This is a genomic window from Spirochaeta dissipatitropha (assembly GCF_054657935.1).
This window is the reverse complement of sequence record NZ_BAAHXT010000005.1, coordinates 115,343-230,685: the sequence shown is the minus strand read 5'-3', so window position 1 is coordinate 230,685 and position 115,343 is coordinate 115,343. Positions and strand designations below refer to the sequence as shown.

Here is a 115,343-nt window from a genome sequence, read left to right as displayed (position 1 = left end):
ATCCTGGTGACAGCTGCCGCCGGCTTCCTCTATACCGGCGGCTGTGTATATTTCCTGTACCGGAAGGCTCTGCGCCAGTAGCTCAGACGTTGAAATACAGCTCGTATTCTTCGGGCGTCGGTGCGTGGTACACATGATTTGCTTCACTGAGTTTCATGGTGCTCCATAAATCAATCAGTTCTTGTGGAAAACAGGGAGCGAGATATTCGTTATCCCTTCGCAAGCCCTCCATAACAGAGTGAAGATCCAGTGGAAAGCGACGTTCATCTGCCAGTGAGGCATCGGCATAGCCGGCAGCCACAGGGTCGAGTTTTCTCTGGACTCCATCGAGGCCGGCCAACAGCATAGCTGCCAGCATGTAATGTGTATTGGCAGTGGCATCCCCGGTTCGGTATTCAATGCGTTCCTCACCTTTTTTCAGATATCCGGGAATCCGCACGGCTGCTTCACGGCTTGCTTTGGCAAAGGTGGCGCAAACCGGGGCTTCGTAGCCAGGAACCAGGCGCTTGAAGGAGTTGGTGCTTGGGTTGGTAAATCCAAGCAGCGAACCGCTGAGGCTGTGTTCCAGCAGTCCTGCTGTATAGGCCAGAGCAACTTCGGACAGGCCAAACATGCCGTCACCGGAGAAGATTGCTTTGCCATTTCTGCTCAGGTACTGGTGAACATGCAGGCCATTGCCGGGAGTCTTGTTGATCGGTTTTGGCATAAAGGTAACAAACACCTCGTTTTCACTGGCGATATTCCGGATAATCCATTTAGCTATAGCAACCTTGTCTGCGGCCTCGGATATAGAAAGGAAATCAAATTCTATTTCGAGCTGGGCAGCCCCGACTTCATGGTGATGATATTTTACCGGAATCCCGACGGAGCCGAGAGCGTTTACCATCTGGTTTCGCAAATCGAAATAGCGATCGTCCGGATAATGCCGGTGGTACCCTCGATGAATGTTGAATCTCGGAAGATCGTAAAAATCCGGGCCGATGCCTTCAGCACTTTGCAGGCGGAAGTAGGAGTGGGCAAAGTCGGTAGCATAGGCCACGTCCTCGAGGACGTGAAATTCCAGTTCCATCAGTACTTGCGCATCATCGGCAATACCAGTGGCTTGTAGATGTTTCATTGCATTGCGTATTACATTGCGTGGATAGAAGTCGAATATTTCTCCATCCATCGTTCGCACATCGCATAGGGTGTGCAGAATCAATCCATCCGGTCTCTGTTCGGTAAAGGCTGTGCTGAGATCTGGTATGGCTACCATATCTGATCTGGATACATCTGCAAATCCGTAATTTGAAGCATCGAATCCGATGCCCTCCTCCAGTACCGTGCTGCTGATGTGCTGTTTCGGCACCGTAACGCTGCGTATGCTGCCGTAAATATCCAGCATCATTAGATCAAGGTAGTCTATACCCTCCAGATCTCCATTGTAGCTTCCTAACTTCATGAATTCTCCTCGTTTCTTTTTTGAAAATGGTAGCTTCCCCGACTGCCGCTGTCAATGAATTATTGAGGTGTAACGTTGCAATTGACTTCGATGGGCGGGCTGAATATACTTGTTTCGAGGTGATCCATGGCCGCAACAATTAAACAGATAGCTGAACTTGCCGGCGTTGCGCCGACAACCGTTTCACTCGTACTGAACGGCAGTCCGAAAATCGGAGATAAAACCAGGGCTCATGTGCTTAAAATAGCAGATGAACTTGATTACTATCCCAACCAGTCAGGGCGTTTACTGAAACAGGGTAAAACCAATGCTATTGCCGTTTTGTCTACATTTTTTCAGAATATATTCAAGATGGAGTTCGTGAATGGTGTGGAGCGGGCAGTTTTCGAGGGCCAGTATGAATTGCGTCAGTACCTGACTGCGAAAGGCAATGAGGAGCAGAAGACCAAAGAGATTCTATTCGGAAAAATGGCGGATGCAGTTATTCTGCTGAGTACATTACCGGAACGCTCGTTCATGGAAAAGATGCGTAAGGCAAGGAAACCAGTCATACTAGTGGAAGATGTAATTGAAGGCTTTGCCGGGGTATCATTTGACAACACTCTTGGTGCGTATCAGGCTGTGGAGCATCTCGCTTCAACAGGAAGGCGTAAGATTGCAATTTCAATCGGTCTTCGTGCCTACATGGGCCACAAATTTGTTGATGATCGCTTCAAGGGGTATATGACCGCCCTGCGTGATCTGGATATTGAATACTCGAATATTATAGATCTCCCTGAATACTCTCTCGAGAGCGGCCGCTCGATTTTTCACAAGCTTCAGGATGGCGGGAGTATGCCGGATGCCTTGTTCTGTGCCTCTGGTGACCTGACCGCGGCCGGATTTCTGCAGGAAGCACTTGCTCATGGCTTGAAGGTGCCGGATGATATAGCGGTTGTCGGTTTCGATGACTCTATTATTGCCAGATCTACCACCCTCGGGCTCACGACGATCAGACAGCCGGTTCGCGAGATGGGGCTGGCTGCATATGAGCTGGCCCTGTCGATGATAGATAATCCGGATGCAGATGCCAGCAATCGTGTTCTGGATATCAAACCTGTACTGGTTGTGAGGCAGACTGCATAATAAATTCGATATAGGTTTAACGTTACACTTGACAGTCAGGAATTGTGGGCTTACTATTGGTCTGAATGACAGGTGTAACGATACACCAGATATATGTGTCATACCATACTACTAACCGACTGGAGAAGTTCATGAAATTTACAGATGGTTTCTGGCGGAGCCGGGAAGGCTTCCAGGTTAACAATGCTTTCAAGGTCCATGACTATGAAACAGGTGCAAGCGATATTACTGCATACGCTCCGGTGTTTGATGTGCAGAATAGGGGGCAGACTCTACAGGGGCCACTTCTGGGAATTCGATTGAGTTCTCCCATGCCCGATATTATTCGGGTACAGGTCAGTCACTATATCGGCAGGGGCGAACAACTACCGCGTTTCATTGATCATGAGGATCATAAAGACGTAAAGATTGTAGAGTCTCCTGAGCACCTGCAGCTTGTGTCCGGTGGTCTGACTGCCCGGTTGTCTCTGGATGGCAAGTGGGCTCTGGATTTTCTGCGTGGTGATACCTGTATTGTAAACAGCCGTGAGAAGAATCTGGGTTATGTTATCGCTCCTGATGGAAGAGCGTATATGAAGGAACAGCTCTCCCTTGGCTTTGATGAGCTGGTATATGGACTGGGTGAGCGTTTTACACCTCTGGTAAAGAACGGACAGGTGGTTGAATCCTGGAACGGAGACGGAGGTACGAGCAGTGATCAGGCCTACAAGGCAGTGCCGTTTTATCTGACAAGCGGTGGCTATGGGGTTTTGGTAAACGACCCCGGAGAGGTCTCCTTCGAGGTTGCCTCGGAGAAGGTCAGCCGTGTGCAGTTCAGTGTTCCGGGTGAATATCTGGATTATTATATAATCAACGGTCCTGATCCAAAGGCTGTTCTCGACCGTTATACAGCACTGACCGGCAGGCCGGCTCTGCCGCCGGCTTGGTCTTTCGGACTCTGGCTCACTACATCTTTCGTTACTGAATATGATGAGAAGACTGTTTCCAGTTTTGTCGACGGCATGGCCGAGCGGGATATTCCACTGCATGTTTTTCATTTTGACTGCTTCTGGATGCGTGAGTATCACTGGATGGATTTTGAGTGGGATGAGCGCTGGTTTCCCGATATCCGGGGATTTATTCAGCGGCTGAAGGACAGGGGCTTGAAGATATGCGTATGGATCAATCCCTATATCGGGCAGCGGTCCCGTATCTTCAAGGAAGGAATGGATAAGGGCTATCTGCTGAAACGGGCAGATGGATCGGTATATCAGGTTGACACCTGGCAGCCTGGAATGGCCTTCGTTGATTTTACCAATCCTGCTGCCTGCCGTTGGTATGAATCGTACCTGGAATCCCTGCTTGAAATCGGTGTTGACTGTTTCAAGACCGATTTTGGTGAGTTGATTCCTGTTGACGATGTCGCATGGCATGACGGCTCTGACGCCCTGAAAATGCATAACTATTATTCGTACATATATAACAAAACCGTCTTTGATCTTCTGGAGAAGAAGCGCGGTCGTGGAGATGCGGTACTGTTTGCCCGTAGTGCAACCGCCGGAGGACAGCAGTTCCCGGTTCACTGGGGAGGTGATTGCACAGCAAGCTTTGAGTCCATGGCTGAAAGCCTCAGGGGCGGCTTGAGTCTCGGTATGTGTGGATTCGGATTCTGGAGTCATGATATCTCTGGTTTCGAAATGACAGCCAGCCCTGCTTTGTACAAGCGCTGGGCAGCCTTTGGTCTGCTTTCAAGTCATAGCCGCCTGCATGGCAATGCATCCTATCGTGTTCCCTGGCTGTTTGATGAAGAGTCAGTAGATGTGGTACGTCATTTTACCCGACTGAAAGCACGCCTCATGCCATATCTGTATGCAGCCTCTCTGGAGGATGCTGTCAGAGGAATTCCATTGATGCGTTCAATGTTCCTGGAATTTCCTGATGATCCAGCCTGCCGCTATCTTGATCGCCAGTATATGCTTGGTGATTCTCTGCTGGTCGCGCCGGTATTCAGTGATCAGACAGAATGCAGTTTTTATCTGCCTGATGGCCAGTGGCGACATCTGCTGAGTGGTAAACAGCTGTCCGGCGGGAAATGGGTAAGCGAACAGCATGATTTCATGAGTCTTCCTCTCTATGTACGGGAAAAGAGCATGATTGCGTTCGGTTCTGAAGATAATCATGTTGATTATGATTATGCAGAAAATGTGGAGATTCAGCTGTATCATCTGCCGGATGGGTCGTCTGCAGAATGCAGAGTCTATAGTCCCCAGGGTGAATGTGAGCTTGAGCTTTCTGCTGATCGGCAGGGCGGCGAAATTCGTATCGAGGTGAAGCAGGCAAGGAAACCCTGGAAGCTGAGATACATGAGTACCGGTACTGTTCATGATGGAAGCAGCAGGAACTTCTCTATTGAAGCTGTTGATGCAGAAGGGAGTTCAGGTGGCAATCAAGTCTGAGTTAAAATCTGAAGTTGAATCCGGGCAGCAGGCATTCAGAAGAATGGACCTGGCTCTTGAAGAGCGGGTGCAGGCTTTGCTGGATGCGCTGTCTGTTGAAGAAAAAATCTCGATGATGGCATCCAGGCAGCCGGCAATCAAGCGTCTGGATATTCCGGAGTTTCATATCGGAGGTGAAGCAGCTCATGGATTGATGTCCGCAGATGGACACACCACTGTTTTTCCGCAGACCTTCGGGCTTGCCTGTACCTGGGACACCGATCTCATGCAACGCATCGGTACCGCAGTTTCCGACGAAGCCCGAGCATACTATCATATGCGCCGGGAGCTGGGAGGGCTCTGTCTCTGGGCCCCTACAATAGATATGGAACGTGATCCGCGATGGGGCCGTACCGAAGAGGGCTATGGTGAGGATCCCCTGTTGGCCGGAAGAATGGCTGGTGCGTATATCAAGGGGATGCAGGGTGATCATCCATACTACTTGAAAACGGTTCCGACTCCCAAGCATTTTTACGCAAACAACAATGAGGAAAACCGGGGCAGCTGCAGTGCAAGTCTCGATGTTCGAAATCGAAGGGAATATTATCTACGTCCCTTCGAAATTGCTGTGGTTGAATACGGTGTGCAATCTATAATGGCTGCATACAATGCCATAAACGGGGTTCCGGCTATGGCTCACAATGATCTGAATGCAATTGTCAAGGATGAGTGGGGCATGAAAGGCTTTGTGGTCTGCGATGGCGGAGGTCTGACGCAGCTGAAGGATCTTCATGGTTTTGTTGATTCACATGCTGAGGCGGCAGCTGTCAGCCTGAAGGCAGGTACGGACAGCTTCTCGGACGATGCCCTGAAAATCTGCCCGATCATTCAGGAAGCCTGGGATCAAGGCTTGATAAGCGAGGTTGACCTGGATAGGGCTCTGGCAAATGTATTTCATGTTCGTTTCAGGCTGGCCCATTTTGATCCTCCGGGTTCGGATCCTTATGCCGATATCTCGTCCTCGGTCATAGCCTGTCCTGAGCACAGGCGTCTGTCGGCAGAAGCTGCCCGGAAATCTATTGTTCTGCTGAAAAATGATGCAGCCGAGGGTGATGACAAGCCTCTGCTGCCGCTTGATCAGACAAAGGTTCACCGGATTGCACTGGTGGGGCCGCTGGCAGATATCGTATACCGCGACTGGTACACTGGTTCATCGCGATATGCCACAACTATTCTTCAGGCTCTGGTTGAGCGGGTAGGTCCGGAATCGGTTCTGTACAGCCGTGCTTCCGACATAATCAGTTTTTCTGAGCCTGATGGGGCTTATTTCGGGTCTGTTGGCTGGTATGACGGGCGTCTGTCGGTTAATCGTCCTGACTGGCAACAGGGTGAACAGTTCGAGCGGACAGACTTCGGCTGGGGCAACCAGACCCTGCGCTCCCTGTCCAGCGGAATGTACGTAAGTGTACAGGATTCTGCTGTTCTCTCGGCTACCGAGAAAGAGGTTTATGCCTGGGAAGTCCGCAGTAGGTTTGATCTTCGTGCAGTCAGTGAAAACAGGTTTGAAATTTATGATTACCGCGGCCGACCGGTTCTGCTGGATGACGACGGGGTGCTGGCTGCCTCGGACGATCCAGACCGAAAAGCGATGCAGCTCGAAGTGCATCTACACAGTGAAGGAATCAAGCAGGCAGCGGCTCTGGCAGAGCAGGCGGATGTGGTGATTGCCTGCGTAGGAAATAATCCCGTCCTGGTTGCCAAGGAAGAATTTGACAGGCCGGATATCTGCCTGCCGCCGGATCAGCAGAAACTGCTGGAACGAATGCTGCAGGTGAATCCGAGGACAGCTGCCTTGATTGTTTCGAGCTATCCCTATGCTCTGCACGGGCTTGAAGCGGAATTGCCGGCAATTCTCTATATGTCTCATTCCGGTCCCGAACTGGGTCCGGCAGTGGTAGAGACATTGTTCGGGGACAACAGTCCTGCTGGCCGTTTGCCGATGACCTGGTATGAATCTCTGGATCAGCTTCCACCCAAGATGGACTATGATATCATCCGTTCTCCCAGGACATATCAATACATTAATCACAATCCATCGTATCCCTTTGGACACGGATTGAGTTACAGCAGTTTTTGCTATGATTCCATGGAAATCGATAGTGAAGAACTGAGAGACAATTCCTGTCTCAATATGAGGGTTCGGGTCAGAAATGCCGGAAATCGTACTGCCGAAGAGGTTGTGCAGGTATACGGTAGCAGTCAGGGCTCGGCCCTGAAACGGCCGCAAAAGCAGCTTCTTGGTTTCGCCCGCATACATCTGGCTGCAGGTGAGGTGCATGAGCAGGAGTTTACCGTATCCGCACGGCAGTTCATGCTCAGAGATCCACTGCGTGATTCATGGTTTCTCGAGAACGGATCCTGGATCATCAGTGCAGGGGGCAGCAGCCTTGATCTCCCGCTGCAACAGGAAATAAGGGTCCTGGGTGAGGATTTTCAGCGTCCCGGACCGGGTGAGGAATTCTCTGCCGCAGGTTTTGTTGACTGTGCGAGTATAGAAATACGCACTGACAGTGAGGGGCAGCTGTATATCCAGCCTGGATTGTATCCTGCAGAAGAGCAGGGGGAATCCTGGATTGCTTTTCCGCTGCCTGATATGCACAGTGAAAAAATCATTCTGAGGCTGCAGATTATGGAAGAATCGGCTGGCCAGCTCCTGCTCTCCGTTGATGACTCCAAAGAGACTGTGGGTGGGATTACGATTGCCCGGCCGCTCTCCGCGGCTTCCCCCTTTACTATTGAAATTGATCCTGCTGTGGTAGGAGATAATGGGTTATTGAAGATCCGTTTGTCCGGAAGCATCCGGATTTCAACCTGCAGCTTTCGTGCACCATGAACAGAGAGTTGCAGGATGGCAGGAGAACTGGAGGACGGCAGGATATGAGGAGCAGCCGCTATTGTTCCCGGTATTTCAGGCCAGCTGCTGACTGGAATGAAGCCCTGCCTCTTGGCAATGGACGCCTGGGGGCAATGCTGTATGGTGGTCTCAATGAAGAGTGTATCAGTCTGAATGAGGATACCCTGTGGACAGGACGCTATAATCCTGAAGTCCGTCCCGAGGTTCGGAGCCACCTGCCTGAAGTTCGGAATATGCTTCAGCTGGGTAAATATGCATTGGCCGGTGATTTTATTCAGGAGAACATGGAAGGAAGTCCGGCCGAGTTATACCAACCGCTTGGTCAACTGAGGATTACCCGAAGCAGTGAGCGGATTCAGGTTAAGGATCACTCTGAACTGAATTATGAGCGCCAGCTTGATTTAGGCCCTGCTGCGGTCGAGGTCAATTACCGGAGTGATAACTGCGGCGGAAACTGTGGCGAAAGCCGCAGCTGCTTTGTTTCTGCCGTCGATCAGGTGCTTGTATATCGCTGGGAGAAGATTACTGACAATGAAGGCTCTCCTGCAATGGGTGATTTCAGGATTTCTCTTGTTGGACAATCAGCCTTTGGTGAAAGACCAGCTTCGGACGAAAGGCTGTGGACTAAATCCGGGAGTGAAGATCACTGTCTGCTGGCAATGTACCAGCATATGCCTGGTTCTGTGCGTCAGGATCTGGATGCACGAACAGGAGTCGGTGTTGCTGCCTTTATCGGGGTTTCCGTTGATAATGGAATTATCCGCAGTAATGATGAGTTTCTGGAGCTGGAACAGGTCAGTGGATTCACGGTATACCTGGCCGCGGAAAGCGGTTTGCTGCAGTACAATCAAGCAATTCTCGATGATGAAGACCTGCTGTGCTCTCAGGCACGGCAGAGAATTGATTGGGCAGTATCTACAGGATACAGTGAGCTCAGGCGAAGACATGTACAGGATCATGCTGAATTGTTTTCTGGCATGGATCTCGAGCTATGTCCTGAGGTGACTGCTTCGGGATATGCTGTGTCTGCTGATACTTCCATACGCCTGGAAAGCTACAGGCAGGGAGCACCTGATACCGGTCTTGAAATGCTGTATTTCCAGTTCGGCCGCTATCTCATGATTGCAGGATCCCGTGCGGGCACACAGCCGCTTAATCTGCAGGGGATATGGAACGAACATTTGTTTCCTCCCTGGGGCGGCGGCTACACCCTGAATATAAATGCCCAGATGAATTACTGGCCGGCAGAAAGCTGTGGGCTTTCGGGCTGTCATCTTCCGCTGCTTGATTTTCTTGAGGGACTTGCGCAGGAAGGTCGTGAAACAGCTTGGCAGCATTATGCCTGCCGGGGCTGGTGTGCCCATCATAACAGTGACATCTGGCGTAAATCCGGTCCTGTTGACGGGAGCCCGTCCTGGGCCTTCTGGCCGTTTTCCGGGGCATGGCTGGTTCGTCATGCCTGGGAGCACTTCCGTTATAATCCCGATGAGGAATTGCTGGTAAACCGTGTATGGCCCCTGGTTCGGGGAGCTGCCGAATTCCTTCTGGACTGGATGATTCCAGGGCCGGACGGGCTTTTGGTTTCATCACCCTCCAGCAGTCCAGAAAATCTTTTCTCACTGGATGGTCGCGAGGATTGTTCTGTTGCCGAGAGTTCGGCTGTTGATCTCAGCATCGCCCGGGATATCTGGCAGATAAGTCAACGGATCATCGAGCTGCTTCCGGATCCTGCGGCAGATCAGGGCATAGCAGAAGAAATCAGCCAAGCGCTTGGGATTCTTCCCTGGCCATCAAGCAGCGAACAAGCCGGTATCCTTGAATGGAAAACGGATTTTACGCTTCCCGAGCCTGGCCATCGGCATTTTTCTCCTTTGTTTGGATTGTATCCGGGAGAGAGTATGTATGAGCGGCCGGATCTGCTTGAAGCATGCAGGAAAAATCTTGATCAGCGTCTGGAAGCCGGAGGTGGCCATACTGGATGGAGCGCAGCCTGGGCAGCCGTGCTGTACGCCAGATTAGGCGAAGGGGATCTTGCCTACCGACAGTTCCGGGCATTGCTTGGGAACTGCACGCTGCCGAATCTTTTTGATAATCATCCTCCTTTTCAGATAGATGGGAACTTCGGGGGGACTGCTGCTGTGGCGGAGATGCTTCTACAGAATCGGGGGCAGGCAATCCATCTGCTTCCTGCTCTCCCTTCGATGTGGCCTGATGGTCTGGTGCGGGGAATAAGGGCACAGGGCGGCTATATTCTTGATATTGCATGGAAAGTCGGGAGGCTGCAGTGGGTATATATCCGGACAGCAGGAGCTGTATGTGCGCCATGGAAAATTACCCTGGTGTACCGAAATTACAGTATCGAGCTGGGGCAGGCGGAATCAGCAGGCTGTATTCTGGGTGCTGATCTGCTCCAGGTCAGTACAGGACAGAAAAATCAGGAGGTGTGTCAATGACAATCAGCGAAAAAATCGGAATGGGAAAGATTGCGTATGGTGGTGACTGGAATCCCGAACAATGGGATGAACAGACCATGCTGGAAGATGTGCGTTTGTTCAGAAAGGCAGGTATCGACCTGCTGAGTATTAATATTTTCGCCTGGACTCTCATGCAGAGTGATGAAGAAACCTATAGTTTTGATCACATTGACCGATCCATTGCCTTGCTGAAAGAGAATGGTATGAAGGTCTGCCTTGCAACCGCTACTGCTGCGCATCCTGCCTGGATGGCGCATAAATATCCTGATGTGCTCAGAACAGATTTTCAGGGACGAAAGCGCAAATTCGGCGACCGTCATAATTCCTGTCCGAACAGTCCCAGCTACAGAAAATATGCTGCTCTGGCAGCCGGTAAACTGGCGGAGCGATATGCCGGTGAAGAAACTGTTCTGCTCTGGCATGTTTCCAATGAGTTCATGGGAACCTGCTACTGTGAGAACTGTGCTACTGCGTTCCGCGATTGGCTGAAGAACAAATACGCTAGCCTGAAAGCCCTGAATGAAGCCTGGAATGCCTTGTTCTGGAATCAGACCATTACAGACTGGGAGCAGATCCAGCTTCCAAATGCCCTTACGGTGCAGTGGACGGATACCGACACAGCTATGCAGGGAATCAGTCTGGATTACAATCGATTCAATTCTGATTCGATTCTGGAATGCTACTGTATAGAACACGAGGCGATCAAACGACATATTCCCGATGCAGTTATTACAACCAATTTTATGGGACCCTATCGGCAGCTTGATTACCGGCGTTGGGCTCCTCATCTGGACATTATCAGCTGGGACAGCTATCCAGCACCGCATCATCTTCCATCCGAGACAGCCTTTTATCATAGCCTCATGCGGGGCTTGAAGTCAGGTCCGGAGGGGGCAGAGCCCTTTCTGCTAATGGAGCAGACGCCGAGTCAGACCAACTGGCAGGATTACTGTTCATTGAAGCGGCCTGGAGTTATGCGGATGCAGAGTATGCAGGCCGTGGCGCAGGGTTCCGATTCAGTGCTTTTTTTCCAGATGAGGCGATCGCGAGGCGGCTGTGAAAAATTCCACGGTGCAGTAATCGAACATTCCGGGCGTGAAGACACCCGGGTGTTTTCTGAAGTGTCTGAACTGGGTGCAGAACTGCAGAAACTCGGCACTGAGATTATCGGGGCGCGGATTCATTCGGAGGCAGCAATCTGGTTCGACTGGGATTGCTGGTGGGGCCTGGAGAATTCCATGGGACCGGTAAGGGATCTTCATTATCTGGATGAATTGCGCCGCTGGTATCAGGTATTTCATGCTGCTGGTATTCAGGCTGATGTAATCGGTCCCGGTTGTGATCCAGGCGCGTATAAGATTCTGTGCGCTCCCTTTCTTTATATGCTGGATGAAAGTGACTGTGAAGCCCTTGAGATATTCGTGAACGGAGGCGGGAGGCTGCTGAGCGGGGTTCTTTCGGCTGTTGCGGACAGGAGTGATCTTGTGTTCCGCGGTGGGGCTCCCGGCCCGCTGAAGAATGTGTTTGGTCTGTGGGTAGAAGAGACTGATGCTCTGCCGCCGGAGGCCACGAACAGTCTTGAAATGTCGGCGGTTCTTGAAGGCAGTTATAGCTGCAGCAAGGTCTTCGATATTATCCGGACAGAAACCGCTGAGATTCTCGGTCGCTATGGAAGTGATTTCTATGCCGGTCGGCCGGCCGTATGCCGGAACAGCTACGGGCAGGGGTCTGCCTGGTATATAGGAAGTATAGCGGAGGACAGGTTTCTGCAGGACTTGTGCAGGTATATAGCTGAAGATTCCGGTGTGAAACCCCTGGTGCCAGCACTCCCGGATGGGGTAGAGGTAAGCCAGCGAAGATCGGATGATGGCTCAGCATATCTGTTTCTGCTGAATCATAATGATCATGAAGTGACGGTTCACAAGCCGGGTCTGGACTCGGTTGATCTTCTGAGTGGAGATCAGCTTGGTGAGCGGGTCAGTATTGATCCTCGCTCGTTGGTAATCGCAAAAATATAGTGTAGACAGGCATGATGCCTCAGTGTATGGGGCTTTATGCTGTGTTGTGTAACGTTAAACTTGACAGATATTCTGTTAGGGATTTACAATTGATTCTGTCAAGGTGTAACGATACACTATGGTGAAGTGGTTAAAAGGAGAGGTGACATGAAACGAGGAATGGCAGGTGTGCTGGCCGCAGTATTTCTGATTACGGGATTGGTAATGCTGACTGGCTGTCAGGGTGAGAAAGGTGTTCCGGAGAAACGGCAAAGGCTTTCAGCAAACGGAATCGAGACCTATGATCACGGGTACATGCGGAAGGATCTGACTGCGCTGGAGCTGGTGCATCTAATGGGCAATGGTATCAATCTCGGAAATACCATGGAAGCATGGGGGAGGCCGGCACTGGGATTAACCGCGGATGTTTCTGCTTATGAAACCTTCTGGGGACAGCCTGTTACAACTCAGGAAATGATCAGTGCAATGAAAGAAGCTGGGTTTGATTCACTGAGAATTCCGGTGGCCTGGACCAATACAATGGACTATGAAAATGGTGATTATACAATAAGGGAAGATTACCTTGATCGTGTTGAAGAGATTATAAACTACGCCTTGAACGAAGATATGTATGTAATGGTCAACGCGCATTGGGATGGAGGTTGGTGGGGCATGTTCGGCTCCGCTAATCCTGAAACCAGGAAGGCAGGGATGGATCTGTATATTTCAATGTGGACACAGATTGCAGAGCGCTACAAGGAATATTCGGATTATCTCATGTTTGTATCTGCGAATGAAGAGCTCGGAGACAGGCTGAATGAAATCCATGTAGTTCCGGATTCGAATACTCTCTCCAGGGATGAATGTTATGAGATTACAAACCTTATCAATCAAACTTTCGTCGATACAGTTCGTGGCACTGGCGGCAATAATGAAGAGAGATTCCTGATAATTGCAGGCTATAATACCGACATTGAGCATACCATAGACGATAGATTTGTAATGCCCAATGATTCAGCAGTCAGCAAGTTGCTTCTTGCAGTGCATTATTATAATCCATGGGGGTATACCGGAGGTCCAAGTATTTCGCGCTGGGGAACCCGGGATGAGTTTGAAGAACAGAATTATCTGCTGGAAAAAATGACGAAATTCACCGAGCAGGGATATGGTGTCGTATTCGGAGAATATATGGTTCATCTGGCCGCCGATGGAACTATCAAAGAGAATGCCACTGATTTTATCAATAATTTTCTGGATAACATGGATCTCTACGGTTATGTACCAATGCTTTGGGATCATGACACCTCGTTTGTGAAATCAGGTGAACCAGGATTCTTCGATGTAGATCTTGCAGCTCTTTTTGCCGGAAGAAGCCGTGATGCACGAGCTGACTGGACCAGAGAAGAAATCGAGGCTGCCGCAAGACGATCCATGGCGAGTGCATTGAGACGTGCTGAAGAGCGTGACAGGACTGCGATAGCAGCCGGTGAGCTGGCAAAAATAGATGCGGATACTGCAATTGCCTGGATAATGTTCAACAGTAATGACTGGGCGATCACCTACAGTGTCGGAGATGTATATCAGTCGAACTCCAAAACAGATGGACTTGAGGCTTTGGATGCTTTTATTACAGAGTCCGGAACCTATACGGTTTCCCTTGACTTTACAGGTACAGGAGCCGGTTATGCAGTGAGTACTGCGTTTTCTGCACTGGGTATCTACAACGGAGAGCTGCTGTTTCCTGATTACATAGTAAGCATCAGGGATGTTCTGGTGAACGGGGAATCCTATGAACTCAATGGTGAGCCGTTCACAACCAGTGATGACAGCATTACAACCAGGGTTAATCTGTACAATGGCTGGGTGAGTCAAATTCCGCCTGAAGCCCGCACAATGGATGACAGTAGAGAGAATCTATCTGCAACTATTCTGGATAACCAGGATCCGGAACTGCAGCGGATTGAGACCCTGGAAGTAACCTTTGATTACGGTCCGCGGATGTAGCTTGAGGCAATGTGACGAGGCGAAATAGATCTATCGGGAGCGCTGCACATCGCTTTCCCGGTGGTTTTATGCTGAAGATAGTGTAACGTTACAACCAAGAATTTATGTCTAAATTGTCTAATAATGGTCGGTTTTGACCCTCGAATATAAATATTCAGATTAGGTGTAACGTTTCACTTGACAATTCAAAAAATGGGGACTTATACTGCGAATTGAGAGTACAGAGATTATCAACGGGTGCTTGTTTCTGGATTTATTGGAATATCGAATTATAGGGATATTCCCGGTTACAGCCCTTCTGTGCAGTGTTCAATTCCGTGTGTACTGATGACCCTGCAGGGCATGTATGTGCGCTGCAGCCGTAGAAAAATAGGGAATTACTTGGTGAAAGCCAAGATCAAGGAGGGCTGAAAATGAGAAGGAAGTTATTATCTGCACTGGTAATCCTGGTGTTACTGATCAGTGTTGCACCGAGTGTGTTTGCTGACAGCCAGGACACTGCATATTTGATGTATGCAGATGCAGGCTGGACCTATCAGTATTGGGGTGAAGACGCTGAAGGCGGTATTCAGGTATCAAATGCAACAGTTACCGGTGCTGGGGACTACAGCGTCGGAATTGACTTCAGCGGTACCGAGACAGGGCAGGCCGAAGGTCTGGCATTTGCTGCGGTAGGCATTATGACAGGTGAAGAAACCTTTCCGGGCTACTTCATAGAGATTACATCAATCAAGGTGAACGGTACTGAAGTCGATTTTTCCAGGGGTTATACCAGTACCGATGACGGCATTACTACCCGCATGAATATCTATAATGAATGGGTAGGTGAGATTCCGGATGAGGCCAGAAGCTTTGACGGAGATCTGTCAGATGTTTCTCCGATAATCATTGATAAAGCTGATTTTTCTGCGGTTCGTTCAGTCGAGGTTGCTTTTACACTGCACGAAGGAAGCGCAGATACTGCATTCCTCATGTATGCTGATGGAAGCTGGACCTATCAGTACTGGGGTGATGAAGCGGAGAATGGAATTTCCGTTACAAATGCAGTCGTTACCGGCGCCGGCGTTTATACCGTGGGCATAGATTTCACCGGTACAGAAGACGGGCAGGCAAGTGGGTTAGCGTTTTCTGCAGTAGGAATTGCCGCTGGTGAGGAAACCTTCCCCGGTTACTTCATAGAGATTACATCAATCAAGGTAAACGGCTCGGATATTAATTTTGCCAAAGGGTTTACCAGTACTGATGATGGTATTACCACCCGCATGAATATTTTTAATGAGTGGGTAGGTGAAATCCCGGACGAAGCCAGGAGCTTCGATGGTGATCTCTCCGATGTATCACCAATCATTATTGATAAATCAGATTTTGATGCAGTTCAGAAGATTGAGGTTACCTTTACCCTGCATGTCGGTTCAGCCGACACCGCATTCCTCATGTATGCAGACGGCGACTGGACCTACCAGTACTGGGGTGGAGAAACTGAAGATGGCATAATTGCAAATAATGCTACCGTCAGTGGTGATGGCTCCTACACTGTAGGGCTTGATTTTACCGCAACAGCGGCTGGAAGTGCCAGCGGAATTGCCTTTACTGCTCTCGGAATCGAAACCGGAGAGAAAACGTTCCCGGGTTCATTCATCGAGATTACAGCAATTCGGATCAATGGCAGCGAAATCAATGTTGACAGGGGCTATACCAGTTCAGATGACGGGGTAGTAACCCGAATGAATATCTTTAATGAGTGGGTCGGTACGCTCCCTGAAGAAGCCAGAACACAGGACGGCAATCTGGAGGATGTAAGCTGGATAATCGTTGACAAGGCTGATTTCGAGAATGTCAGGACAGTTGAGGTTGATTTTGATTTCATTGTTGGTGACGGCCCTGCAACTGCAGAAGAGATTGATGTCGAAGCGGCACTGGCTGCTGATTACAATGCCTACTTCGGTGTTCAGACCGTATCCTACACTTTCCGCAATGCCTGGAACGATTCATACGGCATTGATACTCCGAACTGGGATCGTTTGACCGGCTGGGATGAAGGAAACGTTGAAGTAAACTACGGAGGCAGTCTGACAGATGCTGTGATCACCGGCAACGGTACATATACAGTTTCTCTGGAATTAGGCGAGATGGGTTTCGGCAGTGATCAGGAATTTAATATGCTGTTCGTATCTACCGATATTCCTTCAGCGCTCTTTATACAGGAGCATCTGGAAGTCAGTAATGTTCTTACCTCCATGGATGGCGGAACACAGCGGGAGTTCACCTTTGTAGATACCGAAGAGCGCTATGCCCGTATTACTGTCATGAATACCTATAACAACGAGGTAGGTACAGAAACCATACCGTATTCCATGCCAAAAGAGCGCATAGACATAACTTTCACCATCAGCGGTTTCGACCGGGATGCTGCTCCAGCACCAGCTGCTGCTGAAGGACTCTCTGCAGCTGCTATAATCGGGATTATTGCTGGTTTGATTATTGTACTTCTGGCTGTCGTAGTTCTACTTCGAACAAAAATGAAGAAGAAAACCTGATATTCTGAGTTAAGCGGCCTGCATCAGCAGGCCGCCTTTGGCTCTGGCATGACTGACTGAATGCCCGCTGCTGTACAGGTGAGTTCAGTCAAATATTCGGATAATAAAGGCAATGATTATGAATACTATTGAAAGGCAGACAGGAAAAGCTTTTACCCCGGTACCGATTCTCTACATGCTGAGTCGAGGGCTGATTCTGTTTTCCTGTTTGGCTATGTTTTTTCCTGCATTCAACCCGGCTCGAATCTCTGATCGCATCGGGCGCGGGGTTTCACTGTTTACGACCGGTGTCTCGTATGCCGGACTCACATCCCGGTTTGAACGGGCCTTTATTCAGGGGTGGGTTGATCGTTCAGTCTTTGTACTTTTAATGATTGCAGCCGTAATCATTATAATCGGAGTAATTCTCTGTGCGATTGGTGCATGTATGTCCCTGGGTAACAATCGTATGCGCTTGAGTGGTCACAAGTATCCACTTATCGGTTCTCTGGTAATGATGGCAGGCTTGACAGGGGTGTATTTTGCATACCTGCAGCTGGTTACCGCCGGTGAGGCTCTCCGGCTTGAACCATCATTCCCTTCATATTTCTCAACGTATCTGACAATTTCGGTCATACTCCTTCTGGTATCTATTACAATTACAATGTTCGAAAGATATTCCGGTGAAGAACTGGAAAAAGAAAGTGCAATGCCGGAGAAATATTCCCTCTTTCTTATGCTGCTTCCCATCATTGTTCTGGTCTTTCTGTTCAGTTATCTGCCCTTATGGGGCTGGCGATATGCCTTCTATGACTACACAGCCGGTGGTGTACTTTCCAGAGAGAATTTTGTTGGCTTCAAGTGGTTTACATTTCTATTCCAGAACAGGGCAACTCTCAATGATCTGCTGAGAGTAATGCGTAATACCCTGGTCATGAGCGGTCTCGGTATAGTCACCAGCTGGCTGCCGGTAGCCTTTGCCATTTGTCTGCATGAACTGCGCAGCAGCAAGCTGCGGCGGGTTGTTCAGACCTTCACTACAATTCCGAATTTTATAAGCTGGGTACTGGTGTATGCTATAGCCCTGGCGATTTTTTCTACTGATGGCTTTCTGAACAGTATGCTGGACATGCTGGCCGGCTCAGGAAACCGGACGAACTGGCTCATGACAGGTGACAATACCTGGATCAAGATGCTTCTCTGGGGAACCTGGAAATCTGTCGGCTGGAGTGCGATCGTCTACATTGCTGCTATCGCCGGGATCGATCCTCAGCTCTATGAGGCCGCCACCATCGATGGCGCTGGACGATATCAGAAGATCATTCATATCGTGATTCCGGGAATACTGCCGACATATCTGGTTCTGCTTCTGCTGCAGATTGCCGGGGTATTGTCTAATGGACTCGAACAGTATCTGGTTTTTCTCAATCCGCTGAATAAGGATACGATTGAAGTGCTCGATCTGTATGTCTACAACATAGGAATCAATGACGGCCGGATTCCTCTTTCTACCGTTGTCAGTATGGCCAAGTCGGTAATCAGTGTTGCGCTTCTTTTCATTGCAAACCGTGCATCGAAAATTATCCGCGGTCATAGCATTATTTAAGGAGAACTACTATGGATGACATAAAAAAACTGGTAGCGAGCGAGGCAGAAAATACAGATATGCAGAACAAGAAGAAATTCCTGGAGGGCGGGCTTCTGGCCTATTTCAGGAAAAAGAAGAACGCCATACTCTACAAAAGAGGTGTCGATGAAATAATTTTCGACACATTTAATGTGACTCTTTTTGTTGTGTTTACCTTACTGTGTATATTTCCGTTTTATTACATCTTTATAAATACAGTTTCGGACAACAATCTGGTAGCCAGGGGAATGGTCAACTTCTATCCAATCGGGTTTAATCTGTCCAATTATTTTGCCTTGCGGGATATTGCCGATCTCGGCACTGCCTTTATTGTAACGATTGGACGGACTGTGATCGGTACGGCATTGATGGTTGTGGTCAGCGCTCTTGCGGGCTACCTGGTTACCAAGCCAAAGATGTGGCTTCGAAGTTTCTGGTACCGCTTTCTCGTGGTTACCATGTACTTTAATGCCGGACTGATCCCCTGGTACCTGAATATGATGATGCTGGGACTCACCAATAACTTCCTGGCATATCTTCTGCCTATGATGGTTGCTCCGTTCAATGTGATTCTGGTCAAGACCTATATTGAATCGATTCCTATAGAGATGGAGGAGAGCGCATTCATGGATGGTGCCGGAAGATTTACGATTTTCCGAAAAATCATATGGCCTCTCGCAACGCCGATTCTGGCAACCATAGCAGTATTCGGTGCCGTAGGACACTGGAACTCATTCCAGGATTCTCTGATTCTTATGCAGAGTGCACCGAATCTCTATACCCTTCAGCATCGCTTGTTTATCTACCTGCAGCAGGCTTCCAATCTGGATGCGATCATGCAGGGAGGCGGAGGCTCATCGCGTGCATTGAGTAATGTGCTGAATACCAAGGTGGTGCGTTATACTGTGTCAATGGCCACCGTTATTCCAATTCTACTGGTGTATCCGATCATGCAGAAGTTCTTTGTGAAGGGAATAATGCTTGGAGCAGTCAAGGGCTGATTATTTCAATAAAGAGGAGAGAAATATGAATAAAGGTACAAAGCATTTGTTTCTGCTTCTTAGAGCAGGTCTTCTAACAGTTTTTATGCTGATTGCAATCGGCTGCCAGAGATCGGGTGATTCGGATCTTATAACCCTGAACGTGTATTCACAGCTGGCAAATTACAGCGGGATACAGACGGGATGGTATGCCGCTCTGCTTGAGGACAAATTCGGGGTGCGTTTGAACATAATTCCTGATACGGCTGGAACCTATCAGACACGGGTGGAATCCGGTAACCTCGGAGACATAGTTGTCTGGGGCAATAACGGCGCAGATTATCAGAATGCGGTACGGCTTGGTCTGCTTTTTGATTGGGAAGAAGATGATATTGCCAAAACCTATGCTCCGAATATCTGGAACAATGCCCAGACCGCCCTGGAAGCAAACAGGGAAATTTCCGGAACCGGTAAGATTTACGGTCTTGGACACAGACTGGCCCGCAGCATGCAGAATCATGAGAGCTTCTTCTACACATGGGATATACGCTGGGATCTCTACGATCAGCTTGGACGCCCTGAGGTCACAGATCTTGACAGTTATGTTGAACTCATGAAGAAAATGAAGGAAATCAATCCCGTTGATTTCCGGGGTAATCCGACTTATGCCGTTTCACTGTGGCCGGATTGGGATGGTACCATGGTTATGTATCCTAAATCACTGGCAACCGCTTATTACGGTTATGATGAAATGGCTATCGGACTATATGATCCTGAAGATGGTACGCTCTATGATGCCCTGGATATAGATGGCCCGTATATAGAGGCCCTGAGGTTTTTCAACAAGCTTTTTCAGAATGACCTGCTTGATCCTGACTCTGCCTCACAGACCTTCCAGCAGATGTCAGAAAAATTACGAAACGGCGGAACCTTCTTTTCAATCTTTGATTTCAGCGGTTCACTTGGTTTCAATACCCAGGATAATATGAACAACGGCATGATGATGCTTTCTCTGGTTCCATCCGAGGCAAGCCCGGCAGTGTATGGAATGAGTACTCTGGGAGGCAACCGGGTCTGGTCTATAGGCGCTGAAAGCCGCTACCCTGAATTGAGCATGGAGATACTGAACTGGCTGTACTCGCCAGACGGAGCAATGAGTATCTGGTACGGTCTGCGTGATCTGCACTGGTACTATGATGAGGATGGTTATACCCACCTGACTGAACTCGGTCAGACCGTACGGGATAACCCGAATCATGATCAGGCTGGAGTGGAGTGGACCAGCCCCTATAGTGGTGAAACCTACATGCTTGGCGCTTCGTTTAATGATGGTATGCTGCAGGTTAACAACACCACATGGGTACTGGACAGTGTTAATCCGGATTCAAACGGAGAAACATTTAATGTAGAAAGCTGGAAGAGCCAGCAGAACCCGCCAAGGAACGATATGGAAGCCAGTTGGCGGGAGTTTACCGGGGCGAATAATACCCAGGAATACATGTCCAGCGGAAATTATACCGTAATTCCAGCAACAAACTATGCCGAAAGCGTTCGTTCAGATGAGCTTGAGGTTACCTGGAATCAGGTGACAACAACTATAAATAACTTTTCATGGCGGGCTATGTTTGCCAGAAGCGATGCGGAGTTTGACCGGATAATCCAGACAATGATCAGGCAGTGCAATGCTTATGGCTATGACAAGGTTCTGGAGTGGAGCCTGAATGAGGCAGCGATACGATTCCAGCTGCAGCAGGATTTAAAGGCACTTGAAGCCGGGAACTGATTTGGCTTGCAACAGCAGCTGCAGATTTTACTATGCAATTCTGCAGCTGTTGCTGATTTTATTATTTTACAGTATGAAATCGTACTGTAGCAGTACTTCGCCTGACTTCCGGAGCTCAAGCCTGTATTCACTGGATGGAAGTTCCGGTAGCAGTATGCTTTGAGGGCTGTCAGGCTGGGAAACATGCTGTTCACTCATCAGGGTTTCACCATCCTTCAGGACATGGATTGAGTAGTTCTCTTGCGGTCGAGACAGAAAAGTATAGATCTTCAGATCTGTATTTTCCGTTTCCTCGTTCTGTACAAGCAGAACAGCAGCATTCTCGTTCGCGTAACTGATATCAGCCAGTCCGACCGTGGGATAGTAGTACTCGGTCCAGCTCATGGTCTCATGTGCATCCAGTCGGGCGCTTTCAAAGAATTTTCGCGAGACACCTGACCACAGCTCAATATACGGACGCGCAGCGGAAAAAGAACTTGCGAAGGGATTTATACTGCTCCCTTGATTATGCCCCCATGTCCAGAACTTGAGACCTGGAGTTGCAGTGTTGTCCCCAATACGGATGATCGCCTGGTTATTGTCCCGGTTCAGAACTGCATACCAGTTTTCCTGCATATAGGGATAGGCATATAGAATACCCATATCACGCCAGTCAGTCATCTCGGAGAAATTCTCGAATGGCTGAATGCGTTCAGTCCCCATCCAGCGTCGCGGTGCATAATCAATCTCCACAAGCTCAAGCGGCATTATCATTTTTGCGGCCTCGGTGGTTCTGGTGTTCTGGGGCTCGGATCCCGGAGCCAGGGTTAGACAGGTCCAGTATTCATACTCAATGGAAACATCCCGATTATTGATCAACTCAACCTCCATCTCGGCAACAGCAGATCCCTGTCGCAAGCGATAGGTCACCACTACCGTCATTCCGGTGGTGCCGTAGGTGAAGCTTGCAGGTGTCCGCGGTGGATTCGGAGCGTCATCGGTGAACCACATTCGCACCGCTGCATCTTCCGTCCCATCCTGCAGAATCTCATACTCCCAGGGCTCAATCCAGGATTTTCCGTGTTCTGCTTCAGGAAAGGTTGGGAATACACCGCCGTATACCTTGAGCCAGTCGTAAAAGAATGTACCATCACCAAATGCGAAGGGTGTTCCGACCGGATTCTGGTACAGTTGTTCAGTCCCGGTAGGTTTATAGTAGTAGGACAGCATGCGGCCACCATATTCCGGCAGCAGGGTAATTGCAGTATAGGAATTTTCCAGTACGATCACATCGAATTCTGCATCGACGATGTTAGGTCCACCCCTCATGGCAGTGTTATCGGGCTGTACATCTACATCCCAGTGACGCCACAATATCTGCTCCCTGAGAACTCGTACACCCTCAAATTCCCCGGTAGAAAGATAGCTGTAGAAATCGTTGTAGGGGTCTATATCCGGACTGTCCGCTGTAAAAGACAGGTGATAGCAGGAGCTTGCCAGCATCATCATCAGGACGCTTGCCCCTGTGCGAATAAATGTAAACTTGTGCATACCGTACTGTACAGTGAAAATATCGAACCTGCAATCTTTAGCAGCATGCAACGTCTGTTGAGAAGTCTTCCGGGAGATGTTTTTACTTCCCGGCATTGGCATCAGACTGGAACTGGTATCGGTTTGTGGTTTCTGCTATATTCCATTCATGGAAATACCGTTTTCTGACCGCATGGCCGATGTGCCGAAATCCTTTATCCGCGAAATACTCAAGACCACTGTTCGGCCGGAGGTTATCTCGTTTGCCGGAGGGCTTCCAAACAGAACCCTCTTTCCGGTTGAAGAAGTCAAGAACGCAGCTTCTGCTGTGCTGGATGAATATGGTGCTGAGGCCTTGCAGTATGCAACATCAGAAGGACTGGCCGGGCTGCGCAGCTGGATAAGCCGCCGCTATCGTGAACGGCAGGGTCTGGCTGTTCCCGAAGAGAACATAATTATTACTACCGGCAGTCAGCAGGGACTGGATCTGATTGCTAAAATTCTGGTGAATGACGGTGACTGTCTTGGCATTGAAGAACCCGGGTATCTCGGGGCAATTCAGGCCTTTTCGCTGTACCGTCCTCGTTTCTGTCCGGTTCAGCTCAACTGGGATGGTCTTGATCACAGTGCTCTGCAGAATACTCTGGCTCTTCACAGACCAAAACTATTCTATGCCGTACCGAATTTCCAGAATCCCTCAGGAATCTCGCACTCAAATGAAAGCAGGGACCGCTCTGCCGAGCTATTCCGTGAATACGGGACTCTTCTCGTTGAGGATAATCCCTATGGTGAGATCCAGTTCTCTGGATCTGTTTTGCGCTCCTACGCAGCTCGAATTCCGGAGCAGACCATACTACTTGGTTCCTTCTCCAAGATTTTTGTTCCCGGCTTCCGCCTGGGCTGGATAGCCGCCCCGGATTATCTCATTGAAAAGCTGATTGTCGCCAAGCAGGCCGCAGACCTGCATACCAACTATTTCAGCCAGCGAATTCTGCTGCATTATCTTGAGAACAATTCGATCGATGACCACATCGAGCGAATATGCGCAGTGTATGCCAGGCAGAAAGATGCCATGATGCAGGCAATCCAGAATTATTTTCCGAATTCCGTGCAGTGTTCCCGGCCGGATGGCGGTATGTTCCTTTGGGCGGAACTGCCGCCGGGCATGAATGCCAGAGCCCTGTTCGATAAAGCAATAGAACAGAACGTAGCATTCGTACCCGGGGATCCTTTTTACACCGATGGACGTTCGGCAAGCAGCATGCGTCTCAATTTCTCTTGTGTGAATGAAAAGCAGATCGAAACGGGAATCGAACAGCTGGGGAAACTGATTTATGCTGAGTTGAGCTAAGCTGCCTTCAACGGTATTCCTCAGTGGAGATACTGCTCAAGGGAATCAGCCCGGCCTCAATCTGTTCTCGCTGCTGTTCATACCAGGGTGGTAGAATCAGTTTTTCGCCTAATGCAGCAGGATTTTCGTCTACGGCGAAACCAGGACCTTCTGTAGCAAATTCACAGAGTGCACCGCCGGGTTCGCGGACATATACAGAGGTGAACCAGAAGCGGTCAATGTGTTCAGTCGGATTCCCATGCGCCGAGATAACCTGCTGCCGGATCAGTTCCAGCTCTTCGGTATCTGACCCACGCCATGCAACATGATGTACCGAACCCACACCCCACTGACCTCGGGCTGCCTGAGGGTCGTGCTGTATATCAATTCTCTGTCCTGATTTTCCAGCGCCTACAGTCCATCGCTGCCAGCCATGTTCTTCCTGCTTCTGCCGGAAACCCATGGAAAGGGAAAGAAACATGCTGCTGTTTTCAGCATTTCTGGCCGTCATTCTGATTCCCGCCAGGCCGTTGATCTGATGCTCCTGCGGAACAGGGCTGTTCTTCCAGGAAGAGTAGAGCGCTGTTTCGGGGAGCTCTGCCTCGACAAGAGCCAGCTGCATGCCATGGGGATCGCGGAAGGGCAGTACTTTTTCCGAAAAACGGGTTTCTGCCTCGTCGTGATCGACGGAGAAGCGCTCAAAACGTTCTTTCCAGTATGCGAGGCTTCCTGGCGGAACGCTTAGACTGACTTCCCCCCAATTACCGGCACCGTGCTTCCCCCTGTCCATCTGCGGCCAGGGAAAAAAGGTGAGATCGGTTCCGGGGTTTCCGTCTGCATCTGCAAAAAAGAGATGATAGGTATCCGGTGCATCCTGATTTATGGACTTCTTGACGAGCCTCATGCCAAGTACACCCTGATAGAACGCAAGATTCTCCTGCGGATTACCGGCGATCGCGGTTATATGATGAATGCCTTTTGTGGTTATCATTATGTAGCCTCCAGCAGTAAAGTTCCGTAAACAATCGGCTGTAGTCAAGTAAATATGTCATATATTGAGAGCCGTATATACAGGAAGATCTGCCGGCATGTAAAAATGCCGGCAGATCATGGTGTATGAAATAAGGTGTGTGCAGATTGAGCTGATTTATCTGCGGGATCTCATGCGACCAGCTGCTGCCGGGGCAGGCTGTTGGGCGCTGCGTCGCTCGATCTGGCGTTCCGCTTGAGGGGCCATCGGGCGTCGCATTGCCTGAGTCTGCGTGTTGGTTTGTGTCTGCATCGGCCCTCTGCCGCGCTGAAACTCATCTGAATCCGACTGTACAGCGTTTTTCCGCTGTCCGGCGCCTGCCCACAGTGGCATGCGGTTTTCGCCCCAGAACTCCATTGTTTCACCACCGCTTTGAATACTGATCGGGGCGATGGTATTGCGGTGAACAAATCCATCGACTACTGCCTGGGCTCCGTCGGTCAGAGCCAGATCTTTCTCATGTCGATATCGGCCCATAAGCAGCTGATACAGCTCGCTTCCACTTTCCAGAAACCATTCAGCATCCTGGTAGCTCAGGCTGCCTTCGAGGCTTTGCCGCGCGCCATCTGCTGCAGTTTCCCTTCCAACCGGACGAGCTTCAGCTGCTGTCAGCTGCATAGCAGCCATACCAATCAACAGAGCCGAAAAAATCAATTTTTTTGAGTTCATATTGAACCTCCTTCTAAAATCTGATGCAAGGATACGCAGTGGATGTGAATGCTATATGGCACTATCGTGAAGACTCTGTGAAGAACCGAGTATCTGTATGCAGAAGCTTGTAGCTTCATTATTGCTCTCCACCCTGATTGCTCCCCCGTGCAAGGCACAGATTCGTTTTGCGATGGTAAGTCCCAGGCCTGATCCAGGACTGTTTCTCGCATATTCGCCTCGATACAAGCGCTCGAAGAGCCGTGGGATATCTTCCTGAGGGATCTCCTGGCCGTTGTTGCTGTTCTGAATGCAGATTTCTGTCATGACTGGATCTGTTTCCGCGGATTGCATACGTATATGGATTGTACCGCCATTCTGGCAATGCCTGACCGCATTAGCCAGAATGTTGGATACTGCCCGGTACAGCAGCGGCTCATTGCCGTAGAGCATCGTGCACGAAACATCCTCGGTCCATTGCAGCTTCTTTTTCTGCATTTCGATTTCGAAACGCTGCTGCAGTGCCTGTGCAAAGTCCCGGGCAGGGAACTCTTCGGCTACCAGCTCTTTCCTTGGCTCTTCAAGCTGCATGAGTTCATCAAGATCGTTGATAAGGCGTTCCATGCGCTCCAGTTCTTTCAGTGTGCCGGAAATCCGTGCAGGATCAGCGGTATAGACACCATCGACAATAGCTTCAAGCTGTGACCGGATGGAGGCGACGGGGGTTCGGAGATCATGGGTTACATCCTGCGCCCATTGGCTTCTCAGGCGTTCCTCGTCTGCCAGGCGCTGCATAAGCATGTTCGCAGACCTTGCTATGAGAACAATCTCTTCGGTTCCGGTTTCCGGGATCTGTTTGTCCCTCTGCCCATGTGCAATTGAATCAAGACCTTGCGCAATCCTGGCGGCTGGACTGGTCAGGCTGCGGGTAAAGATCCAGGCTGCGCCTGCTGCGGCTATGAGAGCCGCAATGCTTCCGATAATGGCAGTCATGAACATGGAGTCGGCCAGTGCCTGATTAGCGGCATCATTTCTGAACACCGGATTGCCTGCACTGTAGTAACCGACAATGCCCTCGTTCTGTCTCAGCGGCGTCGGCGGGCCCATCGGGGCCTCCCGCCGGCGGCCTTCTCCACGGTTGCTGGCGATTACATTTCCCTCGCTGTCATAGACGGTAAAGGGAATATCTATAGGCAGTTCCGTACCGCCCTGTCGGGTCTGTAGGATCTGGCGCGCATTCTGCTCTATCATGCCGCTGCGGCGCTCGCTCCATACACTGGTTGCCTGCCGGTATCCAATGGTTAATGCTGCTGCCAGAATGCAGATCATTACCAGGAAGCTGGCCAGGAATGCGAGAAAGGTTCTTCTGAAAAGGCTGCCGGGCTGCTGCATATTACTGCTTCTCTTGACCGTTAAAGCGATAACCGAAACCGCGGACTGTTTGTATCCAGGGGATTCTGTCGAGCTTACTGCGGATATTCTTGATATGGGTATCTATGGTTCTCTCGGAACCCTCCGCCAGATAATCCAGGCATACCCCGAGCAGGCGGTCGCGTGAAATAACGACGTGTCCGTTTTCTGCAAGATAGCTGAGGATTTTCCACTCAGCAGCAGTGAGCTGTATCTGCCGGGAATCGTGCAGACATAGGTGCCCGGCCGGTTCCAGTTCAAGAATATGCTCGGTTTCGTTTTCAGATTCCCTGAGGGTCCAGTTTTTAACGGATTCTCCAGATGTACGTGCCGCTGAGCTTCTGCGGAGAATCGCCTGTACCCGGAGCATTAATTCCTTGTTTGAGAAAGGCTTGATCAGATAATCATCTGCACCGACTTCAAAACCGGTGATTCGGTCGGACTCCGAGGTTCTGGCCGTCAGGAAAATAATCGGAACCGAAGAAAAGCTTCTGATTCTCCTGGCAGACAGAAAGCCGTCTCCATCCGGAAGCATGACATCCAGTATAAGCAGGTCTGGCTGTTGCATGCGGACCGCATCCTCAAGCCCTCTGAGCCTTGGGAATGCGCTTACGCTGTGATTATCCAGTTCCAGATAAGAGCAGATAGTATCCCGCAAGCCGTCGTTGTCTTCAATTACAAATATTCGTGCCATATATATACTATAAGCCTCATGCTCAGGTCTGCCCACATTATGTGAAGTATATGAGGTTCAACTTCATACAATCTTCATATTCTCTTCGTACAGGCTTCGTTTTAGCGGTGTATCCATACTTCATGAGTAATAAAGGAATACAGGGATTCTCCCTGATGGTGCCGTTACTGGTGCTGGCGCTTCTGGGTTCCGCATCGTTGAGTGCTGCAGAATTGCCGCACATTACAGAAATTCTGGATGTTCTTGATCAGAGCTCCCAGGTTGCGTCTGCCCGGAATTCGTATGATCGGGCGGCTCGAAATCTTCGCGACATGGGCTATGCAGGGGATGTGAAGGTATCAATTGATCCTGGCTGGCAGCTAAGCCGGGACCTGGCAACTCCGGATTATGTGCAGACGATCTCCGGAAACCTCGCACTCGAAATTCCTCTTGGTATTTCAGTCAGCAGTAGAGACGGAATACTTGCTGCGCAGCAGGAGCTGGAACTGCAGGCGATTCTGCTTGAGCATGCCTATGAGCGTGCCTTCCAGCAACTGATTTCGCTATACGCTGATTTTTACAGTCGAATAAAGGAATTACCGGTTTTGATGCTGGAGCAGGAAGCAGCCACCATGGAGCTTGCTGCTGTGGAAGCGCTGTACATGAGTGGTGAGAAATCCTTCTCCGAGTTTCTGCAGGCACGAAATGGTTTGTCCAGAGCTGAACAGAACCTCTATTCAGGCAGGGCCAGTGCATCGCAAACCTTACAGGAGCTTCAGCTGCGATTTCCGCATCCTGCCCTGATTGCAATCGATAATCTTGAGGCTATTCAGGCCTTATCCGACCCGTTTTCGGAAATGGACCTGCCTCATCCTGCAGCACCTTCAGAGCTTGGCGCAGATTCCCTGGTGTTGAGTATGCACCCGGCTATTGTAGAACACAGCTTTGCTCTGGCACGTGCGCAGAATTCAAGCCCGGGCTCCTCAATCGCAGAAATAGCACTGAGCATGATTCGACTCTCATTTACGGGAGAAGGGCATTCAGCAGCCGCTCAGTACAGTCCTCAGCGCTCAAGTATTACCATGTCCTATTCGCCGCCTGACTGGATTATCGGTGACAGCAACAGCAACAGCGGCAGCGGATCATCATCTGCTCAGTCCAGCCGCATCAACCTCAGCGCAGGAGCCAGCCTGTCTTATTCATTTGGAAGCGCCAGACAGTTCCAGCAGGAGGCAGATGCTGCTCTCATCAGGAATCTGGAACAGCGACTGGGGGATGCGGTGCTGAACCTGAGGCTGAGTCTTGAAAACACGTTCCGAAGGTACCTATCTGCTGAACTCGAGGCCGAGGCTGCAGTAGAAAATCTGAACAGGGCTACAGATGTGTATGAAATCGAGCTGCTCAGGCAGGAACTTGGAACCAGCACGAAAGCCGATGCAGCCGCAGCAAGGGCCTCACTGCTGCGGGCTGAATATCAGGTTGCGCGAACAGAAATTGCAGCCAGGCAGGCTTTGATTGGGTATTTGATAGAAGGAAATATGTTCAAGGGAGTAGTTTTACCATGAAAAAAAAGACAAACGGAGCATTGCGGCTGGTGGCCGCAGTGCTGATTCTGAGCGGCGGAACAGCCGGTGCTATGTGGTGGTTTGAGTGGGGTTTGTTTGCAGCTGCTTCACATGCTGGCAATACTGCAGAGCAGGCACCTGAACGGGTGGCAGCAGCAGAGGGAACGGTCACCGTCAGCATAGAGCGGCCATCGCTGGTTGAACCCTATCTCGTCAGAACCCTTCGTGCTCCCAGTGGCGGGGAGATTGTGTATATAGCCGAAAGCGGTAGATACGCTGAAGCTGGTGATGTACTGGTGCGCTTTAACAGCACCCAGGCAGAACGGCAGGTCCGTACGGCAGAATTGCAGCGTAATGACTCGCGACTGCAGTTCGAGCAGTCTGAAGCAGCTGTTCACCAGGCGGAACAGCTACTCGCGGAGCGCGAACGTTTGTTTGAACGTGAGGCTATCAGCAGGGATCAGTTGCAGGCAGCCAGGGATCAGTTGAGTACCGCAGTATTCCGAATGGAGTCAGCACGAATTTCACTGGAGCGTGCTGAGTTGAATCTGGAATCTGTACGCGATGATCTCGCTGCACTTAGCCTGCGAGCCCCCTTTGATGGTACCGTGCTCTCCACAGCACTGCAGGTCGGGGATTGGGCCGGGCAGAATACCACCTTGCTCAGTTTCGGTGATGTGCAGCGACTTCGCTTTATTGCGGAAATTGACGAGTACGATATAGGTAGGGTGGAAATCGGACTGCCGGTGCAGATTCGCAGCGACTCTCTTGATGGGCTTGTGCTGCGGGCCCAGCTGGAGAGTATCAGCCCCGAGGCTAAAATTGTCAATAATATATCTATTTTTACAGTATCAGCTGTGGCAGAGAATAATGACAGCAGACTGCGGCCCGGTATGACTGCTGATCTTGTAGTCGTAATCGCCAGAGACAGTGGCATCGTCGTGCCTGGCAGGGCAGTGAGTACGGTCAGAACACGTCATTATGTGGATGTTGTCCAGGAAGACGGTGAGATCGAGACGCGCAGGGTCGAACTCGGGGCTTCAGACGGCATGAATACCGTAGTACTCGAAGGACTGGAAGCAGGAGAAATTCTGCAGCTGCCGGAAAGTATAGGAGTCCTGCCGCCAACAGTGGCTGCAGAGCCGCTGCCGACTCAAACAAACTCAACCATAATCCCCTTGCCGGGAAGCAGCCGGACTGATGGAGCTGCCCCTGCACCAGCTGGCGGCGGTGGCGGCGGCGGAGGCAGGCAATGATACAGATACGTGAGCTGCACAAGCATTATCAGATGGGCCCGTCTACTGTGAAAGCCCTGGATGGCGTCAGCCTTGAAGTGAATCAGGGAGAATTTGTAGCAATTATTGGTCCGAGCGGGTCAGGAAAATCAACCCTCATGAATATTATTGGCTGCCTGGATACTCCAGACAGCGGGTCCTATCTGCTGGCTGGTGAAGAAGCCGGTAATCTTGACCGAAACTCCCTGGCAGAAATTCGGAACAGGCATATAGGCTTTGTGTTTCAGACCTTTAACCTTCTGCCAAGGGCGAGTGCACTGGAGAATGTCGAGCTGCCCCTGGTCTACAGAGGCTTGCGCGGCAGGGAGCGGAAAAAGGCGGCAATTGAAATGCTTGAGCTTGTCGGGCTTGGAGACCGCATGGATCATCTGCCGAATGAGCTTTCGGGTGGACAGAGACAGCGGGTAGCAATAGCTCGAGCCCTGGTAGGAAATCCCGGAGTAATACTTGCAGATGAACCGACTGGTGCGTTGGACTCGGTAACCGGGGAGGAGATTATGGCTTTGTTCAATGAGCTGCATGCCAGCGGGAGCACGCTTGTTCTGGTCACACATGATCAGAAGCTGGCAGAGCGCGCACCAAGAATCATATCGCTTCTGGACGGCCGGATTCAGGAGGATGCATCATGATGTATGAAAACGCGGCAATGTCATTCAGGAGCATCAGATCAAATAAGGTGAGAAGCTTTCTGACTGCACTGGGGGTAATGATCGGTGTGGCATCTGTAATTGCCCTGACGGCCCTGGGTGAAGGCGCACGGGTTTCTGTAGAAAAGAATATTGGCGACCTTGGTGCGAATCTTTTGATTATTTATTCCGGCGAACCGCGGGGATCGTCGTTAATACGAACGCGGACCACCAATATAGCGCCCCGGCTCACCCCTGATGATCTTGCGTTTATCGATAGCCTCGGCGAAGAATATGTCTCCCGGACAGCCCCGGAGTCTACGGTAAATGTCCAGCTGAAATTCGAGAACCTCAATACCTCGGCAACCCTTGTGGGGACTGATCCTGATTATCCCGCTGTGCGGAATTTCTTTCCGGTGTATGGTGCTTTTTTCAGTGAGCTGGATATGGTAAATCGCAGTAACAATGCGGTTATAGGAGTCCAGATTTACCGGGATCTTTTTCCGGATGGCCGAGATCCGCTTGGGCAGACAATTCGTGTGAACGGGCTTCCCTACCGGGTAATCGGGATTATGGAGGAGAAGGGGTCTCTCGCACAGGATTCATCCCTGTTTATTCCGTTTTCTGCGTTTCAGCGCAGCCATTCAGGGGCAGATAATTTTGCAGTGATCAACGTACAGGCTGCATCCACTGCAGTTATGTACGAGCTGCAGGAGATGATCGAGCATGAGATGCTGCGAGACCGAAACATATTTTCCATGGAAGATGCTGATTTCTATATCTCGAATCAGCTGGATGTAATCGGGGCAATGACTGCAGTCACCGGTACCTTTACCCTGCTGCTGAGTGGAATTGCTGCCATAAGCCTTCTGGTTGGAGGCATAGGGATAATGAATATTATGCTGGTCTCGGTAACCGAGCGGACCCGTGAGATCGGGGTCCGGATGGCGTTAGGAGCCAAGTCAAGGCATATACTCACGCAATTCCTTACCGAAGCTGTTCTACTGTCTGCCGGTGGCGGATTAATCGGTGTGGGCCTTGGGTACATAATTTCACATGGGGCTCAACGCTTTGCAGGGCTTGCTTCCTATGTGTCACTTGATTCAGTTGCATTGGCTTTGTCCTTTGCAGTCGCCATCGGCTTGTTTTTCGGCGGCTACCCGGCGTACCGGGCAGCTCAGCTCGATCCAATAGAGGCATTACGTTATGAATAGACAATCAGTATTTTTAATAATTACCATGATAGTAAGCGGACTGGCGCTCCTGCCGACAGCAGAAATCTCGGCCCAGCAAAAGCATGGTGGGGGCCAGCCCGGGGTTGAGGCAGGGACGGGAATGGGACAGGCAGACAGTGCACAACAGCGTGCGGACCAGGAAGCAATTACTGATCTTGGCCGTCTGTTCGGATTTCTGCTCCGCATGGATCAGGAAGAACCCCATCTTGCCCTGAATTCCAGCCAGATCAGTGCTGTTCTGGGAGTCATGAATACCGTCAGGAACAGTTCAGTAATCTCAGGGGACATGGCCCGTGACATTACCATAGAAATTGAGGATGATATTCTGCTGCCGGCCCAGCTCATGTACACCGATCGACTGTTCCTCCAGCGAGATCAGGGCAGATCCGGAGATTCCGTGGCAGACTCCGGAGCAAGCTCGGCCAGTCAGCGGCAATCGAATCGCGGCGCTTCGGTCAGCGCACCGCTCAGCAGTTCAAATCCCTTCCTTGATCGTGATCGAGCTATGGGAGCTGATTTCCTGGATCTGTATGATTATCTGAAGAGTAAATTGTGAGCGCATTCTGCCTGTTGTGTACTGTGATTCAAATAAGCTGAGAGATTATGGAGCCCGAGGGGCTCCTGATCTTGTGGTAGAGGTGCTGTCTCCCTACACCAGTAAAAAGGATCTGAATGACAAGTTCAGGCTTTATGAGTATCATCGAGTTGCCGAGTACTGGGTGGTTGATCCCTCCGGCAGCATAGACAAATCCCCTGTGGGCCCGTATGCTTGCCTATGCGCACTATTGCTTTGCTCTATTATTATCGTGTACTGCATGTGTTGAAGCAGGATAATCCCCTGTCGCTGCTGTCCATGGCTCTTTTATTCGGGGCATTCTGCTGGGGAATAATCTGGTATGCTGCTTCTGGTCTTTCAGTAGAGGTATTGTATCTACTCATGGTCTGTATTCCACTGCCTTTTCTGTATAGCGCCAGTAGCGTTGTTGCGCTCAACACCCGGGAACAGCTTTTTGTGCATTCCTCTACCATGCGAATGTTATGGGCGGGGAGGCTTCTGAAATTGCGCCTGATTGCCCTGGGTTTCACCGGTGCCGGGGCATTGTTCTTTTTCTACTCTGCTGTCGCAGTTTCCTTCTGGCAGATTATTCAGCAGCTTATACTGTATGAATTGACGCTCCTTGTCTGGGCATTTCTTCCATCTATCAGCCGGGACACAGGCACGAACATCAAATCAAACACACGCCCCCCGGGCAAAAGCAGGATACAAGGTCCTGCCGTTATCTTTCTGTATCTCCTGCTAAGTGCTCTGTTTTATCTTGCAAAGAATACTGTTCCGATGATTCTATTGCTCGGTGCTGCCGCAGTTTCCGCTATTCTCCTGCTCGTGCTGTTCCTGCGAATGCCGACTGCAGTGATTCGCCTGTATGAGCAGAGCCGACAGGCAGAGATAGCAGCGCAATCGAAGGGAAGCAGAAGAATTTTCGGCAGACATGTTTCGATGAAGCATCTGAATATAGCTGGTATCAATCTGGCTGGAGCAGCAGCTGGAGTTGCTGCAGTACTCCTGATCTACCGCTATTCCCGCGAGGTGGAACTGCTGCCCTTTGTTGCCCTCATTCTGCTCAATGCCGTCTGGGCGCTGGTAGTCATTTCTGCTGCCGAGAATGAGAACTATGCCATGCCCGTTCTGGCGGGGGTCCGGCTCGGTCATTTTCTTGTACTCCGAGTGCAGGATTATCTGCCGGCAATCGGTTTACTGGCTGTTTCCTCTGCCATAGCGGGTTTTGTATGGGCTGGCTGGACAGGAATTACGGCTGCTGTCATGCCGGTGTTTATGACTGTGCTATCTATCTGTCTGTATATACGCTATGGATCACTGAGTCTCCCACGGCTTGTGCTGTGTGCAATAGCGTATGCAGGACTTGCTGCAATTATGTATTATTCCCTGCTCGCAGGGATTACTGTTCTGATATGTGCTGCTTTCCTTTCGAGAGGACAGTCAGTTCACTACTATAAAGAGAGGGCATTCGACAATGCTGAGTATTGAGAATCTAAGTTACCTGTATTCCAGCGGAGACGGCATCAACGGCATCGCGTTTTCCGCCAGCGGGGTTATTGGGGTTGTCGGTGAAAACGGTGCCGGAAAAACCACCTTGTTCAACTGTATTGCCGGGCTTTTAAGCGGTGCTGGCATTGTACGTCTCCATGACGAGGTATTTGATCCTGAAACGAGTCCGGTCTCCTACATGCCTGCCTTTGACTATTATTATTCCGATTTGAGCGGACGGCAGAACTGGGAAATTCTCGGGCGCATGTGCGGTCTGGAAAAGAAACACTACACACAGCATGAAGAACTGATTCATGACTTTGGACTTGATCCACACCTCGACAAACCTTTTTCAGCCTGCTCGACCGGGATCAGAAAAAAACTGCAGTTTGTCGGTAGTCTCTTCAGTCCTGCCAGACTCTGCATCTATGATGAACCGCATAACGGGGTTGATCTTGTTTCAAACCTGAAACTCAACCGTGAACTCAGGAAGCTTGCTGACAACGGTAAAATCGTGCTGTTCTCCAGTCATATAATGGAGAATGTCCAGACCGTGTCGGACAGCGTAATCTGGATACAGCAGGGCAGAGTACAGGAGCATTGCCACCCACCGTATACAGATCTCAGCCGGAGATTGATCGACCAAGGCTGATTATGAAATTCTCCTTCGTCAGTTACGCTTTTATTAAAAGGTAAAAATAAATCACCTGCGGATGGAAATAATCTGTTATAGTATATGAATGCGTCTGAAGAAAACTGTTTCAGCTGCTGCCGTCCTGCTTTGTTATACATCCTCAGCCACCGGTCTTTTGTTTGCCGCGGCGGATTCCCCGGCGGGACTCTATTATATTGAGACCATCAGTGTGTATCTGCTTGGACTTGTTCTCATGAGCGGCATACTATTGATCCTGAGAAGCAGATCCTCAATTCGAGGCTTGATACTGGTGAAAGTGATTCTGACGGCATTGCTGCTGTACACTGCTCCGGACAGGCTTCTGCTGATTCTCCCTGTGCTCGCGGCAGTATGTATTGAGCAAGCATTCTATCTCGGTCGAACCCTTGAGAGGATAGGCTTCCAGATTTTTACGGCGGTGATCCTTCTCTGGACCGGCAGTGGTGAAGCCCTGCTGGGAGTAAACACCTTTCTGCTTCATGCTGACGAAGTTTCTCCGCTGCTCAATGCAGCGGCCATGCTGAGTACCGCTTTGCTTGTTTCCTTTTTTTCACTCCTTCTGTCCGCCGCCCTGGACTCCTGTACTGTGTACCGGGAGCTGGCTGAGCGACAGGAACTCAGTCTGCAGAATCTGTCAGAGTTCAACCAGAAGTTGCAACGCTGGGCCCAGGAGGCTGATCAGCAGTCGGCTGAACGGGAACGCAATCGCATCAGCAGGGAACTGCATGACATCGCCGGGTATATGTTCACCAATCTGATAGCCCTTATGGATGCCGCAATGAGTACCGGGAAAAGCAATCCTTCACAGCTGGCTGATCTTCTTACCAGTGCCAGAAGGCAGGCTCAGGAGGGCCTCCAGGAAACCCGGGTTGCGCTTCGCAGGCAGCGGGCAGTGCAGCCGGAAAGCAGAAACAGTTCCCGGACCATTGCCAAAATCACCAGTATTTTTCAGGAAGTTACCGGTACCAGGGTCGAATTGCAGCTGGGTAATCTACCCCAACAACTTGATGCTGACCTCAGCAGAACCTTGTATCGTATAGTTCAGGAAAGCCTTACCAATGCTATCCGTCACGGCAAAGCGAGTCTGGTTCAGCTTCATTTCTGGATTCACAAGGACAATCTGATAATCAATATTCATGACAACGGAATCGGCAGTACCGAGATCACCAAGGGCATCGGTCTGGCCGGCATGGAAGAACGGGTATCCCGCCTGCAGGGTTCAATAGAGGCAGGAAATGCCGAGGAAGGTGGATTCCGACTACACATCCGCATTCCCTATGGCACGCAGATCGAATCAGAGCAAACGGGAAGTACAGGAGAATTATAAATGAACGCCAGAATTCTGATAGCTGACGACCAGCAGCTGTTTGCAGAAAGTCTCAGGACATTCATTACCAACTATGCCGATGACCTGGAGGTTGTGGGTCTGGCTATGGACGGGGCAGAGGCTGTAAAGCGTGCCTCCGAACTGCAGCCGGATATCATATTAATGGATGTTCATATGCCCGGCACCAATGGAGTGGAAGCAACCAGGCAGCTCAGAACGCTGCATCCTGAAATAAAGGTGATTATGCTTTCCACCTTCGATGAGGATGAGTACGTACGCCAGGCTTTGAGCTATGGTGCCTCGGGCTACCTGCTGAAGGATATTTCTCCAACCGAGCTTATCGCAAGCATTCGGGCCCTGCAGTCCGGTGTCCTGCAGATCAGCCCCCAGGTGGCTGCAAAACTGATTCAGGGTCTGCATGATGATTCCCGCTCCACCATGAAGAAAGTAGCCGAGGAATTCGAATGGTTCGAGAGCCTGACCAGGCGCGAGCGTGAGATCTTCACCCTTATAGCTACCGGCTATGACAATCTGCAGATTGCCGAGAAACTCTGTCTGGCTGAACAGACCGTCAGGAATCACGTCAGCATGATCTATTCCAAACTGGATGTCCATGATCGCTTCCAGATTATTCAGCTTGCCAACAAGATTCGCTACCATGAGTCCGATGGTTGAATACCGGTACATTTGTACCGGAAAAATCAATGAAAATCGGGATTTTTGTTTCTATCGGGCTGAAAGATACGGGGTTACCCTGATTGAAGAGTAAAACCCAAACAGGAGGAAGTTTTATGAGGAAGCTTACGATTCTGGTTCTTCTGCTGGCACTGCCGGCATTCGTTTTCGCTGGTGGACAGAGGGAGGCTGAAAACCGTCTGGTTATCAATTCCTACATGTCAGATGAAGCCCCGCAGCAGGCTTTTGCCAATCTGGTAGCCGATTTCGAGGCTAAAAATCCAGATATTACAGTAGAGGTCAACACCACTGCCCACGAGCAGTTCAAGACCGTTCTGCCGAACTGGCTGACCAGCCGGAATGCCCCGGATGTGGTTACCTGGTTTGCCGGCTATCGTATGCAGGCTTTTGCAGAACGCGGTTTGCTGGAACCCCTTGACGATGCATTCAGCGGCAATGAATTCAACGAGGCTTTTCCTGAGGCCTTCGTCAGAGCATCAAGCTATAATGACAGCATATACTTTCTGCCCCAGAGCTGGTATTGGTGGGCAGTTTACTACAACACCAAGGTTTTCGATGAGCTTGGCTTGAGCGTTCCTGAAACCTGGGATGAGTTTCTTGAGGTTTCCGAGGCTCTGAAGCAGGCAGGTATACAGCCGATTGCTATTGGTGCCCGTGACACATGGACCGCCGGTGGATGGTTCGGTGCCCTGAACTCTGCAATCAATGGTATGGACTATCATGAAGCCCTGACCACTGGCCGGGTACCTTATACTGATGCTGGAGTCCAGAAGGTATTCGAAACCTTTGCTGAGCTCAACACCAAGGGCTACATAATGGAAAATGCCACCAGCTACAGCTGGCAGGAAGCTGCAACACTGCTGTTCAATGAAGAAGCAGGCATGTACCTCATGGGGCAGTTTATTTACGACGTAGCTCCAGAAAATGTGCAGCAGAATCTCGATTTTTTCCGATTTCCGACAGTCGGTGATCATGGCTATGCAGTTGATACTCCTACTGACGGCTACATGATTCCAGCAAATGCCCGGAACAAGGAAGCTGCCAAACGCTTTATTGCATACCTTGCAACCGAAGAATCCCAGGCAATGTTTGCAACCGAGCTCGGCCGTCTGGCTGCCAATCAGAATGTTGCACCGCCGGATGCAAATGCTGCCCGCGGGCTGGAAATGGTTCAGGGTGCAGTTGGTGCGATGCAGTTCTACGATCGTGATGCACCGGAAGAAATGGCACAGCGCGGTATGAACGCAATTATCGAGGCCATGGAAAACCCGGACAGAATTCCACAGATTTTGCAGGCTCTGGATGCCGATCGGGAACGAATCCACGCAATGGATCCCTGATCCGCTTCATAGCTATTCATCGATGTCCCGGCTGTTGCCGGGACATCTGTAATCATCCAGGAGAAATACTATGATCAAACGGAGACTGCAGCTTTCACCGCTTACTCCACTCAAGTTTCTTGCGCTGCCGCTTGCAATGTATACGGTGTGGGTGCTCGCACCGATTGTACAGAGCATGGTCTTCAGCCTGACACACCGCAGTAGCATTTTGATAGAAAGCCGGTATGTCGGTCTTGCCAATTTTTTCCGATTGTTTCAGGACAGCATTTTCCATCTTGCATTGTGGAACAACCTGCAGTGGATGCTTGCTTTTATTCTGCTTCCGATTCCGATTGGTCTGGCTATAGCTATGTTTTTCAATCAGAATTACCCGGGAACGAAAGTCTTCAAGACCTTATTTTTTATTCCTATGACCCTGTCCTACGCGGTAATAGGTACGATCTGGGTCTGGATATATCATCCGAATGTCGGAGCTCTCAATACGGTTCTGAACTCGCTGGGACTCTCTCATTTAACCCGGCAGTGGCTCGGTGATCCGGCCTATATGACTCGGGCATTGATCGCGGTCGGTGTGTGGCGGCAGGTTCCCTATGTCATGATTCTCTATATTGCCGGACTCAAGAATGTGCCGGTCGAACTCATCGAGGCATCAATGATAGACGGGGCGAACTGGCTACAGCGTTTCCGGAACATCGTCATTCCAATGCTGAAGCCGGCTACTGTTGTGGCAATTACGATCTCGATTATTGACAGCTTACGCGCCTTCGACATTGTCTATGTCATGACCAACGCGCAGCCCAGGGCGGCCCAGGTTCTGGCCAGCTATATGTATACATCGAGTTTTCAGTACCAGGATTACGGCTATGGAAGTGCGATAGCGGTTATTCAGTTCCTGATTACCCTGGCCTTCATCCTGTTCTACGTGAACATAACCCTGAAAAATGAAGACCCATTATAGGAGGACTACCGTATGAGAACCGCTGATGATATTAAAAAAAAGCGGCAGCGTGATCTGCGAAAGCGGATGCTGGCAGCTGCCTTCTATATAGGTGCAACTATTCTGGTGCTTGTCTGGCTCATACCCGTTATTATTGCCGTGTTTACTGCTGGCAAGACCATGGATGAGCTCATGTCGACCCCGTATATGTGGGCCAGGCCGAAGACATGGACCTGGCAGAATTTTGTGCAGGCCTGGACGCGTGCGGGAATGTCGCGCTACATATTCAACAGTTTCATGATTACCATTCCCTCGGTCGCGGGGACGCTCATGATTTCAAGCCTCGGTGCATTTGCCCTGGCTTTCTACCGATTCAAACTGAATAAAAGCATACTGATTGTGTTCGTAGCTGGTATGCTGATTCCATTCCAGATGCTCATGATTCCCGTATTCAGGATGAGTGATCATCTTGATCTGATCAATACATACCGCGGCGTCAGTCTGTTTCATATTTCATTTCAACTCGGTTTCTGCGTGTATTTTCTCAGAAATTTTTTCAGGACACTTCCATACAGTCTGATTGAGGCTACCAGAATGGACGGTGCCCGGGATCTGACAATCTTCGTCAGAATCATTCTGCCTCTTGCGCTTCCCAGTCTGGCGGCGCTTTCTGTCCTGCAGTTTACCTGGATCTGGAACGATCTGCTCTGGTCACTGGTATTACTGAATCAGAACCGCGTTATGACGGTAACCCAGGGTCTTGCCAACATGCAGGGACAGTTTATAACCAACTATAATATTATTGCAGCCGGGTCGATTATTGCCGCAATTCCCCCGTTGATAGTATTTCTTTTATTCCAGAGATTCTTTATTTCCGGCTTGACAGTCGGGGCAGAAAAGGGTTAATTAAAAGTATTAATTAATTAAAGGCTGAACGAAGGGAGAGATTGTTAATGCAGAAAGTAAACGGACGATATAGCGTCTATGGCAATGAATTAAGCCGTAGTGAGTCTAAAAAATGTGATGCCTGGCAGAACATGTTCATTAAGAAATACAATTATGATCCAAATGAGACGTATAAGCTTTCGGTCACCGAAAATCAGTATCTGGGTAATGAGCTCGGATTGAAGAATATCGTCCGTGACGGAGACGGTACCGAAATTACTGCTGAAAATGCAGTAATCTGCAGCACGATCCGCATGGGATTCGGACATTACCGCATAGCCATGGCAGGAGCCAGCTGTGCTCAGGCCATGGGATATACACCGCTCTGGATGGATCTGCTGGGTATACCCGGGATCTCGTCGGACGTAATCAACTACTGTAACACCTGGTACAGCCGATTCTCCCGGAAATCACAGCGTAGCGAGTGGTTCAATACCCATGTCTGGGAGCCGGTGACAACAGGTGACCGATCAAATTTTCCCGGTATGAATGCCTTTCTGAACAAGTGGATTGTCGGTTGGCCATGGCGTTTTCTCAAGACCAACGTCAAGGATTACAAAATGAGCGAACTGTTCAGGGAACTATTTGGCGCGCTTCCCCAGGACATGCCGATTCTCACTGCTCATATGTGGAACTGTATGGGTGCGGTTGCCGGAGGTATGACGAACGTCGTTGACATGATGTTCGATAACTGGCCAATGGCATTTCAGCTCACCGAAGGAGCCAAGCACGCCGTACAGACCCCTTCGGGCTATTATGGATTCCGGGCAATGCGCGGGTTCGATCCGAAAAATAAAATCCTGAAGCCGGTTCCGCAGGACTCGCTATATTACGTGGGGCATCATGTGGATCATGAGCTCGTACATAATATTGAAGCCGATTGTGCTGCCCGTCTTGAGCGCATGAAAAACGGCGAACCACGTCGCTTCATGGTAACCATGGGTGGGGCAGGTGCCCAGCGTGAACTCTTCCTGGCAATCGTGAAGCACTGCATGCCGCTCATCGAGCAGAAGAAAATAACACTCTTTATCAACCTTGGTGATCATGCAGGAAACTGGGATTGGCTGAAAGCAGAGCTTGGTGATGATGTAGGCAAGGTTACGACCCACTTCGACTGGGAAGATACCAGAGCCTATGCAGATTCAATCCGTGACAAGCAGGCAGAAGGGCTGCATGTGTTCCTGCATGATAATATCTATCATGGCGTATATGCCACCAATTACCTGATGCGTGTCTGTGATGTTATGATTACCAAGCCAAGTGAGCTGGCATTCTATCCGATTCCCAAGATTTTCAATGCCCGTGTCGGTGGCCACGAAATGTGGGGAGCCGTACGTGGAGCAGAAATAGGTGACAGTACCTGTGAAACCAGAACCGTTGGTGAAACCCTGCAGGCGATTGACCTGCTGACCCACGAGGACGATTTGCTGCAGATGTACTGCGACAGCATCGTGCAGAACAAGGGAATCGGTATCTATGACGGTGCATACAAGGCCGTAGCACTGGCAACCGGAACCACTTTTGACCGTAGCAAGCTGAAATAGTACACGAGCTGAAATAGTTAAATAGAACTGCCGGAATATTCCGGCAGTTCTTTCTCAAAATGCCACAATTTGTGCAAGAAACTGTTTGACATTGCACAGGAGCGTACAATTAGTTATGCTTTTCCCATGAATATCGATTGCTCAGCAGTACCGCTGGTATGTCATTACCAGCCCATCGTTCATCTCGCTGATCAGAGCATATTCGGAGTCGAGGCATTGATCAGAGGTGTCTCTGCCAAAGATCCCGGGCACACCGCCAACAGCAGCATTATTCCGCCTCTGAAACTTTTTGGATCTGCGCGCAGTCCCGAAGAACGCCTTGAACTAGACCGTCGCTGTCGAGATACCATCTTCTCCAGTTCCTCCTCATTTATATGGGATGGGCATATTCCACTGCTGTTTGTAAATATTGATCTTGGCAATGTTCGCGAGGTGCCGGGGGCCTTCCGCTTTCTGCAGCAGCAGGTAGCCAATGCTGGTCTTTCTCCTGAGCAGATTGCGATCGAGATTGTAGAGTCGCGGGTCAGCAATGCAGATATTCTCACTGATTTTGTCAGTACCTACCGTGATGCCGGCTTTTTGATCGTGCTGGATGATTTCGGAGCAGACCACAGTAATCTGGATCGCATTCTCCTGGTCCGTCCCGACATAGTCAAAATCGACCGCAACCTTATTTCCGGTTTGGATACCGATCATTACCGGCAAGCCGTTTTTCAGGCAATAGTATCCCTGGCTCATAGAATCGGGTCTCTGGTTCTCGCCGAAGGAGTAGAGACCGAGGCAGAAAGCCGGATGTGTAGCCTGCTCGGAGCTGAACTGCAGCAGGGTTATAGTTTTGCCCGGCCGGGTTCCGACCCGAAGAAAATAAGTGTCGAGCTTCAAGGCCTGCTCGAAGATAGAAGCCGTGAACTCTGTAGTTGCCAACGGGAACTCCAGAATCAGCAGCAGCTTGCCAGTGAGGAATACCGGGAGACCGGTCTGGGAGTTATCAATCAGCTCAGGAAATACAGTATTGAGGACATTGATCTTGTGGCGGAGGAAGTCGTCGGTGCATATCCGCGGCTGGAATGTCTGTATTGCCTGAATCCCGAGGGGAAGCAGATAAGCAGCACGCTACATGGAAGTTCAGCTCTGGCACGGCATCCGGCGTTTCATCCTGCTGTCAAGGGAACCGATCACAGCCTGAAACCATATTTTCTGCAATTGAGATATGCCGATTTTACGGTAACTGAGCCATACATCTCTTTTGCCAGCGGGAAGAACTGCCGTACTGTTTCCATGCGCTGGTCTGACTGTAATCAAAATGAAGTAATTCTGTGCCTTGACTTTTCCCAATGAGTAATTCTCCGATTCTGGTACTTTTTTCTGATACCTGGCTACCAAGCCGAAATGGAGTCGTCACCTCTTTGTGTGAGCTGATCACGGGACTTGCGGATTCAGGTGTGCAGGTAATACTCGTCGCACCTGGTGATCCACGTCCAGGCAGTTACAACCCGCAGCCGGGGGTAACAATGTGCCCTGTGGCCTCGATTCCGCTGTCCAGAGATGGTGAATGGAGGTTTGCTGTTGTCAGTCGCAATAAGCGGAAGCAAATCCGGCAAATGCTGTCGGAGCTCAGTCTGAATCATCGGGTAATAATTCACAGTCACACGGAATTCAGTCTTGGGTGGACCGCCCGGGGTCTGGCTGCAGAGCTGAAACTGCCCTGGGTTCACAGCAGTCACACATACTGGCCTGCCTACCGGCATTACCTGCTGCCTGGGCTACGGCGTCTTCCGCTTGAGCACGCTATGCAGCGCTTTCTCCGGACCTGCGGCGTCTGTGTGACGCCTTCCCTCCGGGGAAAGAACTGGCTGACCGGGCTGATTCCTGAGACCTGCCGTCTGCAGATTGTGCCGAATGGCATAAAAACCGGGGCTCGCCCATCTGCTGATCAGACCGAAGCAGTCAGGAACAGCTGGAATATTCCTGCTCATGCACAACTGATATTGTATGCAGGGCGACTTGCTCCGGAAAAAAGAGTGATAGAACTTTGTCGGGCTCTGGCCGCTACCCTGGAGGCGCGGAATCTGCAATATCTGGAAGGAAAAGGGCAGGCCCTGTATCTGGCAATTGTCGGAGGAGGACCAACCAGTGCAGCCCTGAACCGCAGCATCCGGGAGCTTGGAGTTGACGAATGGGTCGTTGCCACTGGTTGGCTTGCTCGAGAGGAACTGCTCCCCTGGTACAATGCTGCAGATGTATTCTGCAGTATGTCACGCAGTGAAGTTCATCCGATTACCCAAATCGAAGCCGCAGCAGCAGGATTGCCGGCGGTTGTGCTGAATGATCCTGCTATGCGCAGCATAGTAATTCACAATCAGACCGGCATACTTGTTCAAGAGGATTCCAGATATGCCGAAGCTGTTTCCACACTTCTTGATGACCACGTTAGTCGCCGGAAAATGAAGCTTGCTGCTGAAATCCACTCGCGAAACTTCAGCCGGGAATCTCATGTTGAGGCACTGTGTGCAGTTTATTCCAGTCTTCCCTCGTAGCCCTTACCTGAATCATGCTATTTACATTGACGCCAGTACTTTCATATCCTACAATTCCAGTGCTACCAAGGGCTCAGCATACTAGCATACTAACTGGAGGCCATGTGAAGCAGAAATCTTGTTGTCGAAACATTGGACTGGTCTTGTTTTTAGTATTTCATACAGCCTACCTCTTTTCGCATACCCCTGTGCGAACGAACAAGCCGGAAGAACTCCGCGAATCGGTTATTGATTCTACATTTTCGTATCTTGGCACTCCTTATATTTTTGGTGGAACTCACTCATATGGTCTTGATTGCTCCGGACTGGTAAGTATTGTGTATTATGAAGCTTTGGGGCGTCGGATCCCCAGAACGGTGGCTCAATTACGGGAGTATGCAGTCGAGATTGAGCCTGAAGAGTTACTTCCCGGGGATCTTGTTTTCTATGACACTGCCGGGCTTTTGAGTCATGTTGGAATATATGCAGGAGATGGAAGGCTTATTCATGCCGCCAGTGATTACAATAGAACCGGTGTTGTTGTATCCCGTCTTGATAGAGAATATTACCAGCAGCGTTTTCACAGTGCGGGTAGGTTTCAGGGCGGCCTTGACAGAGAAGGCATGGAGTCAGTTGTTGATACTGCCTTTGGATTTGTAGGCACCCCATATGTACTTGGCGGTGCAAGTACATCCGGGGTTGATTGCTCGGGCCTGGTATATGCTGTATTCAGAGAAGCATCAGGAAAAACCCCTCCAAGAACCGTCAGAGATATAGCTGCCTCTGTCGACCAGGTGTCTATAGACGAGCTCCGCCCGGGTGATCTTCTTTTTTTTAGCACAGATGGTCCGCTCAGCCATGTCGGTATCTATATCGGGAAGAATCAGTTTATACATGCAGCCAGTGAAGCAATTAGAAATGGGGTTATCTATTCAGATATGAACGCACCTTACTACCGTGAGCGCTATCACTCGAGTGGTAGAATTCTTCCGGTTCAGGCAATTCCATGGATTATTATTCGTTTTATATTTGGTCTGGAGGCTGGTTTCAGGGATACTGAGATCCAACCCGGGCTTAGCAGTGGTGTGTCATTGTACTTCAACAATCTGGGACCTGTGGATCCTGGATTAGAGCTGCGGAGCATACAATCCTTTACCGGAGACAACCTATCCATTCCCTTATCGCTGAATCTTCTGTTGAATAACACTGGCTGGTTACGGTTTGGGTATGAGCTGCATCCTGACTACAGGAAAAACTATTTACTTGCGCAGGAGTATCCCGTAGTCCCGCAGTTCTACAGCACCGGTTTTCAGTTTTCAGTCGCATCTTTTCAGGGCAGATCAGTCGCCCTTGCTCTCGAAGGCAGTTATCATGCTCTTGATGTGGGACCTGATGCAGATGTTCTTGACTATCTCAGCCTTTTCAGGACCGGACTGTTTATTACCATGGAAGGGAAATTTTAATGAGAAAGTTACCAGGCGAGATGCTGAGAATAATAATTTCTCGATTTTTCGCAGCCTCGTGGATTATTATCGTTTTGTCTGTGATCGGGCTGTTTCTGTTCCCGACCATGACGGTTATTGCAGAGAGTAATGGAGATCAGGATGCGGCACAAAAATTCACGATAACTGTACATGCACATCCGGCAGGCGCCAGATTATTTGTGAATGATCAGGATTACGGGATTGTCCCTCAAACTCTGATGCTTGCTGGTGGTGAATATACGTTCCGGCTTGAGGCCCGTCGTCTTGTCCCCTTCCGCCAGAATGTACTCATCGCCCACCATGAAACCCTCAATTTCGAGTTGAGCCGTAAGGTCGGAACTGTTTTTTTTGATTCTGATCCCCCTGGTGCCCAGATAATAATCGATGGAATTGATTTTGGTTTTACACCACGGAGTGTGCGCTTGTATTACGGGCCACATGATATCCAGTACAAACATGAACAGTATGAGTGGCATACGCTTCAATTTGAAGTCTGGGATGATTTCACCATGAATCTTCCGTTCACCAATTTCCTGGAGCCTGCTTTCCTGACAATACCTGAAGATCCTGTATTTCCTGCAGGGGAAGATGTTATGCTGAATGGCGAAGTTATTGGAAAGACACCTATTGCACATTATCCAGTATACGGGAGTCCGTTACAGATATCGGTTAGCGGAATCAGTAAGGAGCTGGAATTTGAATCCGGTCAATCATACACGCTTGTACCGCGGACACCGATTCCTCCTGTTGCACCTGCAGGAAGTATTTCTCTGCCCGGCTATATTCATATTGACAAGCAACCTGAGGTTCTTCCGGAGGAACGAATCTCGGACAGGGAGGAGACCATACGATCCCTCAACAGGGAAGTGCTCGTGTTCGGCACCAGCGCTGCAATCCTGTCTGGTCTTGGCATCTTCGCAGTATCTCGCACTAGGAGCGAAAATATTCAGCTGTCGGCCGGGATTGGAGCAGGTGTCGGACTCTTTACCCAGTTGGTCGTTCTTGTTTCTTCCCGCCAGAAGGAAATCATTCCGGCCTTCACTCCGATTCCTCTGAAATCCAACGTCAGAAAAAATGAGCGAGCACTCCGCACATGGGAACGTCAGTCAGCTGCGGCCATACAGGCAAACAGCCAGTTGATAGAAGAAATGAACCAGGCCAGAGGAGAGTGGGATATCAATGTCGAGCCGGCCAGTTTTGATTGACATTTCAGAAGATTTTATCAAAAAATCTCTAATCGACTTGGAAGCGTCTACACCAACATGGCAGATCTGCCATGTTGGTGTAGTTACTCTCACGAGACATAGAGATTTTTGATTTTTTGAAACACAACTTTTTATGTACATGCGCACATCTTGAATTGCTGCTATACAACGCTTTTTTTGGCCAATTGAGGCACGGACAGACGATTTCAAATAAAGCGGGCAGGAGAAACCTGAAAGATTTCAGCCAGTTTATGTGCAGTCCGCTTGCTGATACCGCGCCTTCCCTTTTCCATTGCACTTATATTCTGCTTAACCATCTCTAGTTTTTCAGCAAGCTCTCTCTGACTCATTTCTGCCCGCCTGCGGTAACGCTTCAGGGTTGAGCCGGGTGAGCTGTTCTCTTTCATCTCCTGATACCATTCCGTGTCTGTGATATCCAGAGCTTGCTCATCATCAGCAATAATTTCGATATCCTGATAGTGCGACTTCAGAAAATGAATCAATTCTTCCGGAATGGAATCTCCGGAAATTTCAATATGGGGCTTTTTCACGACTGCCAGCATAATACACCTCCAGTACAAGCGTTTCGTCATCTAAAACCTTCCAGCAAGCTACCCAGCGATAACTGAGATGACAATGAAAGGTCTGCTTTTTTGAATCAAGCGGGCTGAAATTGGACCACCCTTTCTGGATCGGTCCGCCTTCTCTTAAATCTTCCACCAGATCAAAAAAATCGTTTTGCCGAGCTTTCGGCATCTTTTGTACATTTTTCAGAATCTTACTTTTGATTTTGACGGTGTACATAGTCTGATAGTAACCTGTTTATGGTTACTTGTCAACAAAGCAGGTCAATTTCCTGCAATTCAAGATGTGCGCCAAAATATTGCATCACACGAAGTGCTTACATGTCAAAAATCTCTAATCGACTTGGAAGCGTTTACACCAACATGGCAGATCTGCCATGTTGGTGTAGTTACTCTCACGAGACATAGAGATTTTTGATTTTTTGAAACACAACTTTTTATGTACATGCGCACATCTTGAATTGCTGGTCAATTTCAGCGAGTGCTCTTGCAAAATGTTATTTTGCATAAAACTCTAAAGATAATGTAAATATTAATAGATGCTTTTTCATTGTTGAATGGTGGATACTGCTCACTAATCTTACAATGACAATGTATAGCTCAGTGCTGCCCGCCAGAATGCCCAGCGAACTGGATCAGATGGGTTGAGACTACGGTCAAAAAGGCCTCGCTCGCGGTCAGCATCAGACCAGTTGGCACTGCGCTCCCACTGGACCAGGACAGCAAGGCTGTGACCCTGAGCGGGAGTAAAAGCTGCAAGTCCACCGAGTTCTACATTCCAGATATCGGATCCCCATCCTCCACTGGCTGCTGTCGAGCTGTCCCGATCGGTAATTGCGGTTCTCTGACTTAAAAGCACACCTACAATCTGTAATATAGGTACTGCATGCAGCTGATACCCAATAAAATGATCTGCATGGTACCTAAGTCCGTTCAGCTGATTCTTGCTGGCCATGTACTCCCAGGGGAGGTTCGAGGCTTTGCTGTACTGCTGATAGTGTGCACCATGGTAGCTTCGGAGCAGAATACTGCTCCAGTCTCCAGGTATGACTGCGCCGGTGTCAAACTGGAAGGCGGCGCCGCCATGAGTCTTGAGCACATAACCGTCAAAAGCACCAGTGCTGTAGCTGTTGTTTGCCGGATCCTGCAGTACTCCCAGTCCGTTTACATCCAGCGGAGCAAGATACCAGCCGCTACCGATGCTGGCCGAAGTTTCCAGTTCAAGAATTGCAAGCGGTGTAATGATTACCCGGGCACCGCCACTGACACTGACTGGATTAAGGACTGTATTCAGTCGCATATCGATATTGTTCCCGCTGGTGAGCAGTCCTGTTCCACCTAGGGGAAGCCTCCAGGCTGCCATATAGCTCAGTTGTGCCTCAAGTGTTGTTGCAGCATCGAAGGTAATACTCTGCCTGAACTGCAGACCTGCTTCGTCAGCTGTGGCAGGAGCCGCAGCGGCTATTATGAGTCCCAGAATAAACAGAAAGCCCGAGGCAGGTAATCTTGTGCTCTTCATTACTTAAACTCCTTCTGTGCTGATATCTTCTTTCAATGCAAGTGTCTGTAATATCTTCTTTTCATCATAACGAAGAAAGAGCAGGAATCCCAGAAAAAGCGCAATAAAAGCAATAATTGCTGTCAGACGTACTCCAGGGACTGTTGCTCCCACCACCAGCTCCTGGGCGAGTGCCTCTGCTTCACTGAGTCTGCTGACACTGCCGATTGCCAGGGTTGATACAATCGGAAAGATGAAAAGCGTCAGGGACTGACCAAGCTTGCTCATGAGAGTGCGGGCACCGAAGAAGATCGCAGCCTTGAAATTTCCATTCTCTATTCCATCCGCTTCAGCTATATCTGCGATGATTGCATTTGGCAGTATGCCGAAAACCGCTATCGGAAAAGCAGCAAATACGAGCAGCCCTATGCCCTGTATCATTGGTGGAATCGGACCAAGGCCCCAGAGTGACATCAGCAGAGAGGAAACCATGAAGAGGATAAAGGCGAGACTCAGCAGGCGTTTTTTACCTATCTTCTGAGCGATAATTCCTATGGGTACATAAAAGACAAAACTTGTAAGAAACATGATGGTCATAAGCAGGAAGGCGACCTCTTTGTCCAGATTCAGGAGCATGATTACGTAAAAGCTGATGCCGGTCTGAACGAATGTCATTGCCAGCCAGTAGCTTAGGTCAGAGAGTGCAAACAAGCGGAAGTTCCGGTTTTTCAGTGCCTGAATCAGGGCTTCAAATGCTCCTTCCTCCGAGACATGCCGTTCACAATAGCGGTTTTCATCGATAAACAGCACTGGCAGCATCATACAAACCAGAGCAACGAGGGCGAATATCCCAAGACTGATCTGCAAGGCCTGAGCGGATATGGCAGGTGTCAGAACAGCTCCACCCGAGAGTACTCCCTCAAATATTCCCTGTAGGGCATACGCGCTGTTACCGACCAGAAATCCCAGGGCCCAGGTAACAGAAATCATTGTACTTAACTGAAGCCGTTCATCAGGATTGTGTCCAAGCTCACTCAGCAGAGCAAAAAATGGCGTTACATACATTGTCATGAAAAAATAGAACAGGATTATCGAGATAAACAGCCAGATCGTATTGAGACTGTAGCTTTCGACTGATGGCGGCATGAATACAAGCACAGAAAGCAGCGCGAATGGGACTGCCCCGATAGCCATGTATTTCCTTCTGCGTCCCATTTTGGCACGTGAGCGGTCTGACCATCCGGCAATTAAAGGATCTGTTATACCATCGAAAATCCGGCTTATACCACCAATTATCCCGATTATTGCTGCTGCAGCAATGAAGACCGGAAACATAGGAGCAGTCTGTTCTGCACCAACCGGGGGACTGTAAAAGTAGACCAGCAGATTGGCTACGCCGAAGGATGCAAGCGACCAACCGAACTGGCCTATTGCATAGATCAATTTCTTACCGAAGGGCAATGAGGGGGCAACTGCAGTGTTCATTCCGTGTTTCTCCTTATTCCTCATAGTGTACCACAGATTCCTGAAATGAATAGAAAAACCTTTTAATTAATTAATTTTGGGTCTATACTTGCGAAATGAAAAAAGTTATTTCCCTTGGTGTAACGGGCTTGGTTCTGCTGATATTCCTGGTGTCCTGCACATTGGATGAAGCGGATATACTGCGGCTGAATCAGGACTGGAAGTATGCTTCAACTGATGCTGAAAGTACTGCGGCCGAAGCTGAAAATCTGCATTTTACTCCGCTTGAGGACAATGACCTTCAAAGTCTGGAGAGATTGATACCTGAAGGTGAGGGATTCCTGTGGCTCAAAACCAGTTTTCCGTCCCCATTTGATACCATTTCCGTACAGAATGAGTTGCTGTCAATATATCTGGGACGGATCACAATGGCAGATAAAAGTTACGTGAATACTGTCTCGATTGGCAGTACCGGCAGCTTTCCTCCCGATCTTTTTTCTGCATGGAATATGCACCGGGCTTACCATATTCCTGAACAGCTCCTCCAGGCTGATAACAGCCTCCTGATCAAGGTATATGTTGGAAATGAGGGATCGATAATAGATACTCCCTTTATCGGGACTAAGGCTGTTGTCGAACGGCACTGGAGAATGATGAGCTTTATATCGGGCTACCTGAATATGGGAATTTCAATGGTCATGCTGGTAATCAGCCTGTATCATATCTGGTTATTCGTGAAACGGACTCAGGAGCGCGAGAATCTGTATTTTGCACTTTTGAACATGTCGGGAGCAGTATATCTTCTGAATTTTTTTGTGATGTATCTCCCGGCCTATGAAAGCTGGACAATCAGTTTTCTGTTGTTCCAGAGAATAGTTGCTAATGGAATGCTGTATGTGCTGGCATACTTTACTATGGCTTTTGTGCGGGCATTTCTCAAGCGGAAAGATCATCATTTCCTGGAATGGTCGGCGGCTTTGCTGCTGGCAATTCCAATGTTTATGTCATTTCTGTTGCCGGACTATGCTGCCTTGCGTGAGTACCGGGCTGTGATGCTTTCTTTCTTACTACCGGTCCTGATTTATGTACTATACATGGCAGCTGATTCAGCCTGGAAAAAGAATCATGATGCAGTAATTCTTCTTATCGGGATTTCTCCACTGTTTCTGACAGCATTGGCTGATATTTTTCTGCAGAACTTTCTCAATCTGTATCATCTTCCCTATATCGGGGGCTTTGGATTTCCCCTGATGATTTTCTCTCTCCTTTTTATTCTGGCGGGCAGGTTCGCTGAAGCCCGAACCGAGGCCGAGGATCTGAACATCAATCTCGAGAAGAAGGTAGGGCAGCGCACAGAAGAGCTTCAGACTGCGAATACAACACTAGAGCAGACATTGTCGCAATTGCAGGCTGCCCAGGAAATTGCGGCAAAGGATATGGAAATGGCAGTGAGGGTTCAGCAGAGCTTTTACCCAAAAACTGCACCATCCATCGACAAGTGGTCCAGTGGATTGATTTTCCAGCCAGCCAGCGGTGTTGCCGGCGACTTATATGATTTTTTTCATACAGGTGAATCGTTGGAAGGGGCTGTTCTTTTTGATGTCTCAGGACATGGAATTTCCAGCGGCCTGGTTGCGATGCTTGCCAAAACTATTATCGCCCGCGGCTTTCTTGACGGAAGCCGGAAGAAGCTGAGCGAGATTATGCAGCAGATAAATGACAGTCTGATCGAGGAAAAAGGCGGCATAGAGAACTATATGACAGGACTGATGATCAGGATCGATGGTGATGTGGTGGAGCTGGTAAGTGCCGGGCATCCTGAGCTGATTCTATTCGATCCTGGGAGCGGGAGGAGTAAATTCATAGGTACGAGTGAAAGCCAGGGTTCAATAGTCGGAGTGCCAGGACTGCCCGTCGAGTTTCCGGTAATGAGGTTTCGTATGAAACAAGATACAATGCTTCTTGCATATTCTGATGCATTGAATGAAAGTTGTAATGAGGATGGTGTAGAGTTTGGTCAGGAAGGTATCACCAAGGCCCTGATGCTGTCTCCCCGCGGTATGAGCAGTCAGGAAACTGTTGAATATCTTTCCAACGAGCTGCAGGAGTTTATGGGTCCAGGAGCTGAACTGAAGGATGATTTGACCATTCTTGCATTACACTATGTAGTAACAGCACGTACAGAAGAACAAAGAATCAAACAGGAGGAGAGTGTATGAAGAAGATGTTATTAATGAGCCTTGTACTATGTACAGCCTTGCTCAGTGCAGTGGCCAATACAGGGCCGGTACTGGATCAGGCAGATGATTATCATGAAATGAAACAGCACAATGAAGTAATCGCACTGCTGGAATCGAATCTCGGTGGAGCTGCCGGCAGGACTGAACAGGCCGAAATTCTGTGGCGACTGTCAAGAGCTTATCTCGGTCTTGCTGATGAAAAGGATGATGCCGGTGCTGCAGATTCGGAAATTCTCTCTCTTTACGAGAAAGGTGAGGACTATGGAAAACGGGCCATGCAGGCAGATCCAGATAATCCCTGGGGATATTACTGGGCTTCAGCGAATATTGGAAAGTGGGGACAAAAGCGGGGGGTTCTGCAAAGCCTTTTCAAGGCTTCTGACATGAGGGATCTGCTTGTACGGGCAATCGATATTGATCCCGGGCACTCGGACTCCTACTTTGTTCTTGCCCAGCTTTATGCTGCAGTACCTGGTTTCGGATCATTCGGAAATAATGATTATGCCGTGAGTCTGGCGCGCCTTGCGGTTGATCTCGGACGTGAACAGGTCAGGAGCGGAGAGCGTGAAAACTATCCCTACGCTTTTTCTATTACGCTGGCAGAAAACCTGGAGAACCGTGGCTGGAATCAACGGCGCCGTGACCGCGATCAGTCCAACAAGCAGCGTGACTATAGTCGTGCTGAAACTCCCTTGAGGCGAGGCTGGTTCTATGAGGGCAGTCTGCAGATTCCGGCAATGTCAGATAATGAGGAAGCAAAGAAGGTTCTGGACGACATGATCCGTGAAATAGAACGCCTCCCGAATCCCCGGGCGCATGATCTTGATGATCTGAAGAAAGCCCGGGAGCTGCGTGCTTCATTATGAATAGTGTAGGGCTTATTCACTACAACGAGGAAGTATCTGTATACAGCCTGTCCTGCGGAAATTTCAGCTATCAGCTGCGGATCGGGGAGAGAGAGGATCTGATTCACTGCTACGTCGGGCCGCGACTGCGGGGTCCGACTGCCGATGGAAGCACCGCTGATGCGCCGTTTATCCGTCGCCGGCTTCCGGTGCCCTACGCCTGTACCAGTGACCCAGCTGATCCGTCCTCTTCATCTCAGGTTATCCCCAGTGAATGGCCGGGAAGCGGTGCTGGAGATTATCGGGTTCCAGCCTGGAGAATAGAATATTCCGACGGCAGCAGCAGCCGGTCTCTATCTGTGACAGATCACAGGATTGTGGATGGTCTGCCGGGTCCTGAGGGCCTGCCGTCAGTTCGGACAGCATCCGGGGATCGCAGTCTGGTAGTCAAGCTGCAGGACGATGCTCGTGAGGTTGAGATCTCCCTGTATTACGGAGTCTGCTCTGATCACAGTGCACTTATGCGCTGGTCATCGGTTCGAAATACTGGCAGCAGTTCCATAAGGATCAGGCAGCTTTCCAGTTTTTCTCTGGATTTACCGGATAACGATTGGCATTGTCTCAGTCTTCCCGGTGCCTGGGCACGTGAGCGCTGGCTGGAGCGTCTACCGCTGGGTAGGGGTTCATTTACAGCCGAAAGCCGGCGTGGGATTTCCGGTCACCAGATGAGCCCATGGATGGCGCTCGCTGCTCCGGATACATCGCAGGATACAGGTTCAGTACTGGCAGCAACCTTGCTGTACAGCAGCAGTTTCCGTCTGCAGGCCGAATGCAGTGACTATTTCCAGACCCGGTTTATGGGCGGTATTCAGCCAGATGGATTCTGCTGGTTACTTCAACCTGGCGAGGAATTCGACAGCCCGCAGGCAATATTGAGCTACACGACGGGAGGATTGAACGGATCCTCTGCTGTCATGCAGCAATTAATCAGGCAGCGTGTCGTTCACCCCGATTGGTCGGAGCGCCCCCGTCCTCCCTTGCTCAATTCCTGGGAGGGACTGTATTTCAACACAACCCAGCAGACGGTTTCTGAACTCTCTGCTGCGGCCGCAGATCTGGATGTCGAACTGTTTGTGCTTGATGACGGTTGGTTTCAGGGACGAAATGATGATACAAGTTCGCTCGGTGACTGGTATCCGGACAGACAGAAATTCCCTGAGGGGATTGCGTCTGCAGCTGAAAAGGTTCGTTCCCACGGTCTCAAGTTCGGCCTCTGGATTGAACCGGAAATGGTAAGTCCAGACAGTGAGCTGTACAGAAAACATCCTGAGTGGTGTCTGCAGGTTCCTCATGGAAAAATGCTGCAGTCGCGAAATCAGCTGGTACTGGATCTTGCAAACCCCGAGGTGGTCGATTATCTGGCCGATCTGTTTATCGGGCTTATTGGTTCTGCTTCCATCAGCTACATAAAATGGGATATGAATCGAAATCTTGCCGAAACAGGTTCAACCGTGTTTCCGCCTGAGCAGCAGGGTGAAATTACACATCGTTATATGCTCGGTGTATACAAGCTGGCTGACAGAATTACATCTGCATATCCGGATGTGCTGTTTGAAGGCTGTGCTGGAGGTGGTGGACGTTGTGATGCCGGTATGCTTTATTACTTTCCCCAGTACTGGACCAGTGACAACACCGATGCCCTTGAGCGTATGCGTATACAGTATGGGAGCAGTATGTTTCTGCCCCTGTCCTCCATGAGCGCACATATCTCGGCAGTGCCGAATCATCAACTGGGAAGAAGCAGCAGCATGGAATTCAGGGCGGCAGCAGCAATGACCGGTTCGTTTGGTCTGGAGTTCGATGCCAGGGATCTCAGCGGAGCTGAGCTTATCAGTCTGAAGCAGATTATCAGGCGTTGGCGGGCTTATCAGCCGCTACTGACCAGCGGAACATTGTCATGGATACTACCCCCTGATTGGGACAGCAGTTCTCCGGTCAGACCTGCAGCTGGAAACGCTGCCTGGAGTCCTATGCGGGAGGCCGCCTGGATGGTAAGTCGGCCGTTTCCAGGACACTCGCACAGCCAGGAATCTCGTGAACCGGAAGCCCTGGTCGTATATGTACAGATACTCACAGCACCAGCTGTTCCTCCAAGAAGGCTGCGTATACCCGGCCTCACAGATAACACCCTGTATCGCATACTTCTGCGTTACTGCATGCAGCCGGACAGCGAAGAGATTACAGAAGAATGGCAGAGTAGCGGTGAGGATCTGCGCTACAGAGGGATACAGATGCCCTATCTTCACGGAGATCACAGAATAGTGTATATTGAGATCAGTCGGTTGCAGACCGAATAGCTTGCAAACGACCTTTTTTTGGAGTATAAATACCCAGAAAATCAGTTGATTTCGAGAAATTTATACTGATTGCACCTACAAAGCCACTCGCCTTATGTGCTATAGTGGGCTACGAATAAAACTTTAAGGAGGATTCCTATGGGAATTAAGATTGGAATTAATGGTTTCGGCCGTATTGGCCGCATGGTTTTTCGCTCGATCGTGAAGAACTTCCCCGACGTTGAAGTAGTTGGTATCAATGACCTGCTGGACCCGGATTATCTCGCATACATGCTGAAATTTGACTCGGTTCATGGCCGTTTTGACGGCACAGTTTCTGTTGAAGGAAACAACATGATCGTGAACGGCAATAAGATTCGTCTGACTGCTGAGCGTGATCCTGCAAATCTCAAGTGGAACGAAGTCGGAGCAGAAATCGTAGTTGAATCTACCGGTTTCTTCCTGACTGATGACACTGCCCGCAAGCACATCGAAGCAGGAGCCAAAAAGGTAATCCTGTCAGCTCCTTCCAAGGATGCTACTCCGATGTTTGTATTTGGTGTAAATGATGACAAGTATGCAGGTGAAGACATTATCTCGAATGCATCTTGTACCACCAACTGTCTTGCACCGATTGCCAAGGTACTGAATGACACATTCGGCATCAAGCGCGGTCTCATGACTACTGTTCATGCTGCAACAGCAACCCAGAAGACCGTAGACGGACCTTCCATGAAAGACTGGAGAGGTGGCCGTGGTATTCTCGAGAATATTATTCCTTCCAGCACTGGTGCTGCCAAGGCTGTAGGCAAGGTTCTTCCTGAGCTGAACGGCAAGCTGACTGGTATGGCATTCCGTGTACCTACTTCAGACGTTTCTGTTGTCGACCTGACAGTAGAACTTGAAAAAGGTGCCAGCTATGATGACGTGAAAGCTGCAATGAAGAAGGCTTCCGAAGGTGCTCTCAAGGGCGTACTCGGCTACACAGAAGAAAAGGTTGTTTCTACCGATTTTCGCGGTGAAACCTGTACTTCTGTATTTGATGCAGAAGCTGGTATTCAGCTTGATGATACCTTTGTCAAGATTATTTCCTGGTATGATAATGAGTGGGGTTATTCCAACAAGACTGTTGAAATGATCCGCGTTATGGCAAAGAAATAAACGAGTCTAACGAGCTTTTTGCAAAATTACATTTTGCATGAGCATTCGCTACTAATGCGAGGAGGAAATTGCACGTAATTTTGCAATTTCCTCTAACTGATTCATCAAAAGCCGCCTCTACCGGGGCGGCTTTTTTGTTTGCCCAGCGAAGCGCAGGCAAACCCGGCTGAACCGGGCATGAATCAAATTCGATAGGCTATTCCCCAGTCTTCTCCTGTTCATTTATACTGGTAAATTGGGGGCGTTCCGTGATCGCAGCCTCGTATTCTTCCTCTGTAATACGGCCTCGAAGCAGCATAATCGACAGTATATGTTCCATTCGTATGAACCAACCATCGGTCACCCCACCAATCTCATAGTAATAATGGTACCTTCTCGGGGAGGGCAGTATACTGGCCAGCCAGACTGATTCGATCAGACTGAGCTCTGAAGGTTGCTTGTCAAAATAATACGCAGCGGCCCGATGGACGCCATAGATATCCGGACCGAATTCAGCTATGTTCAGGTAGATTTCCAGCTGCCGTTCCTTCGGAATTGCAGCAGCCTCTTCCATGAGTATTACCAGTATAAGCTCCTGTACTTTCCTGGACAGAACTCTGCTGTGGTCCAGAAATACATTTTTTACCAATTGCATGGAGATGGTGCTGCCGCCAAACATAACATCGCTTCGATTCAGATTTCGTATAAATGCAGAGCGAATTGCATTCCAGTTGATTCCTGAGTGTCGAAAAAATTCACCGTCTTCAGCTGTTATAACCGCGAGCGGCAGAGACTCTGCGATATCACGCATGCGCGTATAGATGTATGGATTATCGGAGTTTGTATTCGCATGATCCAGGAGGAGGGTAGTTGATTTTCGGGCTGATACAGGAGCAGCCCAAACATCTTCTGAGGCTGGTGCTGGCATACGTTGTTCTTCATTCTGGTGAGACAGCATTACCGGAATATTAACGCTTTGTATTTTCCCACTGACAGGATCACTTATCTGATGTTGAAAAGCATGGCGCAGCTTATAGATGTTGAGTTCATCTGGAATCGATTCAAGGTAAAAGTCAGTGAACCGTGGATCAGATTGCCAGAACATGCGCTTGTCACTGTCAAAAGGCAGCTCAAGGAACAGGTCCCATTCCAGACTTCCATGAATCTCGGCATTTCCGAGTTCGCCGATAATTGCAGCAGGAATGCTGTCAAGTATGTCCTGGAGTTTTGTTTCAGGAACCCTGAGATCAAGCTCGATAATATCGTTGCTGATCAATGGAAAGCTCAGATCAGCCGAAAGTGATCCGTATTGCAGAATCCCCTTGTCCACTCTGATTGCTGTACCAGGTGTATCTGCGGTGAAACTATAGAGTAGAGACTCGAGTATAATCGTCTCATCAGCTACCAAGGCGGCGTCGATTGTGGCTCCACTGAAGCCAAGGTTTCCTGAAAACTCTGCTGCGTCAGGGGAAATGAGAATATCCATGGATATCCCTGTAATCCTGGTACTGGAATTCTCAAGCTCGGCACCATCCAGACTGATTTTACCAGGTCTACTCAGGCTGGTGAAATTGCTCAGACTAAGTTGCGGAACCTTGATAGACAACTCACGGGAAAGAAGTTCTGCACTACATTCGTCGAGAATCAGTGATTCGATAGCTCTTCCTCGTGTGAGTATTTCTGAAGTATCGATGAGAACTCTGATTGATGCAATATGGGCATGTATAGAATATGTTTCAGAGAACAGGCTGATATCATTCAGTTTTACCAGGCTGCGTATACCATAGTCTATTTTGATTTCACCTACTTTTATCGAGATCTGGTAGCGCTCTTCAATTGCTGTCATCTGTCGATGTATGTATGATTCTATAAATCGCGGTATCAGTAAAATCAGTGTAAGTAGAATCAGCAGGATGATGACAGCCGCGACAGCACTGGATCGTAAGGCTCGCGTATTCATTGCACAGCACTATATGCGCCTGTATAAAAAAAATCCACCCGGCTGCGGTGAAGTCTTCTTAAGTAGTTCATTGACAGAGTAATATGAAGAGACATAAGCTTCAGGGCTATGATTGACTGGAAAGACAACGAGATCAGCAGCAAACAGGTAAGAAGATCCATGAGGATCAGCTATATCAGTGGACCTCTTGGAACTGTTTGGCTCATAACCGCAACTCCCCAACAGATACTGACTGTGTTTGTTCGGAATTATCTCGGAGCCAGTTCCACGCAGCTGGGAATGATGGTTGGAGTGATTAACCTGCTGGCCTTGCTTCATCTTGCATCGATCTGGTTTTACCGGACGTGCGGAGGTCGCAAGAAATCGTTTTTCATGCTCAGCACGCTTGTTCAGCGCAGCATGGCATTTGTGATGTCTGCGGCGTCTTTTCAGGTTGCCGCAGGTGGTAGTAGGAGTATGGGTATACTGCTTGTGCTTGCTGCAGCGATTGTTGCTGCCCTGGCAGGTAACATCAGTGGTTCGGGATGGTGGTCCTGGATGGCGGATCTGATTCCTGCAGATCGTCGGGCTGCTTTTTTTGGAAAACGATCTGCAATCAGTCAGCTGGTAAATATCAGCTTCTTCTTTTCTGCCACACTGGTGCTCGACTTGTATGCAGAGCAGGTCTTTATTGTGTACGGGATTTTGTTTGCTGTTGGAGGAAGTGCCGGGGTACTGGATATTCTACTGCATGCTTTTATTCCTGAACCGCAGCCTAAGCCCCGCAATAATGCTGATGGAAATATGAGCTGGAGAGAGTTTTTTCTTCCGGTCCGTGATCGGAACTTTCGCCGATTCTGTTTGATTCTTGGAATGTATCTTTTTTCCCTGAATCTGGCAGCCCCATTTCTTGCACCGTATACTACGGATCCTGCAGGAGGTGGAGCGCCTAATGTGTGGTTGGGGATAACTTTTGTAATCAGTCAACTCACCTGGGTCATGATGGTCCCGTTTTGGGGTATGTTGATGGATCGAATGGGAAAACGACCGGTAGTAATCATCGGTGGTTTGTTCATTTTATCGTGGACGGGGTACCTTTTTCTTGCTCCATCGAATTATGTGATTGTATTGCCATTAATAGCACTCAGCGGAGGATTACTCGCACCTGCGTTCTGGGAGGGAATCAGCCAGTTTATGCTTGATCTGTCTCCGGATGAGCACAGAACCAGCTATTCTGCCTGGTACTGGACGGCGTTCGGTGTCAGTGGTGCACTCAGTCCGTTACTGGGTGGTGTGTTCTATGATTTTCTCGCTAGTCATCCTCTGCAGTTTGGTGCATTACAGGCCAGCCCCTTTCAGACTGTGGTTGTTCTTGCAATTCTTATGGTTCTTTTCAGCCTCAGCCATATGGGGAGGATTGCAAGTCCCAGAGATAAAAGTGTCCGTGCAGTTATGAGTACTATCCTGAATCCAGGCGTTTTCCGGGCCGTATCCAACATCGGCATTCTGTCACGTCCAACACGGGCGGATGTCGTACAGAGGACGCTGCGAGGCAGCAGAGGTGGTGCTCTCGGACTTGGCTTTGCAGAAATCTGTATCCGGCTCGATGATCCGGATGCCCAGGTCAGAGAAGCCGCAGCCCAGGCTCTTGGCAGACTGGGAAGTGAGGAAGCACAGGATCAGCTGATTACTCGCCTGACCACCCCTGATTCGCTGTCTCGTCCGGTGATTGCACGGGTGCTTGGAAATTTCCATGACCTCGATTCGGCGCGGCTTGCAAAGCTGGTGCAGGCCCTGACTGCGGCCCTTGAAGATAGTAATGAAGATGTACAGGTTGAAGCCGCCTCTTCACTTGGGAGATTATCATGGCATGGGGCGTCAGCTCCATTGCTACGAAGTCTCAAGGAATCTCCCTCGCTCAGGGTCAGAATTTCATCTGCAGAGGCAGTAGGTAGACTTGGTGCTCAGGAGGCAGGTCTCGAGATTTTTGTTCTGATGCATCGAACAGATAACTGGATTCTTCGCAGACAGCTTGCAATTGCATTGGGCGATTTATTCGGGAAGCCGGGTGAAATCTATCATTATATGACTGGTGATCTGACGCGTAATATCCAGGCAGTATATGGGCTGGCAGAGAGCATTGAGAAGCGGCTTGGCAGACTTGCAAGGAAACAGGAAGGTAAGGCTGATGGACTCAGCCCTGATAAGCTTCAGCTGCTGCAACCCTGTCTCAAGCAGGCTGCTGTCCGTTATGATAGAGGGGATTACTGTACAGCCTTCGAAAAGGTTCAAATGGTATGGAACGAAATTCCTCAGGCAGTGAAGGCGCGGAGTCCCGGGATGATACATACCTACTGGGAGGCCGTAGTTTCGTTTATGGCTGAGGAAAACTGCCCCGGGGCACAGGATGTAGTACTCTCGCTGTACAGTCTTTACCGTCTATTGGAAGTGAGGGCTGTGCAGTAGTAGACACAGCCCTTGTTCTGACGTCCTTACCAACCATCAAGGGAGCAAATGACAGCCGCGCAGGCTTCAAGAAATTCTGCATCTGCTGTCTTGAAGCGGGATTTCAGCGGACTGTCTATGTCCAGTACTCCCAACAATCTGCCATCTCTGAGTAATGGGACTACTATCTCGGAGCTGCTCCTGCTGTCACAGGCGATGTGACCCTGGAATGCATGAACATCGTCAACCAGAATTGTTTTCTGCTTTTCCGCTGCTGTCCCGCAGACACCCTTTCCTATAGGTATCCTGAGGCAGGCTGGCTGCCCCTGGAAAGGTCCTAGTACCAGCTGTGAGCTGGATTCCTCCCATACATAAAATCCTGCCCAGTTGATGTCAGGGAGGGCCTGATTCAAAAGGGCAGATATATTGGCAAGGTTGGCGATCAGGTTTGATTCGCCTTTGATCAACTCGTTAAGCTGTCGAAGTATCAGATTATATTCCGGTGTTGTTTTGTTCATCAGATAGTAAAACTGCCGTTTCGAATAATGGCATATTCCTTACCGTCACGCCCGATACCTGTAACATCTACATCAGGACCGCCAATCATAAAATCAGTATGAACCATGCTCACATTACATCCTGCTTTTTTTAGCTGCTCGGGATTCTTCAGGTCATCTGCGTTCGACAGGCAGAATGGGTAGCCTGCGCCAAGGGCAATATGGCAGCTGGCATTCTCATCGTAAAGGATACTGTTGAACAGTAAGCCACTCTGATATATGGGGCTTGTGGCATCGACCAGTGCGAGCTCTCCAAGAAAACGTGCTCCTTCATCTATATCGAAATATTTCTCGAGAATATCGCATCCTTCATCAGCACCAAAATCGCTTACCTTGCCGTCTGTAAACTCAAACCAGGCACCTTGAACCAGGGTTTCCAGTACCTTGACTGGTTTGGTGCATTTAACTCTTCCGCTGGTGCGGCGGAAATCAGGTGTGGTGAAAATTTCCTCGGTTGGGAGATTAGGCTCGAACCAGGTGCCGTCTGGAGTCTTGGAGGGACCACCTGCCCAGATCGCAGTTGCCGCCAGCGCTACCGTAAGATCCGTGCCGGGACCGTTGAAGCGAATGGCATCCAGCTGCATGGCATTCAGCTTCTCGCCTCTGTCTTTAAGAATGCGGCCCAGTCTCTTCCATTCAGCAACCGGATCAGCGGTATCCAGTCTGAGAATTTTAACCATCTCTGCCCATAGTCGCTCGGTGCGTTCTGCATCCAGTACAGGATCGATTCCTGCATCAGGACCCCCAAAGGTTTTGGCAGCCCAGCGAGGTCCGGGAGCTGCTATTACCAGCCACTGATGTTTATGACGCATCATTTTGTCACGAAGTACCGAAAGCGCGCCACGCTGTGCCTTGGTGATCTGTCCAAGCTTGGTAGAATCCACACCTTTGAGTACATCGAGTTCTTCTGTTGAATCTATTCGAATTCGGGCCCAATCTTCTGCTATCTGCAGGTTCCCATCACTGATAACAGTGTTTGGAACATAACTCAATGAGTCTTCTGGTCCATGTTCGATGCGATAGCGTGTTAACTGATTGTCTGTGACACGGATTTCGACATATTTTGCACCTTCACTGTAAGCTGCTTTAGCTATCTCACGGGCAATATCATAGGTATGAACACCGGTAGAGATGAGAAGACACTGACGTTCTTTTAACGCTACTCCGGCTTTTACTACAAGCTCTGCATATTTATCTAAATATTTCATCATGGGTGAATTATAGCAGATGATAAAAAAATCGTCATGGTGAGTGTGCGGGGATTTTAAATAAAAATGAACACGGCGGGATTCGAACCCACGACCTTCGGCTCCGGAGGCCGACGCTCTATCCAGCTGAGCTACGTGTCCAGTGGATGAAATAATAGAGGATTTTCTTTACATGGTCCACTCTTTCATGGCTATTTTTCATTTTTAAATGTATACTGCGCGTATGAACGCTGTAACAGGAATCGATGCAGCCGGAGGCGGCTGGGTAATTGCCACCATAAGTGAGCAGAAAGACTGGGATATTGATTTTGTGGTAAGTCCTCGTGACAGCCGCATGCATTCCCATGAAATTTATATTCCGTCAAAGCTCGTGGAATACATTGTACGCAGCACTTTGACTTTTATTGATATGCCTGTCGGACTGGTTTCTGGTGATTTGATCAGAGAAAATAATATTGATCCTGAAATGGCTCAACACAGAGAGTTTGCTGTAAGAAGAATGCTTGTACAGAAACTCCCTAAGAGTGCACGCTCTATTGCCTCGATTTTCCCGGTTCCGGTGGCTGAAGCAGTATACACGGAAGATTATGCAAAAGCACGAGAAGTTAATAAAGAGATAATCGGGAAATCAATCAGTAAACAATCCTGGAACCTTGTATACCGCATCAAGCAGATTCAGGCAGTAATTGAGTTGCTGCCGGGAATTGTCGGCAATCTGCTTGAATCCCATCCTGAAACCATTTTCAGGTTGTTGTATAGCCGGTACAGCGATGTACCTCTTCCGTCTAAATCCAGTCAGGAGGGAATTGACGCCAGGCTGAACATGCTTGAGGATCAGCTTCCCGGGGCCCGTGATGCTTTTAATATTACATGGGATCATCTGGACAGAGGAACGCGCATCCAGAAGGATGATATCCTGGATGCGATGATACTTGCGGTTGATGCCATGCATTCAGCTGAAAAGGGATTGGTATATACAGCGATATTGGGTGATGGTGAAGTCGAGGAACTTCCGATGGAACTGCATAAATTTCCAGCCCGTGAGCTCGGCGGCAGCATTCACAGCCGTCGGAAGGATAAGCTTCTCAGGGCCGACTTCGCGGATGCAATACCACGTGGCGTGCGGGATGTTCCTCTCTGTATCGTCTATTACCCCCTGGATTTGAGCAGCGCTTCACGGTAGAGATTTTCTCTCTGGTACAACATATCCAATGGAACCTGATACGCCTGTTCCAGCTTGTCACGCTGCAGCATTTCCTCGGTTGGGCCGATCTCATGTCCATCTTTTTTGTGGAACAGAATTACCTGATCAGAGAATTTACGTGTTAGATGCAGTTCATGTGCAGAGTACAGCAGGTTGATTTTCTGGTCACGGACAAAATCCTGCAGAAATCTGAAAACCCTCTCTTTGCGGGCTTCTTCCAGGGCAAAAACAGGCTCATCCATAATCAGCAGCGGGGATCCGTATAACAAGCTGAAGCCGATAATTGTACGCTGTAATGCTCCCTTACTGAGCTCCTGGGTTTTGTAGCCCAGCTCTTTTTCCAGTTCCAGGCTTTTTATAATCAATTGCAGCAAGTCTGCAGGTTTTTCTTCCCGATAACCATGAGCGTAAATAAACTCGAAAAGGTCTCCGATTGATTCATCGGTTTCAAATTCCATGTTCTGATACACAAACGAAATAAGGGCGTTACGCTGTTCTTCGAGCTCTGTCTGAACTGTTGAGTTTCTGAAAACTGAAGTATTTGTGCCCATGGTACTGACATTTCCGTTATCCGGAAATAATCTTGCTCCAGCCAGAAGGAGAAAAGTTGACTTTCCTGTTCCATTCTGACCGACCAGGCTGGTAATCCCGGCAGGAACATCGATGCTCAGATCTCTGAATACCTCTGAGGGTGCATCATCCTCAGCAAGCGGAGGGTAGGTGTATGAAACATTTGAAAACTGTATGATATTCATGTTCTGTATACTAACCGTACTCGGTGCTAGAGGCAAGCTTGATTTTTATGATAAATTGTAGGCATTGATATGGAAATGTGTCTCCTGATCGTTTATGCTTTGCATCATGCTTCGTAATTTCCAGATTCCGGAAAAGTTAGATCTTTCTCAGAAAGCAGGATTGGTATTCGCTGGGTTCTTTTTACTCCTGGGCTGGATAGATATCGCATACGAATTTGCTCAGCGCAACGTGTTTGTGCTGGATGTGGCATATCCTCTCTGGCTGATCGGTCTTTTTTTCCTGTCTACCGTGATTTTTATTTCCTCAGCTGCCCGAATCGTGCAGGTTTTCAGTATGATGTTTACTTCGGTGTGGCTAATTACTGCCTATGGGGGCATGCGCAGCGACGGAATATGGATGCTGGTTTTTACGTTTATGCTGGCAGAAACCTATGGGCTTATGAAGAAGCAGCGTTTCCTGAAATCAATAGCCGCGATATTTTTGCTCATGGCTTTACTTGAATATCGTTCTATCCTGCAATACGGGCAGGTTTTCAGAACTGCAGGTGCCTACTGGTATGTTATTTTATATTCGATATTTCTTATTGTGCGGCTACAGTTTCTGAATAATAAGCTCGTTAATGATTATGCTGCAAAAACTGCACAGATAGATGCTGATACCGTATTTATTGAGGTTGGTCAAAATACCAGCGGACTTGTACATGATCTTAAAAACGATATCTGCCGCATAAGTTATCCCAGACAGCATGCTCAGAGGCATCTCAGGAAATTGTCGGAGTCTGCAGCCCCTGAATATCTTCCTGCACTCAGGCGAATAAATGAGTACCTCAGTGAGGCTGCAGAAGGTGAAGAGAAACTTCAGCATAGTCTGCACGTTGTCCGCAGGATTCCATCCGGTTTTGTTCGTTCCGATGCCCGATGGATAGATATGGATGAGTATTTACGTGATCTATGCACTTTTCTGATGTTTCGCCGGGAATTCCGGCATTCTGTGCAGATTATTATTCAGGGGAATGAAGATCTACGATGGTATGGAGCCGAATCTGATCTGGCTGCTATCTGTAAGAATCTGATTGAAAACGCATGTCAGGCCAACCTTCATTCGACAGATCCGCATATAGTACGCATTGCTCTCAGACGCAGTAAAGATGCTGATGCCTGGAATGCTGTGGAAATTGAGATCCGAAATGATGGGGAAATCCCATGGATCCGGGGTTCATGTGATCTTAAGGACCCGGAGGTATTTGCTATAGGAAAATCAAGCAAGTCTGATGGAAGCGGCTATGGCATGGTCAATGTCAGAAGAGCTCTCGGGAAGACTAAAGGATACGGAACCCTGTACTCAGGGGGGGGATGTGTGCGCGTTGTTGTCAGGCTTCCGGTGAGGGCGGAGCAGGACGTGAGCCGAAAATCCGGGATCCAAGACGGACAATCGTTGCACCTTCGGCGATAGCCAGGTCATAGTCCCCGCTCATTCCCATTGAGAGTTCCGGGAACTTACAGCCGCAGCGCTCCTGGGCTCTGTCTCTGATGATCCTCAGGTCCGCAAAACTTTTACGAACCGCATCACGATCCTCACTGAATAATCCGATGGTCATAAAGCCCCGCAGTGCAAGCATCGGCAGTTCATGGACGATGTCCACAAGCTGCAGTGCATCTGCCGGATCAACACCGAATTTGCTTTGCTCGCCGGAAGTATTGACCTGAACGAGTACCGGAAAGGGGACAGGTGCGTTCATGGGGGCCTGTTCAAGTGCTTTATTCAGCTTGAAGGCCAGGCTCTCGCGATCAAGTGAATGAAGCATACTGGCAAAAGTCAGAAGATCCTTGATTTTGTTTGACTGCAGATGACCGATGAAGTGCTGTCTTGCACAGGGCTTCGGTTTGTTGTTATCCATTAAATTGGTTTCTTGTCTACAGATGTAATTCCTGAGTTCTGGTAACTTTCGGATAGCTTCCTGTACCCGGTTTTCTGCAATCAAACCGGCACCGGCTTCAATTGCCTCAATTATGCGGTTCGCCTCTACCGTCTTGGTAGCCAGAAGAATCCGTACTTCTTCCGGATTCCGCCCGGCAGCCTCTGCGGCAGCTGCAATCTCCTGGTGTGCCTGATTGTATGCGATGGCTGTATCTGGAATCTGCTTTTCACTGTTCATTTTGGATCCTTCATCTATTGATCTTTCTTCTTCTTTGAATAGTCAACCATAGTCTGGATAAGATCTGCACGACTGCTGCAGCCAAGCATTCTCTCACGGGCTTCAGCCAGGTTCAGAACCGAAGAGATTTCTGCCAGAATCTGCAGATGCGGACCGGGATTGTGTTCCGGGCTGATTATCAGGAAAAAAATTCTGCTTGGCTCTCCATCCAGAGCCTGGAAGTCAATTCCGTCCGGTGCCAGGCCTATGGCAATCCGGAAACGGTCGGTACCACTGCAGCGTGCATGGGGAATGGCAATTCCATGCTGCATGCCGGTGCTTATTATTTCTTCTCTGGCAAAGACTGCCTTTTCGACATCCCTGCGTTGTGCCAGTGGTTCATCAGCTTCAATAAGATCAAGCAGCTCCAGGATAACGTCTTTCTTCTCGCGAGCTTTCAGGTTCATGCTGATTGAGGGAACCTGAAGGTAGTGATACCAGTCAATGCCTCCCCGCTGCTCACCGCTCATGAGCTTACTCTGAAGATCCTGTGGAGCGGTAAAATTCTGCAGCCGCGTTACCAGAAATCTCAGGTTCACAATCGACTCGTGTACCAGGTTGTTGATGAAGTTCGTATCAGATTTCTGACTGGTGAACTGCAAACCTCGCTCCCCGACCTGCATTGACAGAAACATATCATCCTTTCTGATCTGATATATGTAGTCCCGATGATCTCCGAGGTGGATAAAAAAGTCCTCGGTCTGCAATGATTTCAGAATCTCTGAACTCAGGACTTCGGTAATACCGCTTGAACCGAAGTCGAATGTGGTACTGACTGAACTATCTTCTTTCAGATGGCCGCTCGTACCTTTGGCGGGGTTATTCAGGGCTTTGCTCAACAGAGGAGGAGCAACTACTGTTGAAACAAGCGTCATAAGAACACCTATTCCGAAGAGCTCCTGAGACAGAATTCCTGAACTTATTCCGATTCCGGCAATTATCAGTACTACTTCACCACGGGGAACCATGCCAAGACCGATTCGCAGACTGCCAATGTTGGTAAAGCGCAGGAAACGGGCGGGGAGTGCGCTGCCTATGAGCTTACCGAGAACTCCGACAGCTGCAAAAGCCAGACCAAAACCGATTACTGACGGATTGGCAAATGCCCTGACGTTGACCAGCATTCCCATGACGACGAAGAAAACCGGAACGAAGAATCGCTGCAGTGGTTCCATCTGTTCCTGGAGCATGTAGTTTATATCGGTATTGGATAGTGAGAGTCCCATTACATACGCACCGATAATCATTGCCAGACCGGCTGCTTCAAATATACCTGCCAGTAGTAGAGCCAGTCCGAAAGCAAGTACTGCGATCTGACTAGGAGACTTCAGCAGCTTCAGCATCCGGCTGATCTGTCTTGCAAAAAGCACGCCGAGGAAAGTGAATCCAAGCCACATACCGAATGCCTGGCCGGCTATGCCAAGAATCGATCCCCAATTAAAATCTGAACTGCCGGGAGCCTGAAGAATCCCTGCAATACCTATAATTACTGCAACCAGAATAATGCCTATAACATCATCGATTACTGCTGCTGAAAGGATCGTTACTCCTTCCGGTGAATCCAGTTTCCGATTTTCTGAAAGGACCCGGGCGGTAATACCAACCGATGTCGGTACACAGAGCAGCCCCAGGAAAAGAGCCTGGGGATTCAGCCAGCCGCCGCCCATCCACAGTACAGTGATCAGGTACCCGCTTCCAAATGCCAGAAAGATTCCTCCAATGCCAACTATGCTCCCCTTGAATGCAAAGCGGAGAAAAAGCTTCATATCGGTCTCGAGACCGCTCAGGAAAAGCAGGATTATGGAGGCGATTGTAGCAATGCCGTAAAGCTCCGGTGAAACAGGAATTTCACCCGGATAGAGGGGGAAAATTCCATGTGGCAGCATCGGCAGAGGCAAGGCACCAAGCAGATATGGACCGATCAGAATACCAGCCGCGATCTCACCAAGTACACCGGGAAGTTTCAGCTTACGGGCAATATTTCCGGCCCAATGTGCAGCAAAAAGAATCAAGGCCAGTTCGACTACCAGATATGTCATGCGATGTGTCATAGCATATAGTAGCGTTCTTTTCCTTTTTATATCAACTCGCTATACTGTGATATATGGAGAATGATGAGGAGAAAAAACCTCGTGATTATCGGCTTCTCGTGCTGCGATTGGCCGGGCTTTTTATGCTCATTCCGGTATAAATCTTAATAGACATTACTGGATCTGAAGGAGATCGATTATGATTGTTGAACCTGAAAATCATCCCTCCCGGGATATTATTGGAACACTTGGTTCGCAGCTTGCCGGCAGGAAAATTGTACTTGCGATCTGCGGCAGTGTGGCAGCGGTTCGTTGCGTGGATATAGCAAGATTACTCATGAGGCATGGGGCAGAGGTTATTCCCGTCATGAGTCAGGCAGCCTGCGAGCTGATTTCCCCTGATCTTATGGAGTGGGCTACTGGTTACAAACCTGTTACACGACTCACCGGAGCCATTGAACATGTTGCACTCGCCGGAAATGTACCCGATCCCTGCGATCTGGTGCTGGTAGCGCCGGCAACTGCCAATACAATCAGCAAGATTGCGGTCGGCATTGACGACACTCCAGTCACTACAGTCGTCACAACAGCCCTTGGTCAGGGAATTCCGGTCTATATTGTGCCTGCCATGCATGAGCCTATGTATCGTCATGCAATTGTCGGCCGTAATATCCAGTCACTCAATGACGCTGGAATACCCGTATTCGTACCTCCGGTAAGCGAAGGAAAAGCCAAAATCCCCGGTCCCGAGACCATAGTCGCCATGGTACGCAGTCTTCTGCATTTCAAGGGCACACGTCCCCTGAAGGGCAAGCGGGTACTCATTACTGCGGGGCGCACCGTAGAATACCTTGATCCTGTCCGGATTATTTCCAATAACAGCACTGGCAGAATGGGTAATGCGCTGGCACTCGTAGCATCAGCCCTTGGAGCTGAGGTTATTCTTGTACAAGGCAAAGTCAGCGTCAGCCCTCCGGAAACCGTATCGGTCCGCAGTATTTCGACGGCTGCCGAGATGATGTCGGCTGTTCATGAGGAACTTGCTGCTGCTCCGGTTGACCTGTTGATTGCCGCTGCCGCTGTCGGTGACTGGCAGGCAGCTGAAAAATCGGAACGAAAAATCTCCACCAGTCAGCCAGGCGGTTATTCAGTTGATCTTGTCCCGACTCCCAAGATTATCGACGGAATCAAAAATCGTTCTCCGGCAACACGTCTGATTGCTTTCCGAGCCCAGGCTGGTCTAAGCGATCAGGAACTCTATGACGATGCATTTGCACGCCTGAAAAAAGCATCAGCTGAAATGATAGTTGCTAATGACACCGCCCGTGAAGGAGTCGGCTTCGAACACAATACCAATGCGGTACGTATAGTTCATGCTGACGGCAGTCTGGTTGATCTCGCCCTGGACGATAAGCTCGGCATAGCGATAGGGATTTTTTCTGAATATTTCAAAAAACATGTTTAAGTTTTCCAGCCTTGCACCGATACAGTAATTAAGGGCGGCAACGCCCTGTGAAACGGTATGCGCCGACGTCCAGGCATACCGTTTTTTTTTTGCCCGAGTGCCAACCCTGCCGCAGGGGCTGCCCCCGGCACCTTCATTATCAGTGTAGTCGCCATTTTCGCTTTATTATCTGCATGCTCCATGCCGGGGTCGGCGAGCTCCGGGGTCCGGCTATCGCCTCCCGTCCCTGCGGGACCGCCTCCGGCGCCCTGCGCATGCCTCAGCTAAGAGTATGCCAATGTAGCCTCTCGTGATTAGTAATAATCGTATTTGCAAGAATTTGATGCGATTTGAGGCTGTGGTCTTGTAGAGTCAGTTAGGAAGGAAGTACTTTCAGTCGCCGGGTTAATTACATGAGTAGTGGGCAATCAAGGTGCTAAGCAGATTTTGGTAATTATTTGCCACTGTGTAGTGATTGTAATATCATCATTATTAGACTTTTTTAAATTCAACTGATAATGAAAATTAAAAAATTTTATTTGTTGACTTTTCCGGGGGGGGAGGTATTCTGGGTGCAGGAGCTGGAGCTGCAATTGGACTTGCAGTTGGAGCTGGTGTCTCAGTATATGAAAAAGTCACAAAGGGTACTACAAACCTGGATAAAAACTTGAGTCGGTATGGAACGGCCGGGGCGGTTATTGGAGGTGTTTTCGGTCCTTGATTGTGCTATTTACATGAGGAGATTGAAATATAATTGCCAATCTCCTCTTAACAAAAGTATTTATACATCAATTTTGAGAAATAGGAGATATTATGTTGGACAGCACGGAAAAAATTGGCTTCAATATTTACAAACTGTCATCATTTAGAGCTTTTTTATTAACAATTGGTTATTTTATTACAACAAAAATTGCTTTTATTTTCATATTTTGTTTTATATTCATTTTCATATTCAGTAATTTTGGAGTTTATTTCATCACCAAATATGTTGATTTCCCACAATCTGCCGTTTTTACTGAGTACTTAGTATATTTGTTATTCTTATTACCGCTAGCCTTAATCTACCGGGGAAATCGCGAGGGCTTTCGAAAGCATGCAAATCGCTATTATTCAATGAAGTTATCTGATCGAGAGAAAGCTGAGACCGGATTCATTGAGATGTAAAGGATTTTGTAATTTGGGGTTATGAATATATTTTCGGTTGCCTATCTATCAGGAAAATGTCTGAACTTTTTGCAATTTCCTCGTCTAATAGTCGTTTTCTCGTTTCAATGATATTCGGGTAGAAGCTGTCCCTGTCCGACAGGCAAACTGCATTGAGCGTAATTTTTACCCAGGGTCGTTCCAGCTACCCGGCTGCTGCCAAGGCTGAGGTGCTCCGGCATCTTGCCAACAGCAGTCGGTCATGACCCCTGTGCGGGGGTCTTTTTTTGTCATTTGTCCGGCTTGAACATCAGCAAGCCTCAGACTATACTTTCCTTATGGTAAGCGAGCAGATAATGTCCGACATAATATCTACCATTGTCAATTTGACTTCGCCAAAGAAAATCATTCTGTTTGGCAGCTATGCTCGCAAGACCATGCTCGCCGAACGTGGAAGCCTTCCCATGCTTGAACAAACCATCATAAAAGAGGGGCATACCCTGTATGCAGCGTAAGTGGAAATCGCGTTGAGTTCTCGCCTGTAACGAAGTACAATAAGCATATTGGAGTGCTGTGATGCCAACAATTGCCATGTTTTACGGAATAATTGTCCGCATGTATTATGCTCCCAAGGAGCGGAGCATCCGCCGCCGCATTTTCATGTTTACTACGGTGAGCATTGAGCTACAGTAGATATTCGAACGAGCGAGATTATCCAGGGGGATTTGCCGAGCAAGCAGACCAAACTCGTGCTTGCGTGGGCAGAGCTGCACCAGGAAGAGCTTATGGCAGACTGGAATCTGGTTATGAATGGGGAAGAACCATTCAAGATTCAACCACTGCAGTAACGGAGGATTGTGAGTATGTTTCCATCAGTAAACAAAGTTGAACCGAAATCAGACTATGTTTTATCCGTCACATTTGATAACGGAGAACAAGGAACCCTGGATATGAAGCCCTATCTCGATTTTGGGCTTTTTAAGCGACTGAGAGATGAAACTGCTTTCAGGCAGGTGAAAGTTGCCTTTGATACTATCGAGTGGGATGCTGGTGTCGATCTGGATCCTGAGTTCGTGTACAGCAAAGCCCAACTATGAGAAAACCTGTAGAAAATCCCCGGAAAAACCTGCCAAACACACGGAAATCCTGCCAAAGCTGCATGAACACTTTCGGCTAAGTGTCAACTGTGTAGGAATTTAGCTGATCCCTGCCAAAAAACTTTCGTCCAGGCATACCGTTTTTTTTATGCCCGAATGGAATCCGCGTTGAGTTTTCGCTGATAGAGAAGTATACTCACTGAGATGGAACAGCAAACCAAGACAGTCAAAATATATTCATCTTTTGCAGAAGAAGCAGAAGCGGAATACCAGCGCAGGTCTGAGCAGTCTCCGCAAGATCGGATTCATGAGTTCGCCATCCTTCAGGAACGCTGTTGGGGTGAAAAATGGACTCATCAGGCAATGTCTCGTGTAGTTTCTTTTGAAAAGGTTCCTTGGTAACATGGTTTTTACCAAGGATATGAAGGACATAATCGAGCTGTTCGAAAAACACCAGGTTCAATACGCCTTGGTTGGCGATTTTGCCGTTATTTACTATGGCTATGTTCGAACCACACATGACATTGATTTTCTTCTTTTTCCATCTGAAGAGAATGCCTCAAGGGTAATGAAAGTTCTGACAGAATTTGGATTCGGGGACGCGGGAATACCGGAAGAATATTTTACAAAAGAAGGTTCTGCTATTCATATTGGCGTAGAACCCAACAGGATAGACTTTATTACAATGCTGAAAGGTATTTCAAACGACGAAATTTTCAAGCGTGTTGAACGAGTCGATTTCGAAGGCACGAAGCTGAACATTATATCTCGAAAAGATTTACTGCAAAGCAAAAAAGCATCGGAACGATTGAAAGATCTCGCAGATGCTGAAGAACTTGGAAAGCTGAAGAAACCGGGTGGTGCTCAACTATGAAAAAACCCAGGAAAAACCAGCGAAACACACGGAAATCCTGCTAAAACTACAAACAAAGAAACCGCAGGATTTTTGCTCTCAGGAGGAGGAAAGATGAGATCTATGGCGCCGAGTAGACTTTTACTGCTCTTTTTCTGTCTGCTCGCCGCTGTGTCAGCATGTACATCTGAAATCAGCTATAGCACTCCAGCTGCCTGGCTTGTCAGCGATGGCAGTAATGAGCTTTTTCTGCTTGGGTCCATTCATTATGGTATACCTGAAATGTATCCGCTGCATCCTCTGGTTGAAACTGCGTATGAAAATGCAGATGTTGTGGTTTTTGAGGCTCATCAGTATTCTGATGAAGAAGCCTATCAATATATGCTTGGGGTTTATGAATTACTGTATGAATATGGCCGGTATTGGGGAAGGCCCCGCTCAATATTTCATGATATTCCTGATTATCTATACGATGCTCTTGCTGAATACTTTGCTGCAGATGAATCATGGCAGGGATGGTATTTTTATATGTATAAGCCCTGGGCTTTAGCCTGGTTATTGATGGAAAACGATCAGGAACCTGCTGGCGATTCAAAATTCGAACTCGGAATTGAACATTATTTTGCTGTTAAGGCAGTTAATGATCACAAGGTTATTCTGTCGCTCGAAGGGCCTACGCAGCGCATTGAGTACTATGAACTATTGTTTCAGTTATTTGATGGGACTGACATATACCGGGAGATCGCTATTGATTACATGAAGGAATATCTGGATATTGCTGATTCTTCAGGCGATCTTCTGTCACATTCCGGGATTGTTTCCCGGACACTGTTTGATGCGTGGATTTCCGGGGACATAGACATGCTTCATGAATTAATCGATGACTTGCTATGGCTTCTCGATGAGCCGGTAGGTATCAATGACATCGATGCCTACGAACATGCTATCAAGGAGTATTTCCATATCCTGATTGAATATCGCAATCATATGTGGCTTCCACAGATTGAAGCTATGATCCGCGACGAGCAGCAGTACTTCGTTGCTGTTGGTGCTGCTCACTTCCCAGGTGAGCAGGGTTTAATCTCCCTGCTCGAAGATGCGGGGTATACAGTACACCGGCTGAGCTATGACTGTAGTCTTCAGTAGATAGGAAGCATCTACTTCAGTATAACTGATCCGAGATCTGTTTCCGGATGGTTTCGGTAAGCGTGCCATCACTCACGGAAATCTTCATCGGTTCAAGGAAATTAACTCTAATACTTTTATTTCTGTTTCGCGGGGTGATCATGGTGATTATGGCAGCCCTGCCGCTGCGGGTTGCAGCATCTTCTGCCTTGTTGACCCAGGGCCGCAGAAACCAGGGTACATGATACACATTGTCGATTGCTGCCGGCAGAATAGTCAGTGGAATACCAGCACGCATGCAGCGCCGGGCGATGCTGTCGGCAACCGGGATCCATGGTTTCAAGCCGGAATTACCAGCCTCTCTGACTGTTTCTGTTCTGTTTCCTGGTTCATCCTCTATCTCGCCGGCTGGAAATACTGCCAGCATTCCCCCTTTCTGCAAATGACGGATTCCCGCCTGCAGTGCCTGTGCCTTTGATGCAATCGAATCATTCATAATGATGCAATGAGCGAGAAGATGCGTTTTGTCTGCCAGGAGTTCCCGTTGTTTGACTATTACCCGTACATCACTGCGGGGTAGCATCTCCAGCAGAGCCAGAAAATCCCCCAGACCGGGATGATTACAGAGTACCAGGAGCGGGCCCTGCTTTACTGATTCAGGCACAGGGGAGGTCTGGCTGGGGGCATAGTATCTGTGTAGTATCCAGATCAATGCACTTCGAAATCCCCGGGCCCGAACGCGGTCGTCCAGGCGGTATAACTGCACCGACAGGCGAAGACTTCCTGCAAGGACTGCCGGGGCAAGGACTACCTTCAGCACAGTCGAAGTGAGGTTCAGAAACTGGTAGGACTCGATAAAATTGATTTTCACGGTACGAGTAAAGCGCTGGATCCGGCCGTACAGGATCGGTGCAACACTTGTCATGTTTTTTAGCAATCTTCCTCCACGGACGCGGTTTATTTTACTACCTTAAAAGTAATCAATTCACGTGAGGAACTGCAATGAAAAAGAGATTTAATTCACAGATCCGGCTGGTCGTAATTCTGTCTGTTGTTATTCTACTGCTGTCAGCATGCACCAGGTCATCCAATGAGGAAGGTGTTAATGTTACTCTTGGTTATAACTCCTTCCTATCTGATTCATTTACTGATGCACCTGCACCGATCGAAGTAATTCAGGCAGAGTTAGCCGAACGTTACCCGGAGATCAATCTTGAGTACCAGGTAATGCCGCAGGATATGCTTGATTCATTGATTATCTGGATGTCCAGCAGGGATCAGACAGTGGATATCTACGGCATTGATGTTCCCTGGGTCAGCCAGTTCGGGCGCGCCGGCTGGGCGGAACCCTTGAATGATCTTGTTCCGGGACTTGATCAACAAATCAGCACAGCTGGTCTGGAAATTTTTTCGTATGAGGATGATTATCTGGCGGTGCCGTTTTGGGGCGGTGTTGCCGGCCTGTATTACCGCAGTGATCTGCTGGAGGAATACGGGTATGCCCCTCCTGCAACTGTCGATGATATGATTGAAATAATTGTGGGTATTCGCGCTGAACAGCCGGAGCTGGCTGGTTTGCTCTGGCCGGGTGAGCGTGAGGAATCCCTGAATATGTTTTTCGCCACCTTGTTGTACGCCTTTGGAGGAGAATACAACGATGCCGAGGGACGTTATGCCCTGGACTCACCTGCGGGTGCAAAAGCCCTGCAGTTTATGATAGACAGTATTGCAAATGGCTGGTCTCCCCGTGGGCTGACAAGCTGGAACCGTCTTGAGTCACGGCAGCGTTTTGTTGCGGGCGATGCAATTTTCAGTTGGGATAATCATGACATTATAACCTGGCTGGATGATCCCGAGCGATCCGGGGTTGTCGGAGTCTGGGAGTTTATTCCGTTTCCGGCCAATCCAGGTGGACGCTCAGTAGCGATAACCGGAGGGTTCGGTTTTGCTGCTAATCCCTACAGTGAACAGCTGGACGCAGCAGCCAAGGTTCTGGAGGTGATGGCCGGACCTCAGGTTCAGAAGGGCTTTGCACTGGCCTGGGGACCGGTACAGCATGCCGTGGGTCTCTACGATGATCCCCGGGTGCAGGAGTACAATCCAAATGTGAATCGACTTGAGCCAGTGCTGCAGAAAGCGCTCAATCGTCCACCAAGTCGGAACTACGCTGAGTTCTCGGATATTATGTTGCAGGAGCTGCATTCCGCAATTACCGGCACTCGATCTGCAACAGACGCTTTGAGTTCCCTGAACAGACGGGCCCAGGCGCTTGAAGACCGATAGGTCTGTTATGAGAGGAATGAAGCAGGCTAATGTGCATGGGCTGCTGTTGGTGCTCCCGGCATTCCTTGCAGTAGCGGTGTTCTATTATCTTCCCCTGCTGCAGAACGCGGTATTCTCACTGTTTGATCTTGAGTTCAGTACCGAGCTGACCGTGCAGGCTTTTGTTGGACTGCAGCAGTATCTACGTGCAGTCAGTGACCCTCAGTTGGTGCAGGTTCTCATGTTCACTCTTGGCTTTACCACGGTGGTGGTTTTTCTGGATCTCTGTATTGGAATGCTGCTGGCACAAGCCAGTTTTGCAGTTCATCCCAAAACCCGCTGGCTACTGCGCAGCATGATTCTGGTTCCATGGGCAATACCTCCCGTAATTCAGGCGGCAATGTGGCGCTGGCTGCTGAATTCTGATGTCGGACCGATTGCAGATCTTCTCGTTCGTATGGGTATTGTACAGGAAGCGCCGCTTTTCCTGGCTGAGGCTGTCCCAGCCATGGCGAGCCTGGCTCTGGTATACAGCTGGAAAGGTGCCAGTATTGCTGCATTCTTTTTCATGGGTGGGTTGGCAATGATACCTTTCGAATATCATGAAGCCGCAAAAATTGATGGCGCTGGGTCCATTCGCCGTTTTTTCCGCATCACAATGCCGCTTCTTATGCCGACGGTTTTTGTTGCACTACTGTATCGTAGCCAGGATGCCTTACGTGTGTTTGACATTGTCTATGGTTTGACCGGTGGTGGCCCCGGGACAGCTACTGATACCTTGAGTACTTTTGCCTACACTGCATTTTTTCGCTATGCCCAGTACGGACGTGCCTCCGCTTACTCTATTCTGACATTCCTTCTGGTAGCCCTGCTTGGAATTCCTCTCATACGCCGGACCGCATCCCGTTTTGAGTTCAGGATGCAGGCATGAAACGCAACAGAGATCGATACAGAAAACCAGGGGAATTACTGCAGGTACTGCGGACAATTACCATTCTGCTAATCGTTGGATTGTGGACACTGGGGCCATTGGCGTGGATAGTAATAACTTCAATCAAACCTGCAGGAACAGAGTACCGCATCCCCGTGGAATACTGGTCAGCCCGGCCGACCATAGAGAATTTTCAGACCGTTCTCGGACCGCGATTTGAAATACAGCGGGCTATCGTGAACAGCATGATTGTTTCTTCCAGTGCCATGCTGCTAACCTTGTGTTTATCCACGATGGCAGCCTATGCAATTGCCCGCCTGCGATTCCGCTGGCATATGCATAGTTTACTAGTTCTTCAGCTTGCCGGTATGGTTCCGCCAATTGCGGTTATTGCGCCCACATTTCTGATTTTGCGCTCATTGGGTTTGCTGCAGACGTATGCTGCCATGATACTGCCCAACATGGCATACGGCATTCCGCTGGCAAGCTATCTTATTGCCAGTTACTTCCATACAGTTCCCTTTGAACTGGAAGATGCTGCAAGAATTGATGGTGCAGGGAGTTTGAGAACTCTGTTTTCTGTCATATTGCCCGTTGCGGCTCCTGGCATGGTAGCCGCAGGTATATTGGTATTCCTTGGTTCATGGGGAGAGTTTATGCTTGCTAATACCGTGAGTCTGGGATCAGCTGCAGTGCGAACCGCGCCGGTAGCAATTATGACCTTAAGCAAGGCATTCCAGCTGCAGTGGAGCTGGGTCGCAGCAGGAATTCTGCTGACGCTACTGCCGCTTCTTGCGGCGGCAATGATATTCCAGCGCCTGATCGTACAAGGCTTTGCCAGCAGCAGCCCACGGTGATTTAGCAAGTATCAATGTGATGTTTTCCGGCTAATCTATAGACTGGCATCAAGTACAGCTGCATTCGGGATCAGAGTGTGATCCGTCAGCCTGTATATTGTGCCGGTTTCCGGATCAGTAACAATTGCCACGGAAGAGGTTTCACTGCCGGAGCAGATTCCCGTGGGGACAGTGTAGAACGGAACCTTGCGCCGAAGTAAGCCTGGTTTTCGCAGCAGGCGGAGGAAGGGTGTAAGCGGTTGTGAAATTCGTGCAGTTACGGCCTTGCCGCAGCTCATGCAGGATTCTCCTCCAAAGGCAATAATGCCCTCGCAGTTGGAATATCTGTACAGTTCAGCCGCTTCCTCAACATTATTGATTGTTGCTTCCCTGTCGGTATCCGGATATACATAACAGCTTATTCCCTGATTCAGTAGTCCTGATAGTAATTCCTCCAGAATTCCCAGTTCAAGTTGAATCCGGTCTGTAATGATCAGCATAATACGCTGACCATGGATGCGAATATACTCCGGAAGTTGAAAGATAGAACCGGCACCTTCTATCAGTACCGGGAAATTCCAGGAGCGGAGCTTATCAGGAATTTCTTTGATTCGTTGGATGTTGTTTCCGTTATTCATGCTGAACCTGTGCATATGATCCTCCCTGCAATCTATACAAGTACTGTAGCTGCTTATGAATTTTATGTAAAATCATTTCACTGGACAAAAAGGTATGACTGTCGGCTAACTGTACAAGTGTCGAAAAATGTCGATAATCTCAGGAGAGGGCAGATGGGTAATATGGACAAGAAAAATCAGGACATTCGGATACTGCGGTCCCGGATGTATCTCAAACGGGCACTGCAGGAGCTATTGTGGAATCAACGCCTTGAAGACGTACGGGTTCAGGATATCTGTTCCAGGGCTATGGTTCACAGGACGACTTTCTATACTCATTATCAGGACAAATATCATTTATTTCATGACATCCTGAAGGATATAAGCGATGAGATTAATGGTAATGATCTGGTTCCGGGTGAAGGACTTCCATCGCGTACCTTATACCTATCTGCAGCAGAACGAGCAATCGCATACGTGAGCCGTCATCGTCAGCATCTCCGTGATACCCTGCGCAGCAATAAGGATTCCATGGCCTATTTCATGATTTATAATGCTGTGCAGGATTATATTACCAATCTGTTGAAAATGTATCAGCGGGTAAATACCTATCTGCTGCCTCTGGATGTGATTTCTCGTTTTACAACGGCTGGATTAACCGGTCTTGTGTTCTACTGGGTTGAAAGTGACGCCCCCTATACGAAAGAAGAAATGGGAAGGATGCTGCAGACCATAATCACCCGGAACCAGTACGTAGCCAGACGGAAGACTCAATAATCAATCCTCTGCCGTAATTTGCCTGGATAGGTCCTGTAGAGCCTTTTTCAGCCCTTCCTCATATACGGGATGGTAGTAAGGCTTGTCCAGCATTTCATCGACAGTCATTTTCTGTTCCACACACCAGGATAGCAGATGGGCAAGGTTTTCAGCATGCGGGCCGAGTATTTCTGCCCCGAGCAAACGACCGTCCACCTTGTCACCATAAACCTTCAGCAAGCCGCGGTCTGTGGCCATCATTCTGGCGCGAGGATCAGTACTCCAGTCGTGAGATCCTGCAGTTGCTGAATCCGGTAGAGTACTGTGGGAATTGCCGACAATTGCAATCTGCGGATCAGTGAAGACAATACTCAACGGCGTGTACCGTTGAACTGACTGGACGTCAGGAAATAGAGCAGCGTTTTTTCCGGCAGTTTTACCTTCATGTGAAGCTTCGTGCAGCAAGGGCTTTGAACTATTTACGTCCCCCGCAATAAAAATACTGGAAGTCCCGCATTGCATGGTTTTCGGATCATAGACAGGAATCCCCCTGGAGTCCAATTCCAGCCCGCTTTTATCCAGATTCAGGTTTTCAAGATTCGGGACTCGTCCGGTAGCAGCCAGCACATATGAAAAACGTTCTTCACGTGGTGATTTCTCAAGATTTCCGTCAGATGATCTGGCGAAAAATGAAATTATTACGTCATCTCCGTCCCTATGGACTGATTCAACCCTTGCATCCGTATCCAGAGGGAACTCCGAGCCGAAAATCTGCTCCGCATTACTTTTTACCTCGGGATCCGTCAAGGGGCCGAGCAGTCCTTGAACACCAAACATTCTTATGCGTACTCCCAGACGGTGTAGTGCCTGACCAAGTTCCAGCCCTATTATACCAGGGCCAAAGACAGCAACAGACTTCGGCAGGCTTTCCCACTCGAAAATATCGTCATTGAAAACCAGTCGGTCACCGAGGTCTTCGAACATCGATAAACGAGCTGGCCGGGATCCGCTGGCAATAATAATAGATCCGGCATGTACTCTGGTATGACCGCCAACAACAAGAGTGTTGGAGTCTTCGAATTCTGCGTAGCCGATCAAGCGCTGGTCCTCAGGAATATTTTCAGTCATTTTGACCACGCCGCCAGTGAACTGATCACGCATGCTGCGTACACGGTCCATAAGTTTTTTTCCATCTATATGTGACTCTGCAGAAATACCGAATTCTGATGCCTTGTTGATTCCATGTGCAGCATCAGCCGCAGCAATCAGCAATTTGCTCGGCATGCAACCTACACTGGCACAGGTTGTCCCATAATTCCCACCCTCGATGAGCTGAACCGAGGCTCCATTCCTGATTGCAGCCGAATGGGCGGTTAGGCCGGCTGTACCTGCTCCGATAATTGCAACATCTGTATTTATTTCTCTCATACTTTATAAGGTAGTTTAAAATGCTCCTAACGTCACTCCGACTTCACTTGAGGACAGCTACCTGAGGGTCGCGTAAAATACATGTTCTGTGATATGTTTCCAGCAGGAATGAGGAGGACCGTGTGAACAAAACTGATGTTTCAGAACCTGTATTGATTTTGGATACGAGTCTTCGGGATGGAATGCAGGGGATCGAAATCAATTATAGTCTGGAAGATAAACTTGAGATAGCCAGGGTCCTGGATGAGTTGGGTATTGATTATATAGAAGGCGGATTTCCACTCGCCAATGAGAAGGAAGCTGCTTTTTTCGAACAGTGTAAACGCATGCAGTTCAAGCACTCAAGGATTGTGGCATTTGGCAGTACCAGGCGTCCATTCGGAAAGGCACGTAATGATGCCCATATACGTGCACTTGTAGAGGCGGAAACGCCTACTGTGGTTGTTGTCGGCAAAACCTGGAAAGCTCATGTCGATCATGTGCTCAATACAAGTCCTGAAGAGAATCTGGCAATGATTCATGATTCTATCAGCTATCTGAAGGCAGAGGGCAGGGAAGTGCTTTTTGATCTGGAGCATTTTTTCGATGGATACAAGGATGATCCAGATTATGCGCTGTCAGTGCTTAAAACAGCCAGCGATGCCGGCGCAGATGTCCTTTGCCTGTGCGACACCAATGGAGGTACCCTCCCTTCGGAAGTTTCAGAGATATACTGCAGCCTTGGCACGCAGAGTCTTGCTTCACTTGGAGGTCATTTTCACAATGATTGTGGAACGGCGGTGGCGAACAGCCTTGCTGCAGTTGACGCAGGAGCTGTGCACATTCAGGGAACGATCAACGGCTGGGGTGAGCGTTGTGGAAATGCAAACCTCTGTGTAATAATGCCGAACCTCAGCCTTAAAATGGCCAGGAAAATCAATGCGGCTTCCCGCCTGGAGACCCTGACTACCATCTCCCGTTTTGTTGCAGAAAAAGCGAATATAATTCCTGACAAACGTCAGCCCTATGTCGGTGTTGCCGCATTCAGCCATAAAGCCGGGCAGCATGCAGATGTTATACTGAAAGCTCCGGAACTTATGGAGCATGTAGATGGAGCTCTTGTTGGAAACAGCAGACAGATTATACTGTCCGAGCTGGCCGGGAAATCAACTATTGTAGAAAAACTGAAAAAATATGGAAGTTTTGACAAGAGTGATCACAGGGTGTCTGAACTGATCAGGGTGCTCAAGGAGAAAGAGAACCAGGGTTATGAGTATGAAGCTGCTGAGGGTAGTTTTGACCTTATCCTGAGAAGGGTCCTGGAATTATACAGACCCTTGGTACTCCTGAAAAACTACCATCTGGAATCCTATAAAACCGGTGATGCACAGTCGAAAACAGTCGGCCGGATGTTTCTTGAGGATCAGCAGCGAGAGGTCATGGGGGCTGCGGTAGGTATCGGTCCGGTTCAGACCCTCGACAGGGCCCTCAGGGACGGGCTTGAGCCGCATTATCCCTTTCTGGATCAGCTTCGATTGATAGACTACCGGGTCCGTGTTCTGAACCCGGAGTCGGCATCAGGAGCCAAGGTACGGGTTTTTATCACCTCTTCCAACGGTATCGAAGACTGGACTACAGTCGGTGTGAATGAAAATATAATCGAGGCTTCCTGGGAAGCCCTCGTTGACTCATTCGAGTATTACTACAATAACCACTACGATGAAGTAGAAAACTCATAGTCCGGAGCGTAGTGGGGTTGATCTCTTGAAATCTGCCGATTATTCATCGGCAGGACGGTAGACCCGCACCCAGTCAACCTCCATGCGCCAGGGCATGCTGTCTCTGTCTATTCCCTGTGCTCCGCCCCAGTTGCCGCCGACTGCAATGTTCAGTATCAGATAGAATGGTTTGTCGAAAGGCCAGGTCCAGTAATCGGTATGGTCGTTTTCATATACGAATACAGTCTGGTCGTCATCTATATACCAGCGGATTTTATCCGGCGTCCATTCGATGCCATAGGTATAAAACTCTTCACTGGCATCAGGAAGCATTATAGTTCCGGTTTTGTGTGTTCCCGAAGGATGATTATAGGCAGCTGTATGAATCGAGAAATGTATTCTACCAGGATCATGACCGACGTGCTCCATAATATCTATTTCTCCTGAATCCGGCCATCCAACACCGTATCCACGTCTGTCGACTGGCATCATCCAGATCGCCGGCCAGCTGCCGACTCCCTGTGGAAGTCTGGCTCGGACCTCGATCCGGCCGTAGAGCATTTCCTTGCGATCCAGGGTCATGAGCCGGGCGCTGGTATACGGCCAGCCGCCGCGCCATTCCTGATGTGCCTCGAGAACCAGAACACCATTCTCAATCCGTGAGTTTTTGGGTTCGTTGGTGTAGTTCTGCAGCTCATTGTTTCCTGAAGTGCCTCCACCGATTGAATGGCGCCAGATATCCCTGTTGATTTCTCGGCCGGAAAAATTATCATACCAATCCAGGACATAGCCATCGTATTCCGGTATTACCTCTGTTGCACATGAGCCTAGAATCCAGAGAGTCACAATAAGCAGGATCAGAAAACTTCCTGCACGAACATTACTTACTATCTTGTTGGTTGGTTTTGAAAACATACCAAGCAGTGTAGCATTGAATTTTCAGTCTGTACACATTGCTGTCAATACGCTGATTTCTGCATGTCGCCACTTGTTTTCCGGTGAAATAGTGCATATTATCCCCCAATGAAAACTGTAATTAATCATCGGAAAACTGTTGCATTGCTGCTGTTATATATGAGTGTGGGACTGGTGGCAGGTATTGGTGCTATAGTGTTTCAGCAGTTGCTGTCGTTTCTGAATATCTACTTAATGGAAGGTCTGACGGGGTACACCGAGATAAAAATTGTACAGGGTATCAGGCGGGTCAGCCTTTTGTGGGAGACTCCGAGCCTTCGTATCTGGCTCTTTCCGGTGATCGCTGGTCTTGGAGGTCTGGTAACCGGGCTTATAGTTACCCGTTTCGCACCTGAAGCGGCTGGGCACGGAACCGACGAGGTAATTCATGCCTACCACCATAAACAGGGAGAGGTCCAGCTCCGGGTCAGTATCGTGAAAATGATAGCCTCGGCTATTACCCTCGGGTCAGGGGGCTCAGGGGGAAAAGAAGGCCCTATAGCCCAGATTGGTGCAGGTTTCGGATCCTTTATCTGTACCAGAGTCAGTTATTTCAGGGCTTATCGAAAGGAAATTATGCTTGCCGGTATGGCTGCTGGTATAGCCGCAATTTTCCGGGCTCCACTGGCAGGTGCTATTTTTGCTGCAGAGATTCTGCATTCGGATACCCATTATGATGGTCGGGTGCTGGTTCCTGCAGTTATAGCATCTTCAGTCAGTTATGGGATATATGCCCTGTTTTTCGGATTCATGCCGGTAATTGTCGTTCCGGAATTCAGCTACCAGTTTTCTCTACTACATCTCATACCCTATACAATAATTGGTCTGCTCTCAGCACTGGCAGCCATAATTTTTGTCAAGGTTTTTTATGGCATCCGCGATCTTTTTAGCAGGATCAGCTTGCCGGCATACATCAAGCCTGCCATTGGCGGGGTTCTGACAGGACTGGTGGCGATTATGATTCCGGAAGCCTTTGGCGAGGGATCATTTCATCTGCAGAGAATTATTAACGGTGACATCGCATTGCTCATGTTGCTGGTTGTACTTTTCGCCAAGGTAATCACCACATCGTTCTCAATTGGGTCAGGCGGCTCAGGAGGGATTTTCGGGCCCTCACTCTTTATCGGAGCGACCCTGGGCGGGCTTATCGGGGCTGCATATGCCTACATGTTCCCTGCCACCACAATTCCAGCAATAGTATTTGTTCTGCTTGGCATGGTTGCATTTTTCGCCGGGGCAGCCAATGCACCATTTTCCACGGTTATAATCGTTGCGGAAATGACCCGAACCTTTACACTTCTGGTCCCGTTTCTGTGGGTTTCAATGTTCGGCTATATATTTTCCCAACGATGGAATATTTATGAAAAGCAGGTTCCGATACAGCATAATATACTCGAGATTGTTGAGAACGGAACTGACAATGAAAATCCCGATGAAACATAGGCAGCCTCAAGGAATGAAGGCAGGCATGTCAGGACAGCTGCTGTACTGACATGCCTGCACTGGCTAGTTTCTTTTCAGGGTTGATTTTACCCGAATTCCCTGTCCACCGATTTTCTTTCCGTTCAGTGAGTGAACTGCCTTTTTTGCCTCGGTAATATCGGGCATTTCAACGAAGCCAAAGCCTTTCGACTTGCCAGTGGCTGTATCCATTACAATGTTCAGTGAGCTTATTGTGCCGAAGGGAGAAAACAAATTCCTGAGTTCTGTCTCGCTTATATTGCGAGGCAGGTTGCGTACGAGAATATTCATGCGAGCTATATTATCTGATTCTTCAGTAAATTGATATAGTGCTCTGTGCTTATTGCGGATGATCCTGTTGCCTGATATTATGCTGCATGCATTCATTTCGATATATATCAAACGATACCGATTTCCGTGCCTGGAGGGCGTCTCTTCCTGAAGATAGTACGGCAGTTGCGGTGGACATCGAGGCAGAATTCAATCTGCATATATATGGTGAACACTTTTGTCTGCTCCAGGTGTTTGACGGAAAAGAGGCCGCTGCGATCGATCCGCAGGGCGTTTCAATCGAATTGATCAAGGATTTTTTTGAGGACAGAAGTCTGGAAAAAATTACCTACGACAGTGCCAGTGACCGTGTGTTGCTCTACAAGAATCATTCAATCCTCATGAACAATCTGATTGACCTCCGGCCTGCTGTAGATTTGCTTGAATTCAATAAACAGGGTCTGGGTGCTGTACTTGAAACAGTGCTTGGAATCACCCCGGAGCGGGGTAAAAAGCGTTTTCAGCAATATAACTGGACACGCCGGCCAATTCACCCGGAAGCTCTGCAGTATGCTATCGATGATGTACGGCATCTTTATTGTCTGCGACGAGAGCTTTTTCTGCAGCTGGAGAAGAAGGGACTGATGGAGCAGTACTCCGAGGAAAACTCACGGCTTCAGGATGGCGTTCCGGTAACCGATCGTAAACCGGGTATGCTCCGCAGCGGGCGTTTTAAAAAGCTGAAGCCGCATCAGCAGAATCTGCTTGAAAAGCTCTACAGGGAACGCGAGCAGGTAGCAAGCCAGGTTAATCTTCCTCCAAATACCGTGTTTCCTAATAATGGATTATTTGCTCTGGTCTGCGGTCAATATGATGTGCTGAATGCGCAACCTTCAAGAAATATGCCCAGGACGGCTTATGAGCAGCTGATCAACAGGTTAAGACAAATGCTCAGCTAATAGTGCCAGGAGTAAATCGCAGGTTCTCGAGTTGCAGATATTCTATAATTCAGTCATGGTCTTCACTTGATATGTCGGTTGCGTTCTCGACTGCTTCATTTTTAAGAATTCTCCAGCTCAGCCAGAACAAGGCTGAGACAAAAGGGATAGCGGCCAGGGCCCATATGTTGAGTCCTGCAAGCCCGAGCAGAAAGATTCTAAGCAGATTTCCTCCGTCCAGAAAACTGGTGATCTCACCGCTGTAACCGGGAACGGTAAAGTTCACCTCTGCTGCCAGCTCTGTCAGCATGGGGGCAATGGCCCCGGCAGTGTACAGAATACCGACCAGACAGGGTATTCCAATCAGCACCGAGCGAATTACATTACCCCTGCAGGCCACTGTGATCATTGCTATCATACCCATCATGTTGGCAAGATCGCCTATGGGCAGAAAGCGCATTCCAGGCAGAATCAGAGCCAGCACCAGGGCTATTGGAATCAGGATAATTCCGGATACGATGACGGATGTTTTGCCTACAATAACGGCTACATCCAATCCGATTGCGGCATCCTTCAGGCCCGGTAGACGCTTTGCAAGGAATGCAGTCATCCCGTCGGATACAATCATGAGTCCTTCTCCGAGCATACCTGCCATCTTGGGAAGAATAGCTACAACAGCGGCGATTTTGACTGCCAGCTCAAGCAGATTACGGAGTTCGTAGCCCCCGGATATTCCCAGGAGAATTCCGATTATAAAACCGATTATCATTGGTTCTCCAAGGATTCCTATTTTTTTCCGGATTGCGTCGGGATCTGCATTCAGATTTCTGATCCATGGGATCATGTCAATCAGTTTGTTTCCTGCCAGACCGATGGGGTAATAAGTCAGTGCCGACAATGTGGAGATGGTTACCCCAGCCGGACTGCCGAAATCAGTCAGTTGTTTGCGGGCACCGTCAGCAAGCTTCAGGGTGATTATTTCAGCTATCAGGGCAAATGCAATTGCAGCAGTAGTACTGCCGCTTACCTGGTAGACAAGAGCCGCCATAAAAATAAAGTGCCAGAAATTCCACAGATCTATATTTACCGTTTTGGTCCAGCCAGCAGTCAACATGATTATATTTACCACAAGGATCAGAGGAATCAGGACTGCCGCCAATGGGTATGCCCAGGTAATTGCAGCAAGGGGTGGCCATCCAACATCAAGGGCCGGGTATTCAAGACCGGTTCGCAGCGCGAGGGCTTCTATGGCAGGGGCCAGGGCCAGAACGAAAAAATCAAAGACCATAAATATGCCGACAAAACCTACCGCAATGGTAATGCTGGCCAGAAAAGCACGACTTAGCCGTATACCAAGTACAAGAGCGAGAATGAAAATGAATAAGGGAAGCATGGTATATGCCTGGAAGGATAGAATATACTCTACGGCGCTGATTATTGTCTGCATCTGCAGAGTCTATACAATTAAGTCCTGTTTGTTGAGTACTTTTTCGATTACTATTTCTGCAGAAAAACGAATTCTCCATTCCAGCTGTCAGGGGGAGGGTTCGTCAGATAGGTTCTACAACGTTCGGCGAGTAGTCGGCTTGCCTGATCTTCCGGAAATTTTTTCAGAAGAGAGCAGAAGGCGGCTTCAGCAGCTGACCAGTCCCGCTGGAAATAGAGCTGCAGCGATGCTTCATAAGAACTGCGCAGGCTGCTCAGATTCTCGTCAATCTGATCGCTGTATCCCATCACCTCATAGATATCCACGGATTTTGCCTTTCCCTTTACACTGACTCTGTCGATCTGTCTGGCAAAGATTTTTCCATGGCATGCATCAAGGCAGTCAGAAGAGATCAGGATACTTGTCCCATAGATACCGCATAATGATTCCAGCCTGCTGGCTACATTTACCGGATCTCCGGTGACGGTATAATTCAGTCTTGATTCAGAACCCATGTTGCCGATTACTACAGATCCGGTGTTGACGCCGATCTTCACCCGGAATGCGGGGAGTCCTGCTGCTGTCCATTCTTCTCTTAAACCGTACAGCCGTTCCTGGATTCTCAGGGCTGCACAGCAGGCCTTGTATCCATGATCATCCACACTGTTAGGCGCATTCCAGAATGCCATGAGTGCATCACCAATATATTTGTCTACGGTTCCATGTTCATCAAGAATTATCTCGCTGATTCTACCCATGAAATCACCAAGATGCTGGACCAGGGTACCGGCGGTCATATTCTCGGAATGTCCGGTAAAATTGATGATATCCGCGAAGAGAATGCTTGCTGATTTCTCTTCACCTCCCAGTTCTGCCTCAATCCCTCGGGATAGGAGTGATCTGACCAGATCTGCTGGAACGAATTTTCTGAATGAGCGGAGTCCGGATTTCATATTTTCGAATGCCTGCTGCAGGCGTTCGATTTCGGCAAAGGTTGTGTCTACATCGACTGCATCATTCAGATCGAAAGCCTGGATTTTTGCGGCTTCACCAACCAGATCCAGCAAGGGTCTGGTGATCTTTCTGGAGAAAATAATGGAGAGACTCAGGGTTCCTGCAAGGGTTACGAGTGTCAGTACTATACTCATAAAGAGAAAAGCGCGCTTGTCGGAGAGAAAGTCGTCCTCTGGAACAACGATGCCAGCGTACCAGTTCAGCCCTCTTTGACTGGAGAGGGGGGCAAACGCTGCGAGCAATGCCTCATTTGCCTGGAATTGCAGGATTGTGCTGTCAGCGTTTTTATCCTCCTGGAAATGCAGGAATTCTATAAATGCTGTTTCAACATCACTCGTGGAAATAACGCCTGGATCACTGATACGTGTCAATGAATCAATAAGGCCAGCTTGATCAAGCAGGAATGCCTGTCCTCGCTGGCCAACCTGCAGCTCAGACAGGAAATCGGCTATGTCCTCTACGAATATGTCTGCACCAGCAGCCGCAATAAAGTTTCCGTTCCTGTCCAGGACTGGTGTTGATACCGTAATTCCAGGCCGCTGTGATGCAGAGAAAATATAGACTTGAGTCCAGTTGACAGTGTTTTGTTCAGCGCTCTGCTGGTACCAGGGTCGGAGGCGCGGATCATAACTGTAGTCCGGCAGTGCCTCTATACGCTCGGTCCCATGTTCGCGGTATACTCTTCTGTTAATCTCCTGCCCGTTTCTCCGTTCAACAAGCAGTGTGCTTATGGAACCATCCGGTTCCCGCGTATTCATCCAGAAATTACCCCGCTCATCTCCTATATAGAGATTCACTACATGATCCTGCAGACCAAAGTGTGGAGCCGACAGTCGGAAAAAGAGATCTCCAAATTCCTCGTTATCCATGTCGCTATCTATGTACTCCGGAAGGATACTGCTGTAGTACAGTACCAGATCTTCAACCGGACCGAAATAGTTTTCGGTGTTCTCGAGTACCAGGGCGCGGATCTTATCTATGTAGTCACGGGCAACCGTGCTCAGGATTCTCTGTGATCCAACAAAGTGGAAGCTGAAAATCAGCAATCCAGTCACAAATACCATTACAGAATAGAAAATAGGCAATGTGAGTCGGATATGCCATTTTCTTTTTTTGGGCTTACGCAATATATTCACCTGCGTATACTATAGACGCACAGGTCTCTCAGGTCAACGCAGACTTGCCCTGCTCATTCTGTGAGCATACGATTCTGTTTTTTCCCCTGTCTTTGGCTCGGTAGAGCATGTGATCGGCAACCTTGATAATGTCATAGACATTCCCGGTTACTAACGGTGATTCGCCATGCAGACCTATACTGGCAGTTACCTGTATCTCCTGGTTCCCGTACAGAACTGACTTATCGCAGATCAGCCTTCTGAGTTTCTCTGCTGCAACACAGGCTTTGTCCTGACTTGTCTCCGACAACCAGATGCTGATCTCCTCGCCTCCGTAGCGTCCAATAATGTCGATCTCACGCATATTATATTTTAGTCTTGAAGAAACTTCCCTGAGCACTGTGTCACCGGCGAGGTGGCCGTAAGTATCGTTTACCTGCTTGAAATTATCCAGATCGAGCAGAATCAGGCTCCCGGGATGTGAAAAACGGATACCCTGCTTGATAGCAATGCGTACCTTGTTCTCCCAATGCTTACGGTTCAGCAGACCTGTCAGTCCGTCGATGCTTGCTTCCTGTTCAAGGATTTTCATAGCAGCATGCTGTTCTGTCATATCCAGCAGAGAGCGTAAGGTGCCTCTCCTGACACCTGACTGATCCTTGAATACAGTGGTGTTGTAGGCATAAATCCTGCCGTTCAGCAGCAGCTCTTTTATTGTTGCTCTCCCGTTATCCCGGATGATGACTTCACTTTCTTTCTGGCTGGAGAGCAGTGAGTTCCAGCTTTGACCGATGGCATTATGTTTGGATATCGAGAAAAGTGTGCAGGCAGCCAAATTCATATCGATAAGCAGATGCTCTCTGTTAAAGATCAATACTGGAGAAGAGCTTGTATCAAAATAATAGGTTTTTGCGTGACTGAGATCGTTTATAAGGCGGTCGGCAAATATCCCGGCAGCAAACAGGGGACTGACCAGAGAAATGACAATTGGTATGGGGTCCTGCCTGGCAGCTGCATCTACGAAAATCAGATTGCCGAAGTATGCCAGAGCGAGTACTATGATTCCAGTAAGCATCAGGATCAGATCCTTTCGGATCATGCCCCTGTATCTACGGATTGCATGTACTGCAAAGCCTGCGCTCAACACAAAGCCCAGCACTACATGGGCAGTATTCAGATACCAGCCAAAGCCGGGATACACCCTGCCCACCAGCAGAAATGGTCCGTTTTCCAGATATTCCTTGCCGGAATAGTATATATGCGCATATGGATACGACCACTGACTGAGCAAGATGATGAACGCGGGCAGCAGGAGAAGAAGAAACCAGCGTGGAAAACTCTTGTTTTCCGGATAATAAGCAGTATGAAAGGTCAACATGCTGAGACTTACCGGAAGAAAGGAAACACCTGCATACTGAAAGCGGGACCAGAAATCAGCCCCGGCAATGCTGTACTGAATCAGAGACTGTGAATAGCCGAAAACATACAGAAAGGTTGCGAGCACAAGCGCAAAATATAAACGTGCTCGGTAACTATGCTGCAGCTGGCGGCCGATTTTCAACATTGCAGAAAACGCTACAAAACATCCGAGGATAGCCAGATACAATAACGGCAATGTATTCATATACACAGTATAGGCAGATACAGCTGGGGCTGCAAATCATTGCGGTTCTTGTTTATGGCAGTGCAGAGCTTACTCATGATGGTATCAATTTACGTACTTCCTCGGCAATTATACCCAGGGCTTCATCAATCATTTCCGGATCACCGGCGAAGTTCATCCGGAAGCATTGATTTCTATGCTGCCAGGAATCAATACTGCGTGTTCTATTATCTATTCCATAAAAGAAATACTTGCCCGGTACTATTATGACATTTCGTTTCTTGAGTATCTGATACAGCTCGAAGGTGTCTATGTCGGGATGATCGAACCAGACCCACAGGAACAGTGCCCCCTCGCTGCGGTGTACCCGCCAGGGCAGTCCACCGAAATGCCGCTTCATCGATTCCTGCGCTGATATTGATCGCTGTGAATAGAAAGGTTTAATGATTTCTCTGCTGATCTCAAGCAGCTCACCGCTTTCCAGCATCGGTCCGGTAATCAGCTGACCCAGGGTCCCGTTGGACAGTGAAGTTATGGCGTTAACGGCTGATACAGCTTCGATCAGTTCGGGACGGGCAACGAGTATGCCGGTCCGGGTAGACGGCAGACCGATTTTTGAAAGGCTCAAACCAAGGATAATATTGGGGTTCCAGATTGGCGTGGCATTGTTGAAAATAATATTCGGAAAGGGGGTTCCATATGCATTGTCTATCATGAGAGGAATGCCGTTGTCTTTCGCTAGACGATCCAGACGCTGGATTTCTTCATCGGTCAGCACGTTTCCGGTCGGATTTGTTGGTCTTGAGACACAGATTGCACCGATATCCGGGCTGATTTCCAGTGAATCAAAGTCCACCTGGTATTTGAACTCATGCTCTCCGGTCATGGTGATAACAGGCCGCTGAGAAACAAAGTGATCCTCGCCGATCCCCTGATCAGCGTATCCAATATATTCAGGAGTAAAGGGCAGGAGGATTTTGTTGTGTCCTACGCTGGTATCATGCCCTGGCAGTGCAAGTTGGCTTACTCCCTGGCCTCGCTCGGCGTCCAGACGTCCGCTGAGGAGGTTGAATAGAATAAAGAAGGCTGTCTGACTACCGTTTGTTACGCCGATATTCTCTGGCCCTACATCCCAGCCGTATTCCTTGCGAAGCAGAGCAGCCATCGATTCCAGAAAGATCTGCTTCCCCTGGGGAGTATCATAATTACCAATTCCGCGTTCGAACTCATCTCCGTTTGCGAGAATTTCTTGCATACGGCGGCGCCAGACAGCGTTTACTTCTGGAATGACTCCCGGGTTACCGCCGCCCAGCATGAACTTCTTCCCGGGACTCTGCATTGCCTTGCCGAGGTCATCCATCAGTTCGAGGATACCGCTTCGTGCTGTAAGCTTATGACCGAAATCTGACCAATTCATATCACCAAGTGTAGCATGTACTGTTTCAGCATGTCAGCCGGGGTAATATTATATCCTGCTTGTCTATTACCTACAGAGCTTTCTGCCAGGAAGGTGTTCGGCACATTCCATGCTCGATTTCCACAGCTACCGGTACTGCCCTATGCAGAAATCCCGCGCTCAGACGGGCAAGCTGTTCAGAGCATAGTTCCAGGGAATTACGTATCAGTCTGTGGTCATAGCCGCTGTCTCCGAGATCGGAGATCAGAGTCAAAGAGACAAGCCGTGAAATTATTCTCCCGAAATCAACCTGTTTCCTTTGCGGAAGCTCATTATCCTGTTCAATGACAATATTCAGGGCTTTTTTAACTGAATCAGAAACCAGTTCGAGGCTGTGTTTGGTGAGACCGTGAAGTTTCAGAGCAGCGGGAAGGCTTTTTTCACTGGCACTTTTCATGAATTTCAGGAATGCAGCTGCAATCTGATGATAAATCACATCGTTTGATCCTTCGAATATCTGGAAAGGCCGACTGTCAGTGACTCCTCGCCCTGCCACACTGTCCTGTCGGTAACCCTGGGCACCTTTCAGCTGGAGCAGTGACTGAGCAGAATCCTGCATCATGTCACTAAGCAGACTTTTGTTGATATTGGCTATCATTCCTTCCTGAACCAGATCGAAGCTGATTGAGGAATGACGGGCTGCGTATCGGCAGAAAGCAGCAGCCGTGGTGCTGCCTGCCTGTATTTCAGATAGACGCAGCTGAACCTGATCGTAGTTCTCGATCGTCTGTCCACCAACCGAACGGCTTCGGCAATGAGTCAGGGCTTCATCATACATTCGCTTTATGAATCCAGCTGCAAGTCCAGGAAAACGCATTCGGCTTCTATGCAGCAGATCCTGAAGCAGACGCAGGCCGCTGTTGATTGGATTGAATTTACTGTCTGCCGGGAGTTCAAGATCAAGTTTGTTGCGACCGTATGGAATGGAGTACAGACCGAGATTCGGGTAGTATTCCTCAACCTTGATCAGCTCCCCGGGCTGTGCTGAGTCTGCGACAAAAAAACTTATGTCGCGTTGAAGACTTCCGTTTTCCTTCTGCCCCCTGGCTGTCACCAGCCAGAAGTCCGCCCAGCCACTGAGTCCGGCCCAGTGTTTGGTGCCCTTGATAAAATAAGGGCCCTTGCCGGTAAAACTTGTCTGCATGCTCAGGGCATCGGTACCGTAATCCGGTTCGGTAATCATCAGGCCACCGAGACTTCCTGCACCGGTAAATCTCGGGAAAACCCTGTCCTTGAGAGAGGCCTGTCCATATTTTGCCAGAGGTTCAAGAAAAAGTGCCCCGTTGATTCCGAGAATAAGTCCTAAAGGCAGGCTCTGATAGGATGTTTTTTCCAGTACAGCGAGGATTTCATGTGGGCGTGCTCCGCGACCGCCATGTGATTCCGGAATTGATGCCAGTTGCGGACCAGCTGATAGAAGTTCCTGGAACACATATGGAGGAATACCCCGCTGTAAACCGATCTGATCAAGGTCGGCACGTTCGCCGAAGAGGTGATGAAGCTTGTCGGCATATTGTTCCTGATATTCAGTGTCGCTCATTGTTTGTAGAGAGTTATGTGAACTCTTTGTATAATTCATGATTAAAACGCTAATCATTTGGTGATCGGATGTCAATCATTCAGGAGGTGAAACAATAAAAAAACGCTGCAGATATATTCTGCAGCGTCTGATTCATGAATTTATGTCTGAATACTTAAAGTAGAGAAAACACTGTTACCAGGATTTTCTGCCCTTGTTTCCGCCGGGGCCGGATGCACCATGGAAAGGCTTGGCCGCCTTCTTGCGTCCATTGCTGCCTTGATTATAGCGATTGCCGGATTCTTCCCTGGTAAACATTTCTGCAATACTGGTCTGGGCATTGTATTCGCCAGGCCTATCGCTGCGGTTAAAATCCCGTTGATTACCTCGATTTCCTCTGTTGTCTGAAGGAGACGAATCACGGTGGTGTCCGCCAGCTGGAGCTGCGGCGCGTTTACCGGGTTTCCATCCCTCATTCTGACTGCGGCTACTGCCTGGTCCCCGGCTGTCGGGGCCCTGGCCTGTGCGTGCTGGACCTCGTCCCGGACCTCTGGATGGGCCCCTGCCTGGTCCGCGTCCTCCGTTGCCACCTGATGATCGGCCTCCACCGGCCCGACCTGCACGAGCTGCTGGTGGCTCAAGATGGAAAGGGTGATCCCGGTTTACATCAATCTGTGTTCCGAGGAGCTGTTCTATTGCCCGGAAATCCCGGAGTTCATCCCTGGAGCATAATGCTATTGCTGTACCTTCTGTCCCTGCACGTCCTGTTCGGCCGATGCGGTGTATGTAGGATTCTGCCTCGTTCGGAATTTCGTAATTGATTACATGTGAAACATCGTCAACATCGATTCCCCGGGCAGCAACGTCTGTAGCTACCAGTGCCTGAATCTTTCCTTTTTTAAAGCTTTCAAGTGCCCGCTGGCGTTGACCTTGAGTGCGGTCACCATGAATAGCATCTGAAGGGATGTTCAGTTTGCTCAGTTGTTTGGCCAGCTTGGCCGCTCTGTGCTTGGTCTTGGTGAACACAATGACCCGGAACATAGCCAGATCCTGGATCAGCTGTGGCAGATATTCTGCTTTGCTTTCCCTGTCCATATGCATAACAGACTGCTGTATCCTGTCTACAGTTACTTCTGCAGGAGTAATCGCTACGCGCTCGGGGTCTGTAAGGAGCTCGTTGGCAAGTTTTTCAATTGCTCTGGGCATGGTAGCTGAAAAAAGAACTGTCTGCCGGCGCTTAACTGCCATTGCAGCAATTTTCTCGACATCGGGGATGAATCCCATGTCAAGCATTCGGTCTGCTTCATCGAGAATCAGAATCTGCACTTCGGAGAGGTCGATACGGCCTTCATCGATGAAATCCATGAGACGACCAGGGGTAGCTGCCAGAATATCCGGGTTGGTCATCAGCTTGGTAGCCTGTCCGGGTTTCGGAGCTCCTCCGTAAATTACACCGTGACGGATTTGAGAACCTGAAGAATACTCTCGAATACTTTCGCCGATCTGAATTGCAAGTTCACGTGTAGGTGCCAGAATGAGAGCTTGAGGTGTTGCTGCAGCCACCGGGTCACCTGCCGGTCTGCGGCTGTCACGGCCTCCGCTGTTGCGTCCGTTGCGTCGAGCGCCCTGAGAGCGGTCGTTGTTGCGGCTGCTGCCGCCCCTGGAAGCATTTGATGTATTAAAAACACCGGATTCTATGATCTGGTGAAGAACCGGAAGTACAAAAGCAGCGGTCTTGCCGGTGCCTGTCTGAGCTGTTCCGAGAAGATCTCTGCCGTTCATAATGCCGGGAATTGCCTGAGCCTGAATCGGAGTGGGCGTGGTATAGCCCTGCTTCTCTACGGCCTTCAGAATAGCATCAGCTAGACCGAGGTCGCTAAAAGTGTGAGATGTCATAAAAAAACTGTCCTTGATGTGAAACTCTTCCCGCGAGGGGTCGCACGTGATTATATATTGCGGAGAAAGAACGCGACTTCACGCAGCCCGTTGGTGAATGACTATATGGTATGTACTACCAACTCGTGTCAGACGGGATCACCCCGGGTCTATCGCCGATGCCAGATAATCACATGAATCATCAATCGCGTCAATAGGTCCTGAGTCGTTAGAAAACATCACAATATTATGGCGTATCTGTTTTTCCTGCCATGATATAACAGAGATGTTATATGCCTGAGTATATAATCCACAGATGTTGCTGCTAAGTAGTGGCAGGAAAAAAACTTGTTCTCGGGCTATTGTGATGTTTTCTAACGACTCAATAATAGATGCCTGTATATTGTTTATTCTCCGAATAATCTTGCAAATCCTGCATTATATATTATAGTGAATTATATATCGATAGTTTTTCATCGTATGCTGCCGCAGCCAGATAGTAAATTAATGCAGCGCGTACGGTATTGTCCGCTGCTGCATCTGGAGGGCTTATGTCGGTGCAGTTAGAGACAGTGGATTCCACGAGGGTTGATCTATCTCCCCTGAATGATTTTATTTCCGGAAATGCCGGTACCAGGGGGATTCTCATTCCCGTTCTGCAGTTTGCGCAGGAGCATTACGGATACCTGCCTGAAGCTGTGCTTCACCATGTTTCCAGATCTCTTCAGATACCCTACAGCGAGGTGACCGGTGTAGTCGGGTTTTACTCATACTTTTCAACGATTCCGAAAGGAAAGAATACCATACGTGTCTGTCTTGGAACTGCCTGCTATGTCCGTGGTGGACGCGCGGTCGAGCAAGCATTTGAACATGAACTGGAAATATCGGATGGCGGTACTACAGAAGACCGGTGTTTTTCTCTGCAGACAGGCCGTTGTTTCGGTGCTTGTGGACTGGCTCCGGTGGTAATGGTCAATGATAATACACATCAGCGCGTCTCATCGGCAGGGATCAAGGATATATGCCGTCAGTATCGGGAGAACAAGGAGACTGACCATGAGTGAGCGTACCAGAATAAGCAATCTAAAATCATGGAATGATATGCTGACCACATCATGTGAGCTCGAAAAATTCAGTGGGGGAGAAATCAGGGTGTGCTGCGGAGGGGGATGCATTGCTTCAGGTTCCGAATCTGTCCTGGAATATCTGACGCAGGAAGTCAATCGTAGAGCAATGAATGTCCGGGTGCTGCAGACTGGCTGTCTGGGGCCTTGTGCCAGGGGGCCCGTTGCAGCCTTTGTTCGGGGAGGCAGGAGCGCTGACAACAGGGATAATGAGATGAAGAATGCTGCCCCTTTGGTGTTTGAGGGATTGAATCAGAAAATAGTGTCAGAAATTCTTGATGACTGGGATAGCAGCAGCAGCCTGCCGGTATCTAAAAATCATCCAGCCATCTGGAACGGTGCTGCCGGGTTTTTCCGGGAACAGAGAAAGATAGCACTGCGTTCCTGCGGGCTTACGGATCCGGACAGGATTGAGTCAGCAATTGCAAACGGTGCGTATTCCGCTCTGGTTAAACTTCTGCTGGAAACAGCTTCTGAGAATCAATCTTCAATCGTATTGAATGATTTGAAGGAGTCCGGCCTCCGAGGTCGTGGGGGCGCAGGATTTCCAACCTGGAGAAAATGGGAGGCGGCACTCAAACAAAGCGGGTATCCTAAATATGTGATCTGTAATGCAGATGAGGGAGATCCAGGTGCCTTTATGGACCGCAGTATTATAGAAGGAGCCGCACATGATCTAATTGAGGGTATGCTGATAGCCGGATTGACTACAGGATCTGATGCCGGCTTTATTTATGTACGCGCAGAGTACCCACTTGCCGTTGAGCGTCTGAATCGTGCGATCCAGCAGGCTGGAGAGCTTGGTCTGATCGGTACACATATTCTTGGTAGCAGTTTTTCATTCAACCTGGAAATCCGCAAGGGATCCGGTGCTTTCGTTTGCGGGGAAGAAACTGCCTTGATGAATTCTATAGAGGGCCGGCGGGGTGAACCCAGACCTAGACCACCATTCCCTGCTGAAAAGGGGCTCTGGGGCTGCCCCAGTCTGCTGAATAATGTTGAGACATATGCATCGGTGCCTTGCATAGTTGGTATGGGAGCCGCTGCTTATCTGGAGCTGGTGCACGGCAGTAGTCTGCCGGAAGGCAGCAGGGGAACCAAGGTTTTTGCACTTGCGGGATCAATCAGGAATTCAGGTCTGGTGGAAGTGCCAATAGGAACCAGATTAGGGGAGCTTATTTATGATATTGGAGGGGGAATCATTAGTGATAAGCCCTTCAAGGCAGCTCAGATTGGTGGACCATCTGGTGGCTGCATACCGAGGGAACACCTGGATGTGGCACTTGATTATGAATCACTGACGGAGCTTGGTGCTATTATGGGATCCGGTGGCCTTATTGTTATGGATGAGGAAACCTGTATGGTGGACGTAGCCAGATTTTTTCTTGAGTTTGTTCAGGAGGAATCCTGTGGAAAATGTGCACCCTGCAGAGTAGGCACCAAACGGATGCTGGAAATACTGGAGCGCATATGCGACGGTCAGGGCTGTATGCAGGATCTTGAGACCCTTGAGCGTCTGGGAAGACAGATTCAGGAGACTGCCCTTTGCGGGCTTGGACAGACAGCCCCTAATCCGGTGCTGTCTACATTACGCCACTTCCGCCATGAGTATGAACAACATATTCTCAGCCACCACTGTGCAGCAGGAGTCTGTCCGGGACTTGTGAGAGCGCCTTGTCAGAGTGCCTGTCCGGCAGGGGTAGATGTGCCTGGATTTGTGGCTCTGGTCAAGGAACAACGATATGCCGATGCACTGAAGCTTCACCGGGAGCGGAATCCCTTCGCCGCAGTATGTGCAAGGGTCTGCTTTCATACCTGTGAGGAGCATTGCCGCCGCAGTTCAATTGATTCGCCGGTGGCAATCCGTGCCGTAAAGCGATTCATGGTAGATCAGGAGGTCACAATTCAGCACCCTGAAGTTCTTTTAAACCCCCGGAATGCAGAACGGAAAATCGCCATTGTAGGTGCAGGGCCTGCAGGATTATCCTGTGCTTATTTCCTGGCCAGGCTGGGATATGCACCAAAGATATTTGAAGCAGAAGAACGACCGGGCGGGATGCTGGTTCAGACTATTCCTGCATATCGTCTCCCGAGGGAGATACTGGCCCGGGAAATTCGTATGATTGAGCAGCTGGGAGTTGAAATCATTACGGGTAAAAAGCTTGGGCAGGATTTCACTCTCAGCTCCTTGCGTGAAGAAGCTTATGAAGCGGTTTTTCTGGGGATTGGTGCCCCGGGCTCCACGCGTTTAGGAATTCCGGGAGAGGATCTGGAAGGAGTGGATCATGCAGTGGACTTTCTCCGGCAGTATAATATCCGCGGTTCAGCACCGGTTGCAAAAGAACTTGTGATTATTGGCGGGGGCAATGCTGCTGTGGACGCAGCCCGTACTGCAGTTCGGCTGGGAGCGGAACAGGTGACGATTGTGTACAGGCGTACGCGCGGTCAGATGCCTGCGTATGCAGAGGAGCTTGATGCAGCGGAGGAAGAAGGTATTGTAATCCGCGGACTGATGCAGCCTGTAGAATTGCTTTCAGACGGCAACGGTAGAGTGTGTGCCGTCCGTTGTATGCCGATGGAGCTTGGCGGATTCGACAGATCCGGGCGACGCCGTCCGACCGATGCCGGACGCAGTGCTATAGAGATTTCCTGTTCCCAGGTTATCGCAGCTGTCGGTCAGCAACCCTCCGAGCGCAGCCTGTACGACAATAAGACTGCAGATGCTGTGCTTGATGACTACGGATATATAAAGGTGGATCCAGCCTCCGGATTGAGCCGGCTGGACTGGCTGTTTGCTGGTGGAGATTGTGTCACCGGACCGGCATCCGTTGTGGCAGCCATTGGAGCCGGTGAGCGAGCAGCAGTTGGAATAGACCGCTATTTTACAGGAGAGAATCACGCCTTTTGGCGGGTCGACCGTGAAGTGGATGTTGTATTTGACCCGGATGCCGCACCAGTGAAGCAGGGAAGGGAGGCCTTGAAGACCCTGGATGTACAGCGGCGCATGAACAGCTTTGAAGAGGTTGAATTACCTTGGCATGAATCTGTTGCCTTGATACAGGCGGCACGATGTCTGCGCTGTGAGTACGGCAAGTGCCGCAGTGATAAAGCATCCCGGGAGGCCGTATATGTATAATCTTACAATTGACGGAATAGAGGTCAGTGTCGAACCAGGTGCAACCATTCTTGATGCATCAAAAAAAGCAGGTGTGGTTATTCCCACGCTCTGTAATATGGAAACCCATCAGCCTCTGGGGGCATGCAGGGTATGTATGGTTGAGGTTGAAGGAGCAAAAAGCCTGCTTGCAGCCTGTGCTGCTCCGGTAGTTGATGGTATGAAGGTGAAAACAACCACCAGGCGGGTCAGAACGGCCAGAACAATGGTAGTAGATCTGCTGTTGAGTGAGCATAACGGCGAATGCGGAACCTGCTTCCGGAACGGTGAATGCGAGTTGCAGAGCATTGCTGCTGGACTCGGGCTTGACCGGGATACGATTACGGGACCAAAGCTTCCCTCATATACAGATAACAGCACCTCCGCGATAGTCCGCTACACCGGAAAGTGTATCAAGTGCCGGCGCTGTGTCCGTGTTTGTCATGGAATCCAGGGGGTAGGTGCCTTGTACCCACAGGGAAGAGGGTTCGGGACTACAATCGGTCCGGCTTTCGGCGGTGATCTCTCAACAGTGGCCTGTGTGCAGTGTGGTCAGTGTGCGGCCGTTTGTCCCGTGGGGGCTATAATGGAGTCATCTCATATAGACAGGGTCTGGGACGCCCTTGATAATCCGGATCTGCATGTTGTAGTGCAGACTGCACCGGCAATACGGGCAGCAATAGGAGAGTGTTTCGGGCTGCCTCCGGGAACCCGGGTCACGGGTAAAATGGTTCAGGCTCTCAGAAGACTTGGTTTTGATGCAGTCTTTGATACCAACTTCACAGCGGACCTTACAATTATGGAAGAGGGAACTGAACTGCTTCAACGATTACAGCAATTCCTTGCTGAAGGGAAGGATGTGCCTTTACCCCTTATAACCAGCTGTTCACCCGGCTGGATTAATTTTGCTGAACAGAATTTCCCCCAGATTTTGCCAATGATTTCTTCATGTAAGTCTCCCCAACAGATGTTCGGCACACTGGCAAAGACCTATTATGCCAGCGAGAAAGGAATTGATCCCGAAAAAATATATGTTGTTTCGATTATGCCCTGTACTGCAAAGAAATATGAGTCAGAGCGGCCGGAAATGAGATCTTCAGGTTATCAGGATGTAGATGCAGTTCTCACGACAAGGGAGCTGGCACATATGATTCAACAGGCAGGAATCAGTTTTACCAGACTCCAGGATTCCAGGATGGATGATCCATTGGGGATATCCAGCGGTGCTGCTGATATATTCGGAAATAGCGGTGGTGTAATGGAAGCTGCTCTCAGGACAGTGCATGAATTAGTTACAGGAGAAGCCCTGCCCGGTCCAGAAGGACGGCTCGAATTCCACCCTGTCCGGGGGCTGGAAGGTATAAAGGAAGCCAGACTCAAACTGGGAAAAGTTCTTCCGGAATGGAAATTCCTGGAAGATGCAGAACTTTCGATAGCCGTTGCCAGCGGACTGGGAAATGCTGCCGAATTGCTGAGGCGTATAGAATCCGGGGAGCAGACGTATCATTTCGTGGAGATCATGTGCTGTCCGGGTGGTTGTATCGGCGGCGGCGGGCAACCCAGGCCTGTGAGTGATGAGCTTAGATTGGCTCGCATCGCCGGCTTGTATGCGGAAGATGCCGGACGATCGTTCCGTAGTTCTCATCAGAATCCCGCGATTCAGACCCTGTATCGTGATTTTCTGGGCAGTCCCGGCAGTGATATGGCGCATCATCTGTTGCATACGCATTATCATCCTCAGTAGGCGCGCCTGCTATTCCGGCGGCTATCGGTCATTTTCTTTTATGACTTGCGGAAAGGCTGATCTATGAGTATGCTTAAGGTGGAGGCGTCGAATGTCTGACAATTTTCAGTCAATGCAGCTCGTTACTTTTCAGCTTGGTGAAGAGCAGTACGGAATTGACATCATGGATGTAGAAGGTATCGTGAAGGTTGAGGAAGTCCGCGCAATACCAAATTCACCGGCGTATGTTGAAGGTATTTTCAACCTCCGGGGCTCGATCATTCCTGTGATTAATCTGCACCGGAGATTCCATCTTAAAAAAGCAGATCTTAGTGAAGAAGATGAGTTATTGAGCGGTTTTGTCATTATTCAAATCGATGATATGCTGCTCGCTGTTATTATAGACCGTGTAAACCGGGTAGTTCGTGTTGAGGGCAAGGATATTCAGCCCCCGCCGCAGATGATCAGTGGAATCGGTGCTGAATACATTCAAGGTGTGGTGAATAGGGATGAAGAAGGATACCTGATCATTCTTGATATACGGCGCTTATTCAACTCACGTGAATTACGAGCGATCGGTGATTTTTCCGCTGTATAGTGGATAATGCAGAATTGTTTGCAAATAGCTCTAATTATTTCCTGAAAGGAAAACTGATACTATGAAAATACCTCTTTTTCGTCCGGCAATTAACCGCAAAGATATGCAGGCGGTTCTCGAAACCATGGTTGACGATACTCTGGGACCTGGACAGATATCCGAGCAGTTTGTGCTTGCTCTGCTTGATTTTTTTGATCTTGAAGGTGGTTTGGCTTTTCGGGAATTCCGTAGAACGATTGAGGTTCTTTACACCGCATTGAGCCTGAAGGAAAATGAAGGAATTCTGCTTTCACCACTGTTGCCGCGAGCCTATGCCGAGGTATTGCTGAGCAGCGGTATTCCCTTTGGCTGGGTAGATGTTGATCCCAAAAACGGTACTGTAAATCCCGAAAGCCTTGAGTCTGCTCTCGCCATGGATCGGGACTTCACTCCGGTCGTTCTGATCTGTGACACATGTCTTGGTTACGTGCCTCAGATCGAGCAGTTGTCTTCTCTTATTCCAGGCCTTGTGCTTGATATAAGCAGGGGTGCGGGTTCACGTCTGGGTGATGAGCTGGCCGGGGCGCAGGCTGATTTTCTCGTTCTTTCTCTTGAAGAAGAGGACATGCTGACAACCGGAGGCGGAGCAGCCGTCCTCGGCAAGGGTCGGAAGCAGGCCAGTGCTCTGAATCAAGCTTCTTCCACTTTGCTTCGAGAGGTATATCTCTCGGACCTGAATGCCGCTCTTGGCGTTACACAGTTGAAGGAATTGCCGAACCGGCTGCAGAGACGCCAGGAAATAGCTGAGATTCTTCACAGGGCAGTGCAGCAGTCCCGTCATCGTCTGCTTGTGCAGTCAGGTGATGCCGAACAGGTTTACTTTGGATTACCATTGATAGTAGAGACCGGCCGTAAGGAAGTAGAGGCATATGCCAAAAAGAAAGGCGTCGAGACCAGGCCGGCTTTCGAGGGATCAATTATTGATGCCTATGGTATTGAGGAAAGTGAAGAACCCGAAGAGCTTCAGCAAATTCTGTGTCCAGTTGCAGCTGTGCCGAATGCAGCTGGCTTGTGGAGACGCTGTCTCTTGTTTCCGCTGTATCCAAGCCTCCCCCGGCCGCAGATTCAGGAGCTTTCAAAAATACTTGTCAGTTTACCCTGAGCTGCAGGAGTAGCAGTATTTCCTGCAGTCCTCATTACTTTTAATGAATTTCTGGTTTTATTTTGCATATCTGACTGTCTATTCAAGCTTTACAGCACATGATTGTGTAAGTATAGTTAGGACAATGCAGAAAAAAATTCGCTCGGTTCTGGTAATGGCAAATATGCACAAGATGGCAGCCGAAGGGCTGATATCTGAAATAGTGTCTCGCCTTGAGGCCAAAAACATTCAGGTTCATGTGCGCCGCTTCAGTGGTGATGCAGATATCAACCATATTCCTGAGGCCGACCTTGCCATTAGTCTTGGTGGTGATGGAACGGTATTGTACTGCGTCAGATTGCTGGCGGGTCGTTCTGTGCCCATTCTCCCGGTGAATCTCGGCAGCTTCGGTTTTATAACCGAGGTAGCAGAGGATGAGTGGTATGATGTGTTCTCTGCATTTGAATCCGGGGAGGTTGAAGCAGGAGAGCGGCTTATCCTGCAGGCTGAGGTCTATCGCAACGGTGAACTCTACTGCAGTCATATCGGGTTGAATGATGCCGTAATCACCAAAGCAGGAATTTCCAATCTGATTTCTGTGAAGGTGGAACTTGATAGCGGTGACCTCGGCAGGTACCGGGCAGATGGTATTCTGGTTGCTACACCGACAGGTTCAACAGCCTATTCTATTGCTGCAGGAGGTCCGATTTTGTATCCGGAAATGCAGGCCCTCATCCTGAACCCGATTTGCCCTTTTGCTCTTTCGCATCGTCCAATCGTATTGCCACCGGACGAAGTCGTGACTATTCGAATTGACGAGACCCAAAGGGCGGATCTTATACTGACGGTTGATGGTCAGACCGTTGTTGCTCTGCGCCTGGGTGATCGTGTCGTAATACGAAGGGCAGCCCATAATGCAGGAATTTTGAGAAGTTCAAGGCGTTCATTTTATGACGTGCTACGGGCGAAACTGAACTGGTCGGGAGGACCGGATGATTGAAGAGATATCCATTCAGAATTTTGCACTCATAGACCGGCTTTCTATCCGCTTCAGCCGCGGTATGACAGCGCTTTCAGGTGAAACGGGAGCTGGTAAGTCCATACTTGCCGGAGCTCTTGGTCTACTGCATGGCGAACGGGCTGAAGTTGAATCCATTCGTTCCGGCTGCCAGGAGGCGGTTGTTTCTGGTGTATTCCGCTGTTCAGAAGAGGGGATAGTTGCTGATTGGTTGAAGGAGCGGGATATCGAGCTGGAGGATGGTCAGCTTTTCCTTCGCAGAACCATCAAACGTACTGGCCGGGGTTCGATCTATATTCAATCTGTTCCGATGCCCTTGAAAGAACTGGCAGAGCTCGGATCCCTTTTATTCGACATGCACGGACAGCATGAGCATCAGAGTCTGTTTCAGGAAGAAAATCATCGGAAAATTCTGGATTCATTCGGACGGCTGGATGATCGGGTAGCAGGGTATCATACAGATTTTCTGGATTTGACCAGACTCAGGAAAAAACGCAGTTCGATTGTTTCTGATGAACAGGCAAGGCAGAGAGAGGCAGACATGCTCAATTTTGCCTTGAAGGAGATAGAGGCCGCAAAACTGCAGCCGAATGAAGATGATGAGCTGCAGGCTGAGAGAAGTACACTGACTCAGTATGAAAAACTCTATAGCAGTCTCGACACAGCCTATGCCGGTGCAGCCGAAAGCAGGGGAGGGGCCCTTGCTCAGCTACGGACCGCGAGGGCTGCGCTGGATGCAGCTGCTGGCATTGATCCTCAACTGGCTGATTATTCGAAGCGGCTTGAAGAAGCTTTTTTTGAAATTGAGGATATTGCAGAGGGGCTTGGAGATTATCATCGCGGTCTCCTGTTTGATCCCAAACGGCTGGAAGCAATCGAGGACAGACTCGCAGAGATCCGCAGACTGCAGAAAAAATACGGGGCATCCCTGACGGATGTGCTGCAGTATGCCGAAGACGCCAGGGAAACCCTGGACGCCCTGGAACACTCGGAAGAGGAGCTGGAAAAACTTGATGCCGAGCTGAGGGATCGGGAGCGGAATCTGCTTCAGGCAGCACGGCAGCTGAGTGAGCTGCGCCGCGAGCATGCCGAGGTTCTGAGCCGTAAAATCCAGGAGACGCTCGCAACTCTTGGTATGCCGAAGGTTGAATTTGAAATTCGGGTTGATGCCAAGACATCGGAGAACGGAAAACCTGTCTGCGGCCCGTTTGGACAGGACAGCGTCGTGTTCCGCATCTCGGCGAATCCGGGTGAACCTACGAAGCCGCTTGCTTCTGTAGCATCCGGAGGAGAGGTCAGTAGAATCATGCTCTCCATAAAAAGCGTTCTGGCAGAGACCGACCCCATTGAAACATTGATTTTTGATGAGATAGATACCGGCATCGGTGGCGAGGTAGCGCTTTCTGTCGGCCTGCATCTGCAGAAATTGTCGACAATGAAGCAGATTTTTTGCATAACACACCTTGCTTCTGTCGCTGTTCGAGCCGATAATCAACTGGTAGTATTGAAAGAACAGAAAGAAGATCGAACTGTAACTCGTGTAAATGAGATTGACGAGAGTCAGAGGGTCGAGGAAATAGCCAGAATGCTGGCAGGTGATCGCAATGCTGAAGTGTCCCGCAGTCATGCCGAGGAATTGCTGAGGAGATACGGAAGCAGTAGAATAGCATAGTATGAGAAGGAGACTGCATGGCCAAGGTCAGTACCCAGGCGAAAAATGAGTTCTTCGAAGTAATCAAGCTGTATAAGCAGCAGATTGAATTGATAGAACAGCGTGAAAAAAATATCCTGAAGGTTATCGGTTCAGACGAGACTGGTGATCGATACAAGAAATTCACACTTGCTGAAGAACGCCTGCATCTGGCTTCCTATTTTCTGGTATTAAATCAAATCAGTCTTGCTCTTCTGAATCTCAAGAATGACACTTATCTGAACGATGCCCGGAAGTGCTGTTATCAAAGTATTATCTACCTTGAGGAAATAGTAAGCGACTGGATAGATGCACCTCTGAGCGACTACGATGAATATCAGGATAAAATTGACGGTCTTGAAGACAGTGCACGATATGAAATGATTATCAAACTTGGTTTTGCAATCGACTGCGTCAAGGAAGATTTTGGAGACAATTCCAAATGGAAATGGTCATTCGTTGAGCTGGATGGACGCTTTGCAACGGTTGCAAAAAATCTGCTAAACTTGAAAACTCTGGTAGCAGGTCTTGATCCGCGGGTAGAAGGTTATGAAGTAAGAGTCAAGCATCTGAGGATAGTCAAGGAAAGGCTGAATCAGGCTGCCGACCGCTACCGTGAAAAATATGAGTTGTCGACCTCTCGAATAGATGATTTCAAGGTTGCTATTCAATATCTGATGGCGCTTCGCCGCCTTCACATGCAGCTTGGTGAGAACGACGATGCCGAAAAGGTGAAGAAAAAAATCGATGTTTGGAAGAACAAAATGGACGCGGACGAGAAGGCTTCGGAGTCACGCAGATAGAACGCACAGCGAAGTAAAGAAACTACTTCGTAGAATAATGGATACAGCCGGATTATTACTGACCGGTATTATACTTTCTCTTGTTATCCCGGGCTTTGCCGGGAGCGATGTGATGCTACAGCCTCTGTGGACTACCCGGCTGGATTCTGCTCAGACCCAGTCCCCGGTAAATGTAGGCTTCTCCCGGGAAGCCGCTGAACTTATTCCTCTCTGGCAGGCTCCGGGACTGTATTATCTTGATCCCGGGAATGGAAATCTTGTTGGTCAGTACAGCTACCCCGAGGGAGGAGCCTTCAGTAGAGAACTTCATGGGTCTGCCCGCAGCAGAAACGGAGTCTTCGATCTGTATCATCCAGACGGCAGAATGGCTATCAGTATTCAATCAGACGGCAGGCTTCTGTTTCGGGGAAAACGCCCTTTTATAGCGGGTCGGTTTCTTGACCGCATTGATGCATACTCGAGAGATGGGCGGCTATTGTGGCAGCGGGGTTTTAGTGATGTGATTACTGCTTTGGAGGCATCCGAGTTATACACCGTTGTTGGAAGCTCAGATGGCCAGGTCCTGCTCATAGACAATGATGGTATGACCGGAATCCTCCGTAATCCTGACGGGAATCCCGTGGCTGCCGCAGCTATAGATGCTGATTTGATATTTCTTGTTATCGGAGGAACGAACCCTGTGCTGGAAATCAGGAATCTTTCCAGCCCTGAGCAACTTTCGGATGCAATGTCGCTGCCGGGGGGGAGAGCGTTAACAGGGCCTGTAGAAATGGAACTCAGTGCAGAAAGTCTGTATATTCATGATTATTCTCTTTTAGTGGGCAGGCACGGAGAAGTCCGTCAGCTGCCTGACGGTGCGGTATTCCAGGAGCTTTACGGCCACCCGGTACACCTTATGTTATGGCGCGACCTGGCAGAGTATTCTCCCGGGGATAGTGATCCGGGAAAGATGTTCGAGCTTCGCAATAACCGCGGAGGTGTCTACATGAGAAGTTCGGCCCCTGCAGTGGCGGGAGCAACTGCTCACAATGGAAATATTCTACTCTGGAATAATGAAAATGCAGTACTGTACGGTTTTCGTACTGAACCTGTCGAGCAGAGTAATCGGAATATGACCGGGAGTGGAAAATGAAATCGACAGCAATGATTGTACTGCTGATTCTGCTGACTTTTTCCATTTATTTGTCTGCTGCCTCTGAAGATCCAGAATGGACTGAGCCACAGCGTATATTTTCTTTTTTCCTTGATTTGAGTGACTCAGGTGAGCTGATTAGCGGTGTGCTCCGTGAGCCGTCGGATGATTTCTTTTTGTTCTATGAAGGAGAAACCGTCTATGAGTACATTGACTCCGGCAACCGCGCGAATTCTCTCTTTTCAGGCTCTGTTAGAATAATGGAGCATCCTCGTTCCTTCAGATCTCTTCAGCAGCAGCTGCCGAATGCACATTTTACTGCATTAATCGATCCGCAGAACAGGAAGCGGATTAATCCAGCCTTGATTCTGTCTCTTACCAGCCTTCCCGAGCAAAGCAGTGTTGCTCGTCTGGATTCTCTCGTCTGGCATGCAGGGCATAAGGGTGCCAGTATTGAAGTTGTAATTCATTCTCGCTATGGACGTCCGGGAGCTGTAAGAAACCGGCCCCCTGCCAGGGTTGTTCTCCGCCTGCCTGAGGAGGACAAGGAGCTGTTTCATTTTGATTTTTTGGGTGGAGCTGTGCATGACGTTGCTGGACTCGTCTATCAGCGTACCGAAAGCGGCTTCCGATTCGAATACGAAGGATTCTATCCTGAACAGATTCTGGAATTCACCGTGCTCAGTCCCGGCGGTAGAAGACAGGTGCATTCTCTTGTACTGCCGGCATTTGGAACTGATTGATCAACTTCCATGTAACCTTCTGTTTCTTCCTGACCCATCTTGTGGCTTGACAGGAAGCAAGAAAAAATCCTACGATCTTTTTAAATGGAGGTATTACATGACTCGTGAGCGATTAGAAAGCCTCTCTGATGATGTTCTTACAGCCCTCGCAGAGGAGTTTGAGGTGGATTGGTCCGAGGACGATGGACGCCAGCTGCTGATCGATTCCCTGCTTGAGGCATATGAAGATATTCGCAGCGAACGTGATGCCGCAAATAATAATCTGGTGCGGGTTCAGGAGAAGAAGTATGATATACAGGAGGAGATCGTCTCTGACCATCTGCTCAGTACTATCGAACTTCCAAACCGGTATAATGAGTCACGTGTTACCTTGCTCCTTCGCGATCCTGCCTGGGCATATTGTTACTGGGATATAAACGATTATCATATGCAGAAGATGTCAGAACAGTATGAAAAGCCTGTTACTGGTCTGATAATTCGGGTCGTCGAACTGGCCTGTTGTGATGATGAGGGGGGAACTGTGATCGACAGTTTCGATGTCCCGGTGTCAATGGATGACCGTAACTGGTACATCAATCTGCCTAATAGGGATACATTCTATCGGGTCCGGCTTATTCTTCAGCTGGAGGATAACGAGGTCCTGATTTCTACATCCAATACCATTCAGGTTCCGGTCGGTTTCCTGAGTTCTAATGGTAAGGATGATGCCAATGCCGATGCATTGATCGCTATTTCGGGAATTGAGAATCTTGGTGTGTCTTCGTTTGGAGCTAGTGTGCCTAAGCGCATACGGAACTACTCCGATCAGTATTTTCTGGATTAAACGGTCCGTCGTGTGGTCCGAAATGAGAGTGTAATGATGGGAAAGATCATATTTGTTTTACATGCTCACCTGCCGTTTGTGCGGCATCCTGAGTATTCCCGCTTTCTGGAAGAGGACTGGCTCTTCGAAGCAGTTTCTGAGACTTATTTACCGCTGCTTCGGGTGCTTCGTTCGCTTCATGAGGATAATATTCCCATGAAGCTGGCAATCTCCATCTCTCCAACCCTGTCAGCAATGTTGGGCGATTCACTTCTGCAGGAACGCTACGTACAGCATGCAGACCGCCTGATCGAGCTTGCTGAACTGGAATGTGAACGAACCAGGCATGAACCAGAGTTTTATCACTTAGCAGAAATGTATCTCGATATCTTCCGGAAAAACAAGGAAGATTTCTGTGAGCTGTATGAGCATAATATTCTGCGTGGTTTTCAGGAATTCGCTGATGCCGGCAGGATTGAGCTCTTCACTACAACAGCAACGCATTCCTATCTCCCCTTGTATCAATCTTATCCTGAAACTATCGATGCGCAGGTTGCGATGGGAATTGATTCCCACACAAAAACCTTTGGTGCTGCCCCCAGGGGATTGTGGCTTCCTGAGTGCGGATACTTTGAGGGTCTGGACAGCTGTCTGCATAAACATGGTATTGAATACACTTTCACTGCGGCTCATGGTGTTCTTTTTTCTTCTGTTCTGCCAAAGTACGGTGTTTATTCCCCAGTGCGTACACCTGCCGGGGTTCTGGCTTTTCCGCGTGATCTCGCCTCTGCTAATGCAGTCTGGTCTTCAGATGTAGGGTACCCCGGGGATCCCCTGTATCGTGAATATTACCGCGATGTGGGTTTTGATCTTCCAATGGATTATATCAAGCCTTTTATTCATCCGGACGGCATCCGGATAAATACCGGCATGAAATACTACCGGATTACCAATCAGCAATCCAATCACAAGGAACCGTACCAGCCGGACCTTGCCGAGCAGAGAGTCCGGGAACACGCGCATAATTTTGTTAACCGCCAGGTACAGCAAATGCAGCTTGCCCAGAAGTTTATGGACCGTGAGCCGGTCATAACCTGCCCATACGATGCAGAATTGTTCGGGCACTGGTGGTTCGAAGGACCGCAATGGCTAGAGCAGGTGCTGCGCTTGATGGCTTCATCAGATGTCCCGGTTGAAACTGCATTCCCTGGTGATTTTCTCAGATCCAGTGGCGAGTATCAGAATCTTCAGCCGGCATACAGCTCCTGGGGCAACAAGGGTTACAGTGAGGTGTGGCTGGATGGATCCAACGACTGGATATACAGACACATACACAAGGCCATTGAGCGAATGCATGAGCTGGTAGCAAGGTTTCCCAACGAGGATGGAATCAAGGAACGAGCCCTTAATCAGGCTGCCCGTGAATTACTTCTTGTGCAGTCGTCTGACTGGCCGTTTATTATGCGTACCGGTACCACTGTTTCCTATGCTGTCAGCAGAATCAAGGAGCATCTTGCCAGCTTCACCCAGATATATGATTCACTCGGCCGGGGTAATCTGAGTACTGACTGGCTTACCAGACTGGAAAAGAAAAATAATGTATTTCCCGATATCGATTACCGTGCCTTTGCCGGCAGCGTATCGCTGGTACAGTTTTCCGACAAGGAAATGCATCAGATAAAACCTTATTAATGAGAGCTTTTTGCAAAATTACATTTTGCATGAGCATTCGTAAGGCCCTTCCATAATCCAAAAGGCTGTCTGCTGATATTGCGGACAGCCTTTATCTTTCTATTGCCATCATGTTAATTCCTGATCTCCTGTCTGCGTTCATTTTATAGCGTCTATCTAAACATCTGTTTACCACATCGTGTATTTTCCTCTGGAATTAAATTCATATATTCTGTCGCCTAGGTTGACAACTCGGCTGGAAAGCATAGTATAGAGTATGTTAGTGGGAGAAAGTGGAATTTAATGGGGTGATGTGGTGGTTTTGATATGTTGACGGGGGATTACAGAAATACCCTTGACGAAAAAGGTCGTCTTCTCGTTCCGTCTCGTATCCGTACAGAACTGCCCGGATCCAGCCTTGTTCTGACCCAAGGGATAGAACAATGCATCTGGATGCTTCCGCCTGAAAACTGGAAGCGTCTGTCTGACTCAATTATGGGTTCTACTTCACCTTTTAACGCTCAGGCCAGACTGATTCAGCGCAGAATTATTGCGCCGGCTCAGGAGGTGGAGATTGACAAGGCCGGGAGAATAACTATCCCGCCGTCACTCCGTGAATATGCGCGGCTTAAGAAGGATACTGTCATACTGGGAATAGCGCAGTATCTGGAGATCTGGGATGCAGACGAGTATCGTTTGTACCTGGATGATAAAGAAGCTGAATTTAAGAGTGCTGCTGAAGGACTGGGAGAGCTCCTCCCGTTTTCTTAGGCATGAAAAAGAGGGGATTCATGCAAACGTACTATCATCGGTCAGTTATGGCCGACCAGGTGCTGGAATATCTGGCGCCTGACAATCAGTCTCAACTGATCATTGATGGTACCCTGGGAGAGGGGGGGCATTCAGCAGCCTTTCTGGAGCGGTTTACGGATCTGCAGTTAGCTGGTCTGGAGACTGATCCTTCGATTCTTGCACGGGCGGAGCAGCGACTTGCTCCGTACAGTGGTCGGGTGCGCTTGTATAATACCTGGTTTGATGATTTTTTCGGGTCCTACCCATTGGACCAGCGTCCCGACCGTATCCTCCTGGATTTAGGCATCAGCGTGTTTCACTATCAGGCAGGTATCCGCGGTTTCAGCTTCAGGGCTGATGAACCGCTGGATATGCGTCTGCGCCCGGACCAGGGGGAATCCGCCCGTGACCTGCTTATGCTTCGCAGTGAGCGGGAAATTGCAGAAATTTTCTTTCAGTATGGTGAGGAGCGTTACGGAAGGCGTATTGCAAGAAGTATCGTTTCCGCACGTTCGAATCAGCCGCTTGAGACTGCTGCTGAGCTGGCAGAGCTTATTTTCCAGTCAGTGCCGGTCTCGTATAGGCATGGCCGCATTCACCCAGCCACCCGTTGTTTTCAGGCGCTGCGAATTGTGGTTAACGATGAATTAGGAAGACTTGAGCGTGTGCTTCCATCGGCTGTGCAGCAACTCAAGATAGGTGGGAAAATCGGAATAATCACATTTCACAGCCTGGAAGACAGAATGGTAAAACATTTTTTTCGTGACTGGGCCCGTAGTTCAGTACCTGCCCCGCAAAATCCTCGGGGTGCTGTAGATGTGCAGCCGGTACTGAGAATAGTAAACAGAAAGCCTATAACAGCCGATGAAGAAGAGATAAAGGCGAATCCGCCATCGAGGAGTGCCAAGTTGCGGGTTGTAGAAAAGATAGCTGAATTCCCGAGGTCTGCATGAAATCAAGGATAATCAGCGTTTTATTATTATGTATACCGGTTATGATGTTTGCATCCGCTTATCAGGCCTTCCGTTTTGTGCAACAGGAAAATCTGATCCGTGCGCTGGATCGTGAACAGCGTTCTCTGATCGAAGCCAATAAGCGCGCTGTGGCGGAAATTTCCATGTTGAAAAGTCCAGGCCGAATCCGCCAGATTGCTGGAGACAGCTCCGGGTATGCTGAGGGATATCCAGAAGAAATTATTTATATTCTCAGGACGGAGGCTTCCCGTGATTAGCACCGTTGGAATGCCGTTCACTCTCAGATCGGCTGCGGCAGGTATTGGAGGAGCGCTTCATCCTGCCTGTGATGAAACCCGTTACATTTCATCAGTTACAATAGACAGTCGGGAAGTCTCAGAGGGATCATTGTTTGTCCCACTACCCGGACGATATACTGATGGTCACTCA

94 protein-coding genes and 1 tRNA gene (2 of these 95 running past the window's edge) are annotated in these 115,343 nt (G+C 49.2%); 67 read left to right on the top strand and 28 right to left on the bottom strand.

Going from position 1 to position 115,343, the window contains the following annotated elements:
- Nucleotides 1–81 carry the end of a fluoroquinolone export ABC transporter permease subunit gene (locus ACYQ2L_RS07945; protein ID WP_460053676.1) on the top strand. It extends 1,467 nt beyond the left edge of the window, so only the last 81 of its 1,548 coding nucleotides appear in the window; the start codon falls outside the window, past its left edge; it ends in the stop codon at nucleotides 79–81.
- Between the two features lies 1 nt (nucleotide 82).
- On the opposite strand, the gene ACYQ2L_RS07940 is transcribed toward ACYQ2L_RS07945, so the two are convergent.
- A complete protein-coding gene (locus tag ACYQ2L_RS07940; RefSeq protein WP_460053675.1) occupies nucleotides 83–1,441 on the bottom strand; it encodes a glutamine synthetase family protein in 1,359 nt (452 codons plus the stop codon).
- A 126-nt stretch (nucleotides 1,442–1,567) separates the two neighbouring features.
- On the opposite strand from ACYQ2L_RS07940, the gene ACYQ2L_RS07935 reads away from it, so the two are divergent.
- The 10 genes from ACYQ2L_RS07935 (at nucleotide 1,568) to ACYQ2L_RS07890 (ending at nucleotide 21,275) form a co-directional block, all read left to right on the top strand.
- Nucleotides 1,568–2,566: a LacI family DNA-binding transcriptional regulator gene (locus tag ACYQ2L_RS07935; protein WP_460053673.1), complete on the top strand. Its 999-nt coding sequence runs from the start codon at nucleotides 1,568–1,570 to the stop codon at nucleotides 2,564–2,566.
- Between the two features lie 131 nt (nucleotides 2,567–2,697).
- Complete coding sequence (gene yicI / locus ACYQ2L_RS07930; RefSeq protein ID WP_460053672.1) at nucleotides 2,698–5,001, top strand: alpha-xylosidase; 2,304 nt, start codon at nucleotides 2,698–2,700, stop codon at nucleotides 4,999–5,001.
- Nucleotides 4,928–7,873: a beta-glucosidase family protein gene (locus tag ACYQ2L_RS07925; RefSeq protein ID WP_460053671.1), complete on the top strand. Its 2,946-nt coding sequence runs from the start codon at nucleotides 4,928–4,930 to the stop codon at nucleotides 7,871–7,873. Before yicI ends, ACYQ2L_RS07925 begins: the two co-directional genes overlap by 74 nt.
- Nucleotides 7,870–10,347, top strand: a complete 2,478-nt coding sequence (locus ACYQ2L_RS07920) for a glycosyl hydrolase family 95 catalytic domain-containing protein (RefSeq protein ID WP_460053669.1) — start codon at nucleotides 7,870–7,872, stop codon at nucleotides 10,345–10,347. Before ACYQ2L_RS07925 ends, ACYQ2L_RS07920 begins: the two co-directional genes overlap by 4 nt.
- Nucleotides 10,344–12,386, top strand: a complete 2,043-nt coding sequence (locus ACYQ2L_RS07915) for a beta-galactosidase (protein WP_460053667.1) — start codon at nucleotides 10,344–10,346, stop codon at nucleotides 12,384–12,386. The genes ACYQ2L_RS07920 and ACYQ2L_RS07915 overlap by 4 nt, the downstream gene beginning before the upstream one ends.
- A gap of 147 nt (nucleotides 12,387–12,533) precedes the next feature.
- Complete coding sequence (locus ACYQ2L_RS07910) at nucleotides 12,534–14,369, top strand: glycoside hydrolase family 5 protein (RefSeq protein WP_460053666.1); 1,836 nt, start codon at nucleotides 12,534–12,536, stop codon at nucleotides 14,367–14,369.
- 413 nt (nucleotides 14,370–14,782) lie between these two features.
- Nucleotides 14,783–16,906: a hypothetical protein gene (locus tag ACYQ2L_RS07905; RefSeq protein WP_460053663.1), complete on the top strand. Its 2,124-nt coding sequence runs from the start codon at nucleotides 14,783–14,785 to the stop codon at nucleotides 16,904–16,906.
- Nucleotides 16,907–17,024: 118 nt separating this feature from the next.
- Entirely contained in the window at nucleotides 17,025–18,491 is a 1,467-nt protein-coding gene (locus tag ACYQ2L_RS07900) for an ABC transporter permease subunit (RefSeq protein ID WP_460053661.1), read from the top strand.
- 11 nt (nucleotides 18,492–18,502) lie between these two features.
- Nucleotides 18,503–19,513, top strand: coding sequence for a carbohydrate ABC transporter permease (locus tag ACYQ2L_RS07895; protein ID WP_460053659.1), 1,011 nt, complete (start codon nucleotides 18,503–18,505; stop codon nucleotides 19,511–19,513).
- 25 nt (nucleotides 19,514–19,538) lie between these two features.
- The gene (locus tag ACYQ2L_RS07890; RefSeq protein ID WP_460053658.1) at nucleotides 19,539–21,275 is read left to right on the top strand and encodes a type 2 periplasmic-binding domain-containing protein; all 1,737 of its coding nucleotides are present in this window, start codon (nucleotides 19,539–19,541) and stop codon (nucleotides 21,273–21,275) included.
- Between the two features lie 66 nt (nucleotides 21,276–21,341).
- Here the strand turns inward: ACYQ2L_RS07890 and ACYQ2L_RS07885 are convergent, their stop codons facing one another.
- Nucleotides 21,342–22,805 (bottom strand): DUF5107 domain-containing protein, encoded by a 1,464-nt coding sequence (locus ACYQ2L_RS07885; protein WP_460053656.1) that lies wholly within the window; start codon nucleotides 22,803–22,805, stop codon nucleotides 21,342–21,344.
- A 148-nt stretch (nucleotides 22,806–22,953) separates the two neighbouring features.
- Here ACYQ2L_RS07885 and ACYQ2L_RS07880 point away from each other — a divergent pair, with 148 nt between their 5' ends.
- On the top strand, nucleotides 22,954–24,135 hold the full coding sequence (locus tag ACYQ2L_RS07880; protein WP_460053655.1) for an aminotransferase-like domain-containing protein: 1,182 nt from the start codon (nucleotides 22,954–22,956) through the stop codon (nucleotides 24,133–24,135).
- A 7-nt stretch (nucleotides 24,136–24,142) separates the two neighbouring features.
- Here the strand turns inward: ACYQ2L_RS07880 and ACYQ2L_RS07875 are convergent, their stop codons facing one another.
- From ACYQ2L_RS07875 to ACYQ2L_RS07860, 4 genes are all read right to left on the bottom strand, one after another.
- Entirely contained in the window at nucleotides 24,143–25,105 is a 963-nt protein-coding gene (locus tag ACYQ2L_RS07875; protein ID WP_460053652.1) for a ring-cleaving dioxygenase, read from the bottom strand.
- Nucleotides 25,106–25,261: 156 nt separating this feature from the next.
- The gene (locus ACYQ2L_RS07870) at nucleotides 25,262–25,813 is read right to left on the bottom strand and encodes a hypothetical protein (protein WP_460053651.1); all 552 of its coding nucleotides are present in this window, start codon (nucleotides 25,811–25,813) and stop codon (nucleotides 25,262–25,264) included.
- A gap of 51 nt (nucleotides 25,814–25,864) precedes the next feature.
- Complete coding sequence (locus ACYQ2L_RS07865) at nucleotides 25,865–27,184, bottom strand: sensor histidine kinase (protein WP_460053650.1); 1,320 nt, start codon at nucleotides 27,182–27,184, stop codon at nucleotides 25,865–25,867.
- Between the two features lies 1 nt (nucleotide 27,185).
- Nucleotides 27,186–27,896, bottom strand: a complete 711-nt coding sequence (locus tag ACYQ2L_RS07860) for a response regulator transcription factor (RefSeq protein WP_460053649.1) — start codon at nucleotides 27,894–27,896, stop codon at nucleotides 27,186–27,188.
- A 122-nt stretch (nucleotides 27,897–28,018) separates the two neighbouring features.
- On the opposite strand from ACYQ2L_RS07860, the gene ACYQ2L_RS07855 reads away from it, so the two are divergent.
- The 18 genes from ACYQ2L_RS07855 to ACYQ2L_RS07770 all read left to right on the top strand — a co-directional run bounded on the left by ACYQ2L_RS07855 (nucleotide 28,019) and on the right by ACYQ2L_RS07770 (nucleotide 47,310).
- Entirely contained in the window at nucleotides 28,019–29,440 is a 1,422-nt protein-coding gene (locus ACYQ2L_RS07855) for a TolC family protein (protein ID WP_460053648.1), read from the top strand.
- A complete protein-coding gene (locus ACYQ2L_RS07850; RefSeq protein WP_460053647.1) occupies nucleotides 29,437–30,696 on the top strand; it encodes an efflux RND transporter periplasmic adaptor subunit in 1,260 nt (419 codons plus the stop codon). The genes ACYQ2L_RS07855 and ACYQ2L_RS07850 overlap by 4 nt, the downstream gene beginning before the upstream one ends.
- Nucleotides 30,693–31,364 (top strand): ABC transporter ATP-binding protein, encoded by a 672-nt coding sequence (locus ACYQ2L_RS07845; protein ID WP_460053646.1) that lies wholly within the window; start codon nucleotides 30,693–30,695, stop codon nucleotides 31,362–31,364. The genes ACYQ2L_RS07850 and ACYQ2L_RS07845 overlap by 4 nt, the downstream gene beginning before the upstream one ends.
- On the top strand, nucleotides 31,361–32,575 hold the full coding sequence (locus ACYQ2L_RS07840; RefSeq protein WP_460053644.1) for an ABC transporter permease: 1,215 nt from the start codon (nucleotides 31,361–31,363) through the stop codon (nucleotides 32,573–32,575). The genes ACYQ2L_RS07845 and ACYQ2L_RS07840 overlap by 4 nt, the downstream gene beginning before the upstream one ends.
- Nucleotides 32,568–33,152: a hypothetical protein gene (locus tag ACYQ2L_RS07835; protein WP_460053641.1), complete on the top strand. Its 585-nt coding sequence runs from the start codon at nucleotides 32,568–32,570 to the stop codon at nucleotides 33,150–33,152. The genes ACYQ2L_RS07840 and ACYQ2L_RS07835 overlap by 8 nt, the downstream gene beginning before the upstream one ends.
- 16 nt (nucleotides 33,153–33,168) lie before the next feature.
- Entirely contained in the window at nucleotides 33,169–33,420 is a 252-nt protein-coding gene (locus tag ACYQ2L_RS07830) for a Uma2 family endonuclease (RefSeq protein WP_460053639.1), read from the top strand.
- Nucleotides 33,372–34,643 carry a hypothetical protein gene (locus ACYQ2L_RS07825; RefSeq protein WP_460053638.1) on the top strand — a complete coding sequence of 424 codons (1,272 nt, stop codon included), beginning with the start codon at nucleotides 33,372–33,374 and terminating at the stop codon, nucleotides 34,641–34,643. Before ACYQ2L_RS07830 ends, ACYQ2L_RS07825 begins: the two co-directional genes overlap by 49 nt.
- Nucleotides 34,630–35,295 carry an ATP-binding cassette domain-containing protein gene (locus ACYQ2L_RS07820; protein WP_460053637.1) on the top strand — a complete coding sequence of 222 codons (666 nt, stop codon included), beginning with the start codon at nucleotides 34,630–34,632 and terminating at the stop codon, nucleotides 35,293–35,295. Before ACYQ2L_RS07825 ends, ACYQ2L_RS07820 begins: the two co-directional genes overlap by 14 nt.
- Nucleotides 35,296–35,383: 88 nt before the next feature.
- Entirely contained in the window at nucleotides 35,384–36,643 is a 1,260-nt protein-coding gene (locus ACYQ2L_RS07815) for a sensor histidine kinase (RefSeq protein WP_460053634.1), read from the top strand.
- The gene (locus ACYQ2L_RS07810) at nucleotides 36,644–37,318 is read left to right on the top strand and encodes a response regulator (RefSeq protein ID WP_460053633.1); all 675 of its coding nucleotides are present in this window, start codon (nucleotides 36,644–36,646) and stop codon (nucleotides 37,316–37,318) included.
- Nucleotides 37,319–37,434: 116 nt separating this feature from the next.
- Nucleotides 37,435–38,679, top strand: coding sequence for an ABC transporter substrate-binding protein (locus ACYQ2L_RS07805; protein ID WP_460053631.1), 1,245 nt, complete (start codon nucleotides 37,435–37,437; stop codon nucleotides 38,677–38,679).
- Between the two features lie 70 nt (nucleotides 38,680–38,749).
- Complete coding sequence (locus tag ACYQ2L_RS07800) at nucleotides 38,750–39,637, top strand: carbohydrate ABC transporter permease (RefSeq protein WP_460053629.1); 888 nt, start codon at nucleotides 38,750–38,752, stop codon at nucleotides 39,635–39,637.
- 12 nt (nucleotides 39,638–39,649) lie between these two features.
- Nucleotides 39,650–40,522, top strand: a complete 873-nt coding sequence (locus ACYQ2L_RS07795; RefSeq protein WP_460053627.1) for a carbohydrate ABC transporter permease — start codon at nucleotides 39,650–39,652, stop codon at nucleotides 40,520–40,522.
- A 47-nt stretch (nucleotides 40,523–40,569) separates the two neighbouring features.
- Nucleotides 40,570–42,105 (top strand): DUF6938 domain-containing protein, encoded by a 1,536-nt coding sequence (locus ACYQ2L_RS07790; protein WP_460053625.1) that lies wholly within the window; start codon nucleotides 40,570–40,572, stop codon nucleotides 42,103–42,105.
- A gap of 126 nt (nucleotides 42,106–42,231) precedes the next feature.
- Complete coding sequence (locus ACYQ2L_RS07785; RefSeq protein ID WP_460053623.1) at nucleotides 42,232–43,443, top strand: EAL domain-containing protein; 1,212 nt, start codon at nucleotides 42,232–42,234, stop codon at nucleotides 43,441–43,443.
- Nucleotides 43,440–44,642 (top strand): glycosyltransferase, encoded by a 1,203-nt coding sequence (locus tag ACYQ2L_RS07780; protein WP_460053621.1) that lies wholly within the window; start codon nucleotides 43,440–43,442, stop codon nucleotides 44,640–44,642. The genes ACYQ2L_RS07785 and ACYQ2L_RS07780 overlap by 4 nt, the downstream gene beginning before the upstream one ends.
- A gap of 104 nt (nucleotides 44,643–44,746) precedes the next feature.
- The gene (locus tag ACYQ2L_RS07775) at nucleotides 44,747–46,084 is read left to right on the top strand and encodes a C40 family peptidase (protein ID WP_460053620.1); all 1,338 of its coding nucleotides are present in this window, start codon (nucleotides 44,747–44,749) and stop codon (nucleotides 46,082–46,084) included.
- Entirely contained in the window at nucleotides 46,084–47,310 is a 1,227-nt protein-coding gene (locus tag ACYQ2L_RS07770) for a PEGA domain-containing protein (RefSeq protein WP_460053618.1), read from the top strand. The genes ACYQ2L_RS07775 and ACYQ2L_RS07770 overlap by 1 nt, the downstream gene beginning before the upstream one ends.
- A 206-nt stretch (nucleotides 47,311–47,516) precedes the next feature.
- Here ACYQ2L_RS07770 and ACYQ2L_RS07765 read toward each other — a convergent pair whose 3' ends face one another.
- From ACYQ2L_RS07765 to ACYQ2L_RS07750, 4 genes are all read right to left on the bottom strand, one after another.
- The gene (locus ACYQ2L_RS07765; RefSeq protein ID WP_460053615.1) at nucleotides 47,517–47,861 is read right to left on the bottom strand and encodes a helix-turn-helix domain-containing protein; all 345 of its coding nucleotides are present in this window, start codon (nucleotides 47,859–47,861) and stop codon (nucleotides 47,517–47,519) included.
- Nucleotides 47,842–48,114: a type II toxin-antitoxin system RelE family toxin gene (locus tag ACYQ2L_RS07760; protein ID WP_460053613.1), complete on the bottom strand. Its 273-nt coding sequence runs from the start codon at nucleotides 48,112–48,114 to the stop codon at nucleotides 47,842–47,844. Before ACYQ2L_RS07760 ends, ACYQ2L_RS07765 begins: the two co-directional genes overlap by 20 nt.
- 360 nt (nucleotides 48,115–48,474) lie before the next feature.
- The gene (locus tag ACYQ2L_RS07755; RefSeq protein ID WP_460053610.1) at nucleotides 48,475–49,413 is read right to left on the bottom strand and encodes a hypothetical protein; all 939 of its coding nucleotides are present in this window, start codon (nucleotides 49,411–49,413) and stop codon (nucleotides 48,475–48,477) included.
- A gap of 3 nt (nucleotides 49,414–49,416) precedes the next feature.
- A complete protein-coding gene (locus ACYQ2L_RS07750) occupies nucleotides 49,417–50,877 on the bottom strand; it encodes an MFS transporter (RefSeq protein WP_460053608.1) in 1,461 nt (486 codons plus the stop codon).
- A gap of 95 nt (nucleotides 50,878–50,972) precedes the next feature.
- Between ACYQ2L_RS07750 and ACYQ2L_RS07745 the strand changes: the two genes are divergently transcribed.
- From ACYQ2L_RS07745 to gap, 4 genes are all read left to right on the top strand, one after another.
- Nucleotides 50,973–53,075 carry a PP2C family protein-serine/threonine phosphatase gene (locus ACYQ2L_RS07745; RefSeq protein ID WP_460053607.1) on the top strand — a complete coding sequence of 701 codons (2,103 nt, stop codon included), beginning with the start codon at nucleotides 50,973–50,975 and terminating at the stop codon, nucleotides 53,073–53,075.
- Nucleotides 53,072–53,962, top strand: a complete 891-nt coding sequence (locus ACYQ2L_RS07740) for a tetratricopeptide repeat protein (RefSeq protein ID WP_460053606.1) — start codon at nucleotides 53,072–53,074, stop codon at nucleotides 53,960–53,962. Before ACYQ2L_RS07745 ends, ACYQ2L_RS07740 begins: the two co-directional genes overlap by 4 nt.
- Complete coding sequence (locus ACYQ2L_RS07735; RefSeq protein ID WP_460053603.1) at nucleotides 53,959–56,298, top strand: alpha-galactosidase; 2,340 nt, start codon at nucleotides 53,959–53,961, stop codon at nucleotides 56,296–56,298. Before ACYQ2L_RS07740 ends, ACYQ2L_RS07735 begins: the two co-directional genes overlap by 4 nt.
- Nucleotides 56,299–56,442: 144 nt before the next feature.
- Nucleotides 56,443–57,438, top strand: a complete 996-nt coding sequence (gene gap, locus ACYQ2L_RS07730) for a type I glyceraldehyde-3-phosphate dehydrogenase (protein WP_460053813.1) — start codon at nucleotides 56,443–56,445, stop codon at nucleotides 57,436–57,438.
- Nucleotides 57,439–57,634: 196 nt separating this feature from the next.
- On the opposite strand, the gene ACYQ2L_RS07725 is transcribed toward gap, so the two are convergent.
- On the bottom strand, nucleotides 57,635–59,377 hold the full coding sequence (locus ACYQ2L_RS07725; protein WP_460053602.1) for a transglycosylase domain-containing protein: 1,743 nt from the start codon (nucleotides 59,375–59,377) through the stop codon (nucleotides 57,635–57,637).
- Nucleotides 59,378–59,485: 108 nt separating this feature from the next.
- On the opposite strand from ACYQ2L_RS07725, the gene ACYQ2L_RS07720 reads away from it, so the two are divergent.
- Entirely contained in the window at nucleotides 59,486–61,822 is a 2,337-nt protein-coding gene (locus ACYQ2L_RS07720; protein ID WP_460053601.1) for an MFS transporter, read from the top strand.
- A 26-nt stretch (nucleotides 61,823–61,848) separates the two neighbouring features.
- Here ACYQ2L_RS07720 and ACYQ2L_RS07715 read toward each other — a convergent pair whose 3' ends face one another.
- From ACYQ2L_RS07715 to ACYQ2L_RS07705, 3 genes are all read right to left on the bottom strand, one after another.
- Nucleotides 61,849–62,319: a GAF domain-containing protein gene (locus tag ACYQ2L_RS07715; protein WP_460053600.1), complete on the bottom strand. Its 471-nt coding sequence runs from the start codon at nucleotides 62,317–62,319 to the stop codon at nucleotides 61,849–61,851.
- Nucleotides 62,319–63,569, bottom strand: a complete 1,251-nt coding sequence (locus ACYQ2L_RS07710) for an aminopeptidase (RefSeq protein WP_460053598.1) — start codon at nucleotides 63,567–63,569, stop codon at nucleotides 62,319–62,321. The genes ACYQ2L_RS07715 and ACYQ2L_RS07710 overlap by 1 nt, the downstream gene beginning before the upstream one ends.
- Before the next feature lie 64 nt (nucleotides 63,570–63,633).
- A tRNA-Arg gene (locus tag ACYQ2L_RS07705) sits at nucleotides 63,634–63,707 on the bottom strand.
- 82 nt (nucleotides 63,708–63,789) lie between these two features.
- Here ACYQ2L_RS07705 and ACYQ2L_RS07700 point away from each other — a divergent pair.
- Nucleotides 63,790–64,749 carry a DUF429 domain-containing protein gene (locus ACYQ2L_RS07700; RefSeq protein ID WP_460053596.1) on the top strand — a complete coding sequence of 320 codons (960 nt, stop codon included), beginning with the start codon at nucleotides 63,790–63,792 and terminating at the stop codon, nucleotides 64,747–64,749.
- On the opposite strand, the gene ACYQ2L_RS07695 is transcribed toward ACYQ2L_RS07700, so the two are convergent.
- Nucleotides 64,716–65,525: an ATP-binding cassette domain-containing protein gene (locus tag ACYQ2L_RS07695; protein ID WP_460053594.1), complete on the bottom strand. Its 810-nt coding sequence runs from the start codon at nucleotides 65,523–65,525 to the stop codon at nucleotides 64,716–64,718. The two genes, ACYQ2L_RS07700 and ACYQ2L_RS07695, sit on opposite strands and share 34 nt — an antisense overlap.
- A gap of 106 nt (nucleotides 65,526–65,631) precedes the next feature.
- Here ACYQ2L_RS07695 and ACYQ2L_RS07690 point away from each other — a divergent pair, with 106 nt between their 5' ends.
- Nucleotides 65,632–66,978 carry a hypothetical protein gene (locus ACYQ2L_RS07690; RefSeq protein WP_460053591.1) on the top strand — a complete coding sequence of 449 codons (1,347 nt, stop codon included), beginning with the start codon at nucleotides 65,632–65,634 and terminating at the stop codon, nucleotides 66,976–66,978.
- Here the strand turns inward: ACYQ2L_RS07690 and ACYQ2L_RS07685 are convergent.
- Together ACYQ2L_RS07685 and ACYQ2L_RS07680 are read right to left on the bottom strand one after the other, a co-directional pair.
- The gene (locus ACYQ2L_RS07685) at nucleotides 66,896–67,681 is read right to left on the bottom strand and encodes a YggS family pyridoxal phosphate-dependent enzyme (protein WP_460053590.1); all 786 of its coding nucleotides are present in this window, start codon (nucleotides 67,679–67,681) and stop codon (nucleotides 66,896–66,898) included. The two genes, ACYQ2L_RS07690 and ACYQ2L_RS07685, sit on opposite strands and share 83 nt — an antisense overlap.
- 14 nt (nucleotides 67,682–67,695) lie before the next feature.
- The gene (locus ACYQ2L_RS07680; protein ID WP_460053589.1) at nucleotides 67,696–69,771 is read right to left on the bottom strand and encodes a cation:proton antiporter domain-containing protein; all 2,076 of its coding nucleotides are present in this window, start codon (nucleotides 69,769–69,771) and stop codon (nucleotides 67,696–67,698) included.
- A 178-nt stretch (nucleotides 69,772–69,949) separates the two neighbouring features.
- Here ACYQ2L_RS07680 and coaBC point away from each other — a divergent pair, with 178 nt between their 5' ends.
- From coaBC to ACYQ2L_RS07645, 7 genes are all read left to right on the top strand, one after another.
- The gene (gene coaBC, locus ACYQ2L_RS07675) at nucleotides 69,950–71,215 is read left to right on the top strand and encodes a bifunctional phosphopantothenoylcysteine decarboxylase/phosphopantothenate--cysteine ligase CoaBC (protein WP_460053587.1); all 1,266 of its coding nucleotides are present in this window, start codon (nucleotides 69,950–69,952) and stop codon (nucleotides 71,213–71,215) included.
- Between the two features lie 1,460 nt (nucleotides 71,216–72,675).
- Complete coding sequence (locus ACYQ2L_RS07670) at nucleotides 72,676–72,852, top strand: hypothetical protein (protein WP_460053585.1); 177 nt, start codon at nucleotides 72,676–72,678, stop codon at nucleotides 72,850–72,852.
- A 210-nt stretch (nucleotides 72,853–73,062) separates the two neighbouring features.
- Nucleotides 73,063–73,185 carry a DUF4160 domain-containing protein gene (locus ACYQ2L_RS07665; protein ID WP_460053583.1) on the top strand — a complete coding sequence of 41 codons (123 nt, stop codon included), beginning with the start codon at nucleotides 73,063–73,065 and terminating at the stop codon, nucleotides 73,183–73,185.
- Between the two features lie 15 nt (nucleotides 73,186–73,200).
- Complete coding sequence (locus ACYQ2L_RS07660) at nucleotides 73,201–73,434, top strand: DUF2442 domain-containing protein (RefSeq protein WP_460053581.1); 234 nt, start codon at nucleotides 73,201–73,203, stop codon at nucleotides 73,432–73,434.
- Between the two features lie 204 nt (nucleotides 73,435–73,638).
- A complete protein-coding gene (locus ACYQ2L_RS07655; protein WP_460053580.1) occupies nucleotides 73,639–73,836 on the top strand; it encodes a hypothetical protein in 198 nt (65 codons plus the stop codon).
- Nucleotides 73,817–74,308: a DUF6036 family nucleotidyltransferase gene (locus tag ACYQ2L_RS07650; RefSeq protein WP_460053578.1), complete on the top strand. Its 492-nt coding sequence runs from the start codon at nucleotides 73,817–73,819 to the stop codon at nucleotides 74,306–74,308. The genes ACYQ2L_RS07655 and ACYQ2L_RS07650 overlap by 20 nt, the downstream gene beginning before the upstream one ends.
- A gap of 93 nt (nucleotides 74,309–74,401) precedes the next feature.
- On the top strand, nucleotides 74,402–75,433 hold the full coding sequence (locus tag ACYQ2L_RS07645) for a TraB/GumN family protein (RefSeq protein WP_460053577.1): 1,032 nt from the start codon (nucleotides 74,402–74,404) through the stop codon (nucleotides 75,431–75,433).
- A 16-nt stretch (nucleotides 75,434–75,449) separates the two neighbouring features.
- Here the strand turns inward: ACYQ2L_RS07645 and ACYQ2L_RS07640 are convergent, their stop codons facing one another.
- The gene (locus tag ACYQ2L_RS07640) at nucleotides 75,450–76,337 is read right to left on the bottom strand and encodes a 1-acyl-sn-glycerol-3-phosphate acyltransferase (protein ID WP_460053576.1); all 888 of its coding nucleotides are present in this window, start codon (nucleotides 76,335–76,337) and stop codon (nucleotides 75,450–75,452) included.
- 77 nt (nucleotides 76,338–76,414) lie between these two features.
- Here ACYQ2L_RS07640 and ACYQ2L_RS07635 point away from each other — a divergent pair, with 77 nt between their 5' ends.
- Genes ACYQ2L_RS07635 through ACYQ2L_RS07625 form a run of 3 tightly spaced genes read left to right on the top strand, consistent with a single transcriptional unit; the run spans nucleotide 76,415 to nucleotide 79,462 of the window.
- A complete protein-coding gene (locus ACYQ2L_RS07635; RefSeq protein WP_460053574.1) occupies nucleotides 76,415–77,695 on the top strand; it encodes an extracellular solute-binding protein in 1,281 nt (426 codons plus the stop codon).
- A 16-nt stretch (nucleotides 77,696–77,711) separates the two neighbouring features.
- Nucleotides 77,712–78,605 (top strand): carbohydrate ABC transporter permease, encoded by an 894-nt coding sequence (locus tag ACYQ2L_RS07630; RefSeq protein WP_460053572.1) that lies wholly within the window; start codon nucleotides 77,712–77,714, stop codon nucleotides 78,603–78,605.
- Complete coding sequence (locus ACYQ2L_RS07625) at nucleotides 78,602–79,462, top strand: carbohydrate ABC transporter permease (RefSeq protein ID WP_460053570.1); 861 nt, start codon at nucleotides 78,602–78,604, stop codon at nucleotides 79,460–79,462. Before ACYQ2L_RS07630 ends, ACYQ2L_RS07625 begins: the two co-directional genes overlap by 4 nt.
- Before the next feature lie 35 nt (nucleotides 79,463–79,497).
- Here the strand turns inward: ACYQ2L_RS07625 and ACYQ2L_RS07620 are convergent, their stop codons facing one another.
- Complete coding sequence (locus ACYQ2L_RS07620; protein ID WP_460053569.1) at nucleotides 79,498–80,094, bottom strand: iron-containing alcohol dehydrogenase; 597 nt, start codon at nucleotides 80,092–80,094, stop codon at nucleotides 79,498–79,500.
- A 138-nt stretch (nucleotides 80,095–80,232) separates the two neighbouring features.
- On the opposite strand from ACYQ2L_RS07620, the gene ACYQ2L_RS07615 reads away from it, so the two are divergent.
- On the top strand, nucleotides 80,233–80,835 hold the full coding sequence (locus tag ACYQ2L_RS07615; protein ID WP_460053567.1) for a TetR/AcrR family transcriptional regulator: 603 nt from the start codon (nucleotides 80,233–80,235) through the stop codon (nucleotides 80,833–80,835).
- Here ACYQ2L_RS07615 and ACYQ2L_RS07610 read toward each other — a convergent pair whose 3' ends face one another.
- A complete protein-coding gene (locus ACYQ2L_RS07610) occupies nucleotides 80,836–82,242 on the bottom strand; it encodes a dihydrolipoyl dehydrogenase (RefSeq protein WP_460053565.1) in 1,407 nt (468 codons plus the stop codon).
- A gap of 122 nt (nucleotides 82,243–82,364) precedes the next feature.
- Between ACYQ2L_RS07610 and cimA the strand changes: the two genes are divergently transcribed.
- Entirely contained in the window at nucleotides 82,365–83,960 is a 1,596-nt protein-coding gene (cimA, locus tag ACYQ2L_RS07605; protein ID WP_460053564.1) for a citramalate synthase, read from the top strand.
- A 39-nt stretch (nucleotides 83,961–83,999) separates the two neighbouring features.
- Here cimA and ACYQ2L_RS07600 read toward each other — a convergent pair whose 3' ends face one another.
- Nucleotides 84,000–84,854 carry a glycoside hydrolase family 16 protein gene (locus ACYQ2L_RS07600; RefSeq protein WP_460053562.1) on the bottom strand — a complete coding sequence of 285 codons (855 nt, stop codon included), beginning with the start codon at nucleotides 84,852–84,854 and terminating at the stop codon, nucleotides 84,000–84,002.
- 108 nt (nucleotides 84,855–84,962) lie between these two features.
- On the opposite strand from ACYQ2L_RS07600, the gene ACYQ2L_RS07595 reads away from it, so the two are divergent.
- Complete coding sequence (locus ACYQ2L_RS07595) at nucleotides 84,963–86,336, top strand: chloride channel protein (RefSeq protein WP_460053560.1); 1,374 nt, start codon at nucleotides 84,963–84,965, stop codon at nucleotides 86,334–86,336.
- 63 nt (nucleotides 86,337–86,399) lie between these two features.
- On the opposite strand, the gene ACYQ2L_RS07590 is transcribed toward ACYQ2L_RS07595, so the two are convergent.
- The gene (locus ACYQ2L_RS07590; protein ID WP_460053559.1) at nucleotides 86,400–86,645 is read right to left on the bottom strand and encodes an RNA recognition motif domain-containing protein; all 246 of its coding nucleotides are present in this window, start codon (nucleotides 86,643–86,645) and stop codon (nucleotides 86,400–86,402) included.
- An 86-nt stretch (nucleotides 86,646–86,731) separates the two neighbouring features.
- Between ACYQ2L_RS07590 and ACYQ2L_RS07585 the strand changes: the two genes are divergently transcribed.
- Nucleotides 86,732–87,583, top strand: a complete 852-nt coding sequence (locus ACYQ2L_RS07585; RefSeq protein WP_460053558.1) for a ribonuclease D — start codon at nucleotides 86,732–86,734, stop codon at nucleotides 87,581–87,583.
- Between the two features lie 49 nt (nucleotides 87,584–87,632).
- Here the strand turns inward: ACYQ2L_RS07585 and ACYQ2L_RS07580 are convergent, their stop codons facing one another.
- From ACYQ2L_RS07580 to ACYQ2L_RS07555, 6 genes are all read right to left on the bottom strand, one after another.
- Nucleotides 87,633–89,009, bottom strand: coding sequence for a PTS galactitol transporter subunit IIC (locus ACYQ2L_RS07580; RefSeq protein ID WP_460053556.1), 1,377 nt, complete (start codon nucleotides 89,007–89,009; stop codon nucleotides 87,633–87,635).
- 50 nt (nucleotides 89,010–89,059) lie between these two features.
- Nucleotides 89,060–91,066 (bottom strand): adenylate/guanylate cyclase domain-containing protein, encoded by a 2,007-nt coding sequence (locus tag ACYQ2L_RS07575; RefSeq protein WP_460053554.1) that lies wholly within the window; start codon nucleotides 91,064–91,066, stop codon nucleotides 89,060–89,062.
- A gap of 100 nt (nucleotides 91,067–91,166) precedes the next feature.
- Nucleotides 91,167–92,741, bottom strand: a complete 1,575-nt coding sequence (locus ACYQ2L_RS07570) for a histidine kinase N-terminal 7TM domain-containing diguanylate cyclase (protein WP_460053553.1) — start codon at nucleotides 92,739–92,741, stop codon at nucleotides 91,167–91,169.
- 73 nt (nucleotides 92,742–92,814) lie between these two features.
- A complete protein-coding gene (locus ACYQ2L_RS07565; RefSeq protein WP_460053552.1) occupies nucleotides 92,815–94,137 on the bottom strand; it encodes a valine--pyruvate transaminase in 1,323 nt (440 codons plus the stop codon).
- Between the two features lie 70 nt (nucleotides 94,138–94,207).
- On the bottom strand, nucleotides 94,208–95,716 hold the full coding sequence (locus ACYQ2L_RS07560; protein ID WP_460053549.1) for an acyl-CoA dehydrogenase family protein: 1,509 nt from the start codon (nucleotides 95,714–95,716) through the stop codon (nucleotides 94,208–94,210).
- Nucleotides 95,717–95,890: 174 nt separating this feature from the next.
- The gene (locus ACYQ2L_RS07555; protein ID WP_460053546.1) at nucleotides 95,891–97,591 is read right to left on the bottom strand and encodes a DEAD/DEAH box helicase; all 1,701 of its coding nucleotides are present in this window, start codon (nucleotides 97,589–97,591) and stop codon (nucleotides 95,891–95,893) included.
- A gap of 530 nt (nucleotides 97,592–98,121) precedes the next feature.
- Between ACYQ2L_RS07555 and ACYQ2L_RS07550 the strand changes: the two genes are divergently transcribed.
- From ACYQ2L_RS07550 to ACYQ2L_RS07475, 16 genes are all read left to right on the top strand, one after another.
- Nucleotides 98,122–98,634 (top strand): NADH-quinone oxidoreductase subunit NuoE family protein, encoded by a 513-nt coding sequence (locus ACYQ2L_RS07550; RefSeq protein ID WP_460053544.1) that lies wholly within the window; start codon nucleotides 98,122–98,124, stop codon nucleotides 98,632–98,634.
- A complete protein-coding gene (locus ACYQ2L_RS07545) occupies nucleotides 98,627–101,830 on the top strand; it encodes an NADH-ubiquinone oxidoreductase-F iron-sulfur binding region domain-containing protein (RefSeq protein ID WP_460053543.1) in 3,204 nt (1,067 codons plus the stop codon). Before ACYQ2L_RS07550 ends, ACYQ2L_RS07545 begins: the two co-directional genes overlap by 8 nt.
- Nucleotides 101,823–103,592, top strand: a complete 1,770-nt coding sequence (locus ACYQ2L_RS07540) for an NADH-dependent [FeFe] hydrogenase, group A6 (RefSeq protein WP_460053541.1) — start codon at nucleotides 101,823–101,825, stop codon at nucleotides 103,590–103,592. Before ACYQ2L_RS07545 ends, ACYQ2L_RS07540 begins: the two co-directional genes overlap by 8 nt.
- A gap of 91 nt (nucleotides 103,593–103,683) precedes the next feature.
- The gene (locus ACYQ2L_RS07535) at nucleotides 103,684–104,169 is read left to right on the top strand and encodes a chemotaxis protein CheW (RefSeq protein ID WP_460053540.1); all 486 of its coding nucleotides are present in this window, start codon (nucleotides 103,684–103,686) and stop codon (nucleotides 104,167–104,169) included.
- A 61-nt stretch (nucleotides 104,170–104,230) separates the two neighbouring features.
- On the top strand, nucleotides 104,231–105,310 hold the full coding sequence (locus tag ACYQ2L_RS07530; protein ID WP_460053539.1) for a DegT/DnrJ/EryC1/StrS family aminotransferase: 1,080 nt from the start codon (nucleotides 104,231–104,233) through the stop codon (nucleotides 105,308–105,310).
- A 124-nt stretch (nucleotides 105,311–105,434) separates the two neighbouring features.
- Nucleotides 105,435–106,289 carry an NAD(+)/NADH kinase gene (locus tag ACYQ2L_RS07525; RefSeq protein WP_460053538.1) on the top strand — a complete coding sequence of 285 codons (855 nt, stop codon included), beginning with the start codon at nucleotides 105,435–105,437 and terminating at the stop codon, nucleotides 106,287–106,289.
- Entirely contained in the window at nucleotides 106,282–107,979 is a 1,698-nt protein-coding gene (gene recN, locus ACYQ2L_RS07520) for a DNA repair protein RecN (protein ID WP_460053537.1), read from the top strand. Before ACYQ2L_RS07525 ends, recN begins: the two co-directional genes overlap by 8 nt.
- Before the next feature lie 17 nt (nucleotides 107,980–107,996).
- A complete protein-coding gene (locus ACYQ2L_RS07515) occupies nucleotides 107,997–108,800 on the top strand; it encodes a hypothetical protein (RefSeq protein ID WP_460053536.1) in 804 nt (267 codons plus the stop codon).
- A 112-nt stretch (nucleotides 108,801–108,912) separates the two neighbouring features.
- On the top strand, nucleotides 108,913–109,932 hold the full coding sequence (locus ACYQ2L_RS07510; protein WP_460053535.1) for a hypothetical protein: 1,020 nt from the start codon (nucleotides 108,913–108,915) through the stop codon (nucleotides 109,930–109,932).
- Nucleotides 109,929–110,675 carry a hypothetical protein gene (locus tag ACYQ2L_RS07505; protein ID WP_460053533.1) on the top strand — a complete coding sequence of 249 codons (747 nt, stop codon included), beginning with the start codon at nucleotides 109,929–109,931 and terminating at the stop codon, nucleotides 110,673–110,675. Before ACYQ2L_RS07510 ends, ACYQ2L_RS07505 begins: the two co-directional genes overlap by 4 nt.
- A gap of 97 nt (nucleotides 110,676–110,772) precedes the next feature.
- Nucleotides 110,773–111,498, top strand: coding sequence for a DUF4912 domain-containing protein (locus tag ACYQ2L_RS07500; RefSeq protein ID WP_460053530.1), 726 nt, complete (start codon nucleotides 110,773–110,775; stop codon nucleotides 111,496–111,498).
- Between the two features lie 33 nt (nucleotides 111,499–111,531).
- The gene (locus ACYQ2L_RS07495; protein WP_460053529.1) at nucleotides 111,532–113,169 is read left to right on the top strand and encodes a glycoside hydrolase family 57 protein; all 1,638 of its coding nucleotides are present in this window, start codon (nucleotides 111,532–111,534) and stop codon (nucleotides 113,167–113,169) included.
- A 306-nt stretch (nucleotides 113,170–113,475) separates the two neighbouring features.
- Nucleotides 113,476–113,919: a division/cell wall cluster transcriptional repressor MraZ gene (gene mraZ / locus ACYQ2L_RS07490; protein WP_460053528.1), complete on the top strand. Its 444-nt coding sequence runs from the start codon at nucleotides 113,476–113,478 to the stop codon at nucleotides 113,917–113,919.
- 20 nt (nucleotides 113,920–113,939) lie between these two features.
- Entirely contained in the window at nucleotides 113,940–114,893 is a 954-nt protein-coding gene (rsmH, locus tag ACYQ2L_RS07485; RefSeq protein WP_460053526.1) for a 16S rRNA (cytosine(1402)-N(4))-methyltransferase RsmH, read from the top strand.
- Between the two features lie 41 nt (nucleotides 114,894–114,934).
- Complete coding sequence (locus tag ACYQ2L_RS07480; protein WP_460053524.1) at nucleotides 114,935–115,171, top strand: hypothetical protein; 237 nt, start codon at nucleotides 114,935–114,937, stop codon at nucleotides 115,169–115,171.
- A protein-coding gene (locus tag ACYQ2L_RS07475; protein ID WP_460053522.1) for a UDP-N-acetylmuramoyl-tripeptide--D-alanyl-D-alanine ligase crosses the window boundary here: on the top strand, nucleotides 115,164–115,343 show its start. The gene runs 1,224 nt beyond the window's last position; the window shows 180 of its 1,404 coding nt (coding positions 1–180); its start codon is at nucleotides 115,164–115,166; its stop codon lies off the right edge, out of view. Before ACYQ2L_RS07480 ends, ACYQ2L_RS07475 begins: the two co-directional genes overlap by 8 nt.

Bases quoted from the DNA above. Each gene is read 5' to 3' on its own strand.
- ACYQ2L_RS07810 (WP_460053633.1), top strand. From the start codon at position 36,644: ATGAACGCCAGAATTCTGATAGCTGACGACCAGCAGCTGTTTGCAGAA.
- ACYQ2L_RS07515 (WP_460053536.1), top strand. From the start codon at position 107,997: ATGGCCAAGGTCAGTACCCAGGCGAAAAATGAGTTCTTCGAAGTAATC.
- ACYQ2L_RS07755 (WP_460053610.1), bottom strand. From the start codon at position 49,413: ATGAAGAGCACAAGATTACCTGCCTCGGGCTTTCTGTTTATTCTGGGA.
- ACYQ2L_RS07740 (WP_460053606.1), top strand. From the start codon at position 53,072: ATGAAGAAGATGTTATTAATGAGCCTTGTACTATGTACAGCCTTGCTC.
- ACYQ2L_RS07495 (WP_460053529.1), top strand. From the start codon at position 111,532: ATGATGGGAAAGATCATATTTGTTTTACATGCTCACCTGCCGTTTGTG.
- ACYQ2L_RS07745 (WP_460053607.1), top strand. From the start codon at position 50,973: ATGAAAAAAGTTATTTCCCTTGGTGTAACGGGCTTGGTTCTGCTGATA.
- recN (WP_460053537.1), top strand. From the start codon at position 106,282: ATGATTGAAGAGATATCCATTCAGAATTTTGCACTCATAGACCGGCTT.
- ACYQ2L_RS07880 (WP_460053655.1), top strand. From the start codon at position 22,954: ATGGAAATACCGTTTTCTGACCGCATGGCCGATGTGCCGAAATCCTTT.
- ACYQ2L_RS07865 (WP_460053650.1), bottom strand. From the start codon at position 27,184: ATGCAGCAGCCCGGCAGCCTTTTCAGAAGAACCTTTCTCGCATTCCTG.
- ACYQ2L_RS07805 (WP_460053631.1), top strand. From the start codon at position 37,435: ATGAGGAAGCTTACGATTCTGGTTCTTCTGCTGGCACTGCCGGCATTC.
- ACYQ2L_RS07580 (WP_460053556.1), bottom strand. From the start codon at position 89,009: ATGCAGACAATAATCAGCGCCGTAGAGTATATTCTATCCTTCCAGGCA.
- ACYQ2L_RS07630 (WP_460053572.1), top strand. From the start codon at position 77,712: ATGAAGCAGGCTAATGTGCATGGGCTGCTGTTGGTGCTCCCGGCATTC.
- ACYQ2L_RS07530 (WP_460053539.1), top strand. From the start codon at position 104,231: ATGAAAATACCTCTTTTTCGTCCGGCAATTAACCGCAAAGATATGCAG.
- ACYQ2L_RS07525 (WP_460053538.1), top strand. From the start codon at position 105,435: ATGCAGAAAAAAATTCGCTCGGTTCTGGTAATGGCAAATATGCACAAG.
- ACYQ2L_RS07680 (WP_460053589.1), bottom strand. From the start codon at position 69,771: ATGACACATCGCATGACATATCTGGTAGTCGAACTGGCCTTGATTCTT.
- rsmH (WP_460053526.1), top strand. From the start codon at position 113,940: ATGCAAACGTACTATCATCGGTCAGTTATGGCCGACCAGGTGCTGGAA.
- ACYQ2L_RS07645 (WP_460053577.1), top strand. From the start codon at position 74,402: ATGAGATCTATGGCGCCGAGTAGACTTTTACTGCTCTTTTTCTGTCTG.
- ACYQ2L_RS07760 (WP_460053613.1), bottom strand. From the start codon at position 48,114: ATGTACACCGTCAAAATCAAAAGTAAGATTCTGAAAAATGTACAAAAG.
- ACYQ2L_RS07550 (WP_460053544.1), top strand. From the start codon at position 98,122: ATGTCGGTGCAGTTAGAGACAGTGGATTCCACGAGGGTTGATCTATCT.
- ACYQ2L_RS07565 (WP_460053552.1), bottom strand. From the start codon at position 94,137: ATGAATTGGTCAGATTTCGGTCATAAGCTTACAGCACGAAGCGGTATC.
- ACYQ2L_RS07595 (WP_460053560.1), top strand. From the start codon at position 84,963: ATGAAAACTGTAATTAATCATCGGAAAACTGTTGCATTGCTGCTGTTA.
- ACYQ2L_RS07635 (WP_460053574.1), top strand. From the start codon at position 76,415: ATGAAAAAGAGATTTAATTCACAGATCCGGCTGGTCGTAATTCTGTCT.
- ACYQ2L_RS07610 (WP_460053565.1), bottom strand. From the start codon at position 82,242: ATGAGAGAAATAAATACAGATGTTGCAATTATCGGAGCAGGTACAGCC.
- ACYQ2L_RS07695 (WP_460053594.1), bottom strand. From the start codon at position 65,525: ATGAATATCATACAGTTTTCAAATGTTTCATACACCTACCCTCCGCTT.
- ACYQ2L_RS07790 (WP_460053625.1), top strand. From the start codon at position 40,570: ATGCAGAAAGTAAACGGACGATATAGCGTCTATGGCAATGAATTAAGC.
- ACYQ2L_RS07780 (WP_460053621.1), top strand. From the start codon at position 43,440: ATGAGTAATTCTCCGATTCTGGTACTTTTTTCTGATACCTGGCTACCA.
- ACYQ2L_RS07690 (WP_460053591.1), top strand. From the start codon at position 65,632: ATGCTTCGTAATTTCCAGATTCCGGAAAAGTTAGATCTTTCTCAGAAA.
- ACYQ2L_RS07720 (WP_460053601.1), top strand. From the start codon at position 59,486: ATGATTGACTGGAAAGACAACGAGATCAGCAGCAAACAGGTAAGAAGA.
- yicI (WP_460053672.1), top strand. From the start codon at position 2,698: ATGAAATTTACAGATGGTTTCTGGCGGAGCCGGGAAGGCTTCCAGGTT.
- ACYQ2L_RS07620 (WP_460053569.1), bottom strand. From the start codon at position 80,094: ATGCACAGGTTCAGCATGAATAACGGAAACAACATCCAACGAATCAAA.
- ACYQ2L_RS07940 (WP_460053675.1), bottom strand. From the start codon at position 1,441: ATGAAGTTAGGAAGCTACAATGGAGATCTGGAGGGTATAGACTACCTT.
- ACYQ2L_RS07820 (WP_460053637.1), top strand. From the start codon at position 34,630: ATGCTGAGTATTGAGAATCTAAGTTACCTGTATTCCAGCGGAGACGGC.
- ACYQ2L_RS07710 (WP_460053598.1), bottom strand. From the start codon at position 63,569: ATGATGAAATATTTAGATAAATATGCAGAGCTTGTAGTAAAAGCCGGA.
- ACYQ2L_RS07655 (WP_460053580.1), top strand. From the start codon at position 73,639: ATGGAACAGCAAACCAAGACAGTCAAAATATATTCATCTTTTGCAGAA.
- ACYQ2L_RS07770 (WP_460053618.1), top strand. From the start codon at position 46,084: ATGAGAAAGTTACCAGGCGAGATGCTGAGAATAATAATTTCTCGATTT.
- ACYQ2L_RS07545 (WP_460053543.1), top strand. From the start codon at position 98,627: ATGAGTGAGCGTACCAGAATAAGCAATCTAAAATCATGGAATGATATG.
- ACYQ2L_RS07480 (WP_460053524.1), top strand. From the start codon at position 114,935: ATGATGTTTGCATCCGCTTATCAGGCCTTCCGTTTTGTGCAACAGGAA.
- ACYQ2L_RS07785 (WP_460053623.1), top strand. From the start codon at position 42,232: ATGAATATCGATTGCTCAGCAGTACCGCTGGTATGTCATTACCAGCCC.
- ACYQ2L_RS07670 (WP_460053585.1), top strand. From the start codon at position 72,676: ATGGTAAGCGAGCAGATAATGTCCGACATAATATCTACCATTGTCAAT.
- coaBC (WP_460053587.1), top strand. From the start codon at position 69,950: ATGATTGTTGAACCTGAAAATCATCCCTCCCGGGATATTATTGGAACA.
- ACYQ2L_RS07640 (WP_460053576.1), bottom strand. From the start codon at position 76,337: ATGACAAGTGTTGCACCGATCCTGTACGGCCGGATCCAGCGCTTTACT.
- ACYQ2L_RS07840 (WP_460053644.1), top strand. From the start codon at position 31,361: ATGATGTATGAAAACGCGGCAATGTCATTCAGGAGCATCAGATCAAAT.
- ACYQ2L_RS07750 (WP_460053608.1), bottom strand. From the start codon at position 50,877: ATGAACACTGCAGTTGCCCCCTCATTGCCCTTCGGTAAGAAATTGATC.
- ACYQ2L_RS07590 (WP_460053559.1), bottom strand. From the start codon at position 86,645: ATGAATATTCTCGTACGCAACCTGCCTCGCAATATAAGCGAGACAGAA.
- ACYQ2L_RS07935 (WP_460053673.1), top strand. From the start codon at position 1,568: ATGGCCGCAACAATTAAACAGATAGCTGAACTTGCCGGCGTTGCGCCG.
- ACYQ2L_RS07925 (WP_460053671.1), top strand. From the start codon at position 4,928: ATGATGGAAGCAGCAGGAACTTCTCTATTGAAGCTGTTGATGCAGAAG.
- ACYQ2L_RS07815 (WP_460053634.1), top strand. From the start codon at position 35,384: ATGCGTCTGAAGAAAACTGTTTCAGCTGCTGCCGTCCTGCTTTGTTAT.
- ACYQ2L_RS07870 (WP_460053651.1), bottom strand. From the start codon at position 25,813: ATGAACTCAAAAAAATTGATTTTTTCGGCTCTGTTGATTGGTATGGCT.
- ACYQ2L_RS07505 (WP_460053533.1), top strand. From the start codon at position 109,929: ATGAAATCGACAGCAATGATTGTACTGCTGATTCTGCTGACTTTTTCC.
- mraZ (WP_460053528.1), top strand. From the start codon at position 113,476: ATGTTGACGGGGGATTACAGAAATACCCTTGACGAAAAAGGTCGTCTT.
- ACYQ2L_RS07560 (WP_460053549.1), bottom strand. From the start codon at position 95,716: ATGAGCGACACTGAATATCAGGAACAATATGCCGACAAGCTTCATCAC.
- ACYQ2L_RS07825 (WP_460053638.1), top strand. From the start codon at position 33,372: ATGCGCACTATTGCTTTGCTCTATTATTATCGTGTACTGCATGTGTTG.
- ACYQ2L_RS07800 (WP_460053629.1), top strand. From the start codon at position 38,750: ATGATCAAACGGAGACTGCAGCTTTCACCGCTTACTCCACTCAAGTTT.
- ACYQ2L_RS07585 (WP_460053558.1), top strand. From the start codon at position 86,732: ATGCATTCATTTCGATATATATCAAACGATACCGATTTCCGTGCCTGG.
- ACYQ2L_RS07885 (WP_460053656.1), bottom strand. From the start codon at position 22,805: ATGCACAAGTTTACATTTATTCGCACAGGGGCAAGCGTCCTGATGATG.
- ACYQ2L_RS07915 (WP_460053667.1), top strand. From the start codon at position 10,344: ATGACAATCAGCGAAAAAATCGGAATGGGAAAGATTGCGTATGGTGGT.
- ACYQ2L_RS07910 (WP_460053666.1), top strand. From the start codon at position 12,534: ATGAAACGAGGAATGGCAGGTGTGCTGGCCGCAGTATTTCTGATTACG.
- ACYQ2L_RS07615 (WP_460053567.1), top strand. From the start codon at position 80,233: ATGGGTAATATGGACAAGAAAAATCAGGACATTCGGATACTGCGGTCC.
- ACYQ2L_RS07900 (WP_460053661.1), top strand. From the start codon at position 17,025: ATGAATACTATTGAAAGGCAGACAGGAAAAGCTTTTACCCCGGTACCG.
- ACYQ2L_RS07510 (WP_460053535.1), top strand. From the start codon at position 108,913: ATGCTACAGCCTCTGTGGACTACCCGGCTGGATTCTGCTCAGACCCAG.
- ACYQ2L_RS07920 (WP_460053669.1), top strand. From the start codon at position 7,870: ATGAACAGAGAGTTGCAGGATGGCAGGAGAACTGGAGGACGGCAGGAT.
- ACYQ2L_RS07660 (WP_460053581.1), top strand. From the start codon at position 73,201: ATGTTTCCATCAGTAAACAAAGTTGAACCGAAATCAGACTATGTTTTA.
- ACYQ2L_RS07555 (WP_460053546.1), bottom strand. From the start codon at position 97,591: ATGACATCTCACACTTTTAGCGACCTCGGTCTAGCTGATGCTATTCTG.
- ACYQ2L_RS07540 (WP_460053541.1), top strand. From the start codon at position 101,823: ATGTATAATCTTACAATTGACGGAATAGAGGTCAGTGTCGAACCAGGT.
- ACYQ2L_RS07570 (WP_460053553.1), bottom strand. From the start codon at position 92,741: ATGAATACATTGCCGTTATTGTATCTGGCTATCCTCGGATGTTTTGTA.
- ACYQ2L_RS07575 (WP_460053554.1), bottom strand. From the start codon at position 91,066: ATGGTATTTGTGACTGGATTGCTGATTTTCAGCTTCCACTTTGTTGGA.
- ACYQ2L_RS07905 (WP_460053663.1), top strand. From the start codon at position 14,783: ATGAGAAGGAAGTTATTATCTGCACTGGTAATCCTGGTGTTACTGATC.
- ACYQ2L_RS07860 (WP_460053649.1), bottom strand. From the start codon at position 27,896: ATGGCACGAATATTTGTAATTGAAGACAACGACGGCTTGCGGGATACT.
- ACYQ2L_RS07500 (WP_460053530.1), top strand. From the start codon at position 110,773: ATGACTCGTGAGCGATTAGAAAGCCTCTCTGATGATGTTCTTACAGCC.
- ACYQ2L_RS07835 (WP_460053641.1), top strand. From the start codon at position 32,568: ATGAATAGACAATCAGTATTTTTAATAATTACCATGATAGTAAGCGGA.
- ACYQ2L_RS07685 (WP_460053590.1), bottom strand. From the start codon at position 67,681: ATGAACAGTGAAAAGCAGATTCCAGATACAGCCATCGCATACAATCAG.
- ACYQ2L_RS07855 (WP_460053648.1), top strand. From the start codon at position 28,019: ATGAGTAATAAAGGAATACAGGGATTCTCCCTGATGGTGCCGTTACTG.
- ACYQ2L_RS07535 (WP_460053540.1), top strand. From the start codon at position 103,684: ATGTCTGACAATTTTCAGTCAATGCAGCTCGTTACTTTTCAGCTTGGT.
- ACYQ2L_RS07895 (WP_460053659.1), top strand. From the start codon at position 18,503: ATGGATGACATAAAAAAACTGGTAGCGAGCGAGGCAGAAAATACAGAT.
- ACYQ2L_RS07715 (WP_460053600.1), bottom strand. From the start codon at position 62,319: ATGAACAAAACAACACCGGAATATAATCTGATACTTCGACAGCTTAAC.
- ACYQ2L_RS07845 (WP_460053646.1), top strand. From the start codon at position 30,693: ATGATACAGATACGTGAGCTGCACAAGCATTATCAGATGGGCCCGTCT.
- ACYQ2L_RS07875 (WP_460053652.1), bottom strand. From the start codon at position 25,105: ATGATAACCACAAAAGGCATTCATCATATAACCGCGATCGCCGGTAAT.
- ACYQ2L_RS07735 (WP_460053603.1), top strand. From the start codon at position 53,959: ATGAATAGTGTAGGGCTTATTCACTACAACGAGGAAGTATCTGTATAC.
- ACYQ2L_RS07890 (WP_460053658.1), top strand. From the start codon at position 19,539: ATGAATAAAGGTACAAAGCATTTGTTTCTGCTTCTTAGAGCAGGTCTT.
- ACYQ2L_RS07795 (WP_460053627.1), top strand. From the start codon at position 39,650: ATGAGAACCGCTGATGATATTAAAAAAAAGCGGCAGCGTGATCTGCGA.
- ACYQ2L_RS07700 (WP_460053596.1), top strand. From the start codon at position 63,790: ATGAACGCTGTAACAGGAATCGATGCAGCCGGAGGCGGCTGGGTAATT.
- ACYQ2L_RS07600 (WP_460053562.1), bottom strand. From the start codon at position 84,854: ATGTTTTCAAAACCAACCAACAAGATAGTAAGTAATGTTCGTGCAGGA.
- ACYQ2L_RS07850 (WP_460053647.1), top strand. From the start codon at position 29,437: ATGAAAAAAAAGACAAACGGAGCATTGCGGCTGGTGGCCGCAGTGCTG.
- ACYQ2L_RS07725 (WP_460053602.1), bottom strand. From the start codon at position 59,377: ATGAATACGCGAGCCTTACGATCCAGTGCTGTCGCGGCTGTCATCATC.
- ACYQ2L_RS07625 (WP_460053570.1), top strand. From the start codon at position 78,602: ATGAAACGCAACAGAGATCGATACAGAAAACCAGGGGAATTACTGCAG.